Genomic DNA, 104,074 nt, shown 5'->3' with positions numbered 1-104,074 from the left:
GAGCAGAGCCTGCCCGGTTCGGACGGTCCGCCGTGAGCCGCTACACCGCGGGCGAGCTCCGGCGCCTCGACGAGCTCGGCAACTTCCTCATGACCCGCGAGGACGCCGAGACCACCGACTGCCCACGCTGCAACGCCCAGCCAGGCAAGACCTGCACGAACGTCATCACCGGCGAGCCGTTGCGCGGCCCAGCGCACCACCAGCGGATCGCGAAAGCCGAACGACAGGAAGGAAGGGACTCCGAACGATGGACCCCATGACCCCGCGGCCACCCGCGGCCGGCCAGGCCCGCGCCTGGCTCGACCGCGCGGCCCAGCAACTCGACGCCTACACCGACGAGGTGCAACACCTGCCGTTCGAGCACATCGACAGCGCGGCGACGCTCGGCGTCGGCTACGCGCTGCTCGCGCTTGTCGACCAGATCGAGCAGACCGGAGCCGAGCGGGCATGACCGACATCATCGAGCTGATCGACCAGGCGATCGGCTGCCACTGGTGCGGCGGCCCCCTCGGCGACTCACCGTCGCCGGACTTCTGCTGCGAGGTGCACCAGCGGCTCTGGGCGGCGAGCCGCGTGCAGGTCACCCCGGAGGCCGACGTCCTGCGCGCGGCGCTGGCCCGGGCGAGAGAGCAGGAAGCCGAGCGGCGGCTGGAGGCCGCAGCGGTCGTGCTGCGCGGAGCCGCTCCGGTCTGGCGACAGCTGGTCGAGGGCGTGGCGCAGGCCTTCGCGAGCCTTGTGCCGACCGTCAACGCGATGGCCGAGTGCCTGCAGCACGCCGGGCTGGCCCGGCCGGCACCGCCGACGGATCCGAAGATGCGCGCGCTGCACCTGCGCCGCCACCGCAACACCGGCCCGGACCACCGGCCGCGGCCACCACGCACAATCCACGCACGGGGGACCCGATGACCGATCAGCGCACTCTGCGCGCCTTGCAGGGCGAGCTGCGGCGAGCGCTCGCCGCGCTCGTCGACCCGATCGAACGCAAAATCGTCCGCGAGGACCTGACGACCACCACGCATCACGCGCCATCGTTGCTCGAGCAGCTGGACCAGGCGCTCGCGCACGGCGGCGAGACCGGCAAGGCCAGCGGCGCGCGCACGACCGAACCGCTCCGGCTCGCCGCCGCGGACCTGCGGCGCCAAGTCGAGCGCGCCGCGGCCGAGCTGCACTACAACGCGATGGTGGCCGACGCCGATCCGGTCTCCCGGTTCCGCGCGGCCGCGGCGATCGCAGGCCGATGGGCCGACGGTGACCGGGTCGCCTGGGTCGTGCATGAACTGCAGTACTGGGCGGCCCAGATCAACAACCTGCTGGACCCACCGCGCCAGCTGCACATGGCCGCGGCCTGCCCGGCGTGCGGCGCCGGAATGGTGTGGCGCGGGGACCAGGAGCACGGGCACGTGCAAGTGCCCGCGCTGCAGATCGATCCGGAGCGCGGGTGCGTGTGCCTGGCGTGCCAGCACTGCTGGCCGCCGGCGAACTTCGAACTGCTGCGTGAGGTGCTCGAGCAGCAGGACCAGGCGCAGCCGTCGCGTCCACGGCTGCGCTCCGGAGCGGAGGGCAACGGCGGGTGGACTGGCACCATCCGGCCGATCGAGGAGGATGACCAGCATGAGTGAGCAGACCTTGCACGCGATCCTGCGACTCGGCGAGTTCCCGGAGATCCTCGCCGCATGGCCAGACGCCGAGACCGCGGGCAAGCTCGCCGCCGAGCTCGGCGAGGGGCACATCGTCGCGCCCGTGCGCGTGGCCCAGGCCGGAGTCGGGTTCGTCGCGCATGTGTGGGCGTGCCGGGCGAGCGTGCAGGGCGGCAGCTGGCAGCTGTCCGCGCCGGCGAAGCTTCGCGGCGCATCCCGGGTCGTGTTCGACACCGCCGACATGCCCGGCGAGCGGGTGCACGTCGACACCGACGCCGGCGAGCTGGAGCGCGCGGTGAGCGGCACCGACGTTCACCACCTGACTGCCTACGCGTCCACTCCGGAGCGGGCGCACGAACTGGCTGAGGCCAAGGCCCGCGAGCTCGCCGCCCAGTAGTGTGCTCCGCACCACACACTATCCACTTGCGATAGTGAGTCCCGGGGGTACATAATTAAGAAGTCCCGAACGGGGCGGCCCCCGGGACCGGGTGCTTGCACCACCCGCCGGGGGATAACTACAGAGTGGAAGGAACTCCGGATGGACGACAAGTTCGCCGATGACCGGTTCTACGGGGTCCGCTATCACGAAAGTGCTGGCGAGGACCTCTACCGGGTGGCCGGTCGGATCTTGAGCGACCTCAAGGTCGACCAGCACGAGGGCCGGATGCCCTCGACCGTGATCCTCGTGGTCGCGGTGGCGGGCAACACCATCACCGTCCAGGCCCACGTCCAGGACAACGCCGAGTTCGAGCAGTGGACCGCCCAGACCATCAGGGCCCGGGCCACCACCGTCTCGGACCGGTACAACTGGCGGGGCGTGAACAACCGGGCTGATGTCCGGTTCAAGTTCGGCTGCACGGTGCGGGTGGTGCGCGGGCGTCTCGACGCCAAGCACCTCGGCTCCATCATCGGATGAACCAACCCGGGGCGGCGGCACCCAGCCGCCGCCCCGGCGCTCCACCCCGGACCCTTCCCTCTGTAGCGGGCCACGAAAATGCCCCGGCGGCTCTTGCACAGCACACCGGGGCCGAGTGGAAGAAACTCCGACGCCAGGATAACCGGGAGCACGTCATGCCGCGCAAGCCCACACCTCCACCGCCCGAGCTCGAGCAGGTCCGCAAGCGGGCCGCGCAGCTGGCCCGGATCGAGGCCTTGGCCGACCGGGTCCGCGCGAAGCGAAACGAGGAGCTCGTCACTGCCAAGCTGGCCGGGGCCACCGGCGCCCAGCTCGCCGAAGCGGCGGGACTGACCCGCCGCAACGTCTACGACGCCCTCGCCGCCGCCGGTCATGATGCTGGCGCATGGCGCGAGACCGACGGAACGACGTCGGCCGGCCGCTGAGCCCGAACGCCGCGACACGCGCGACGCGCCCCCTGTTGACGACCACCGGTGATCATCACGCATACTGACGTCACTTAGGCGCAGTGTGCCCAGAACGCGAAAGCCCCGATCGGACCCCCTGCCGATCGGGGCTTTCGCGTGCGTGGCGACGGGCAGCGGAGGAGGGTGCCCGGTGCCGAGTGTGTGGCGGCTGGTCTGCGCGCGGGTGCGGGACCTGTGCGTGCAGGCCGGCCGCTGCACCTGCGGAATCTGCGGTCACCCGATCAACCTGGCGCTGCACCACGAACACCCGATGTCGTTCACGGTCGACCACATCGTGCCGCGCTCGCTGGGCGGGCCGGACTCCCTGGACAACGCACGGCCCGCGCATCGCAGGTGCAACAGCCAACGGGGAGCGGACGTGACTTACCAGCCTGCGATCAAGACCTCCCGGAGCTGGTAGCTCATGCGCACGGTGGTGCTGATCGCCGGGCCACCATGTGCCGGCAAGTCCACCCTGGCGCAGGCCTTGGCCAACCCCGGCGACCTGGTGCTCGACCGGGACGCGATAGCGCAGCGGCTCGGGAGCCCGGTGCGCTGGGGCCACGACGAGGTCATCGCGCAGCGGGCCGAGCAGGTGATGCTCGACGAGATCGCGCGCATCGCGCGGGCCGAGGCGATCACCGCCTACGTCGTGCGCTCGGTGCCCGCTCCGGCGCAGCGCCTGGCGCTGGCTCACCAGCTGCGCGCGACGGCGGTGCACGTGCTCAACCCAGGTGCCGCCGAGTGCATGCGTCGTGCCCACGCCGACGCCCGTCCGGAGGGCACGGCGGCCGCCATTCGTAGCTGGTACGCGCGGTACCGGCCGTGCGCGGTTGACGCCGACCCCGGCCCCGCGGCCGCGACGACACCGGTCCGGACCTCCCGCACCTGGTGACCACCGTGGACGGACGATCGGCGGGGGAGGGGGCTCCCGATCTTGAGCGCGGGCGCGAGGGCAACTCCGCGCCCACCTGCCCTTCTCTCCCCCCGGAGGCCCGAATGTGGGCAGGAGTGAGCACGGAGGAGCGATGGCGGACTCGGGGGCGGAACGGCAGCGTCGTTACAGGGCTCACAAGCGCGGTGACCACGGCTTATGCGTTCCAGGGCGATGCAAAGCGGTGACGTCACAACCGGCCGGAGAGACGGTTTCGCCGCCTCCGGCCGCGGCTCCTCCGGAGCCGGGTAACACCGCCCCCGAGGTGCCTTCCGGGCTCGCTCCGCGCGGCCGGCAGCTGTGGGCCGCAGGGCTGCAGGACGGCAAGCTCGCGCCGCTGGAGCAGGCCGTGCTGCTGGAGGCCTGTCGCCTGGCGGACCGGCTCGACAAGCTCGACGCCCAGCTGCACGGCGACGGGCCGTGGTTGGAGCTCGACCCGCTGGAGGACGGGCGGACGTTCGTGGTCGTGGTGACCGGGGTGCTCAAGGAGGCCCGGCAGCAGGCGGTGGCGTTCAAACAGCTGGTGAGCGAACTGCGGCAGGGCGGCGCGTCCCGCGGCCGCGGGCGGCCGGGACGGACCGGCTCGGCGACGTCCGGTGCAACACCGGCGACAGGAGGGGTGAAGGGGGCGGGCATTGCCGACATCACCGCCCGAATCGCCGAAAGGCGCGCTGAGGCCACGCCTTGAGCTGATCCCGCCCTACGTCTACAGCATCGGCGCCGAGGCGATCGAGCTGTGTCGGCGGGCCGGGCAAGAACTGGACTTCTGGCAGCAGCAGGCCCTGACGCACATCCTCGGTGTGCGGCCGGATGGCAAGTGGGCGTGCTTCGAATACGCCGAGCTGGTCGGACGGCAGAACGGCAAAGGCGGCATCCTCGAGGGCCGCATCCTGGCCGGGTTCTTCCTGCTCGGGGAGGCGCTGATCATCTTCAGTGCGCACGAGTACAAGACCGCGCTGCGGGCGTTCCGGCGCCTGAAGCGGCTGATCAGGAACCTCGGCGAGCAGGTCGGCGACAACGAGAACCTGGTCGACGTCGACGGCATCCTGATCAAGATCTCCAACACCAACGGCGAGGAGGGTTTCGAGCGGCTCGACACCGGCCAGGAGATCAAGTTCATCGCCCGCAGCAAGGCCTCCGGCCGTGGCTTCACCGGCGACCTGAACATCATCGACGAGACGTTCGCCTACACCGACGAGCAGCACGAGGCGCTGCTGCCCACGATGTCGGCCCGCTCGATGGAGGTGCCGGGCCCGCAGATCATCTACACCTCCAGCCCGCCGCTGAGCTCCTACAGCGGAGAGATCCTCTTCCGGGTCCGCAAGCGGGCACTTGAGGGCCGCAGCGGCCGCCTGGGATACCGGGACTGGGGCGCCGAGGGCGACCTGGACAACCTCGAGGGCATCGACCTCTCCGACCGGGAGCTGTGGACGGCCACCAACCCGGCCTACGGCATCCGGATCTCCGAGGACTTCGTCGAGGACGAGCTGGAGTCGATGAGCCCGCGCGGGTTCGCGCGGGAGCGGCTGGGGATCTGGCCGGCACCGCCGGCCACCGAGGGCGGCCCGCTGGACTACCAGCGGTGGAGCACCCCGGCGCCGGCCGGGTGCGTAGACGTGACCTCGCAGGCCGGCGAGGACGTCGCCTTCGCGATCGACGTGACCCCCAAGCGGGACTGGGCATCGATCGGCCTCTACTCGCCGCGGGCGGACGGGCTGGGCCACGTCGAGCTCATTGACCGCCGGCCGGGCACCGACTGGGTTGTGCAGCGGCTGGTGGAGCTCGTCGCGCGGTGGAACCCGGTCGCGATCGCGCTGGATGTGAAGGGGCCGGCGGGGTCGCTGCTGCTGGACCTGAAGAAGGTCGGCATCACCGTGCCGGAGGACCCGTCGGAGCCCAAGCGCGGGCAGCTGGCGATCCCGACCTCCAGCGAGGTGGCGGCCGCGTGCGGGCACCTGGTCGACGCGGTGACGCAGGGGACGCTGCGGCACATCGACCAGTCGCAGCTCAACACGGCGGTCGCCGGCGCGAAGCCGCGGCCGTTGGGTGACGCCTACGCGTGGGCGCGCAAGACCGCCGACTCCGACATCAGCCCGCTGGTGACGGTGACGTTGGCGCGGTGGGCCTTCCTGGCCCGTATCGACGTGATCACGGCGGACGAGGGTCCGCCGAACATCTGGTGAGAAGGGGCGCGCAGTGCTGAGCAACCTGGTCGAGGCGGTCGGTTACGCGCTCGTCGTGGCGTTCCTGTACCTGCTGTGGCCGCCGTTGGCGCTGCTCGGCGCCGGGCTTCTGCTGGTGGTCTGGGCCAACCTGCGGCCGCAGCGCAAGGGCTCGCCGCTGGCGGGGGCGATCGGAGCCGCGCTCGGAGCGGCGCGCAGCGCGTGGCGGGCCGAGAAGGCACGGGGTGACGGATGACGCTCGGTCGCGCCGTCGCGCGGGCGATCACCCGCAGCGTCGAGAACCCGGCCGTTCCGCTGACGTCGACGTCGCTGCTGAACTGGATGACGGGCGCGAGCTCCGACGCTGGCGTGCCGGTGTCGGAGCTGACCGCGCTGCACATGCCGGCGGTGTGGCGGTCGGTGTCGCTGATCTCCTCGGTGTCGGCGGCGCTGCCGCTGCACAGCTACCGGGAGAGCACCCGCGCGCGCACCACCCCGCGGCTGCTCCGGGATCCCCACCCGGAGCTGACTGCGTACGAGCTGTGGCGGCTGTCCTATGTGCATCGCGTGCTGTGGGGCAACGCCTACCTGCAGAAGGTCCGCAACCGCGCTGGCGAGGTCGTCGAGCTGTGGCCGATCCGGCCTGACCGCGTGCAGGTCGACCGGGTCAGGCCCACCGACGCGCTGCCCGGCGGCAAGATCTTCCAGGTCACCGACGACCAGGGGCGGCAGCACCCGCTCACCTCGCGCGAGGTCCTGCACATTCCTGGGCTGGGTTACGACGGGGTGTGCGGGGTCTCCCCGATCCGGGCCGCGGCGCAGGGCGTGGGCCTGGCGCTCGCCGCGGAGAAGTCCGGGGCGAAGTTCTTCGGCCAGGGCGCCATGCTCTCCGGGGTGCTGCAGACCGAGCAGCGGCTCAACCCTGACCAGGCCGAGGTGCTGAAGCGGCAGTGGAAGGCCAAGCACTCCGGCGCTGAGGCCGCCTACGACATCGCGGTGCTGGACTCTGGGGCTTCGTTCCAGCCGATCACGATGCCGTTTCGCGACGCACAGTTTCTGGAGTCGCGCCGGTTCCAGGTGGTCGAGGTCGCGCGGATGTTCGGCGTGCCGCTGTTCCTGCTGATGGAGACCGAGAAGTCGACATCGTGGGGCACCGGGCTGGAGCAGCAGGCGCTGGGCTTCGTGCAGTTCGACCTGCACCCGGTGTGGCTGGTGCCGACCGAGCAGCGCATCACCAAGGAGCTGATCTGGCCGACCGCGCCGGAGGATTACGCCGAGTACAACGTCGAGGGCCTGTTGCGCGGCGACTCCAAGGCGCGGGCGGAGTTCTACCGCGTGATGCGCGAAGTGGGTGCGATGAGCGCGAACGACATACGCGGCAAGGAGAACATGCCGCCGATCGAGGGCGGCGACGTCTATTTGCAGCCGCTGAACATGGCGCCGCTGGGCAGCGATCCCAACGACCAATCCGAACCCGACTCGACCAGTAGCGAGGGTGTGGACGATGACGACGATCCTGACGCGGGCGACAGCTGAGGAACGGCGGCGGTTGCCGCTGGCCACCGCTGGTGTGTCGATCCGGGCTGACGCCGACGTCGAGGGCGGCGAGCGGTTCCGCGGCTACGCGGCGGTGTTCAACTCCCGCACGGCGATCGGCAACCCGCTGCGGTGGGGGTTCTACGAGGAGATCGCGCCGGGCGCGTTCACCAAGACGCTGGCCGAGGGCGACGCCCGGTTCCTCATCGACCACGACTCCTACTACGTGGTGTCTCGGGTGTCGGCAGGCACGCTGAACCTGTCCCAGGACGACAAGGGCTTGCCGGTGGACTCCGCCCTGGACACGGAACTGTCCTATGTGCGCGATCTGAAAGCCAACGTGCGCAACAAGAACATCACCGGCATGTCGTTCGGTTTCTACGTGGTCAAGGACGAGTGGGCCACCGAAGAGGTCGACGTCGACGGCTACGACGAGCCGTTCGAAGTGGACGTGCGCCGCATCCTGGAGGTGCGGCTGATCGAAGTGTCGGCGGTGACATTCCCCGCCTACGAAGAGACTCAGGCCGAGCTCAACTCGGTCGCGGCCGCCCTGGCGCACCGCGGCGACCCCGTGGCGATCGAACGTCGCGCGGCGTACAAACCCGAGCTGCTCGACCTGCTGAAGGTCGTCGAACGCGAGCCGGGCGAGACCACTCGCGCGGACGGCACCGAGCCGGGCGAGACCACTCGGTTGTCCCCCAGCGACCTGCTGACCGCCTACGCGGCCCGGTACGGGCTGCCCCTGAGGAAGGACAACTGATCGTGAGCGAACAGCTCAAGCGGCTCATCGAGGAGCAGAACACGGTGTGGAAGCGGATGTGCGACATCCGCGACGCTGCAGCGGCCGAGAACCGCGACCTCACCGCCGAGGAGCGGGCCAACTGGGACCAGGCCGAGACGCGCCTGACCGAGGTGTCCGGCGACATCGAGCGCCTGGAGCGCTTCGCGCAGCTGGAGACCGTCGACCGGTCCCAGGTCGTGACCAGCTCTGGCGCCCCGGTCGGCGGAGGGGACGAGGCCGCGCAGCGGTACAGCGAGGCGTTCGAGCGCTACATGCGCGGCGGCATGGACCGCCTGTCCGGCGAGCAGCGCCAGCTGCTGATGGAGAACTTCTCCGAGCTGCGGGCGCAGGGCGTGTCCACCGACACCGCCGGCGGCTACCTGGTGCCGGAAGGTTTCCGGGCCGTGATGAGCGAGACGATGAAGGCCTTCGGCGGCCTGCTCAACGTCGCGACCGTCATCACGACCTCGACGGGCAACGACCTGCCGTGGCCGACGAACGACGACACCGGCAACGAGGGCGCGATCCTCGGCGAGAACACCCAGGTCACCGAGCAGGATGTGGTGCTGGGGCAGCGGAAGCTGCTCGCGCACACCTACACGTCCAAGCTGGTGCGGGTGTCGCTGCAGCTGCTGCAGGATTCGGCGTTCGACATCAACGTCTGGCTGCCGCGGAAGCTGGGCGAGCGCATCGGCCGCGCCGTCGCTGGGCACCTGGCGACCGGTACCGGAACCAACCAGCCGGAGGGCATCACCACCAACATCACGGTGGGCAAGACCGGCGCTGCCGGCCAGGTCACCAGCATCATCTACGACGACCTGGTCGACCTCGAGCACTCCGTCGACCCGGCGTACCGCACGAACGCCCGCTACCTGCTCAGCGACTCGGCGCTGAAGATGATCCGCAAGCTCAAGGACGCCGACAACCGGCCGCTGTGGGTGCCGGTACCGGCGCCCGGGTTCCCGTCCACCATCAACGGGTTCCCCTACACGATCGACAACAAGATGCCCGTCCCCGCGGCGAGCGCCAAGTCGATCGTGTTCGGCGACATCGCGGCCGGCTACATCGTCCGCCAGGTGCTCGACGTGCAGACGCTGCGCCTGACCGAGCGCTACGCGGACTTCCTGCAGGTCGGCTTCCTCGGGTTCGCCCGGCTCGACGGCAAGCCCGACGACGCCGCGGCCATCCGCGCCTACGCGCACCCGGCTACCTGATTCCCCTTCCCCCGGTGGGGCCGGACACCGCTCCGGCCCCACCGGCCCCCACCACCGCACGGGAGGAAACCGTGGATCGAGTGCGCATTCGCGTGCTGCAGGGCGTGTCCGGCACCGAGTTCTCGTGGGCGCCTGGATCCGAGATCGAACTGCCGGAGGAGGAAGCCGTCAAGTGGGCCGACGGCGTGCGCGCCGAGCTCATCAAGGACGAGCGCACCCAGCTTCCGACCGAACCGGTCGATCAGGCCGAGCAGGCCGCCGACAAGGAGGACGACGTGCCACAGGACGACGAGGTCACGCGGGCAGCCGACGACGAGGCTTCCGCGGCTGCACAGCCGGCCGACGCCGACTCCAAGCCGGAGAAGGCCGCCCGGCGCTCCCGGGGTGGCGGTCGCGCGGCCAAGCCCGAGACCCGCGGCTGATCACCCGTGGCCAACGAGTACGGCACCCTGGCGCAGCTCAAGGCCTCGCTGAGCATCCCCGCCGATGACACGACCCAGGACAACCTGGTACAGCAGGCGCACACCGCCGCCTCGCGCGCGATCGACCGCACCACCGGGCGCCGGTTCTACCTCGACCCCGCCCCGGTGCGGCGCGAGTTCCGGACCCTCGGGCGGCTGGTGTGCGAGGACGACGGTGACACGCTGCTCCTGCCCGACATCGGCGACGCTGCCGGCCTCATCGTCGAGAGCGCCGACAGCAGGACCGGGCCGTGGACCGCGGTCGCCGACTACGCCGTGGTGCCGGAGAACGCGCTGCTGGACAACGAGCCGGTGACCGGGCTGCTGCGGGATTCCGGCGAGTGGGGCACGCGCTGGGTGCGGATCACCGCGCGGTGGGGCTGGCCCGCGGTGCCCGACGAGGTGGTCTCGGCGGCGCTGCTGCAGGCCGCTCGGCTGTTCCGGCGCAAGGACTCGCCCGAGGGCGTCATGGGCTCGGCCGAGTGGGGCCTGATCCGGCTGTCGCGGGTGGACCCCGACGTCCAGGCGCTGATCCAGCACCTGATCCTCATCGGCATCGCGTAGGGGGCACGGAGTGGATATCGAGGCCGTGCGGTCGGGGCTGGCCGCCAACGCGAAGGCGATCACCGGGCTGATCTGCCTGCCCTACACCCCGGACTCGGTCACCCCGCCCATGTTCTTCGTGGCCGAGTACGAGATCGATTTCGACCGGGCGTTCGGCCGCGGGCTGGACGAGCTGACCGCCACCTGCCGGGTGCTGGTCTCCCACGCCACCGACAAGCAGGCCCAGGCCAAGCTCGACCAATACCTCACCGGCGGTGGGCCCCGTTCGCTCAAGGCGGCGCTGCAATCCGACCGCACCCTCGGCGGCGCGTGCGATGACTCCCGCGTGACGCGGGTGTTCGGCTACGGGCTCTACGAGCACGGCACATCCCAGTTCTTCGGCGCACAGCTGTCCGTCCACGTCATCGGATCGGGGGCCTGATGGGCAAGTTCGTTCTGACCAACGTCCGCCTGTTCACCGGCGGCGCGGACCTCACCGGCGCCAGCAACAAGCTGGAGATCTCCGCCGAGGTCGCCGACGAGGACGCGACCACTTTCGGCAGCGGCGGCTGGAAGGAAGTCAAGGCCGGGCTGGCGGCGACCGAGATCACCGCGGAGGGATTCTGGGAAGCCGGTGACCTGTCGATGGTGGACGACGCTCAGTGGACCGCGCTCGGCGGTCTCGGGCCGTGGAGCGCGGGCCCGGCCGGCGCGAACGTCGGCGACCTGGCGTACTTCACCAACGCGCTAACCGGGTCCTACGCGCTCGGTGGCGAAGTCGGCAGCATGGCGCCCTGGAGCGGCAAAGCCAACTCGAGCTGGCCGCTCGTGCGCGGTCAGGTTGCGCACCCGCCCGGCACCGCACGCACTGCTTCCGGAACCGGAGTCGGCACGCAGCTCGGCGCGGTGCCCGCCGGCAAGCAGCTGTACGCCGCGCTGCACGTGCTGTCGGTCGCCGGGACCGCCACGCCGTCGCTGACCGTGGCGATCGAGTCCGACACCGCGTCGGGGTTCGCCGCCCCCACCGACCGGCTCACGTTCGCGGCCGCCACCGCCCGGGGCGGGCAGATCCTCCGCGTGCCCGGCCCGCTCACCGACACGTGGTTCCGTCCGAAGTGGACCGTTGCTGGAACCGCGCCGTCGTTCCTGTTCGTCGTCGCACTCGGTATCGCCTGAAAGGGGCACTCGCTCATGGCCAAGATGGTCCTGCTGGCGGCCTTCCTGTCGCTCAACGCCAACGACCTCTCGAACAACGCGTCCAAGATCGAGCTGACCGCGGAGGTCGCCGACGAGGACGTGACCACCTTCGGCAGCGGTGGCTGGAAAGAGGTCCTGGGCGGCCTCAAGGAAGGCAGCCTGTCGGTGACGCTCAAGCAGGACGTCGCCGCGGCCGGGCTCGACTCGATCATGTGGCCGCTGTTCGGCACGCTGGTGCCGTTCGAGGTGCGGCTGTCCAACGCCGCCCGCGGCGCCTCCAACCCCGGCTACACCGGCACCGTGCTGATCAAGTCCTGGAAGCCGATCGCCGGTGACGTCGGCAACGTGGCCGAGGTCGACGTCGAGTTCCCGACATCGGGCGCGGTCTCCCGCGTCGTGTCCTGATGCCAGCCGAGCTGGACCTGTCCGGCCCGGAAAGGCGGCTGAAGGAGCTGGCGCGGGCGCTGCGCACCGAGGAGAACGGCAAGGCGCTGCGCCGGGACCTGATGCGCGACATCCGCGCCGCCGCACAGCCAGCTCGGCAGGCCACGCGCCAGGCAATCCGCTCGGTCACCTCGCAGGGGCACGCGGGGCGGTCGATCCGGTCGGCGATCGGGCAGAAGATCCAGGTGGTCGCCAAGACCTCCGGACCCGCGGTCGGCGCGCGGGTGGTGGCGCGGGAAACCCCGAACGTGCGCGGTTTCCGGCACGCACCGCGCCGGTTCAACTCCGCCAAAGGGTGGAGGCACAAGGTGTTCAACACCGGGCAGGAAGTGCACCAGCGCGGCAAACCGGGCTGGTTCGACGAGACGTTGGCCGGCCGCCGCAACGACTTCCGACGCGCGGTCGTCGACGCGATGAAGAAGACGGCGGACCGACTCGCCGGGAAGGTGTGAACGTTGCTGGTCACCTACACCCCGCAGGGGCAGGAAACACAGAGCTGGACCTGGGATCCGGCCAAGGTCCGCGCCGCCGATGCCGAGGCGATCGAGGCCCGGATGCACCCGCTGACCTGGGACGAGTTCCAGGTGATGCTGCTCAAGGGCGGGGCGAAGGCACGGCGGGTGCTGCTGTGGCACCTGCAGAAGCTGACACACCCCACGCTCAAGCTCGAGGACGTCGACTTCACCGTCGGTGAGCTGACCGTGGAGTTCGAGGCGCCCGAGCTGGAGAAGATGCGCGAGGCGGCCGCGTCCGCGCCCGGTCTCGACGACAGCCAGCGCGCGTACATCCTCTCGGCGATCGACGCCCAGATCGCCAAGGCGCCGGAGAGCGCGGCGGGAAAAGCCCCCTCGAGCAGCGGCGCGAAAAGTACGCCCTAGCGATCTCGGCCGAGCTGAACATTCGGCCGTGGGAGCAACGCGAGCTGCTCACCGTCCAGGAGCTGACCAGCGCCTGTGACTACATCGAAGACCTGATTCGCAGTCGTGCCAAGCACAACACCTGAATAGCGGCCCGAGGGGGGTGTCATGGCGGACACCTCCCTGCTGTTCAACATCCTCGGCCGCGACGGTGTGTCGAAGGTGTTCGGCGAGATCCGGCGCGAGGCGCTGGCCACCGCGGCAGTGATGCGGGTGGCGGGCGAGAGCACCTCGAACATGGCCCGGGACAACATCTCCGGGGTCCTGGGACTGTCCAAGGCGTTCACCGTGTTCGGGGCCGCCTCGGCCGCCTCGGCGCTGGCCGCGAGTGCCGCGCTCGGTGGCGTGCCGTTGGCCTTCGCCGGGCTCGGCGCGATGGCGCTCAAGGAGAACACCCAGGTCGTCAGCGCGTTCTCGACGCTTGGCGACCAGGTGCAGTCCAGCCTGACCGACGCGGCGGCGCCGCTGGTGCCCACGTTCGTCGGCATCGCCGGGCAGCTAGGCCAGACCTTCCAGCAGCTGCTGCCCGCGATCCGGCAGGTCTTCGGCGCCATCGGCCCCTACCTGACCACCCTGACCGAGGGCGTGACCGGCTTCGCCGTGCAGGCCATGCCCGGGCTGCTCACCGCGGTTCAGTCGGCCGGACCGGTGTTCGACGGACTAGCCGACCTCCTGGCGGGCGCGGGCGCCGGCGTCGGCCAGCTGGTGGCCAACCTCGCCCCGGCGGCCGGCGCGGTGGGCCAGGCGCTGACCGCGGTCGGAACGGCGCTGCCGGACATCCTCTCGTTGCTCGGGTCGCTGCTCGGCGCGCTCGCGCAGGCTGGCGGCCCGATCCTCGAAGCGATCATGCCGGTGATCACGACGCTGCTCGATGGCCTCGTCGGCGCGCTGATCCCGGTGATTCAGTCCCTTGGCCCGGTGCTCGCGGGCGTGGCTACGGCTCTCGGTCCGCTCGCGGAGGCCTTCGGCCGGGTGCTGCAGGCTGCGGGCCCCGCGATCACCCAGATCTTCACCAGCCTCGGAGAGGTCCTGGTCAGCAGCGTGATCCCTGCGCTGACGCAGATCCTGGACGCGGTGACGCCGCTGGTGCCGGCGTTCGTGTCGCTGCTCAGCCCGATCATGCCGCTGGTGCCGGTGCTCGCCGACATCGCGGCGCAGCTGGCCGGGGCGCTCGCCCCGGCGATCGGTGACTTGCTGCCGATCGTGGGCGAGATCGCGATGCTGGTCTCCCAGTTCGCCGCGGACGCGTTGTCCGAGCTGGCTGGCGCGATCGTGCCGCTGATCCCGATGATCGGGCAGTTCGCCATGATCCTCGGCACCGCGGTGCTGACCGTGCTGCAAGCGCTGCAGCCGGTGCTCGGCGCGATCATTGCCGCGGCGGTGGCGCTGCTGCCCCCGCTGGTGCAGCTGCTCGTCCCGCTCGGCGAGCTCGTCGTCGCGCTCACGCCGCTGCTGTTGCTGGTAGCCCAGTTCGCCGAGTGGCTGATCAACCTGCTGGCCCCGGCGATCGGCGCCATTATCGGCTGGCTGGCCGGGTTCGCCGGCGCGATCCTCGGTGGCCTGGCCGGTGCGGTGTCCTGGTTGGTGTCCGCCGTGCCTGCGGCGTTCAGCTGGGTCCAGAACGCGATCGGCACCGCGGTCGGCGTGATCCGCGGGATACTCAGCTGGTTCGGCCAGCTGCCCGGATTGATCGGCGGGTGGATCGGGCAGGCCCGGGACTGGGCGATCCAGCGGTTCAACGACCTGGTGAACTGGGTCCGCGGCCTGCCCGGCATGATCCTCGGCGCCCTGGGCAGCCTCGGGAGCCTGCTGTGGAACGCGGGCGGCGACCTCGTGCGCGGCCTGATCAACGGCATCGGCAACTTCGCAGGCGCGATCAAGGACAAGCTGCTCGGCATCGTCAAGAACGCCTGGGACGCCGTGCTCGGCTTCCTCGGCATCGCCTCACCGTCCAAAGAGGCCGAATGGGCGATGGAAATGGTCGGGCTGGGCGCGATCAACGGCCTGTCCAGCATGGTCGACCGGGTCGCCGCCGCCTCCGAAGAGGTCGCCGCGGCCGCGCTCCCGCGGCCCGCCGCGGCCAGCGCGGCCACCACCGCGGCCGCCGCCGCGAGCAGCGCCGTCGGCGGGTTCGCCGCGGGCGGCGGCGGGGGCCAGGCCGTCGTCGTCATCGACTCGGCCGGCACCCGGCTCGACGAACTGCTGCTGGAAATCCTTCGCAACGCCATCCGGAAAGAGGGAGGCAACGTGCAGCTGGTCCTCGGAAACGGGGCGGCGTGATGGCCTTTCCCACCGACCCGCTCGACGTGCGCACCGAGCTGTTCCTGTCCGGCAACTGGATCGACGTCTCCGGCGACGTGATGGTCGCCCAGGGCGTGCAGATCAGCAAGCCCCGGGCCAACGAGTCCTCCAAGCTGGCCACCGCAGCGCAGTGCCGGTTCCGGCTGCGCAACGACAACCAGCAGTACGACCCGGACTACGCCGGCTCGCCCTACTACGGCGTGCTCGGGCGTAACACGCCGGTGCGTGTCGGCGTGCGCACCGCCCGCTCGACGTTCAGCCGGACCAATGCCAACGGGTGGGCCCAGACCGACACCGGGCAGACCTGGCTGCATGCCTGGAACGGCGGCAACGGGCTGCCCGACTTCCCCGAGAACGGCGGCAAGGGCCACCACATCCTGACTGGCGCGGGCCAGTACCGGATGTCGTGGCTGGCGGGGTTCCAGCAGCGCGACGTCGACATCGCCGCGACAGTGCACGTGCCGGTCACCACGGTGACCGGCGCCAACCTGGAGCCGCTGAATCTGCTGATGCGGTTCGCCGACCTGGGCAACTACATCATGCTGCGGGCCCTGGTGTCCCCGACCGGCGAATACCGGATCGGCGTCCGATACGTCAAAGCGGGCGCGGAGACCAACCTGCTCACCGACCTGGGCACCGGCATCACGCTCGCACCCACGACCCAGGACGTGCGGATGCGGGTGCTACTGGAGGGCCAGCAGGTCCGGTTCAAGGCCTGGGTGGCCGGCACGCCCGAGCCGTACGACTGGCTCGGCTACGTGCAGAGCGAGGCCATGCCGCAGGCCGCCGGATCGGTCGGCATCCGCTCGGGCGTGGCAGGCGGCAACACCAACGTTCCGGTCACCTTCGACTACGACGACCTGGACGTGCGTTCGCCGCGGTTCTTCGGCGAGATCGCCTCGATCACGCCACGCAACGACCGCTCCGACCACAACCGGTGGGCCGACGTCGAGGCCGCCGGGGTGTTCCGGCGGCTGCAGCAGGGCGCCACCCCGGTGCTGTCCACGCTCAAGCGCGCGTACCTGCAGGCCGAGACGAACGCGCCCGTGGCGTACTGGCCGTGCGAGGACGGCCGGGAAGCCACCTCGGCCGCTTCGGCGATCGACGGCGTCGACCCGATGCAGATCACCCAGGGCAAGATCAATTTCGCGTCGAACGGCGAGTTCGCCTGCTCGGCAGACATGCTGGCCCTGAACAACGGCACGCTGTGGGGCGTCGTGCCCTCGTACCCGTCCGGCGCAGGCATGGTCCGGTTCCTGGTCTCCTTCCCAGCCACCGGCCTGGCCGACGGCGAGGCGCTCGCCACGATCCACACCTCCGGCGACATCTCCCGGTGGCGGCTGACCTGGCACACCGGCGGCGCGCTCAAGCTGATGTGGTTCGACCGCGCCGTCGTCTACGTCGGCGACAGTGGCGCGATCGGCTTCAACATGGTCGACAAGAACGTGCTGCTGCAGATCGACCTGTCCCAGCAGGGCGGCAACATCCGCTGGCGGATCGCCACCCTTGAACCGGGCGCCGGGGTCGGGCTAACCGGCGGGCCGGGCACGGTCAACGGCCGCACCCTTGGCCGGGTCACCGACGTCTACATCGGACCGGACATGGACGTCGCCGGTGTCGGGATCGGGCACGTCGCGGTGCAGCCGGCGGTGACCGACCTGTTCGACTTCGCCCAGCAGCTGGCCGCCTACAACGGCGAGGAGGCCTACACCCGCGCGGGCCGCCTGTCGGTGGAGAACGGGTTCTATCTGGGCTCCTACCGTGGTGCGTTCGGACAGACCGAGGTGTGGACCAAGCTCGGGCCACAGCGGCCGAAGGTGTTCCTGGACCTGCTGGAGGATGTCGCCCGGGCGGACAACGGCGTGTTCTACGAGAACCGCGGCTCGATCGATGGCACCTACCGCACCTACCCGTCGTTGCTGCACCAGGACGTGCGGATCGCCTTCGACTACACCGCCGGGCAGCTGTCCGACGTGCCCGCCCCGGTCAACGACGACCAGGCGCTCGTCAACGACTTCACCGCCACCCGCACCAACGGCTCCTCCTACCGGTTGACCAAGACCACCGGGCGGCTGTCGACCAAGCCACCGCAGGAGGGCGGCGTCGGGACCTACGACGCGTCCGAGGAGTTCAACGTCTGGGTGGACTCGATCGCCAAGGACATCGCCGCCTGGCGGCTGCACCTGGGAACCGACGAGTCGCCCCGGTACCCCACCGTGTCGATCAACCTCGCCAACCCCCGCGTGGCGGCGAACACCACGCTGTGCGCCCAGGTGCGCGACGCCAACATCGCCGACCGGATCACCATCGCCAACTTCAAGCCGGACCTGATCGACCTGCTCATCCTCGGCTACACCGAGACCCTGAAGCCGTTCGAGCACTCGTTCACGTTCAACTGCCGACCGGGCGCGGCCTGGGACACCGCCACCGTGGGCGGGGTAGGCGTGAAGGCCGACGCCACCAACAGCACACTCGCGACCGCGATCACCGCGACGGCCACCACGTTCACGGTCGTGACCGCGGCCGGCAGTGCGCGGTGGATCGACTCGGCAACCTACGGCGCGGAGTTCCCGATCCGGATCAAGGTCGGCGGCGAAGAAATGCGGGTCACCGCGATCAGCGGCACCACGAACACCCAGACGTTCACCGTCATCCGCTCGGTCAACGGCATCACCAAGTCCCACGCGGCCGGCGCCGCCGTCCAGCTCGCGCGCCCCGCCATCGTTGCTGGAGGTGTCAAGGTATGAGCTGGCTCGCGGGCGAGGACGTCACCGCCGACAGGCTCAACGCCGACAGCGACAAGCCGGCGTGCACGCTCATCATGAACGCCACGCTGACGATCGCGGACAAGGCCGACACCGACGTCACGTGGACCACCTTCTCCGAGAACTGGACCAGCCCGCTTGGTCTGTCCATGTGGGACCCCGCCAACCCGACCCGGATCACCATCCGGAAAGACGGCTACTACACCGGCGGGTTCGAGATCCACTACTCGCAGAACGCCAATACCGGCGGGAAGCGGGTGGCCACGCTCACCCGGAACAACACTGGCGTGCCCACCAACCCCAACTCGCTGGCCTACGACAACCAGCCGTTCAACACCCAGGGCGACGTCACCTCGCTCAAGGGCTCGTTCGGTTGGCGCCTCAACAACGGCGACATCCTGCGCGTGAGCACGTGGCAGAACTCGCTGGTCGCCCAGAACTTGGTCGGCAACACCATCGAGGGTGTGTGCAAGTTCTGGGTGGCGTGGGAGAAACCGTAACCCCGAAAGGAGCGGCAGCACCATGCCGGTTCGCAACGTCACCAAGTCCCCCAAGGTCGGCAAGATCACGCAGTGGACGGGATCGAACTTCGCTGAGATCCAGGCCAACACCGACTTTCCCGTCGTGGACAACGGTGACGGCACCCTCACCATGTACCCGAACAGCAGCGGCGCCCGCAGCGTGCCCACCGGCGCTTGGATTCCGGTCGACATCAACGTCTTCAACCGCGAGTTCTTCTACGACGAGGAGATCCAGCGCGGCGACTTCCAGGACGTGCCCGAGGGCGACGCGCACGCCTACAACATCACCACCACCTGATCCCGCCCCGACGACGAGGAGGAGGGCAGGAGGAGTGACGCAGCCCGGCGAAGCCTGGGAGTACATCCGCGAGCGGCTCGGCGAGCTGCAGCGCTCGTTCGACAGTTTCGCCGCCCAGATCCGAGACACGGTCGGCGACCACGCCGTGAGGGTCGCCAAGCTCGAGATGCGCGCCGACCAGCAAGACCGCGCGATCCGGGAGGCCCGCGCCGAGGCCGAGCAGGCCGTCGCTGCGGCACGTGCGGAGGCCGCCAGCGCGATCGCCGCCGTCCGGGCCGACGCAGACCGCGCGATCGCCGGGCGCCGATGGAGCGTTGGCACTTGGATCGCCGCCGTCTCGGCGCTCATCGCCCTCGCCGGCGTCGTCATCGCGGTCATCGCGCTCGGCAAGTAGGCGCCCGGATCCACCGTGGATCCGGCTCAGGGAAGGAAACTGGTATGTCCACTCCGGACGATGAGCCCGCGGCCGTGACCGCGGGCGAGGAGACCCACGAGGACCCCTGGGCCTACGCCGGCGAGGACGCCGACGCGCCCGCCGACACCGGCCGTCCCGCGGACGAGCCCGAGGGGAGTGAGGCCTGATGGTGGCCTGGCGCCTGGCCTACGCCCTGGTGGACCTCCGCAACGAGGTCAACACCAGGTGGCCGAACCGCGACAAGACCAGCGACGGCACGATCGGCGATGCCGCGCACGCCTCCCGCTCCTCCGACCACAACCCGTGGGTCATCGACCGCGAGGACGGCCTGGGCGTGGTGCGCGCGGTGGACATCGACGTCGACGGCATCGACGCCGGGTGGCTCGCGGAGTACCTGCGGCAGCGCGGCCTCACGGGCCACGACGGCCGCACCGGCGACCACCGGCTCACCAACGGCGGGTACGTGATCTTCAACCGCAGGATCACGAAGCCCGACTTCTCGGGCTGGAAGGTCTACACCGGCTCGAACCCGCACACGAGCCACGTGCACGTGAGCCTGACCCAGAGCGGCGCCTACGACGACCGCGCCGGGTGGGGCATCGCGGGCGGCGGCCCGGCCGCCCCGGCGCCGCCGCCGTCGACGGGCGGGAGCTCGAGCAAGCCGACCATCCGGCGCGGCTCGACCGGGGCCGCGGTGACCCAGCTGCAGCAGACCCTCAACCGCGGCTACCCGGCCTACTCGAAGCTGACGGTCGACGGGGTGTTCGGCGCCAAGACCGAGGCGGTCGTCAAGGAGTTCCAGCGGCGGTCCGGGCTGGCCGTCGACGGGATCGTGGGCCCGCGCACGTGGGCCGCGCTCGGCTACTGAGAGGAATCCCCACCATGCACGCACTGAAGGCGATCGTCGCCGCCATCGGCGGCCTGTGCACAGCCGTCGGCCCGATCCTGGCGGACAACGTCCTGGACTGGAGCGAGTACGGCACCGTCGCGTCCGCGCTCGCGCTCGCCGCCGGCACGGTCTACGGCGTGTGGCGCGTACCGAACAAGCCGATCGGCTGAACAGCGCCCAACGGGTCCGGGGGCGTAGTGGCCGCCCGGACCCGTTGGGGTTGCTGTGTGTTGCGGCCTGTTGCTGTCCGTTGCTGCCGGTTGTTATCTGTTGCAGTTTATTCCTCTCTAAAACTCTCGGGAACTCTTCTAGTCTCTTGAGACTTATCGCGGCCCACCACGACTATCCGCGACTAATAGCGGCTAATCGCGACACTTCATCATCGTGACCAGCGCAGACACTCTTCGGACGCTCTCGCACGTGGACTTGTGTGGACTTCAGCAGACATTTGTGGGCACACACGAGCGAATGATGCGGGTAGGGCTCGACATGCCGGAGAAGCGGTGTAAGGTTCGGTACCAATGAGAAGGCCCGGGCTGCTTCCTACAGCCCGGGCCGACTCTCGGGGTTCCGCGCAGTGCCAGCTGCCGGAGCCGTGGCCGCCATCACAGAAAGGACCTTGGCGACCGATGGACCCTATCAACGCTGAAAACTCCCTGGAAGCCGCGTCACGCGATCGTGACCCCGGACACGACTCCACGTCGCCGTTCGACCGGATCAAGCAGACCCGGGCCGACGGCACCGAGTACTGGTCCGCGCGGCATCTCCAGGGCCTCATGGGTTACGCCCGTTGGCAGAACCTCCAGCCGGCTATCGCGCGAGCGATGCAGACGGCGAGCAACACGGGGATGGATGTTTCGCGCGAGTTCGCGCAGGTCACACCAATTATGGCATCGCAGCACCGGGCGGCCGGCGGGCGATTCGCGCCCAACGGCGGCGAGGATTACGAGCTGTCCCGGCAGGCCGCCTACCTCGTGGCGATGAACGGCGACCCGAACAAACCCGAGGTGGCCGACGCGCAGGCGTACTTCGCGGCGCGGACTGAGCAGGCCGAGGCGATCGAGTCCGATCTCGCCGAGCTGCCTGAGTGGGCGCGGCAGCAGATCGACACAATCCGCCGCGTCGGCAAGATCGAGGTCGAGCAGGTGCGACAGCGCGAGCGGCTGACCGCAGTGGAGAGCCGCCTCGACGGCATCGAGGGCAAGCACAACTGGTACTCCGCTCTCGGCTACTCCCGGAAGATGGGCCTGCCCACCTCGACCGGCGCCACCCGCGCGCTCGGGAAGAGGGCCAGCCAGATCTGCCGCAGCCGCGGTATTCGACCGCAGAAAACGCAGCACCAGCTCTACGGCGAAGTGAACCTGTACCCGGAGGAGGTGCTCACCGAGGCGTCGCGCCCCGTTCCGGCCCCCTAAGCCGGGACAGCAGCAACTCGAAGACCAACGGCCCCCGTGCTCGCCGACGAGGCGTCACGGGGGCCGTTTTCGCGCGTTGATCGCAGCTGCGCCATCAGACGGGGTGGGCGTCCGGGATGCCAGCGAGCTGGCGCACCTCGGTCTGCGCCCGTTGCAGGCCGGGCTTCTCGTCCGGGGCGCAGTCGAACTCGGCGAGGGCGAGCGCGAGCAGGACGCGGTTGACATCGAGCGAGCGGCCGACCGGCTCGGTCGGCGGCAGCGGGCGCAGCTGGGGCGTCTTGTCCATGTCCTCGACGCTGGCACACCACCGCGCGGTCCGACAGACCCGTTCGAGCGCCTGTGGACAACTTCCCCGCCAGCGCGGTGCGCCGCGCGGCGCGATCCTGGATGGATGGACGACGAGTTCCCGGCCGCCGAGGTGCGCTGTCCGGGCTGCCACCGCGGCGACTTCGCCGACTTCGATCACTACGTCGACGCGCACCAGATCCCGCCGGCCGACTACCCGGCCGCGTTCGCGGCGTGGCTGCACCTCGCCTCCGGCCGCGCCTGGGATGGCGAGGTGGAGCGGGTCGACGACGACCAGTAGTCGAACTTGCGTTCGACGAACACCTGTTCTAACGTCGGGCTCGCGCCGGTCCGGAGGGGGAAGCTCCGGACCGGCTTTCTCATCGAAGGAGCCCACCATGACGTACGAACGACCCAAGCCGCCCAGGAGCGTCCTGCAGTGGCTGGACGACGGCCAGAAGGCGCTGGCCCGGCTGCGCGAGGACGCCGCCCTGAAGGTCGGCGCCGGCGCCCCACTCGACTCGCCTGACGTCGCGGAGGGGGTGCGACTGTGCAAGCAGCTCGTCGCACTCGACGAGCAGCGCGGCGGCTGACCCTGCGAGCGACAGAGCCCCGGTCCGCCGCGAGGGGGCGATGGCAGACCGGGGCTCTGCTTCCGGCTGGCCCGCGGGAGGTGCGCAGGCCAGGACGGGCTTGGGGTGGAGCCCCGGCCGCGACGTGTTTGAGCGGCTGCAGATCCACGCGCGGTCGGGGCTCCCTGCCAGCCGCCGCAGCTGGCAGTTCTGGGGGCGAGCCCGCCCGGGACTGGGACATGGGGAGTCGTCGGGCGGGCTCGGCGCTCATGCTGCCATCCGAGACCGCCGTTTCACTCCGCCAAACGGGTCAAACGGTCTATTCGATCCATTCGGTTTGAACGGTCTACCGATCACCCAGCCGAACGATCCAAGCGGTTCAATCGGTTCATGATCAATCGGCGGCTCCTCACCACTGGCGAGCTCGCGGAGGTCCTCGGCATCAGCCGCGGCACGCTGAATCGCTACGTGCGGCAGGGGCTGCTTGTCCCGACGGAGACGACGCTACGTGGCCATCGGCGGTGGAACGTTGAGGACGTGCGTCGGCAGATCGCGGAGATCCGACAGCGCGAAAGCAGCGGGGAGTAGACGCGGCCCGACGTGTGGGAACCGGCCGGTGCGGGGGTCGGGGGACCTTCGGGAGAGGTAGCGCCCCGCACCGGCCGGCAGCTCAGGCCGTCACCGAATCGCCAGGCCTCGACCGCCAGGCGCCCTGGCGAGGCACCGCACGCACGGCATCCCGTGGAACCCGTCGAGGCGCTCAAGGTCGCTCGTCGGGAAGGTGGCGCCGCAGAGCGCGGTGCAGCTGTCTTGCGGGAACAGGTGGACCTCGCGGCGCGTCTCGCCGGCGACTCCTGGCCGTAGGCGGGCGAGGATCAGTGCGGCAGCTGTGGTCACGGTCGACACTGGCAGTACCACCCTTGGGTAACTGCGATCGCGTTCGCGATCGCGAGCACCAGGAAGATCGACAGGATCAGGATGACGCCCCGATTCCGGGCTGGCGGGCGGCGGCTCACCGGGTACCCCGATCGCCGCCGGGTGGCTCCGGCGGGAGCTCCGTGCCGTCGTGCAGCACGATGGTGCCGTCGTGGCGTTCGAAGTAGCTGTGCTCCCCGCGGTTGGCTGGCTTCCGCGCCCACAGCTCTGCTGGCTCGTCGTCTGCCGCGCTCATGACCTCTCCCGCTCCGCCCTGGAACCTTCCACGCTCCCCAGGCTGACGCATCGAATCGCATAGCTCAAGCAATAGATCGCATAGTTTGCGCAATCAAACACGATCGGAGTAACGGGCATGGCGTGATGTGCAGGGCGAGCGGGCTACGATCACTCGTGCGGACCCTGGCCACTGGTCGGAATTGCGAGAACCATGTGACGGGCACACCGACCTAAGGAGTAGCTATGCGCATGGGACTGATCGGCACCAGCTCGAACGACACCGGGTGCCCGAACCTGTGGGCCACCGAGCGCGGCACGCTCGTTGTGCAGGGCACGACCGTCACTGACCCGGAAGCGCTCGCCGCCCTGCGGGAGCGCGGCTTGCCGGCGCACGAGTCGGCCGTCGAGGTGCCGCGCGAGCTGCTGCCGTTCATCGCGCTGCAGGCGCTCGAGCAGCTGCCGTTCGCCGACGCCGACCGGCCTGGATTCACCATCGATCCCGACTCTGCAGCCAAGCTCGAGGAGGTCCTGCGCGAGCTGGCCGCGAAAGCGACGACCACGGCGACGCGATGACGTGGGTCAACCGCGGCGAGGAGTTCGCCGCCCTCTTCACCGGGTTCCGGCACAGCATGTGGCGGTGGGAGTGCCAGGGCACCTACCACGAGCCTGGCGAACGCGAGCCGTTCCGGCAGTGGCAGGAAGGCCGGCCGTACAACGGGTTCCTGGACCGTTGGCTCGCCCGGGTCCGGCAGTTTCGTAGCGAGGGCAAGACCCTTGAGCGCGTCCGCATGGTGACCGAGCCACCGACGGAGTACCTGCGGTGGATGTTCACCGTCACCCCGCTCAACGTCGCGGCTGGCGAGGACATCCGCTGGATCAGCGAGAGCGACGCGCGGGCGCTGGGCGAGATGCCCGAGCACGATTTCTACCTGTTCGACGACGCGCGGGTCGCGATCATGCGGTTCGACGAGAACGGGGTTCTCGGGGCCGAGGTGACCGAGGATCCGCGCGTGGTAGCTGATCATCGTCGGTGGCGGGACCGGGTATGGTCCGTGGCCACCGCGCACGCCGAGAGCCAGTACGCGACCGCGAGGAGCCCGTGACCATAGAAGATCGCCGGAAGGAGTTCGGCGGCCGCCTGCGCGAGTACCGGGTGGCCGCCGGCTACTCCGGTCAGGGATTCGCTGCCGCGCTCGGCTGGCAGCAGTCGAAGGTGTCGCGCATCGAGCTCGGCCAGCAGCGGATCACCGACAGCCCGAACGGCGGCGAACTGCAGAAGTGGGCCGATCAGTGCGGGCTGGAGGCCGCGGAACGCGACGAGCTGTTCGCCGAGCTACGTGCGCTGCGGCTCGACGAGGCGCGATGGAAGAACCGCACCCGCCAGGGACACGGCCAGCTGCAGGCCGACTTCGGCGCGATCGAGCGCGCGGCCCGGAGCATCCGCGTGTTCGAGACCGCGCTGGTGCCTGGGCCCGCGCAGACGTTCGCCTACGCCCTGAGCGTGTTCCGCGCGCTGGCAAAGCTGCGCAAAACCGACCGGGACCCGCAGGAGGCCGCGGCGGCGCGGATGCAGCGCCAGGCCATCATGTACGACCCCGCCAAGGATATTCAGCTCCTGATCAGCGAGGCCGGGCTGCGCTACCCGCCGCCGTGGGTCGGCGAGGACGACTACCCGGAGTGGGCCGAGGTGATGACCGGCCAGATCGACCGGCTACTCGCGCTGTTCGGGATGCGCTCCGTTCAGCTCCGCATCCTGCCGCTGGGGCAGCCCCTGCCGGTCGCACCGCTGCACGGCTTCTGGATCCTCGACGACCTCATCAACATCGAGCTGCTCCACACGGAGGTCACCACCCGGGACCGCGCCGACGTCGCGTTCTACTCAGGCCTCTTCGACGAGCTGTGGCACCGCGCCAAGCACGACGACGAGGCGCGGGCCATCTTGCTCACCGTGTCGGCCGACTACCGGCGGACGCTCGAGCGCGCCCCCTGATCCGGTCCGTTCTCCCGGTAGTCCCCCACGATCGGCACCGCAGCCACAACGGCCCGCATCGCCCCCGCTTCGCGGTGAGCGTGGCCGGCGTCGAGGTGCGCGCTGACGATGCCGCCGACCGGCTTGACGACGAGGTACACCTGCGGGGTGACCTCCAGCGGTGACACCGCGCGCGCGATGGCCTGCGCGGCCTGTTCCAGCACACTGCTCGTCGGTACGCCCCACATCCGGAGCTCGCGGCGTACCCGGGCGATCAGCTCATCGGTCATCGCGTCTCCATGCGGTTGTTGATCCGGGGGCACAGCGCCGGCACCAGCGTGACGGCGACCATCACGGCGAGGTCGAGCACGGCGCTCGCCGCGCGGCCCACTCGGCGCATCATGTGCGCCGAGCCGGCTTCGACAGAGCGCGGGTGTCGGGGTCCAGCTCCGCCTCGTACCAGCTCGCTCGAAGGACAACCTCGACCCTCGGGGCGTCCTTGGCGGCCCGGACGTCGAAGGCCGCGAGCAGCTCGGTTTCGCCGCTGGCCGTCGTCCTGTCGGACAGCGTGGCGCCGGTGCCGAGGAACCCGAGCGGCTTCGCCTTGGCGCGTGGGTGGCGCGAGAGCGCGTCCAGCCACGCCCCGAACACGTTCCGGGGGTGGTGCTCTGGGGCGACCGCGCCCACGATGCCCACCAGGGGACTGAACGAGTGCGGGACGTGCCAGTCCAGAGGCGGCAGCTTGCGCGTCATGCCGAGCTTGACCAGCTCGTTCAACGCCGCCAGGTGCCGGCGCTGCATGGCGCGGCGGTCCGCGTCGGTGACGGGGCCGTAGAGGCTGGTCATGGCTGCTCACATTCGACGACGCTGGTGCGCTGGTGACCGGGGATCTCGCACCGCGCGGGCCCGTCAGGTACGAGGCCGGCCAGGAGGGTCACGAGCACGATGCCGAACAGGACCGCGACCGCAACGACCGCGCGCCGGCCGGTCGCCCCGCTCATCGGCCGCACCGCGCCTGGTAGTCGACGCCGGCGCGGATCTGCTCGGCGAGCGCCTCGAGGTCCGGCGCCGGCTGCGGAGTCGAGAGCTGGTTGCACCAGCCCCGGTCCGGGTCACCGTTCTGGGTCTCGATCACGAGCGGGCGCCCCACGGGTTCCTGCACTGCAGTCGGCATCGCGACCTGCAGTGCTGCGGCGACGGCGATCGCTACGAGGGGAAGGGCCAGCAGGAGACCGAGGACTCTCCGGGGCGTGAATGTGGGCGGGATGGGAACGTCGTGGGCCACGACGGCGACCTCCGTAAGTAGGCTCTGACCAGGTCAGAAGGCACTGACGGAGGTGAGCACCATTAACAAGGTGCCTCGGTCGTCGTACCTTCTGCGTGGTGCTTTACCCTACTCACCATGTCTCCCCTCGTCGAGCCCGGGGCGGCCGGGTCGTTAGCGCGTCGGTACCTGCGGGTTTCCAAAAAGGCTGCGAACGGTCAGGAAGCGAGCCCCGCGCGGCAGGATAAGGCGCACTTGCGGCGGGCCAAGATCCGGCAGTGGCGAACCGATCACCGAGGGCCATACCGGGACGTCGGCGGTGCGTCACGGCACTCGCGCGGGTCGCGGGGCGACTTCGCGCGGCTGATGCAGGACCTCGAATCTGGCGACTTCGAACGCGGCGAGATCCTGCAGCTGTGGGAGGCGTCGCGGGGGAGCCGCCGCGAATCCGAATGGCTCCGGCTGATCGAGTTGTGCGAGGAACACCAGGTCTACATCTGGGTGGAGGTGATGGGGCGGCTGTTCAACTGCGCGGACTGGCGGGACCGCCGCGCTCTCCTGGACGAAGCGCTGGACGCGTCGGCCGAGGCCTCCAAGACGTCCGAGCGCACGCGCGACCAGCTCGCAGTCAACGCCGCCGAGGGGCTACCGCATGGCATCCCGGGGTTCGGCTTCATCCGGAAGTACGACCCGAAGACCGGCGAGCTTATCGGCCAGTTCCCCGACCCAGAGGCGGCGCCCTGGGTGGAGGAAGCGTTCCGGCGCGTCGCCGCAGGGCACTCGCAGCGTGCGATCGCCGAGGACTTCTACCAGCGCGGCTTGCGCACTCGAAAGGGGACGAAGGTCACCCAGCAGCACATGCGCTCCTGGCTGGTCAACCCGGCATACGCCGGCCTCCGGGTGCACTCGCCAGGCGTGCGAGGGAACCGGAGCCTGAAGAACGCCAAGGCCTTGGTCACCGCCCAGTGGGAAGCGATCGTCCAGCCAGACCTGTTCTACGCAGTGCAGGAACGCCTGCAGGCCAACGCGTGCACCAACACCCGGCCGGGCGCAGCGGTTCACCTGCTGAGCTTGATCGCGCGCTGCGGCGTCTGTGGCAGCCCGGTCGCGTACATCGGTGGCTCCCGTGACGCCTATCGCTGCAACGGGAACACTCACGTGTCGATCCGGAAGGGCCCGTTGGAGGAGCTGGCCACCGACATCGCGTTGCGATTCCTGGCTGACCCGCGCCAGTACGGCGCCCTTGACCAGGCCGACGACGAGCGGGACGCCGAGATTGAACGGATCCGCACCCAGCTCGCGGGCGTGCGGGCGGAACTGGCCGAACTCAAGGCGAAGGTGCGGGCTGGCACCCTGTCCGTCGGGTTCGCGAGCGATGTCGCACCGGGCCTGGAGCAGCGGATCGCCAAGCTCGAACGCGAGCGGGAGCAGCTGGCGAGACCCAGCGTCCTCCGCGGGCTGATCGAGCCGGGGCCGGACGTGGCGGAACGCTGGCAGCACACCCCGATCGCGGCTCGGCGCGCGATCATGCGACTGCTGTTCGCGAAGAACGTGCTAGGTGAGCTGCACGTCATGCCTGCCGGGCGGAGGCAACCGTTTGTGCCCGCGGAGGAACGCGTCGCGCTGGTGCGCGACGAACCGACCGAGCATGGAGGGCTCGCCGGCTAGGCAAGGACCGCGGCGAGCAGAGCGCCGAGGTTGAGCGCCACGCCGTGGGGGGTTCCTTGCGCGCGCTTCTGATCCGCGGGCTGGCCATCCGATGGTGCGGTGTCCCCGTCCTGATCAGTGTCGTCGTTGTTGCCAGGCGCTGGTCGGTCGGACGCGGCCGGCGGCGCTGGCTCGGTTGCGGACGTCGAGGGCGGGGGAGTTCGGGGCGTGCTGCTACGCGCGGTTGAACTGCTCGGTGGCGTCGCTACGCGGGTGCTGGGCGAGCCGTTCCATGCTGCTGGAGCGGTGACTGTGACGGTTGTCGTTGGCGTCGTCGAACTGACCGTCCCGTTTGCTCGTAGCCGCTCCACCTGGATTCTGACGTCGTTCTCGTCGGGCGCGCCGGTCGTCGGGGCGACGCTCAACTCCGGCGCGCGGTCGGGCACAGCCTCATCCGTCGGCGAGGCCGGTGCGCGCAGCGCCACGAGGGTTACCAGCATGACCGCCGCCGTCAGCCCAGACAGGAACCAGCCGCAGAACTCTGCCCGTGGCCGAAGTGCAAGCTTTCGGTGAGCAATTCGTTGCGCCCCGGGCTCCAGGGGCGGCACAACGGTCAGGTGAGCCTTACCTGACCGTTTCGAACTAGGAGACGATCCGCCGGCGACAGCCTCCGCGATCAGCGAAAGGCCCTGCTCATAGGCATCAGCCCTCCGCTTCGACCGCCTCCCCAGTAGGTCGATTCTTTTCACGATTGATGTATCTAAGGTCGCCAGATTGAGTTAGCAACCGTTTCCGGTTCGTGATCAACTACCGCGCGGTAACGACCCATTTGGCCTAGTTGGCGCGGTGGCTCTCACCCGGTGTTACGGAGCTTGGTCGCGCGCTGCGTGCGGTAGAAGATGATCAGGTTCCAGCGCTCCTCTTCGGACAGTTCGGGGAGGTCCCACAGCTTCCGCTCGGTGTCGTCCTCAAGTTGGGCTGGGTAGTTCCGCCGAGGCTCTGCGATTGTGGGCGCGGTCGATGGCAACGGCAGTGCATCAAGATCTTCGGGGCGACCAGTCTCGAGGTAGTGAACCGCTCCGTTGTCGGGCCAACCTAGAGCACCCTCGATCTTCCACAACGTCGACTTGCCCGGGCGCGTATCGCCGCGCTCCACGTCGGCGACACTCTTCTCGCTGAGGTCGGCGGCGTCGGCGAACGCCTTCTGGCTGGAATAGCCGGCGCGCTGACGGGCAAGGGCGACCCGTCTCCCGAGCTTCTTCCGGCGCTCGTCCATGCGTGCAGAGTAGCTCAGAAAAGTACAGGGAGCGAACCGGCGTCCGCTGCGTCGCGTCAACAATCTCTCCGCTTGCGCCATCGTATTTAGCCTCCTGAGCTGGCACTTTGGTGGCGTTAGGTTCAGAAGAGTACAGAAAAGTGCAGGGTAGTGCAACATTGGACCTTGCACGACCCTGAACCTCTCTGTACCTTTCTGCACATGATCGAACCTCCACTCACTCAACCGGCCTACGGCCAGCTCGTGCGGCGCCTCCGCGAGCAGGCCGACAAGTCAACGGTCGAGTTGGCGGCCGAGGTCGGCATGTCGGTCGGGTATCTCCGCAACATCGAGTTGGGCCACGACGGGAAGCCCTCCCGCCGTCGGCAGTTCGCGCTCGCCCGAGCGCTGCGCGACGACCGCCTCGCGCCGGAGGGTGGCGCGTCATTCCCGGACGAACCACCAAAGCAGCCCAAGCGCGAACCGAAAGCCCCACCCCGTCGGGACGACCGGGAGCCTTCGCGCGGCCCCAAACGGGTCGCTGGAGCGGCGGCGTGACGACCGCCCTTCACCGGTTGGCGATCGAACCTGGCGAGTCGCGCGCGCAGTTCATCGACCGCGTGATCGCGCGGGCACCTCGCCCAGACGGAGCGACCCTCGACCGCCTTCGCCTCCTGCTGCCGCCGATCCGCCGCGGCATGACCGAGCGCAAGAGCGCCGCCTAGCACAGCCCACCGACAGAAAAGCCCGCCTCGCGCGGACCAGGCGACGAGACGGGCGCACACCGGAACCCTCGGAAGGAGCAACACCCGGTGATGACGACAAAGGTACAGGCACCGCCCCCGCCCCAGCAGCGCGCGAAGCGCGCCGCGGCAGCCCTGCTCGCCCTCGGCGCGCTGTTCGCGATGACGACGTCATGCGTCCCGCCGAACGGCACAGCGCCGCACACAACTCCGGCCGTCGCACCGGCCACCCCGTCGGGGGTGGGCGCGTGATCGCCGTCTGGCCCGACGACCCCACCGACGTCTTCCCGGTCGCGCGGCGCGAGCCGACCGTGCCGTTCCTCACGATCTGGCAGCGCGAGTCCGGCGAGGTGCCCGTGCCGGACTCGGCCGGTGGCCAGCACCACGGCCGCGCCGACGACCACGTCTCGGTGAACAGCTTCTACGAGGAGCGCGGCGCCTGGCCGCCGCGGCCGCCGGCCGTGCGCGACACCCCAGAGCGGCGCGGGCTGTGGGCGCGACTGGTCGCCGCGCTCCGCCGCGGCCGCCCGGTGCCGCCCGCTCAGCCGGTCGTCTACCGCTGCACCAACAAGCCGCCGGGGTCGACGCACTACTACCGCGAGGCAGCGCCCGGGCGTTGGGAGCTGGCGCTGACCCCCACGTTCGACATTCCCGTCCCTATCGAGGAGCGGACCCGGGCCGAGATCGAGGCCCGGGGGCACATGCTCGTCCCGATCTCCGGAGGTCAGCCCCGTGGATGACACCCAGACCGCCCAAGCTCCTGCGGCTGCCCAGGAGCGGCGGCCACAGACGTTCGCCGACCTCGAGTACGGGCGGCACGCCCTGCGGCCAGTGCCGACGCTCGACCAGTTCGGCAACTGCACGCTGTGCGGCGAGCACCCGCTGATCCACATCCGTGGTGGCGTGGTGGTCGACCCGCGTGAGTTCCACCGCGAGGAGCAGCCCGAGCTGCCGCTGGCTGACGGTGGGGACGCGGCGTGAGCGCGATCCGCATCGAGACCAAGAACCTGCTGGAGCTGCTGGGCAGCCTCGTTTACACCGCTGCCCAGGATCCGGAGGACGGCGCGGTCGCCGGCGTGCTGCTGCACACCGACCGCGGTGAGCGCGGCCTGGAGCCGGGCCGCACGGACCTGCTGGTGGGCACGTCGTGCAACGGGTTCGCCGTGGGCCAGACCTACGTGCACGCGGACGGGCAGCTGCACGAGCCGATGCTGTGGCGGATCGACGACGTCCGCACGGTGATCGACGCGTTCAAGCGGAAAGCCAAGGAGCACAAGGAACACGCGGTCGAGATCCGCATCGACGAGGGCGTGTTCGTCGTGCGGGAGAGCGAGGACGCGCTGTTCGAGGCCGACGGGCTGCGGCTGGAGTTTTCGCCGGGCCGGATCGAGGAGTACCCGCGCACGGTGTGGTCGCTGCTGGTCCGGCGCCCGGACTTCCTCGAGCACCGGGACTCCTCCGGCCGGGTCGTGCCCGCGGTGCCGCGCACCGACTTCGGGTCCGCGGCGCTGGAGCCGTTCGTGCGGGTGGCCAAGGCGCGCAAGTCCGCGCTGGAGACCTACCGCTACCACCAGCGCTCGCCGCTGCTGGTGCAGATCGGCACCAGCTACATCGGCGCGGTCACCTCCTACCGGTGGGACGACGACATCGACGGCGCCGGCCAGGAGCCCGACGCTGCGGTGTACGTGCCAGACCTGCCGCCCCCGCCACGCAAGCCCGAGGCCGACGCGGACCTTCCGCCGGGCAGCAGCATCCTGCGCGACGGCGCCGGAGTCGTGCTGTCCACAGCCGACACCTCCGCTGTGGACGAACCGCTGTCCGAGTTCCCCGACCTCGAGCGAGACCCCGACCTGCTGTGCCAGGCCGCCGAGGTGCTGATCACCGGGCAGCTGGGCTCGGTGACGCTGCTGCAGCGCAAGCTGCGCATCGGCGCGACGAAGGCGAACCGGCTGATCGACCAGCTGGTACAGCGCGGCGTGCTCGGCCCGGCCCGCGGCAGCAAGGCCCGGGAGGTCCTGGTGCCCGTCGACGGGCTCGCCGAGGTCCTCGAGGAGATCCGGGGTGGTGCCCAGTGAGCGCCCACCTTGACCACCGCCGGCGGATGCACGCCTGCCCGTGCGGCTGCGGCGCCGAGATCCCGCACAGCAAGTTCTCCTGCCGCGCTTCCTGGCAGCGCCTGCCCAAGACGATGCGGCAGGCCATCACCGACAACCACGGTCGCGACGCGGCGGCGCACGGGGCCGCGGTCGGTGAGGCGCGGCGGTGGTTGCAGGCCAACCTGCCGGGCCGCTGCGAGTTCCGCGCTCCCCGCGCGGACGGCCGCGGCGAGTCCCGCTGCACGGCCGAGAAGGCGGATGGCACCGACCACTGCCGCGAGCACTGGTGGGCCGAGTCATGACCGCCACGGTCACCGGCCGCGCCGTTCCCGACCCGGAAGTCGTGTTGCGGCGGGAGGACGAGCGCCTGGCCCGCCGCGCCGGCGACGAACCGCTACCGCACCACACGATCACCGCGTTCGCCGCCGCGGTGCGCAAGCAGATCGTGGAGCCGCTGCTGGCCCGCGGCGGCGCTGCCGGTGCGGCGGCCGCCGACCGGGAAGCCACCCAGGCCGAGCTGACCCGGCTGCGGGCCGAGCTGGCCACGGTGCGCGGCAACCTCGACCGCATCACCGCAACCGCCGACCGCGAGCGCGCCGAGCACCAAGCCGCCCACGACCGGACGCGCCGTGAGCTGGTCGACGTCCAGCAGCAGCTCAGCACCGTCGTGCACGAGCGCGACGACCTGCAGGCCGCCGCAGCCCGGCTACAGGCCGAGGCGGTCGAGCTGGCCAACGAGCTCGAGCACGCACGCCGCGCCGGCGCGACCGTCCGGCCGCACCGGCACCTCTATCCGATGGGCGCCTCCGGCGAGGCCTTCGGGCCGTGTGAGGAGCCCGGCGGCGGCAAGCCGTACCCGGGCACATCCTCGGCGGTGGTGCGCCGATGATGCGATACCAGATCGAGCCGATGCCGACCTGGCCCTACCCGGCAACACCGCACCCGCGGGCCAGCCCGTTCCGCGTGAAGTGGGCCGACACCCTCGACCTGCTCAGCCGCGAGCTGGCCCACCTCGGTGTGCAGGGCGCGGTCGCGCTGCGCGTCGTGGCCACCGACGCGGACGTGCGGCGCGACGGGATGCTCCGCTCGAACGCGAAGGTGCGCTACCACGGCGTGGCGCTGGCCTTCCGGAGCAAGCACGGACCGCTGTCCTACCCGTGCGACACCTTCGCGAACTCCTGGCAGGACAACGTGCGGGCCATCGCGCTCGCGCTGCACGCGCTGCGCACCGTCGACCGCTATGGGGTGTCCAGCCGCGGCGAGCAGTACGCCGGGTGGCGCGCGATCGAAGGCGCTCGCCCGGCTGCGCCGTTCTCCACCAAGCGCGAGGCGCTGGACTGGCTCCGCGAGTTCACCGGCGCGGTGCACCCGCTGCAGCTCACCGACTCCGACATCCGCGGCCTGCTCCGGATCGCCGCCCGCAAGTCGCACCCGGACCTCGGCGGCGACCCGGCCGACTGGGCTCGCCTCGACACCGCCCGGCAACTCCTGCGCGGGGGTGACGCGACGTGATGACCAAGCAGTCCGACCAGCACTCGCTGCCGCTGTGGGGCGGCAGCTCGGGCCCTGCGGAGCACCGGCCGCTGTTCGCCGTCGGGGAGCGGGTCGGCTACCACCGGGACGCGTCCTGGCGCGGCCGCGTGGTCCAGGTCGCCGCCGACCCGGACAGCGGCCGGCACCACTTCTGGGTGGTGTGGACGGTCGGCCGCCCCGGCGGCCCGTTCGAGTACACCGCGGCCCCGCTCTACCGGCTCGGCGAGGCGTCCCCGGACGCCCGCCGGACCGAACGGCAGGGCCAGTACCTCGCCGCCGGTGCGCACCCGCTCACCGCCGCGCTGGGCTACCCCGTGAAGCTGCACCCCGGCGCCGCGCCTGCCGCCGACCGGGCCGCGCCCGGGCGCCGCTGCGGCAACTGCCGCTACCGCCGTCCCGGCCGCTACCCCAAGTGCCTCGTCCACGACGGCGACCGGATCACCCGCGGCGCCGGCACCGACGTGCGCGCCTGGTGGCCGGCCTGCACCGACCACGAACTGAGGTCCCGCCCGTGAACGCCGTCGTCGCCCTGGCCCTCGCCCACACCGCGCGCCTGGCCGTCTGGGCCGCCGGCGTGCTTCTCGACTCCGCCGCCGACTACCTGCACGCCCACCGGCGTGCCGAATCCACAAAGGACAACGATGACCGCCGCACTCGCTGACGACGACCGCAGCCGGTACACCGGGCTGCAGATCCACCCTGACGCCGTCCCGCTCGTCATGGGCGTGCTGTCGAGCTACGGCATCGACGTCAAGCGCATCCCCGACGGCCCCGCCCGGCAGCGTCGCTACGTCACCGGCGGCCCCGGCAAGGTCTCCGGGCGCCCGGTCCGCGCGCCCGAACGCCCGGCGCTGTCGGAGACCAACCCGCCCGCCGTGCTGGCCGGCCTCACCGAGCGCGAGGTCGAGGTCCTGCACGGCATGTCCCAGGGCCTCACGAACGCCGACATCGGCCGTGAGCTCCACATCTCCGAGGACACCGTCAAGACCCACGCTCGCCGCATGTTCCACAAGCTCGGCGCCCGCGACCGCGCGCACGCCGTGTTCCTCGCCTGCCAGCGCAACATCCTCGACACCACCGGAGGCCCTCAGTGACCGGCCCGACCGACATCACCGACGACATAGTGCAGCTCGTCCACGACGCCTTGTGCCTCTGCAACACCGGCACCGGGCCGGCCATCCGCGACACTGACCGTGAGAAGGTCCGCACCGCGCTGCGCGCCCGCTACCCGCGCGGCATCGCCTCCGCCCCAGTCCTCACTGGGCAGGTCCTGACGGCGCAGGACCTGTTCAAGCTCAGCGCCGATGCTGAGCAGCGGTTCGGCCGACCGGAGCCCCGGCCCGGCGACCGGGTCCGCGGCTACGGCGGACGGGACTTCCCCGTCGTAGAGGGCACGCTGGTCGACGACGAAGACATCAACCGGCGCGGCTGGCTGGCCGTGCTCAAGCCCGGCGAGCCGACGCCGTACGCCGTGCTGCCCACGACCGTCCGTGTGCTCGAGCGCGGCCCCGAGACCGCTCCGGCTCAGGCCCCTGAGGATGTCGTCATCGTGCTCGACATCCGGATTCCGGACGCCCTCCGCCAGCTGATTCGACGTCCGTGCGAGCCGTGCGACGCGGGTAGGGAGATCGCCGACGAGCTCGCCGCGCTGTGGGACCCCAACGACAACTGGTCGGAGACGCGCTCGCCGTTCAACCCGGGCGTGTCGCTGTGGGAGGACGTCGCCAACACCGCCGCAGCCGTGCTCCACCGACGCGAGGAGCGCAAGCGATGACCGAGAAGTCGAAAATGGCGGGCCCGCGTGCCTCGGCGATCGCCCTGCGCGCCTACGCCGAGAACTGGGCAGCCGGACGCGTGCCGGAGCCGAGCGCCGCGAAGGTCGCCGACCTCGCTGGCAAGATCCTCGCCGAGCTGGAGCGGCTGCACGCGAACTGCCTCCAGTACCGGCAGGAGGCGGTCGAGGACCGCGGCCGGCTCATGGCCACGCGCCGCGAGCGCGACGACCTCCAGGCCCGCATCGACGCTGCGCTCGCCCGGCTGGACCGTGACGAGGCCGAGTTCGAGGACGGCCGCGACCCGGACCCCGCCGACCTGATCCGGGACCTCCGCGCCGCTCTCACCCACCAGGAGACCCCCCGCTGATGCCTGAGCAGCCGCCGATCCCGCCCGCCGCATGGAGCCTCTGGGGCAAACACCCCGTGCCCGCCACCGACGACGCACGCGACGAGAGCGACGGGGCGCACCGCGAGCCGGCGCCGGACCAGCAGACCTGATTACCCGATCTCGGCGCTCGCCTTGAGCGCCGTCACAGCCGACCGGCCGCGCCCCTGCTTCCCCGGGGGCGCGGCCGGTCACCTATCCGAAGTGGACAAGCACGATGCTGGAGGAATCACCGTTGGAGGGCAGCGGCCAGTGCTGCGCGGTGTCCGTGCCGAGCGGCGGGCGGTGACCGATGCCGTGGCTGCGGACGGACGACGTCGAGTACGACGACGTTCTCGTGCGAGCGGTGGGAAACGCCGCCTACGGCGCCGTACAGCGCATGAAGCTGTACTGCTCGGCGCAACGGACGGACGGCTGGATTCCTGCCGACAAGGCCCGGGAGATCGCCTCCCGGGCCGAACTGCGTGCGCTGACCGAGATGCGCGTGGCCGACCGGGGCCCGTTCCTGCACCAACACGGCGACGAGTGCCGCTGCCTGGAGGGCCGCGACTGGCCCGCCGAGCTCGGCGGGTTCTACGTGCACGGGTTCCTCGACCGCAACCCGTCCCGGTCGGAGAACGACGTGCACAAGGCAAAGCGGCGCGAGCTGCGCGACCCGCAGCTCAAGGCCGCGGTGCGCGCCCGCGACGGCAGCCGCTGCCGCTACTGCGGCATCGAGGTCCGCTGGCAGGACCGCAAGACCCCGGCGGGCGGCGTGTTCGACCACGTCGACCCGAAGATCGCCGCCGGAGCGGACAACCTCGTCGTGGCCTGCCGCGGCTGCAATTCGCGCAAGCAGGACTGCACGCCCGAGGTCGCCGGCATGGACCTCCTGCCCCCGCCCGACCCGGACAAGATCAACGACGGACCAACGTCCGATCAGCGCAAGATCAACGCCACATCAGCACCCGGACCCAGATCCGCAGTTGGATCCGATCCAGATCCGGCCAGGACGCCGGATCCACCGGACGGCACGGACACTCCCGCCCCGACCTACACGAATGGGCAGGTCGCGCCCGGAAACGGGCAGATCCGCGACGGCATCAGCGGCGGCACCACGGTCGGGCTGGGTAGGGGCGGGGCCGGGATGGGTGCCGCACTGAAACCGTCCTGGAAAGACCGAGTGGGAGACGCCGGACCAACCGGGAAACGCCCCACCGTCGGACCACCCACCACCGCACGAGGGAACCTCGCCCCCAGCCCCTACGCCAAGGGCATCACCGGCTACACCCCGCCCGCCCCGGACGATGTCGACGAGGACCAGGCCGAGCTGTGCGTGCACGGCTACCCGGTCGACACCGGGTGCGTCGAGTGCGAGCAGAGCCTGCCCGGTTCGGACGGTCCGCCGTGAGCCGCTACACCGCGGGCGAGCTCCGGCGCCTCGACGAGCTCGGCAACTTCCTCATGACCCGCGAGGACGCCGAGACCACCGACTGCCCACGCTGCAACGCCCAGCCAGGCAAGACCTGCACGAACGTCATCACCGGCGAGCCGTTGCGCGGCCCAGCGCACCACCAGCGGATCGCGAAAGCCGAACGACAGGAAGGAAGGGACTCCGAACGATGGACCCCATGACCCCGCGGCCACCCGCGGCCGGCCAGGCCCGCGCCTGGCTCGACCGCGCGGCCCAGCAACTCGACGCCTACACCGACGAGGTGCAACACCTGCCGTTCGAGCACATCGACAGCGCGGCGACGCTCGGCGTCGGCTACGCGCTGCTCGCGCTTGTCGACCAGATCGAGCAGACCGGAGCCGAGCGGGCATGACCGACATCATCGAGCTGATCGACCAGGCGATCGGCTGCCACTGGTGCGGCGGCCCCCTCGGCGACTCACCGTCGCCGGACTTCTGCTGCGAGGTGCACCAGCGGCTCTGGGCGGCGAGCCGCGTGCAGGTCACCCCGGAGGCCGACGTCCTGCGCGCGGCGCTGGCCCGGGCGAGAGAGCAGGAAGCCGAGCGGCGGCTGGAGGCCGCAGCGGTCGTGCTGCGCGGAGCCGCTCCGGTCTGGCGACAGCTGGTCGAGGGCGTGGCGCAGGCCTTCGCGAGCCTTGTGCCGACCGTCAACGCGATGGCCGAGTGCCTGCAGCACGCCGGGCTGGCCCGGCCGGCACCGCCGACGGATCCGAAGATGCGCGCGCTGCACCTGCGCCGCCACCGCAACACCGGCCCGGACCACCGGCCGCGGCCACCACGCACAATCCACGCACGGGGGACCCGATGACCGATCAGCGCACTCTGCGCGCCTTGCAGGGCGAGCTGCGGCGAGCGCTCGCCGCGCTCGTCGACCCGATCGAACGCAAAATCGTCCGCGAGGACCTGACGACCACCACGCATCACGCGCCATCGTTGCTCGAGCAGCTGGACCAGGCGCTCGCGCACGGCGGCGAGACCGGCAAGGCCAGCGGCGCGCGCACGACCGAACCGCTCCGGCTCGCCGCCGCGGACCTGCGGCGCCAAGTCGAGCGCGCCGCGGCCGAGCTGCACTACAACGCGATGGTGGCCGACGCCGATCCGGTCTCCCGGTTCCGCGCGGCCGCGGCGATCGCAGGCCGATGGGCCGACGGTGACCGGGTCGCCTGGGTCGTGCATGAACTGCAGTACTGGGCGGCCCAGATCAACAACCTGCTGGACCCACCGCGCCAGCTGCACATGGCCGCGGCCTGCCCGGCGTGCGGCGCCGGAATGGTGTGGCGCGGGGACCAGGAGCACGGGCACGTGCAAGTGCCCGCGCTGCAGATCGATCCGGAGCGCGGGTGCGTGTGCCTGGCGTGCCAGCACTGCTGGCCGCCGGCGAACTTCGAACTGCTGCGTGAGGTGCTCGAGCAGCAGGACCAGGCGCAGCCGTCGCGTCCACGGCTGCGCTCCGGAGCGGAGGGCAACGGCGGGTGGACTGGCACCATCCGGCCGATCGAGGAGGATGACCAGCATGAGTGAGCAGACCTTGCACGCGATCCTGCGACTCGGCGAGTTCCCGGAGATCCTCGCCGCATGGCCAGACGCCGAGACCGCGGGCAAGCTCGCCGCCGAGCTCGGCGAGGGGCACATCGTCGCGCCCGTGCGCGTGGCCCAGGCCGGAGTCGGGTTCGTCGCGCATGTGTGGGCGTGCCGGGCGAGCGTGCAGGGCGGCAGCTGGCAGCTGTCCGCGCCGGCGAAGCTTCGCGGCGCATCCCGGGTCGTGTTCGACACCGCCGACATGCCCGGCGAGCGGGTGCACGTCGACACCGACGCCGGCGAGCTGGAGCGCGCGGTGAGCGGCACCGACGTTCACCACCTGACTGCCTACGCGTCCACTCCGGAGCGGGCGCACGAACTGGCTGAGGCCAAGGCCCGCGAGCTCGCCGCCCAGTAGTGTGCTCCGCACCACACACTATCCACTTGCGATAGTGAGTCCCGGGGGTACATAATTAAGAAGTCCCGAACGGGGCGGCCCCCGGGACCGGGTGCTTGCACCACCCGCCGGGGGATAACTACAGAGTGGAAGGAACTCCGGATGGACGACAAGTTCGCCGATGACCGGTTCTACGGGGTCCGCTATCACGAAAGTGCTGGCGAGGACCTCTACCGGGTGGCCGGTCGGATCTTGAGCGACCTCAAGGTCGACCAGCACGAGGGCCGGATGCCCTCGACCGTGATCCTCGTGGTCGCGGTGGCGGGCAACACCATCACCGTCCAGGCCCACGTCCAGGACAACGCCGAGTTCGAGCAGTGGACCGCCCAGACCATCAGGGCCCGGGCCACCACCGTCTCGGACCGGTACAACTGGCGGGGCGTGAACAACCGGGCTGATGTCCGGTTCAAGTTCGGCTGCACGGTGCGGGTGGTGCGCGGGCGTCTCGACGCCAAGCACCTCGGCTCCATCATCGGATGAACCAACCCGGGGCGGCGGCACCCAGCCGCCGCCCCGGCGCTCCACCCCGGACCCTTCCCTCTGTAGCGGGCCACGAAAATGCCCCGGCGGCTCTTGCACAGCACACCGGGGCCGAGTGGAAGAAACTCCGACGCCAGGATAACCGGGAGCACGTCATGCCGCGCAAGCCCACACCTCCACCGCCCGAGCTCGAGCAGGTCCGCAAGCGGGCCGCGCAGCTGGCCCGGATCGAGGCCTTGGCCGACCGGGTCCGCGCGAAGCGAAACGAGGAGCTCGTCACTGCCAAGCTGGCCGGGGCCACCGGCGCCCAGCTCGCCGAAGCGGCGGGACTGACCCGCCGCAACGTCTACGACGCCCTCGCCGCCGCCGGTCATGATGCTGGCGCATGGCGCGAGACCGACGGAACGACGTCGGCCGGCCGCTGAGCCCGAACGCCGCGACACGCGCGACGCGCCCCCTGTTGACGACCACCGGTGATCATCACGCATACTGACGTCACTTAGGCGCAGTGTGCCCAGAACGCGAAAGCCCCGATCGGACCCCCTGCCGATCGGGGCTTTCGCGTGCGTGGCGACGGGCAGCGGAGGAGGGTGCCCGGTGCCGAGTGTGTGGCGGCTGGTCTGCGCGCGGGTGCGGGACCTGTGCGTGCAGGCCGGCCGCTGCACCTGCGGAATCTGCGGTCACCCGATCAACCTGGCGCTGCACCACGAACACCCGATGTCGTTCACGGTCGACCACATCGTGCCGCGCTCGCTGGGCGGGCCGGACTCCCTGGACAACGCACGGCCCGCGCATCGCAGGTGCAACAGCCAACGGGGAGCGGACGTGACTTACCAGCCTGCGATCAAGACCTCCCGGAGCTGGTAGCTCATGCGCACGGTGGTGCTGATCGCCGGGCCACCATGTGCCGGCAAGTCCACCCTGGCGCAGGCCTTGGCCAACCCCGGCGACCTGGTGCTCGACCGGGACGCGATAGCGCAGCGGCTCGGGAGCCCGGTGCGCTGGGGCCACGACGAGGTCATCGCGCAGCGGGCCGAGCAGGTGATGCTCGACGAGATCGCGCGCATCGCGCGGGCCGAGGCGATCACCGCCTACGTCGTGCGCTCGGTGCCCGCTCCGGCGCAGCGCCTGGCGCTGGCTCACCAGCTGCGCGCGACGGCGGTGCACGTGCTCAACCCAGGTGCCGCCGAGTGCATGCGTCGTGCCCACGCCGACGCCCGTCCGGAGGGCACGGCGGCCGCCATTCGTAGCTGGTACGCGCGGTACCGGCCGTGCGCGGTTGACGCCGACCCCGGCCCCGCGGCCGCGACGACACCGGTCCGGACCTCCCGCACCTGGTGACCACCGTGGACGGACGATCGGCGGGGGAGGGGGCTCCCGATCTTGAGCGCGGGCGCGAGGGCAACTCCGCGCCCACCTGCCCTTCTCTCCCCCCGGAGGCCCGAATGTGGGCAGGAGTGAGCACGGAGGAGCGATGGCGGACTCGGGGGCGGAACGGCAGCGTCGTTACAGGGCTCACAAGCGCGGTGACCACGGCTTATGCGTTCCAGGGCGATGCAAAGCGGTGACGTCACAACCGGCCGGAGAGACGGTTTCGCCGCCTCCGGCCGCGGCTCCTCCGGAGCCGGGTAACACCGCCCCCGAGGTGCCTTCCGGGCTCGCTCCGCGCGGCCGGCAGCTGTGGGCCGCAGGGCTGCAGGACGGCAAGCTCGCGCCGCTGGAGCAGGCCGTGCTGCTGGAGGCCTGTCGCCTGGCGGACCGGCTCGACAAGCTCGACGCCCAGCTGCACGGCGACGGGCCGTGGTTGGAGCTCGACCCGCTGGAGGACGGGCGGACGTTCGTGGTCGTGGTGACCGGGGTGCTCAAGGAGGCCCGGCAGCAGGCGGTGGCGTTCAAACAGCTGGTGAGCGAACTGCGGCAGGGCGGCGCGTCCCGCGGCCGCGGGCGGCCGGGACGGACCGGCTCGGCGACGTCCGGTGCAACACCGGCGACAGGAGGGGTGAAGGGGGCGGGCATTGCCGACATCACCGCCCGAATCGCCGAAAGGCGCGCTGAGGCCACGCCTTGAGCTGATCCCGCCCTACGTCTACAGCATCGGCGCCGAGGCGATCGAGCTGTGTCGGCGGGCCGGGCAAGAACTGGACTTCTGGCAGCAGCAGGCCCTGACGCACATCCTCGGTGTGCGGCCGGATGGCAAGTGGGCGTGCTTCGAATACGCCGAGCTGGTCGGACGGCAGAACGGCAAAGGCGGCATCCTCGAGGGCCGCATCCTGGCCGGGTTCTTCCTGCTCGGGGAGGCGCTGATCATCTTCAGTGCGCACGAGTACAAGACCGCGCTGCGGGCGTTCCGGCGCCTGAAGCGGCTGATCAGGAACCTCGGCGAGCAGGTCGGCGACAACGAGAACCTGGTCGACGTCGACGGCATCCTGATCAAGATCTCCAACACCAACGGCGAGGAGGGTTTCGAGCGGCTCGACACCGGCCAGGAGATCAAGTTCATCGCCCGCAGCAAGGCCTCCGGCCGTGGCTTCACCGGCGACCTGAACATCATCGACGAGACGTTCGCCTACACCGACGAGCAGCACGAGGCGCTGCTGCCCACGATGTCGGCCCGCTCGATGGAGGTGCCGGGCCCGCAGATCATCTACACCTCCAGCCCGCCGCTGAGCTCCTACAGCGGAGAGATCCTCTTCCGGGTCCGCAAGCGGGCACTTGAGGGCCGCAGCGGCCGCCTGGGATACCGGGACTGGGGCGCCGAGGGCGACCTGGACAACCTCGAGGGCATCGACCTCTCCGACCGGGAGCTGTGGACGGCCACCAACCCGGCCTACGGCATCCGGATCTCCGAGGACTTCGTCGAGGACGAGCTGGAGTCGATGAGCCCGCGCGGGTTCGCGCGGGAGCGGCTGGGGATCTGGCCGGCACCGCCGGCCACCGAGGGCGGCCCGCTGGACTACCAGCGGTGGAGCACCCCGGCGCCGGCCGGGTGCGTAGACGTGACCTCGCAGGCCGGCGAGGACGTCGCCTTCGCGATCGACGTGACCCCCAAGCGGGACTGGGCATCGATCGGCCTCTACTCGCCGCGGGCGGACGGGCTGGGCCACGTCGAGCTCATTGACCGCCGGCCGGGCACCGACTGGGTTGTGCAGCGGCTGGTGGAGCTCGTCGCGCGGTGGAACCCGGTCGCGATCGCGCTGGATGTGAAGGGGCCGGCGGGGTCGCTGCTGCTGGACCTGAAGAAGGTCGGCATCACCGTGCCGGAGGACCCGTCGGAGCCCAAGCGCGGGCAGCTGGCGATCCCGACCTCCAGCGAGGTGGCGGCCGCGTGCGGGCACCTGGTCGACGCGGTGACGCAGGGGACGCTGCGGCACATCGACCAGTCGCAGCTCAACACGGCGGTCGCCGGCGCGAAGCCGCGGCCGTTGGGTGACGCCTACGCGTGGGCGCGCAAGACCGCCGACTCCGACATCAGCCCGCTGGTGACGGTGACGTTGGCGCGGTGGGCCTTCCTGGCCCGTATCGACGTGATCACGGCGGACGAGGGTCCGCCGAACATCTGGTGAGAAGGGGCGCGCAGTGCTGAGCAACCTGGTCGAGGCGGTCGGTTACGCGCTCGTCGTGGCGTTCCTGTACCTGCTGTGGCCGCCGTTGGCGCTGCTCGGCGCCGGGCTTCTGCTGGTGGTCTGGGCCAACCTGCGGCCGCAGCGCAAGGGCTCGCCGCTGGCGGGGGCGATCGGAGCCGCGCTCGGAGCGGCGCGCAGCGCGTGGCGGGCCGAGAAGGCACGGGGTGACGGATGACGCTCGGTCGCGCCGTCGCGCGGGCGATCACCCGCAGCGTCGAGAACCCGGCCGTTCCGCTGACGTCGACGTCGCTGCTGAACTGGATGACGGGCGCGAGCTCCGACGCTGGCGTGCCGGTGTCGGAGCTGACCGCGCTGCACATGCCGGCGGTGTGGCGGTCGGTGTCGCTGATCTCCTCGGTGTCGGCGGCGCTGCCGCTGCACAGCTACCGGGAGAGCACCCGCGCGCGCACCACCCCGCGGCTGCTCCGGGATCCCCACCCGGAGCTGACTGCGTACGAGCTGTGGCGGCTGTCCTATGTGCATCGCGTGCTGTGGGGCAACGCCTACCTGCAGAAGGTCCGCAACCGCGCTGGCGAGGTCGTCGAGCTGTGGCCGATCCGGCCTGACCGCGTGCAGGTCGACCGGGTCAGGCCCACCGACGCGCTGCCCGGCGGCAAGATCTTCCAGGTCACCGACGACCAGGGGCGGCAGCACCCGCTCACCTCGCGCGAGGTCCTGCACATTCCTGGGCTGGGTTACGACGGGGTGTGCGGGGTCTCCCCGATCCGGGCCGCGGCGCAGGGCGTGGGCCTGGCGCTCGCCGCGGAGAAGTCCGGGGCGAAGTTCTTCGGCCAGGGCGCCATGCTCTCCGGGGTGCTGCAGACCGAGCAGCGGCTCAACCCTGACCAGGCCGAGGTGCTGAAGCGGCAGTGGAAGGCCAAGCACTCCGGCGCTGAGGCCGCCTACGACATCGCGGTGCTGGACTCTGGGGCTTCGTTCCAGCCGATCACGATGCCGTTTCGCGACGCACAGTTTCTGGAGTCGCGCCGGTTCCAGGTGGTCGAGGTCGCGCGGATGTTCGGCGTGCCGCTGTTCCTGCTGATGGAGACCGAGAAGTCGACATCGTGGGGCACCGGGCTGGAGCAGCAGGCGCTGGGCTTCGTGCAGTTCGACCTGCACCCGGTGTGGCTGGTGCCGACCGAGCAGCGCATCACCAAGGAGCTGATCTGGCCGACCGCGCCGGAGGATTACGCCGAGTACAACGTCGAGGGCCTGTTGCGCGGCGACTCCAAGGCGCGGGCGGAGTTCTACCGCGTGATGCGCGAAGTGGGTGCGATGAGCGCGAACGACATACGCGGCAAGGAGAACATGCCGCCGATCGAGGGCGGCGACGTCTATTTGCAGCCGCTGAACATGGCGCCGCTGGGCAGCGATCCCAACGACCAATCCGAACCCGACTCGACCAGTAGCGAGGGTGTGGACGATGACGACGATCCTGACGCGGGCGACAGCTGAGGAACGGCGGCGGTTGCCGCTGGCCACCGCTGGTGTGTCGATCCGGGCTGACGCCGACGTCGAGGGCGGCGAGCGGTTCCGCGGCTACGCGGCGGTGTTCAACTCCCGCACGGCGATCGGCAACCCGCTGCGGTGGGGGTTCTACGAGGAGATCGCGCCGGGCGCGTTCACCAAGACGCTGGCCGAGGGCGACGCCCGGTTCCTCATCGACCACGACTCCTACTACGTGGTGTCTCGGGTGTCGGCAGGCACGCTGAACCTGTCCCAGGACGACAAGGGCTTGCCGGTGGACTCCGCCCTGGACACGGAACTGTCCTATGTGCGCGATCTGAAAGCCAACGTGCGCAACAAGAACATCACCGGCATGTCGTTCGGTTTCTACGTGGTCAAGGACGAGTGGGCCACCGAAGAGGTCGACGTCGACGGCTACGACGAGCCGTTCGAAGTGGACGTGCGCCGCATCCTGGAGGTGCGGCTGATCGAAGTGTCGGCGGTGACATTCCCCGCCTACGAAGAGACTCAGGCCGAGCTCAACTCGGTCGCGGCCGCCCTGGCGCACCGCGGCGACCCCGTGGCGATCGAACGTCGCGCGGCGTACAAACCCGAGCTGCTCGACCTGCTGAAGGTCGTCGAACGCGAGCCGGGCGAGACCACTCGCGCGGACGGCACCGAGCCGGGCGAGACCACTCGGTTGTCCCCCAGCGACCTGCTGACCGCCTACGCGGCCCGGTACGGGCTGCCCCTGAGGAAGGACAACTGATCGTGAGCGAACAGCTCAAGCGGCTCATCGAGGAGCAGAACACGGTGTGGAAGCGGATGTGCGACATCCGCGACGCTGCAGCGGCCGAGAACCGCGACCTCACCGCCGAGGAGCGGGCCAACTGGGACCAGGCCGAGACGCGCCTGACCGAGGTGTCCGGCGACATCGAGCGCCTGGAGCGCTTCGCGCAGCTGGAGACCGTCGACCGGTCCCAGGTCGTGACCAGCTCTGGCGCCCCGGTCGGCGGAGGGGACGAGGCCGCGCAGCGGTACAGCGAGGCGTTCGAGCGCTACATGCGCGGCGGCATGGACCGCCTGTCCGGCGAGCAGCGCCAGCTGCTGATGGAGAACTTCTCCGAGCTGCGGGCGCAGGGCGTGTCCACCGACACCGCCGGCGGCTACCTGGTGCCGGAAGGTTTCCGGGCCGTGATGAGCGAGACGATGAAGGCCTTCGGCGGCCTGCTCAACGTCGCGACCGTCATCACGACCTCGACGGGCAACGACCTGCCGTGGCCGACGAACGACGACACCGGCAACGAGGGCGCGATCCTCGGCGAGAACACCCAGGTCACCGAGCAGGATGTGGTGCTGGGGCAGCGGAAGCTGCTCGCGCACACCTACACGTCCAAGCTGGTGCGGGTGTCGCTGCAGCTGCTGCAGGATTCGGCGTTCGACATCAACGTCTGGCTGCCGCGGAAGCTGGGCGAGCGCATCGGCCGCGCCGTCGCTGGGCACCTGGCGACCGGTACCGGAACCAACCAGCCGGAGGGCATCACCACCAACATCACGGTGGGCAAGACCGGCGCTGCCGGCCAGGTCACCAGCATCATCTACGACGACCTGGTCGACCTCGAGCACTCCGTCGACCCGGCGTACCGCACGAACGCCCGCTACCTGCTCAGCGACTCGGCGCTGAAGATGATCCGCAAGCTCAAGGACGCCGACAACCGGCCGCTGTGGGTGCCGGTACCGGCGCCCGGGTTCCCGTCCACCATCAACGGGTTCCCCTACACGATCGACAACAAGATGCCCGTCCCCGCGGCGAGCGCCAAGTCGATCGTGTTCGGCGACATCGCGGCCGGCTACATCGTCCGCCAGGTGCTCGACGTGCAGACGCTGCGCCTGACCGAGCGCTACGCGGACTTCCTGCAGGTCGGCTTCCTCGGGTTCGCCCGGCTCGACGGCAAGCCCGACGACGCCGCGGCCATCCGCGCCTACGCGCACCCGGCTACCTGATTCCCCTTCCCCCGGTGGGGCCGGACACCGCTCCGGCCCCACCGGCCCCCACCACCGCACGGGAGGAAACCGTGGATCGAGTGCGCATTCGCGTGCTGCAGGGCGTGTCCGGCACCGAGTTCTCGTGGGCGCCTGGATCCGAGATCGAACTGCCGGAGGAGGAAGCCGTCAAGTGGGCCGACGGCGTGCGCGCCGAGCTCATCAAGGACGAGCGCACCCAGCTTCCGACCGAACCGGTCGATCAGGCCGAGCAGGCCGCCGACAAGGAGGACGACGTGCCACAGGACGACGAGGTCACGCGGGCAGCCGACGACGAGGCTTCCGCGGCTGCACAGCCGGCCGACGCCGACTCCAAGCCGGAGAAGGCCGCCCGGCGCTCCCGGGGTGGCGGTCGCGCGGCCAAGCCCGAGACCCGCGGCTGATCACCCGTGGCCAACGAGTACGGCACCCTGGCGCAGCTCAAGGCCTCGCTGAGCATCCCCGCCGATGACACGACCCAGGACAACCTGGTACAGCAGGCGCACACCGCCGCCTCGCGCGCGATCGACCGCACCACCGGGCGCCGGTTCTACCTCGACCCCGCCCCGGTGCGGCGCGAGTTCCGGACCCTCGGGCGGCTGGTGTGCGAGGACGACGGTGACACGCTGCTCCTGCCCGACATCGGCGACGCTGCCGGCCTCATCGTCGAGAGCGCCGACAGCAGGACCGGGCCGTGGACCGCGGTCGCCGACTACGCCGTGGTGCCGGAGAACGCGCTGCTGGACAACGAGCCGGTGACCGGGCTGCTGCGGGATTCCGGCGAGTGGGGCACGCGCTGGGTGCGGATCACCGCGCGGTGGGGCTGGCCCGCGGTGCCCGACGAGGTGGTCTCGGCGGCGCTGCTGCAGGCCGCTCGGCTGTTCCGGCGCAAGGACTCGCCCGAGGGCGTCATGGGCTCGGCCGAGTGGGGCCTGATCCGGCTGTCGCGGGTGGACCCCGACGTCCAGGCGCTGATCCAGCACCTGATCCTCATCGGCATCGCGTAGGGGGCACGGAGTGGATATCGAGGCCGTGCGGTCGGGGCTGGCCGCCAACGCGAAGGCGATCACCGGGCTGATCTGCCTGCCCTACACCCCGGACTCGGTCACCCCGCCCATGTTCTTCGTGGCCGAGTACGAGATCGATTTCGACCGGGCGTTCGGCCGCGGGCTGGACGAGCTGACCGCCACCTGCCGGGTGCTGGTCTCCCACGCCACCGACAAGCAGGCCCAGGCCAAGCTCGACCAATACCTCACCGGCGGTGGGCCCCGTTCGCTCAAGGCGGCGCTGCAATCCGACCGCACCCTCGGCGGCGCGTGCGATGACTCCCGCGTGACGCGGGTGTTCGGCTACGGGCTCTACGAGCACGGCACATCCCAGTTCTTCGGCGCACAGCTGTCCGTCCACGTCATCGGATCGGGGGCCTGATGGGCAAGTTCGTTCTGACCAACGTCCGCCTGTTCACCGGCGGCGCGGACCTCACCGGCGCCAGCAACAAGCTGGAGATCTCCGCCGAGGTCGCCGACGAGGACGCGACCACTTTCGGCAGCGGCGGCTGGAAGGAAGTCAAGGCCGGGCTGGCGGCGACCGAGATCACCGCGGAGGGATTCTGGGAAGCCGGTGACCTGTCGATGGTGGACGACGCTCAGTGGACCGCGCTCGGCGGTCTCGGGCCGTGGAGCGCGGGCCCGGCCGGCGCGAACGTCGGCGACCTGGCGTACTTCACCAACGCGCTAACCGGGTCCTACGCGCTCGGTGGCGAAGTCGGCAGCATGGCGCCCTGGAGCGGCAAAGCCAACTCGAGCTGGCCGCTCGTGCGCGGTCAGGTTGCGCACCCGCCCGGCACCGCACGCACTGCTTCCGGAACCGGAGTCGGCACGCAGCTCGGCGCGGTGCCCGCCGGCAAGCAGCTGTACGCCGCGCTGCACGTGCTGTCGGTCGCCGGGACCGCCACGCCGTCGCTGACCGTGGCGATCGAGTCCGACACCGCGTCGGGGTTCGCCGCCCCCACCGACCGGCTCACGTTCGCGGCCGCCACCGCCCGGGGCGGGCAGATCCTCCGCGTGCCCGGCCCGCTCACCGACACGTGGTTCCGTCCGAAGTGGACCGTTGCTGGAACCGCGCCGTCGTTCCTGTTCGTCGTCGCACTCGGTATCGCCTGAAAGGGGCACTCGCTCATGGCCAAGATGGTCCTGCTGGCGGCCTTCCTGTCGCTCAACGCCAACGACCTCTCGAACAACGCGTCCAAGATCGAGCTGACCGCGGAGGTCGCCGACGAGGACGTGACCACCTTCGGCAGCGGTGGCTGGAAAGAGGTCCTGGGCGGCCTCAAGGAAGGCAGCCTGTCGGTGACGCTCAAGCAGGACGTCGCCGCGGCCGGGCTCGACTCGATCATGTGGCCGCTGTTCGGCACGCTGGTGCCGTTCGAGGTGCGGCTGTCCAACGCCGCCCGCGGCGCCTCCAACCCCGGCTACACCGGCACCGTGCTGATCAAGTCCTGGAAGCCGATCGCCGGTGACGTCGGCAACGTGGCCGAGGTCGACGTCGAGTTCCCGACATCGGGCGCGGTCTCCCGCGTCGTGTCCTGATGCCAGCCGAGCTGGACCTGTCCGGCCCGGAAAGGCGGCTGAAGGAGCTGGCGCGGGCGCTGCGCACCGAGGAGAACGGCAAGGCGCTGCGCCGGGACCTGATGCGCGACATCCGCGCCGCCGCACAGCCAGCTCGGCAGGCCACGCGCCAGGCAATCCGCTCGGTCACCTCGCAGGGGCACGCGGGGCGGTCGATCCGGTCGGCGATCGGGCAGAAGATCCAGGTGGTCGCCAAGACCTCCGGACCCGCGGTCGGCGCGCGGGTGGTGGCGCGGGAAACCCCGAACGTGCGCGGTTTCCGGCACGCACCGCGCCGGTTCAACTCCGCCAAAGGGTGGAGGCACAAGGTGTTCAACACCGGGCAGGAAGTGCACCAGCGCGGCAAACCGGGCTGGTTCGACGAGACGTTGGCCGGCCGCCGCAACGACTTCCGACGCGCGGTCGTCGACGCGATGAAGAAGACGGCGGACCGACTCGCCGGGAAGGTGTGAACGTTGCTGGTCACCTACACCCCGCAGGGGCAGGAAACACAGAGCTGGACCTGGGATCCGGCCAAGGTCCGCGCCGCCGATGCCGAGGCGATCGAGGCCCGGATGCACCCGCTGACCTGGGACGAGTTCCAGGTGATGCTGCTCAAGGGCGGGGCGAAGGCACGGCGGGTGCTGCTGTGGCACCTGCAGAAGCTGACACACCCCACGCTCAAGCTCGAGGACGTCGACTTCACCGTCGGTGAGCTGACCGTGGAGTTCGAGGCGCCCGAGCTGGAGAAGATGCGCGAGGCGGCCGCGTCCGCGCCCGGTCTCGACGACAGCCAGCGCGCGTACATCCTCTCGGCGATCGACGCCCAGATCGCCAAGGCGCCGGAGAGCGCGGCGGGAAAAGCCCCCTCGAGCAGCGGCGCGAAAAGTACGCCCTAGCGATCTCGGCCGAGCTGAACATTCGGCCGTGGGAGCAACGCGAGCTGCTCACCGTCCAGGAGCTGACCAGCGCCTGTGACTACATCGAAGACCTGATTCGCAGTCGTGCCAAGCACAACACCTGAATAGCGGCCCGAGGGGGGTGTCATGGCGGACACCTCCCTGCTGTTCAACATCCTCGGCCGCGACGGTGTGTCGAAGGTGTTCGGCGAGATCCGGCGCGAGGCGCTGGCCACCGCGGCAGTGATGCGGGTGGCGGGCGAGAGCACCTCGAACATGGCCCGGGACAACATCTCCGGGGTCCTGGGACTGTCCAAGGCGTTCACCGTGTTCGGGGCCGCCTCGGCCGCCTCGGCGCTGGCCGCGAGTGCCGCGCTCGGTGGCGTGCCGTTGGCCTTCGCCGGGCTCGGCGCGATGGCGCTCAAGGAGAACACCCAGGTCGTCAGCGCGTTCTCGACGCTTGGCGACCAGGTGCAGTCCAGCCTGACCGACGCGGCGGCGCCGCTGGTGCCCACGTTCGTCGGCATCGCCGGGCAGCTAGGCCAGACCTTCCAGCAGCTGCTGCCCGCGATCCGGCAGGTCTTCGGCGCCATCGGCCCCTACCTGACCACCCTGACCGAGGGCGTGACCGGCTTCGCCGTGCAGGCCATGCCCGGGCTGCTCACCGCGGTTCAGTCGGCCGGACCGGTGTTCGACGGACTAGCCGACCTCCTGGCGGGCGCGGGCGCCGGCGTCGGCCAGCTGGTGGCCAACCTCGCCCCGGCGGCCGGCGCGGTGGGCCAGGCGCTGACCGCGGTCGGAACGGCGCTGCCGGACATCCTCTCGTTGCTCGGGTCGCTGCTCGGCGCGCTCGCGCAGGCTGGCGGCCCGATCCTCGAAGCGATCATGCCGGTGATCACGACGCTGCTCGATGGCCTCGTCGGCGCGCTGATCCCGGTGATTCAGTCCCTTGGCCCGGTGCTCGCGGGCGTGGCTACGGCTCTCGGTCCGCTCGCGGAGGCCTTCGGCCGGGTGCTGCAGGCTGCGGGCCCCGCGATCACCCAGATCTTCACCAGCCTCGGAGAGGTCCTGGTCAGCAGCGTGATCCCTGCGCTGACGCAGATCCTGGACGCGGTGACGCCGCTGGTGCCGGCGTTCGTGTCGCTGCTCAGCCCGATCATGCCGCTGGTGCCGGTGCTCGCCGACATCGCGGCGCAGCTGGCCGGGGCGCTCGCCCCGGCGATCGGTGACTTGCTGCCGATCGTGGGCGAGATCGCGATGCTGGTCTCCCAGTTCGCCGCGGACGCGTTGTCCGAGCTGGCTGGCGCGATCGTGCCGCTGATCCCGATGATCGGGCAGTTCGCCATGATCCTCGGCACCGCGGTGCTGACCGTGCTGCAAGCGCTGCAGCCGGTGCTCGGCGCGATCATTGCCGCGGCGGTGGCGCTGCTGCCCCCGCTGGTGCAGCTGCTCGTCCCGCTCGGCGAGCTCGTCGTCGCGCTCACGCCGCTGCTGTTGCTGGTAGCCCAGTTCGCCGAGTGGCTGATCAACCTGCTGGCCCCGGCGATCGGCGCCATTATCGGCTGGCTGGCCGGGTTCGCCGGCGCGATCCTCGGTGGCCTGGCCGGTGCGGTGTCCTGGTTGGTGTCCGCCGTGCCTGCGGCGTTCAGCTGGGTCCAGAACGCGATCGGCACCGCGGTCGGCGTGATCCGCGGGATACTCAGCTGGTTCGGCCAGCTGCCCGGATTGATCGGCGGGTGGATCGGGCAGGCCCGGGACTGGGCGATCCAGCGGTTCAACGACCTGGTGAACTGGGTCCGCGGCCTGCCCGGCATGATCCTCGGCGCCCTGGGCAGCCTCGGGAGCCTGCTGTGGAACGCGGGCGGCGACCTCGTGCGCGGCCTGATCAACGGCATCGGCAACTTCGCAGGCGCGATCAAGGACAAGCTGCTCGGCATCGTCAAGAACGCCTGGGACGCCGTGCTCGGCTTCCTCGGCATCGCCTCACCGTCCAAAGAGGCCGAATGGGCGATGGAAATGGTCGGGCTGGGCGCGATCAACGGCCTGTCCAGCATGGTCGACCGGGTCGCCGCCGCCTCCGAAGAGGTCGCCGCGGCCGCGCTCCCGCGGCCCGCCGCGGCCAGCGCGGCCACCACCGCGGCCGCCGCCGCGAGCAGCGCCGTCGGCGGGTTCGCCGCGGGCGGCGGCGGGGGCCAGGCCGTCGTCGTCATCGACTCGGCCGGCACCCGGCTCGACGAACTGCTGCTGGAAATCCTTCGCAACGCCATCCGGAAAGAGGGAGGCAACGTGCAGCTGGTCCTCGGAAACGGGGCGGCGTGATGGCCTTTCCCACCGACCCGCTCGACGTGCGCACCGAGCTGTTCCTGTCCGGCAACTGGATCGACGTCTCCGGCGACGTGATGGTCGCCCAGGGCGTGCAGATCAGCAAGCCCCGGGCCAACGAGTCCTCCAAGCTGGCCACCGCAGCGCAGTGCCGGTTCCGGCTGCGCAACGACAACCAGCAGTACGACCCGGACTACGCCGGCTCGCCCTACTACGGCGTGCTCGGGCGTAACACGCCGGTGCGTGTCGGCGTGCGCACCGCCCGCTCGACGTTCAGCCGGACCAATGCCAACGGGTGGGCCCAGACCGACACCGGGCAGACCTGGCTGCATGCCTGGAACGGCGGCAACGGGCTGCCCGACTTCCCCGAGAACGGCGGCAAGGGCCACCACATCCTGACTGGCGCGGGCCAGTACCGGATGTCGTGGCTGGCGGGGTTCCAGCAGCGCGACGTCGACATCGCCGCGACAGTGCACGTGCCGGTCACCACGGTGACCGGCGCCAACCTGGAGCCGCTGAATCTGCTGATGCGGTTCGCCGACCTGGGCAACTACATCATGCTGCGGGCCCTGGTGTCCCCGACCGGCGAATACCGGATCGGCGTCCGATACGTCAAAGCGGGCGCGGAGACCAACCTGCTCACCGACCTGGGCACCGGCATCACGCTCGCACCCACGACCCAGGACGTGCGGATGCGGGTGCTACTGGAGGGCCAGCAGGTCCGGTTCAAGGCCTGGGTGGCCGGCACGCCCGAGCCGTACGACTGGCTCGGCTACGTGCAGAGCGAGGCCATGCCGCAGGCCGCCGGATCGGTCGGCATCCGCTCGGGCGTGGCAGGCGGCAACACCAACGTTCCGGTCACCTTCGACTACGACGACCTGGACGTGCGTTCGCCGCGGTTCTTCGGCGAGATCGCCTCGATCACGCCACGCAACGACCGCTCCGACCACAACCGGTGGGCCGACGTCGAGGCCGCCGGGGTGTTCCGGCGGCTGCAGCAGGGCGCCACCCCGGTGCTGTCCACGCTCAAGCGCGCGTACCTGCAGGCCGAGACGAACGCGCCCGTGGCGTACTGGCCGTGCGAGGACGGCCGGGAAGCCACCTCGGCCGCTTCGGCGATCGACGGCGTCGACCCGATGCAGATCACCCAGGGCAAGATCAATTTCGCGTCGAACGGCGAGTTCGCCTGCTCGGCAGACATGCTGGCCCTGAACAACGGCACGCTGTGGGGCGTCGTGCCCTCGTACCCGTCCGGCGCAGGCATGGTCCGGTTCCTGGTCTCCTTCCCAGCCACCGGCCTGGCCGACGGCGAGGCGCTCGCCACGATCCACACCTCCGGCGACATCTCCCGGTGGCGGCTGACCTGGCACACCGGCGGCGCGCTCAAGCTGATGTGGTTCGACCGCGCCGTCGTCTACGTCGGCGACAGTGGCGCGATCGGCTTCAACATGGTCGACAAGAACGTGCTGCTGCAGATCGACCTGTCCCAGCAGGGCGGCAACATCCGCTGGCGGATCGCCACCCTTGAACCGGGCGCCGGGGTCGGGCTAACCGGCGGGCCGGGCACGGTCAACGGCCGCACCCTTGGCCGGGTCACCGACGTCTACATCGGACCGGACATGGACGTCGCCGGTGTCGGGATCGGGCACGTCGCGGTGCAGCCGGCGGTGACCGACCTGTTCGACTTCGCCCAGCAGCTGGCCGCCTACAACGGCGAGGAGGCCTACACCCGCGCGGGCCGCCTGTCGGTGGAGAACGGGTTCTATCTGGGCTCCTACCGTGGTGCGTTCGGACAGACCGAGGTGTGGACCAAGCTCGGGCCACAGCGGCCGAAGGTGTTCCTGGACCTGCTGGAGGATGTCGCCCGGGCGGACAACGGCGTGTTCTACGAGAACCGCGGCTCGATCGATGGCACCTACCGCACCTACCCGTCGTTGCTGCACCAGGACGTGCGGATCGCCTTCGACTACACCGCCGGGCAGCTGTCCGACGTGCCCGCCCCGGTCAACGACGACCAGGCGCTCGTCAACGACTTCACCGCCACCCGCACCAACGGCTCCTCCTACCGGTTGACCAAGACCACCGGGCGGCTGTCGACCAAGCCACCGCAGGAGGGCGGCGTCGGGACCTACGACGCGTCCGAGGAGTTCAACGTCTGGGTGGACTCGATCGCCAAGGACATCGCCGCCTGGCGGCTGCACCTGGGAACCGACGAGTCGCCCCGGTACCCCACCGTGTCGATCAACCTCGCCAACCCCCGCGTGGCGGCGAACACCACGCTGTGCGCCCAGGTGCGCGACGCCAACATCGCCGACCGGATCACCATCGCCAACTTCAAGCCGGACCTGATCGACCTGCTCATCCTCGGCTACACCGAGACCCTGAAGCCGTTCGAGCACTCGTTCACGTTCAACTGCCGACCGGGCGCGGCCTGGGACACCGCCACCGTGGGCGGGGTAGGCGTGAAGGCCGACGCCACCAACAGCACACTCGCGACCGCGATCACCGCGACGGCCACCACGTTCACGGTCGTGACCGCGGCCGGCAGTGCGCGGTGGATCGACTCGGCAACCTACGGCGCGGAGTTCCCGATCCGGATCAAGGTCGGCGGCGAAGAAATGCGGGTCACCGCGATCAGCGGCACCACGAACACCCAGACGTTCACCGTCATCCGCTCGGTCAACGGCATCACCAAGTCCCACGCGGCCGGCGCCGCCGTCCAGCTCGCGCGCCCCGCCATCGTTGCTGGAGGTGTCAAGGTATGAGCTGGCTCGCGGGCGAGGACGTCACCGCCGACAGGCTCAACGCCGACAGCGACAAGCCGGCGTGCACGCTCATCATGAACGCCACGCTGACGATCGCGGACAAGGCCGACACCGACGTCACGTGGACCACCTTCTCCGAGAACTGGACCAGCCCGCTTGGTCTGTCCATGTGGGACCCCGCCAACCCGACCCGGATCACCATCCGGAAAGACGGCTACTACACCGGCGGGTTCGAGATCCACTACTCGCAGAACGCCAATACCGGCGGGAAGCGGGTGGCCACGCTCACCCGGAACAACACTGGCGTGCCCACCAACCCCAACTCGCTGGCCTACGACAACCAGCCGTTCAACACCCAGGGCGACGTCACCTCGCTCAAGGGCTCGTTCGGTTGGCGCCTCAACAACGGCGACATCCTGCGCGTGAGCACGTGGCAGAACTCGCTGGTCGCCCAGAACTTGGTCGGCAACACCATCGAGGGTGTGTGCAAGTTCTGGGTGGCGTGGGAGAAACCGTAACCCCGAAAGGAGCGGCAGCACCATGCCGGTTCGCAACGTCACCAAGTCCCCCAAGGTCGGCAAGATCACGCAGTGGACGGGATCGAACTTCGCTGAGATCCAGGCCAACACCGACTTTCCCGTCGTGGACAACGGTGACGGCACCCTCACCATGTACCCGAACAGCAGCGGCGCCCGCAGCGTGCCCACCGGCGCTTGGATTCCGGTCGACATCAACGTCTTCAACCGCGAGTTCTTCTACGACGAGGAGATCCAGCGCGGCGACTTCCAGGACGTGCCCGAGGGCGACGCGCACGCCTACAACATCACCACCACCTGATCCCGCCCCGACGACGAGGAGGAGGGCAGGAGGAGTGACGCAGCCCGGCGAAGCCTGGGAGTACATCCGCGAGCGGCTCGGCGAGCTGCAGCGCTCGTTCGACAGTTTCGCCGCCCAGATCCGAGACACGGTCGGCGACCACGCCGTGAGGGTCGCCAAGCTCGAGATGCGCGCCGACCAGCAAGACCGCGCGATCCGGGAGGCCCGCGCCGAGGCCGAGCAGGCCGTCGCTGCGGCACGTGCGGAGGCCGCCAGCGCGATCGCCGCCGTCCGGGCCGACGCAGACCGCGCGATCGCCGGGCGCCGATGGAGCGTTGGCACTTGGATCGCCGCCGTCTCGGCGCTCATCGCCCTCGCCGGCGTCGTCATCGCGGTCATCGCGCTCGGCAAGTAGGCGCCCGGATCCACCGTGGATCCGGCTCAGGGAAGGAAACTGGTATGTCCACTCCGGACGATGAGCCCGCGGCCGTGACCGCGGGCGAGGAGACCCACGAGGACCCCTGGGCCTACGCCGGCGAGGACGCCGACGCGCCCGCCGACACCGGCCGTCCCGCGGACGAGCCCGAGGGGAGTGAGGCCTGATGGTGGCCTGGCGCCTGGCCTACGCCCTGGTGGACCTCCGCAACGAGGTCAACACCAGGTGGCCGAACCGCGACAAGACCAGCGACGGCACGATCGGCGATGCCGCGCACGCCTCCCGCTCCTCCGACCACAACCCGTGGGTCATCGACCGCGAGGACGGCCTGGGCGTGGTGCGCGCGGTGGACATCGACGTCGACGGCATCGACGCCGGGTGGCTCGCGGAGTACCTGCGGCAGCGCGGCCTCACGGGCCACGACGGCCGCACCGGCGACCACCGGCTCACCAACGGCGGGTACGTGATCTTCAACCGCAGGATCACGAAGCCCGACTTCTCGGGCTGGAAGGTCTACACCGGCTCGAACCCGCACACGAGCCACGTGCACGTGAGCCTGACCCAGAGCGGCGCCTACGACGACCGCGCCGGGTGGGGCATCGCGGGCGGCGGCCCGGCCGCCCCGGCGCCGCCGCCGTCGACGGGCGGGAGCTCGAGCAAGCCGACCATCCGGCGCGGCTCGACCGGGGCCGCGGTGACCCAGCTGCAGCAGACCCTCAACCGCGGCTACCCGGCCTACTCGAAGCTGACGGTCGACGGGGTGTTCGGCGCCAAGACCGAGGCGGTCGTCAAGGAGTTCCAGCGGCGGTCCGGGCTGGCCGTCGACGGGATCGTGGGCCCGCGCACGTGGGCCGCGCTCGGCTACTGAGAGGAATCCCCACCATGCACGCACTGAAGGCGATCGTCGCCGCCATCGGCGGCCTGTGCACAGCCGTCGGCCCGATCCTGGCGGACAACGTCCTGGACTGGAGCGAGTACGGCACCGTCGCGTCCGCGCTCGCGCTCGCCGCCGGCACGGTCTACGGCGTGTGGCGCGTACCGAACAAGCCGATCGGCTGAACAGCGCCCAACGGGTCCGGGGGCGTAGTGGCCGCCCGGACCCGTTGGGGTTGCTGTGTGTTGCGGCCTGTTGCTGTCCGTTGCTGCCGGTTGTTATCTGTTGCAGTTTATTCCTCTCTAAAACTCTCGGGAACTCTTCTAGTCTCTTGAGACTTATCGCGGCCCACCACGACTATCCGCGACTAATAGCGGCTAATCGCGACACTTCATCATCGTGACCAGCGCAGACACTCTTCGGACGCTCTCGCACGTGGACTTGTGTGGACTTCAGCAGACATTTGTGGGCACACACGAGCGAATGATGCGGGTAGGGCTCGACATGCCGGAGAAGCGGTGTAAGGTTCGGTACCAATGAGAAGGCCCGGGCTGCTTCCTACAGCCCGGGCCGACTCTCGGGGTTCCGCGCAGTGCCAGCTGCCGGAGCCGTGGCCGCCATCACAGAAAGGACCTTGGCGACCGATGGACCCTATCAACGCTGAAAACTCCCTGGAAGCCGCGTCACGCGATCGTGACCCCGGACACGACTCCACGTCGCCGTTCGACCGGATCAAGCAGACCCGGGCCGACGGCACCGAGTACTGGTCCGCGCGGCATCTCCAGGGCCTCATGGGTTACGCCCGTTGGCAGAACCTCCAGCCGGCTATCGCGCGAGCGATGCAGACGGCGAGCAACACGGGGATGGATGTTTCGCGCGAGTTCGCGCAGGTCACACCAATTATGGCATCGCAGCACCGGGCGGCCGGCGGGCGATTCGCGCCCAACGGCGGCGAGGATTACGAGCTGTCCCGGCAGGCCGCCTACCTCGTGGCGATGAACGGCGACCCGAACAAACCCGAGGTGGCCGACGCGCAGGCGTACTTCGCGGCGCGGACTGAGCAGGCCGAGGCGATCGAGTCCGATCTCGCCGAGCTGCCTGAGTGGGCGCGGCAGCAGATCGACACAATCCGCCGCGTCGGCAAGATCGAGGTCGAGCAGGTGCGACAGCGCGAGCGGCTGACCGCAGTGGAGAGCCGCCTCGACGGCATCGAGGGCAAGCACAACTGGTACTCCGCTCTCGGCTACTCCCGGAAGATGGGCCTGCCCACCTCGACCGGCGCCACCCGCGCGCTCGGGAAGAGGGCCAGCCAGATCTGCCGCAGCCGCGGTATTCGACCGCAGAAAACGCAGCACCAGCTCTACGGCGAAGTGAACCTGTACCCGGAGGAGGTGCTCACCGAGGCGTCGCGCCCCGTTCCGGCCCCCTAAGCCGGGACAGCAGCAACTCGAAGACCAACGGCCCCCGTGCTCGCCGACGAGGCGTCACGGGGGCCGTTTTCGCGCGTTGATCGCAGCTGCGCCATCAGACGGGGTGGGCGTCCGGGATGCCAGCGAGCTGGCGCACCTCGGTCTGCGCCCGTTGCAGGCCGGGCTTCTCGTCCGGGGCGCAGTCGAACTCGGCGAGGGCGAGCGCGAGCAGGACGCGGTTGACATCGAGCGAGCGGCCGACCGGCTCGGTCGGCGGCAGCGGGCGCAGCTGGGGCGTCTTGTCCATGTCCTCGACGCTGGCACACCACCGCGCGGTCCGACAGACCCGTTCGAGCGCCTGTGGACAACTTCCCCGCCAGCGCGGTGCGCCGCGCGGCGCGATCCTGGATGGATGGACGACGAGTTCCCGGCCGCCGAGGTGCGCTGTCCGGGCTGCCACCGCGGCGACTTCGCCGACTTCGATCACTACGTCGACGCGCACCAGATCCCGCCGGCCGACTACCCGGCCGCGTTCGCGGCGTGGCTGCACCTCGCCTCCGGCCGCGCCTGGGATGGCGAGGTGGAGCGGGTCGACGACGACCAGTAGTCGAACTTGCGTTCGACGAACACCTGTTCTAACGTCGGGCTCGCGCCGGTCCGGAGGGGGAAGCTCCGGACCGGCTTTCTCATCGAAGGAGCCCACCATGACGTACGAACGACCCAAGCCGCCCAGGAGCGTCCTGCAGTGGCTGGACGACGGCCAGAAGGCGCTGGCCCGGCTGCGCGAGGACGCCGCCCTGAAGGTCGGCGCCGGCGCCCCACTCGACTCGCCTGACGTCGCGGAGGGGGTGCGACTGTGCAAGCAGCTCGTCGCACTCGACGAGCAGCGCGGCGGCTGACCCTGCGAGCGACAGAGCCCCGGTCCGCCGCGAGGGGGCGATGGCAGACCGGGGCTCTGCTTCCGGCTGGCCCGCGGGAGGTGCGCAGGCCAGGACGGGCTTGGGGTGGAGCCCCGGCCGCGACGTGTTTGAGCGGCTGCAGATCCACGCGCGGTCGGGGCTCCCTGCCAGCCGCCGCAGCTGGCAGTTCTGGGGGCGAGCCCGCCCGGGACTGGGACATGGGGAGTCGTCGGGCGGGCTCGGCGCTCATGCTGCCATCCGAGACCGCCGTTTCACTCCGCCAAACGGGTCAAACGGTCTATTCGATCCATTCGGTTTGAACGGTCTACCGATCACCCAGCCGAACGATCCAAGCGGTTCAATCGGTTCATGATCAATCGGCGGCTCCTCACCACTGGCGAGCTCGCGGAGGTCCTCGGCATCAGCCGCGGCACGCTGAATCGCTACGTGCGGCAGGGGCTGCTTGTCCCGACGGAGACGACGCTACGTGGCCATCGGCGGTGGAACGTTGAGGACGTGCGTCGGCAGATCGCGGAGATCCGACAGCGCGAAAGCAGCGGGGAGTAGACGCGGCCCGACGTGTGGGAACCGGCCGGTGCGGGGGTCGGGGGACCTTCGGGAGAGGTAGCGCCCCGCACCGGCCGGCAGCTCAGGCCGTCACCGAATCGCCAGGCCTCGACCGCCAGGCGCCCTGGCGAGGCACCGCACGCACGGCATCCCGTGGAACCCGTCGAGGCGCTCAAGGTCGCTCGTCGGGAAGGTGGCGCCGCAGAGCGCGGTGCAGCTGTCTTGCGGGAACAGGTGGACCTCGCGGCGCGTCTCGCCGGCGACTCCTGGCCGTAGGCGGGCGAGGATCAGTGCGGCAGCTGTGGTCACGGTCGACACTGGCAGTACCACCCTTGGGTAACTGCGATCGCGTTCGCGATCGCGAGCACCAGGAAGATCGACAGGATCAGGATGACGCCCCGATTCCGGGCTGGCGGGCGGCGGCTCACCGGGTACCCCGATCGCCGCCGGGTGGCTCCGGCGGGAGCTCCGTGCCGTCGTGCAGCACGATGGTGCCGTCGTGGCGTTCGAAGTAGCTGTGCTCCCCGCGGTTGGCTGGCTTCCGCGCCCACAGCTCTGCTGGCTCGTCGTCTGCCGCGCTCATGACCTCTCCCGCTCCGCCCTGGAACCTTCCACGCTCCCCAGGCTGACGCATCGAATCGCATAGCTCAAGCAATAGATCGCATAGTTTGCGCAATCAAACACGATCGGAGTAACGGGCATGGCGTGATGTGCAGGGCGAGCGGGCTACGATCACTCGTGCGGACCCTGGCCACTGGTCGGAATTGCGAGAACCATGTGACGGGCACACCGACCTAAGGAGTAGCTATGCGCATGGGACTGATCGGCACCAGCTCGAACGACACCGGGTGCCCGAACCTGTGGGCCACCGAGCGCGGCACGCTCGTTGTGCAGGGCACGACCGTCACTGACCCGGAAGCGCTCGCCGCCCTGCGGGAGCGCGGCTTGCCGGCGCACGAGTCGGCCGTCGAGGTGCCGCGCGAGCTGCTGCCGTTCATCGCGCTGCAGGCGCTCGAGCAGCTGCCGTTCGCCGACGCCGACCGGCCTGGATTCACCATCGATCCCGACTCTGCAGCCAAGCTCGAGGAGGTCCTGCGCGAGCTGGCCGCGAAAGCGACGACCACGGCGACGCGATGACGTGGGTCAACCGCGGCGAGGAGTTCGCCGCCCTCTTCACCGGGTTCCGGCACAGCATGTGGCGGTGGGAGTGCCAGGGCACCTACCACGAGCCTGGCGAACGCGAGCCGTTCCGGCAGTGGCAGGAAGGCCGGCCGTACAACGGGTTCCTGGACCGTTGGCTCGCCCGGGTCCGGCAGTTTCGTAGCGAGGGCAAGACCCTTGAGCGCGTCCGCATGGTGACCGAGCCACCGACGGAGTACCTGCGGTGGATGTTCACCGTCACCCCGCTCAACGTCGCGGCTGGCGAGGACATCCGCTGGATCAGCGAGAGCGACGCGCGGGCGCTGGGCGAGATGCCCGAGCACGATTTCTACCTGTTCGACGACGCGCGGGTCGCGATCATGCGGTTCGACGAGAACGGGGTTCTCGGGGCCGAGGTGACCGAGGATCCGCGCGTGGTAGCTGATCATCGTCGGTGGCGGGACCGGGTATGGTCCGTGGCCACCGCGCACGCCGAGAGCCAGTACGCGACCGCGAGGAGCCCGTGACCATAGAAGATCGCCGGAAGGAGTTCGGCGGCCGCCTGCGCGAGTACCGGGTGGCCGCCGGCTACTCCGGTCAGGGATTCGCTGCCGCGCTCGGCTGGCAGCAGTCGAAGGTGTCGCGCATCGAGCTCGGCCAGCAGCGGATCACCGACAGCCCGAACGGCGGCGAACTGCAGAAGTGGGCCGATCAGTGCGGGCTGGAGGCCGCGGAACGCGACGAGCTGTTCGCCGAGCTACGTGCGCTGCGGCTCGACGAGGCGCGATGGAAGAACCGCACCCGCCAGGGACACGGCCAGCTGCAGGCCGACTTCGGCGCGATCGAGCGCGCGGCCCGGAGCATCCGCGTGTTCGAGACCGCGCTGGTGCCTGGGCCCGCGCAGACGTTCGCCTACGCCCTGAGCGTGTTCCGCGCGCTGGCAAAGCTGCGCAAAACCGACCGGGACCCGCAGGAGGCCGCGGCGGCGCGGATGCAGCGCCAGGCCATCATGTACGACCCCGCCAAGGATATTCAGCTCCTGATCAGCGAGGCCGGGCTGCGCTACCCGCCGCCGTGGGTCGGCGAGGACGACTACCCGGAGTGGGCCGAGGTGATGACCGGCCAGATCGACCGGCTACTCGCGCTGTTCGGGATGCGCTCCGTTCAGCTCCGCATCCTGCCGCTGGGGCAGCCCCTGCCGGTCGCACCGCTGCACGGCTTCTGGATCCTCGACGACCTCATCAACATCGAGCTGCTCCACACGGAGGTCACCACCCGGGACCGCGCCGACGTCGCGTTCTACTCAGGCCTCTTCGACGAGCTGTGGCACCGCGCCAAGCACGACGACGAGGCGCGGGCCATCTTGCTCACCGTGTCGGCCGACTACCGGCGGACGCTCGAGCGCGCCCCCTGATCCGGTCCGTTCTCCCGGTAGTCCCCCACGATCGGCACCGCAGCCACAACGGCCCGCATCGCCCCCGCTTCGCGGTGAGCGTGGCCGGCGTCGAGGTGCGCGCTGACGATGCCGCCGACCGGCTTGACGACGAGGTACACCTGCGGGGTGACCTCCAGCGGTGACACCGCGCGCGCGATGGCCTGCGCGGCCTGTTCCAGCACACTGCTCGTCGGTACGCCCCACATCCGGAGCTCGCGGCGTACCCGGGCGATCAGCTCATCGGTCATCGCGTCTCCATGCGGTTGTTGATCCGGGGGCACAGCGCCGGCACCAGCGTGACGGCGACCATCACGGCGAGGTCGAGCACGGCGCTCGCCGCGCGGCCCACTCGGCGCATCATGTGCGCCGAGCCGGCTTCGACAGAGCGCGGGTGTCGGGGTCCAGCTCCGCCTCGTACCAGCTCGCTCGAAGGACAACCTCGACCCTCGGGGCGTCCTTGGCGGCCCGGACGTCGAAGGCCGCGAGCAGCTCGGTTTCGCCGCTGGCCGTCGTCCTGTCGGACAGCGTGGCGCCGGTGCCGAGGAACCCGAGCGGCTTCGCCTTGGCGCGTGGGTGGCGCGAGAGCGCGTCCAGCCACGCCCCGAACACGTTCCGGGGGTGGTGCTCTGGGGCGACCGCGCCCACGATGCCCACCAGGGGACTGAACGAGTGCGGGACGTGCCAGTCCAGAGGCGGCAGCTTGCGCGTCATGCCGAGCTTGACCAGCTCGTTCAACGCCGCCAGGTGCCGGCGCTGCATGGCGCGGCGGTCCGCGTCGGTGACGGGGCCGTAGAGGCTGGTCATGGCTGCTCACATTCGACGACGCTGGTGCGCTGGTGACCGGGGATCTCGCACCGCGCGGGCCCGTCAGGTACGAGGCCGGCCAGGAGGGTCACGAGCACGATGCCGAACAGGACCGCGACCGCAACGACCGCGCGCCGGCCGGTCGCCCCGCTCATCGGCCGCACCGCGCCTGGTAGTCGACGCCGGCGCGGATCTGCTCGGCGAGCGCCTCGAGGTCCGGCGCCGGCTGCGGAGTCGAGAGCTGGTTGCACCAGCCCCGGTCCGGGTCACCGTTCTGGGTCTCGATCACGAGCGGGCGCCCCACGGGTTCCTGCACTGCAGTCGGCATCGCGACCTGCAGTGCTGCGGCGACGGCGATCGCTACGAGGGGAAGGGCCAGCAGGAGACCGAGGACTCTCCGGGGCGTGAATGTGGGCGGGATGGGAACGTCGTGGGCCACGACGGCGACCTCCGTAAGTAGGCTCTGACCAGGTCAGAAGGCACTGACGGAGGTGAGCACCATTAACAAGGTGCCTCGGTCGACGTCTTCACACGGCAAACGCTATCCGGTGACCGAGCGAGTTCGATCAGTGATCCCCGGTTGGGGAAAGGGGCTGCCACGCCGGTGCGCCACCGTCCCGCCGGACCCGCCCGAACACCACGTCGGCGAAGTGGATGCCGAACCCGATCGTGTCCGGTTCGGACAGTTCGGCGACGAGGCGGGCGCGGTGCGCGGCCGCGCGGGCCGGATCGTGGTCGACCGCCGCCGAGAGCTCGGGGTGGTCCACCTGGACCGGTGAGTGCAGCGCGTCGCCGAACGCGATCAGCCGCTGCCCACCGCCGGTGATCACGTACTCGGCGTGCCCCGCGGTGTGGCCCGCGCTGATCCGGATCCGCACGGTGCGCGACGCCCATTCCGGTCCGGCGACCAGGTAGTCCGCGTGGGCGAAGAGAGGCCGGTCGGGAGCGGGGTGCCAGGCCCAGCCGGTGTGGTCGGGGGCAGGTGCGTGAACGCCACCGCCTCGATGCCGGCGGGAGACCGGCCGAGCGCGGCCAGGTTCCCCGGCAGCGCGCCGCCGCGGATCGCACCGCGCGGCGTGCCCGGATCGGGTGGCAGGGACTCCGGCCCGAAGCCCGCGTCGATGAGCAGCGCGCGGTCGCCGTGCTCGACGAGCAGCCCGCCGAGGCTCGCCACCAGGTGTCCTCAGTCGTCCAGGTACTCCGGGTGGGCGTGCCAGAACTCGTCGGTGGTGTGCGGCAGCCAGCCGCGCGGCGGCAGGTGCACCACGCCGTCCGGCTCGAACGTCACCCTCGTGTCGCTCAGCCGCAGTGAGTGGATGCCGGCCTGCCGTCGCAGGCGCTCGTCGGAAGAGGTGATCATGCATCCGACCGTAAAGCATCAAGCTTGAAACATTCAAGCTGAAAATGTACTGACTTGACGTATCGCTAGGATGGCAGCATGGAACCGCAGGTCATCGCCGAACGGGAGCTGTGCGGGCTGGTGAACGGGCTGGCCCAGCAGATCGCCGACCACGTCCGCGAGCGCGCCGCCGCTCTCGGGCTCACCGCGCCGCAGGCGACCGCGCTGCGCGAGATGACCGGGCCGATGACCATGCGCGAACTGGCCGAGCGGATGAGCTGCGAGCCGTCCAACGCCACCTTCGTCGTGGACAAGCTCGAAAAGCTGGAGCTGGTCGAACGCCGGCCGCACCCCACCGACCGCCGCGCCCGTCAGCTCGTCCTCACCGCGAAGGGCGAGGAGCTGCGCGGCAAGCTCCTCGACCTCCTCGTGCGCCGCTCGCCGCTCGCCGCTCTCGACGCCGGCGAACAGCGCGCGCTCCACGGCCTGCTGGAGCGGGCGATCGTCCGCCGAGGCCACACCGACGAGTGAACGGATGGTCTCCCGGAAGCGCCCCCTTGCGGGGGTTGGTGAAGTTAGGCTAACCTAATGCTTGTCCGCTTCGTGGTGGGAGCGGCAGTCAGTTCGGGAACGGGCGGAGCCCCGGTGCCGGGAAGGATCCCAGCACCGGGGCTTCGTTCATGTCGATCCCGAAGTGCACGCGGTAGGCCTCGACCTTCTCCGCGTCGCTCAGCTCGCGCTCGGCCCGCTTGCCGTCGACCGTCTCGATCAGCTTGTCGCCCGCCAGGGTGACCCGCCCGGACGGCGTCGAGATCGTGCTCAGCACGTTCTGCGTGAAGTGCGACTCCGGCGAAGTGGCCTGCCACCAGCAGGTCGGCCCGAAGTCGGACAGCTGCCGCGGGCGCTTTTCCAGCCGGTAGGCCGGCTCGCCGTTCAGCCGCACCTCGATGTCCCCGTCCGGCGCGTCCACCACCAGGAACTCGCCCTCGGGGTCGGTCTGCGGCTCGCACGCCGTCAGCCGCAGCGGGTCGCGGGCGAAGCGGCCGAAGCCGACGTCGGCCAGCCACGGCTCGTCCAGGTCGACCCGCAGCGCCAGGTGGTCGAACGGCGGGCCCCACCGGCCGCCGCCGTACACGCGGGCGCCCAGCAGGGTCACGCTGAAGCCCAGTTCGCGCAGGAGGGCCCCGAACAGGCCGTTGAGCTCGTAGCAGAACCCGCCGCGGCGGCGCCGGACGACCTTGTCGAACAACGCGTCCTCGTCCAGCACGATCCGCTCGGGCAGGTGCACGCTGAGGTTCTCGAACGGCACCGTGAGCAGGTGGGCTTCGTGCAGCTCCCGCAGCGCCGCTGCGGTGGGGGCGGCGGGGCGGGCGGCTCCGATGCGGGCCAGGTACGCGTCGACATCCATGCCGGTCAGCCTGCACCCTCCACTCTGGTCGAGGTCAAGCAAAAAAGAAGGGCCCTGTCCGCGCGGGTGCGCGGAAGGACCCCTCGATCAGGCTTGCTCAGAGGAGCAGGCCGTTGCCGCCGGAAACGGCGTTGTCGAAGCGTTTGCTGATCTCGCCCCAGTTGTAGACGTTCCACAGCGCCTTGACGTAGTCCGCCTTGACGTTCTTGTAGTCGAGGTAGAAGGCATGCTCCCACACGTCGACCAGCAGGATCGGCACGGTCGGCAGGATCAGGTTGTTGTGGTGGTCGCGCAGCTGCTGCGTGATCAGCGTCTTGCCGATCGGGTCCCACGACAGGGCGGCCCAGCCGTTGCCCTGGATCGTCGTGGCGACCGCGTTGAACTGCGCCTGGAACTTGTCGAACGAGCCGAACGCCTCGTCGATCGCCGAGGCCAGCTCACCGGTCGGCTTGTCGCCGCCTTCGGGGGACAGGATCTTCCACCACACCACGTGGTTGGCGTGTCCGGCCAGGTTGAACGCCAGCGTGGTCTCCAGGCCGACGATCGAGCCGAAGTCGCCCTTGTCCCGAGCCTCCGCGAGCTTGTCCAGGGTGTCGTTGGCGCCCTTGACGTAGGTCGCGTGGTGCTTGCTGTGGTGCAGCTCGTTGATCTGACCCGAGATGTGCGGGGCGAGCGCGCCGTAGTCGTAGTCGAGGTCAGGAAGCTCGTAGCGGGCCATCAGCCCTCCTTCTTGTCTGACGCAGAGTCCCTTGCGGTATCAAAACCTAGTCCTCGCGCGCGCAGGAAGCTAACTGGGGAGCCGCTGTCCGCACTGCGGGAACCGGTCATGCGGCAAGCCTGCAATCTCCAGCTAGATGGAGGTCAACGGGGTGTGCGGATGATCACGGCACCAGGTCGTCGAGCACCGCGATGTTGAACTCGAAGGCCACCAGCGTCTCGGTGACGATCCGGTCGCGCTCGGCGCCCGTCCACGGGGTGTCGTCGAGCAGCGCCTTGTACCGCTTTCGGAACGCGGGGACGTTGTCGATGTCGTCGAAGTGGTAGAACAGCGCGCCCGGCCCCTCGACGCCGTGGGCCTTGGCCAGCAGCTTGCGCACCGCCTGGCCGCCGGCGAGGTCGCCGAGGTAGCGCGTGTAGTGGTGGGCCACGTAGCCGCCGGCCCAGTCGAAGGCGACCGCGCGGATGCGGTGCACGTAGTCCTCGGTCGCCGGGACCGGCGTGACGCGGTCCCGCCACTGCTCGCCGTAGAGGAACTTCAGGTCGGCCGCCAGTGCGGGCACCCGGCGCAGCTCGTCGAACACGAACCGGCCGCCGACCGGGTCGCGGCGCATCGCGTCCGCGGCCTCCTCGATGGCCTGGTAGATGAACCAGTACTGGGCCGCCAGCCGGGCGTACTCTGTCAGGTCCAGGTCGCCGTTGAACAGGTCCCGCATGTACCGGGAGTGGTGCGCCCGGTCGTGCGCCCGCCGTGTCGACTCCCTCAGGGTGGTCGAGAACGGGGTCTGGGTCAGGTCCGAGTCAACCGCGAGGGGAGCCGCCATGAGTGGCACTGTAAGCGACATCGGTCACTTAGGCTACCCTAACAATGCCGGATTGACCCGAACAGAGCCCGGTTGATCACGGAGTGTCCACGGGCCAGGTGTGCACGGCCTCCCCGCTCCGGCTCAGTTCCAGGTAGCGGCCGAGCATCGTGCTCAGCGCGGTGTCGCGGTCGGCGCCGCGGTCCTCCGCCCCGGTGACCACCGTGCGCTGCCACCACGCACCGTTGCGGCGGGTCAGGCAGCGCTGCTCGATGACGCCGAGGTAGCGGTCGATGGCCGCTTCGGACACGTCCGCGCTGCGCAGCCCCTCGATCGCGAGCGGCAGCAGCACGCGCAGCACCAGCTCGTCCGGCGGCACCCAGCCCTGGCCGGGCCAGTAGAGCTGCGCGTCGAACCCGTTGCGCGCCCCGGCATACAGGTTCTCCTCCGCCGCCTGGAACGACATCTGTGTCCACACCGGACGCTCCGCCTCGGCGAGCGCCCGCTGCGTGCCGTAGAAGAACGCCGCGTTGGCCATCATGTCGAGCACGGTCGGGCCGGCGGGCAGCACGCGGTTCTCCACGCGCAGGTGCGGTTTGCCGTCCACCACGTCGTAGACCGGGCGGTTCCAGCGCCACACGGTTCCGTTGTGCAGCATCAGTTCCGTGAGCTTCGGCGCCTGCCCCGACTCCAGGGTCTCCAGCGGGTCCTCGCGGTCGGTCTCCGGCAACAGACCAGGGAAGTAACGGACGTTCTCCTCGAACAGGTCGAAGATCGAGGTGATCCACCGCTCGCCGAACCACACCCGCGGCCGCACGCCCTGGTTGCGCAGCTCCTCCGGACGCGTGTCGGTGGCCTGCAGGAACAGCGGGATGCGGGTCTCGTGCCACAGCGCCTTGCCGAGCAGGAATGGCGAGTTCGCGCCGACGGCCACCTGCACGCCGGCCAGGCACTGCGCGGCGTTCCAGTGGGTGGCGAACTCCTCCGGCGCCACCTGCACGTGCAACTGCACCGACGTGCACGCGGCCTCGGGCAGGATGGACTCCGAGTAGGCGCGCAACCGCTCCGGGTTGTGCCCGCCGAGCGGGGCGCCGTCCATCGACAGCGTCATGTTCTCCCCGCGGGCGGCGAAGATCTGGTCGTTGAGCAGCGTGTAGCGGGTGTTGTTGGTGATCCACTTCTGGTCGAAGTGGTCCTCCGCCAGCGTCGGCAGGATGCCGATCACGGCCAGCCGAGCGCCCGCGGCCGTCGCGTTCCGGTCGGCCTCGCCCAGGTAGCCGACCAGGTCGTGCTCCAGCGCGATCGCGGACTTCCCGGCGAGCGGGCGCGGCGGCACGTTCAGCTCGATGTTGTGCTGGGAGAGTTCCGTGGTGAAGGATTCGTCGTCCAGCGCCTCCAGCACGGCGCTGTTCGACATCGACGGCCGCAGCCGGTCGTCCACCAGGTTCAGTTCGACCTCGAGCCCGATGTGTCTTCGCGGGAACGAGAAGCTGTCGTCGGCGAGCATCCTGGCCAGGGTGTCCAGGCACCGCTGGAGCTTGTGCCGGTACCGCGCCCGGTCCCGGGGGCTGAAGGCTTCCGCCGACACGTCCTTGCCCATGCCATCCCTGCTCTTGTCCTCGGCCGCTGCTGTGGTGATCGCCGCGGCACCCCGGCCGACTACGGTCGCACAGCGATCGTCACGAGGTCATCGGCCAAAACGGTGGCTCCGCCATGACGTGCCCCACCGCGGCCCCCGCTGCTCCGTTCGGCCCAGTGATACGCATGACGTTCGGAGCACCCACCCCGACGACGGAGGATCTACCCCGAAGCCGCAGACTTCATGCCGTGGCGCAGATCGTGCGAACCGAAGACGAGGGTGATCCCAGGCTCGACGACTTCCGGGACCTCTCCACGGCCGACCGGCGACCGGACCGGCCGGGCGGGCGCGGCCTGGTGATCGCCGAGGGCACCGTGGTGGTCCGGCGCCTGCTCGCGTCAGCGTACCCGCCGCGGGCCCTGCTGGGCGTCGAGCGGCGGATCGACGAACTCGCGCCCGATCTTGCGGACGTGCCGGTGCCGGCGTACGTCACGTCGGCCGAGGTGATGGCGGAGGTCGTCGGGTTCCACCTCAACCGCGGCGTGCTCGCGGTGGCCGACCGCGCGCCCCAGCCGGACGCGGACGAGATCCTCGCGCGCTCGCGGGTGGTCGCCGTGCTGGAGGGCGTCGGCGACCACGAGAACATCGGCGCCCTGTTCCGCAACGCGGCCGCGCTCGGGGTCGACGGCGTGCTGCTCGGCGCCGGCTGCGCGGACCCGCTGTACCGGCGGAGCGTGCGGGTGTCGATGGGCAACGTGCTGCGGGTGCCGTTCGCCGCACTGACACCGTGGCCGTCCGGGCTGGAGCGGGTCCGGGCGGCGGGGTTCCGGGTGGCGGCGCTGACGCCGCGCGCGGACGCGCGGACTCTCCGCGAGGTCGCCGCCGACGGCGGCCGGACGGCCCTGCTGCTCGGTTCGGAGGGGCCGGGCCTGACCGCGGAAGCGCTGGACAGCGCCGACGTCGCGGTGCGGATCCCGATGAGCGAAGGCGTCGACTCGCTCAACGTGGCCACTGCCGCGGCGGTGGCCTTCTACGAGCTCGCCGCAGCGGTAAATTGACGACGTCCTGGCGTGACGGCCGGAAAGGTGCATGCGTGGAATTGCGGGTCCGCGGCGACCGCGCCGTGCTCAAGGGGCACGGTGACGTGTACACGCGCGAGATCAACCCCCACAGCCTGGCGCTGGGTGTCGAACTGGCCGACGCGCTGCACGAGTGGGCACAGGTCGCCGCGGCGCTGCGGCGGTCGGCGAACGACCCGAGCGAGGCCGCGACCGTGGTGTCCCGGCGCGGGCAGCAGCTGGCTTCGCGCGTCGCCGGGGTGATGGGCACGCCCGTGCACTACGTGGACCCGGTGACCGGTGAGCAGGTGGTCGTGCCGCCGCCACCGCGCGCCGATGAGTCGCCGCGGCTGTTCGCCGGTGTCGGGGACGAGCCGACGCCGTGGGTGACAGGGCTGGTGGTGGCCGGGTTCGTGGCGGCGGTGGTGATCGTCGCGATGATGGCGCTCGCGACAGCGCTGGCCGCGGAGACCGCGGGCTGGCTGGTGCTGTTGGCGGCGGTCGTGGTCACCGCCGGGATCGCGCCGTCGCTGTGGCTGGCGCGGAAGCTGCCGATCATCCGGTGGGTCGCGCTGGGCGCGGCGGCCGGGGTCGTGCTGTCCTGGTTCGGCGTGCTGGCCGTCGTGTTCTGATGGACCCGCTCGAGCCGCTGCGCGCGATCTGCCTGGCCCTGCCGGAGGTGGAGGAGCGGCTCAGCCACGGCGAGCCGGCGTGGTTCGTCCGCGGCCGCAGGACGTTCGTGATGTACGCCGACCACCACCACGACGACCGGGTGGCGTGCTGGTGCGCCGCGCCGCCCGGAGCGCAGGGGGAGATGGTCGCGGCCGAGCCGGACCGGTTCTTCCGGCCGCCCTACGTCGGGCACCGCGGGTGGCTCGGGGTATACCTCGACGTGCCCGTGGACTGGGCCGAGGTGCGGGCCGTCGTGCGCGAGGCCTATCGCACGGTGGCGCCGAAGTCACTGGTCGCGCGGCTGGAGGGCTGACGGAAGCGGGCGTTCGCGCGGCCGGAGCGGTTCGCGCCGCGCCGCGTCGGGGCGGTCCACGCGGTCGCCAACACCGCCACCGGGGGGCGTGTGGCGGGTCTAAAGATCAAGGGATGACCACCCAGCTACCTTGGGGTGCAGAGATCAAGGGCGTGGCTCAGCCGCGTTGGCTGCGGACTCCCAGTAGGACGTCTTCCCAGGCCGGGACCGCTGGGTGGGCCTTCTTCTTCGGCTTCGGCTTGGCGGCCGACGGGTCGGGCTGCGCGTCGATGTCGAGCGTGGGCTGCTCGTCCACCGGCTCGGGCTCCGGCAGGGGCTCGGCCTCCGCGCCCACCGCCCGAAGCGTCCGCGGCGTGCGGTGTGGGTCCAGCAGGTCCTCGGCGTGCTCGTCCAGCGCGGTGACCGTGCCGCCGTGCGCGCCGGCCGAGAACTGCCAGTGCGCGGCGTTGTCGGAGCGTCCCGCGGTCCACCGGAGCGCCACGATCCATCGGCCGTCGTCGCCGCGCCAGGCGTCCCACGACGCCTGCGAGTAGTCCTGGCCCCGCACACCGAACGCGTAGGCCACGATCTCGCCGAGCGTCCGCAGGTCCGGGCCGTCCTCGCGGACCGGGTGCGCCGACTGCGCCAGCTCGGCGGTGCGGGACCGCTCCAGCAGCACCGGGTACGCGAACCGCTCCACCCGTTCCACCGAAACCCCGGCGGCGTCCGCGACCTGCTGCACCGACTCGCCGGCCCGGATCCGGGCCTGGATCTCGCGTGGTCGCATCTGGCTCTCCGTCTCGATTTCGATCTGCCCGAGCCTCGGCACGTCGCCCCGGACGGCCGCGCGCAGCTTCTCATCGGCGGGCAGGAGGAAACGCTCGCGCCGCGCCGGGTCTTCGCACACGATGGACTTACCGTCCTCGTGCAGCCCGACCACTCTCAGCGTCCGCATCCGCTTCCTCCTGACTTCACCTTCGGATGTTCACGGTAGGTCGGCGCGTCCGCTTGTCGGGGCAGGCGCGCCGACACTTTTTGGTTGATCTTGCAGCAATTCCACCCGTTCGGCCACCCGGACGGGACCCCGGTGATCAGGATCCGCGAGTATTGCGCGGTGGGGCGGAGGCTGCTGGCCACGGGAGTGGCGATCGAAGTCGTGCTGGTCGGGATCCTGCTGGCGTGGAAACGGTTGGACGGCCTGGATCTGGACGTCTACCGGCTCGGCGCGCAGGCGTTCTTCGACCGCGGTGACCCGTACGGCCCATTGCCGCCCACGCGGAACGGAACACTCCTGCCGTTCACCTATCCGCCGTTCGCCGCGTTCGCTTTCGCGCCGTTGCTGGTGATTCCGCGCGATGTCGCGCTCGTCGGGATCACCGTCGTGTCCGTCGTCGCGCTCGGTGCGGTGCTCGCGTTGTGCTTTTCGCGGTACGACCGGCGGCTGCACGTGTTCGGCGGCGCCGCGCTGATCGTCCAGGCGGTGGCGTTGTTCAGCGAGCCGGTGCGCGCCACGCTCGGGTTCGGGCAGATCAACCTGCTGCTCGTGCTGCTCGTCGCGGTCGACGCGCTCGCCCCGGTCCGCCGCCGCGGATTCCTGGTCGGGCTCGCCGCCGCGGTCAAGCTGACCCCGGCCGCGTTTGTGCTGTTCTTCTTGCTGCGCAAGGACTTCCGCGCCGCCGGACGAGCGGTCGCGACGTTCGCCGGCTGCGCGGCCCTGGCGTGGGCGATCGCGCCGCAGGCGTCGGTCACCTACTGGACGAAACTGGTCTTCCAGAGGGAGCGGGTCGGCGACCCCGGCTACATCGGCAACCAGTCCCTGCACGGCCTGCTCGCCCGGCTCGGCGCGCCGACCTGGCCCTGGCTGGTCGCGGTGGCCGTCATCCTCGTCGTCACCGTGCTGGTGATGCGGCGCGCCGACGCCGTGGTCGCGCTGCTGGCGTGCGCGGTCGGTGCGCTGCTGGTCTCACCGGTGTCCTGGACCCACCACTGGGTGTGGGCGGCGCCGGTGATCGGGGTCCTGACGTGGCGAGGGCGGCGGTTCCGGCCGCTCGTGCTCGGAACCGCCGCCCTCGCGACAGTGGTGTTCGTGGTCAGCCCGCTGTGGGACCACCAGAGCGCCTGGCCGCTCGCCGAGAGCTACGTGCTCACCGGCGTGCTGCTGCTCCTCGTGCTGGGACTAGTCCCCAAGCCGCTCGACGACCCACTCGATGCAGCTGGTCAGGGCCGTGACGTCGCCCGGCTCGATCGCGGGGAACATGCCGACGCGTAGCTGGTTGCGGCCCAGCTTGCGGTACGGCTCGACGTCGACGATGCCGTTGGCGCGCAGCACCTTCGCGACCTGCGCCGCGTCGACCTCGTCCACGAAGTCGATGGTGCCCACGACCTGCGAGCGCAGCGACGGGTCCTTCACGAACGGCACGGTGTAGCTGGTCTCCTCGGCCCACTCGTACAGCCGTGTCGAGGAGTCCTGCGTGCGCGAGACCGCCCAGTCGAGACCGCCGTTGGACAGCATCCACTCGATCTGGTCGGCCAGCAGGAACAGCGTCGCCACCGCCGGGGTGTTGTACGTCTGGTCCTTGCGCGAGTTGTCCAGCGCCGTGGGCAGCGACAGGAACTCGGGGATCCACCGGCCGCTGGAACCGATCTTCTCCACCCGCTCGATCGCCGCGGGCGACATCAGCGCCAGCCACAGACCGCCGTCGGAGGCGAAGCACTTCTGCGGCGCGAAGTAGTAGACGTCGAAGTCCTCGGCCTTGACCGGCAGGCCGCCGGCGCCCGAGGTGGCGTCGATCGCGACGAGCGCGCCCTCGCTGCCCGCGGGGCGGCGCACCGGCACCGCGACACCGGTCGACGTCTCGTTGTGCGCCCAGCCGACCAGGTCCGCGCCCTGCTCGTAGGCGATCTCCGGGGCGCTGCCAGGCTCGGCCTTGACGACGATCGAGTCGCCCAGGAACGGCGCGTCCGAGGTCACCTTGGCGAACTTCGACGAGAACTCGCCGTAGGTGAAGTGCTGCGCCCGCTCGTTCACCAGCCCGAACGCGGCGGCGTCCCAGAACGCCGTGGTGCCGCCGTTGCCGAGCACCACCTCGTAGCCGTCGGGCAGGGAGAAGAGCTGGGACAGACCGGAGCGCACCCGTCCGACGAGGGACTTCACCGGCTTCTGCCGGTGGGAGGTGCCCATGTAGGCGGCGCCCTCGGAAGCGAGGTTCGCCAGCTGCTCCGCCCGGACCTTGGACGGTCCGCAGCCGAAGCGCCCGTCGGAGGGCTTCAGTTCAGCCGGAATGGTCAGCTCATCGGTCATGGACCCAGTCTCGCAGGTCGTGTTTCCGCCGCGTGACGGCGGTGGCGGGTCCCACTATGCGGTACGCCAGCCCTCCGGGTCGACGCCGCCGGGGACGGGCGCCGCCGGGTCGTACGGGGTGCGCGTGAAGACGAACGTCGCCAGGTCCAGGTGCCGCGGCGTGCCGTCGGTGTCGCGGCCGACGCGCAGCGTCTCGCCGGCGTAGTAGCCGTCCAGCCCGAGCCACTTGTCCTGCGCGACCGGGCGGAACCGGGACGCCCGGCCCATGCCGTTGACCGGGGCGAGGCTCAGCATGCCGCCCGGGATCAGCCGCAGGTGGTACGGCGTCGGGCCCCAGTGCCACAGGCCGGTGAGGGTGAGCAGCGACCGGTCCACCTCGGAGGGGCGCCACTCCTCGGGCAGGTTCGGCTCCTGCTCGTCTGCGATCGAGATGAGGTCGACCACCAGGCCGAGGATCGCCGGGCCGGAGGTGGTGTTGGCGAAGGTCAGCGCGCCCGTGCCGGTGACCTCGTCGACCAGCGTGCAGGCGAGGAAGCCGGGCATCGAGCCGGTGTGCCCGGCCAGCCGCCTGCCCTGGTGGCGCAGGACCTGCAGGCCGAGGCCGTAGCCGGAGGTCCAGGCGTCGGCGTCGTCGACCGTGGCGACCGCGCGCATCTCGGCCACGGTGTCCGGGCTGAGCACGTCCGCGCTGTCACCGCCGACGAACGCGGTCCAGCGGGCCAGGTCGCGGACCGTGGACCACAGCTGCCCGGCCGGGGCCATCGCGCCGGCGTCCGGGCTGGGCTCGGGCAGCAGCAGGTCGGCGAACGGGTGCACCGCCCAGCCGTGCGCGTGCTTGCCGGTGGGGTGCGGCGTCGTGCGCGACATGCCCAGCGGTTCGAGGACCTCGCGGTTGAGCGCGGTCAGCCAGTCGGTGCCGCGGTGGCGGGCGACCAGTTCGCCGAGCACGCCGTAGCCGACGTTGGAGTAGTGGAACCGGCTGCCCGGGCGGTTCTTCAGCGCGTCCTGGGCGAGGCTCGCTTCGAGGGTGGCCCAGTCGCCGCCTTCACTGCGCTCCCACCACGAGCCGGGGGACTCCGACGTCAGCCCGCCGGTGTGCGAGAGCAGCTGCCCGACGGTGGAGGCGCCGAAGCTCGTGCCGGGGACGTGCTTGTCCAACGGGTCGTTGAGGTCGAGGCGGCCCTCGTCGCGCAGGCGCATCACGAGCGCGGCCACGATCGACTTGGTGATCGAGCCGAGGCGGTACTGGGTGTCGTCGTCGGGCGCGGCGCCCTCGACGGTGCCCCGCGCGCCCCACCAGGCGACCTCGCCGTCGCGGACGACCGCGGCGACCATCGACGGCGCGCGGCCGTTCACCTGTTCCAGGGAGAGGCGGCGGAGCAGGGCGAACTCGGTGCTGGGCAGCATGCCGTCATTCTGCCGCGCGGGGCGCGAGGAGCTCCGTGAGGGCGAACTCGAGCGAGCCGAGCAGTCGGCGGTGCAGCTCCGAGCCGGGCGGGGCCTGCAGCAGGTGCTGGGCGAAGCCGTCGGTGAGGGCGACGACGACATCGGCGAGCTTGCCAGTGTCCAGGTCGTCGCGGACGTGTCCGTGGAGCTGGGCCTGGCCGAGGAAGTCGGCGGTCTGCGCGCGCATGAACTCGTAGCCCTCGCGCAGGTGGTCGGCCCACTCCGGGAGGACGGCGGCGCGCGCGGCGAACGCGAGGACGACGATGACCTCGGCGCGGCGCTGGTCGTCCAGCGGCAGGGCCTCGGCGACCAGCGCGCGCAGCATGGTGAGCAAATGGCCCTGCGGGACCCGCATCCAGCGCTGCTCGATGTACTCGCCGGTGAGGTCGAACGCGAAGCGGAACAGCTCGTCGCGGGTGGCGAAGTACTTCTGCACGGCGCCCGCGGAGAGCCCGGCCTCGGTGGCGACGGTCCGGACGCTGACCGCTTCGATGCCCTCCCTGGCGATCAGCCGGAGCACGGCTTCCGCGATCTCCCGGCGGCGCTGCTCGCGGTCCACGATCTTGGGCACGGTTTTCACCCTAGTGCGCCAGGATGGCGCGCATGATCGAGAGAATCCACACCGACACGGCTCCGTTCGTCCGTTTCCCTGACGGCACCGAGCCGCCGCTGTCCCAGGCCATCCGCACCGGTGACCTGGTCTTCACCTCCGGGCAGGGGCCGCTCGACCCGGCCACGCACGAAATCCCGGCCGACCTCGACGCCCAGGTGCGCCAGGTGCTGACGAACCTCGTGGCGGTCTTCGTCACGGCGGGCAGCCGCAAGGACCTGATCGTCAAATGCACCTGCTACCTGGGCGACCGTGCGAACTTCGCCGCCTTCAACCGGGTCTACCAGGAGTTCTTCGCCGACTGCCCGGTACTGCCCGCGCGCACGACGGTGGTGGCGGAGCTCGTCCGTGAGGGCGTTCTCGTCGAGATCGACGGAGTTGCCGAAATCGCTTGACCCTCGCTTTAAGATACGATCGTATCTCGAAACCTGGGGGTTGCGATGGCGCAGGGGAAACGCCGCGCGAGTCAGAACGAGCTGGCCGCGGCACTGATGCGCGGGCCGGTCGAGGTCCTGGATTTCTTCCTGCCGCTGTGGGCGGGCAGCGCGCTGGGCGCGAGCGCGGCCGGGGTGGGGGCGTTGACGGCGCTGGAGACTCTGGTGTCGTTCGTGGTGCGGCCGCTCGCGGGGGCGCTCGCCGACCGGTTCGACCGCGGACGGCTGGCCGCCATCGGCGCTGTCCTCTATGGACTGTCGTTCGCCGGGTACGCGCTCACCCCGGGGCTGGGGCCGGCTTTCGCGGCCGCGGTGCTCGGCGGGGCGGGCGGGGCGATCTTCTGGGTGGCTCTGCGTGCCCGTGTCGGCGAAGAGCTCGACAACGACAAAGCCGCGTTCAGCAAACTGTTCTCGTCCGAGGGTGGCGGCACGTGGATCGCCTTCGTGGCCGCCATGACCCTGGTGCCCCGCATCGAATACCGCGGCGTGTTCTGGTTCGGCGCGGCCGCCTGCGCCGTGACGGCGGCGGTGATGCTCGCGCCGACCGGGGCGGCCGCACCGCGGACGACCGGGCAGGGGTTCAGGCAGCTGGGCCGGTGGTTGCGGCCGATGCTGTTGCTCGTGGTGATCACCGCGCTCGCCGAGGCGGGCGTGGCGCTGTTGCTGCTCATGCACCTGCAGCGCGGGCACCACCTGCAGCTGAACGAAATCGCCGGGGTGTTCCTGCCCGGGTTCATCGTCTACACGACGCTCCCGGAGTACCTGCATAAGGTGACCGGGCGGCTGGGCCGCACGACGGTGCTGTCGCTGGCGATGGGGTGCAGCGCGGTCTTCGCGGTGGGGCTGTCGTTCGCGCCGAATCCACTCGTGCTGGCCGGGATGTGGGTGCTGTCGGCGGCGGCGTTCGCCGCGGCGATCCCAGTCGAGCAGGAGATCGTGGCCGAGGCCGCGGGGGTGAGCCTCGGCCGGGCGATGGGTATCTACGAGAGCGCGACGCTGCTCGGCGCCACCATCGGCGCCTTCACCGCCGGCCTGCTCTACGGCACCGGTTCCGGCTGGCGGGTGGCCTGCCTCGGCGCGGCGGTGATCCTCCTGGCCGGCGCGGTCCTGGTGCGCCCGGTGCTGCGCGCGGTGACAGTACGCGAGAAGGCCCCGGAACCGCGGTGATGCCGGGGCCTTCCGCGACGGACTACAGCGGCTTGACCGCCGACCAGCCCTCGACCTCCTCCGGGGAGCGCGGGCCGGGGCCGACGTAGCTCGCCGAGGGGCGGACGAGACGGCCGGTCTGCTTCTGCTCCAGGATGTGCGCCGCCCAGCCGGCGGTGCGCGCCGAGGTGAACATGGCCGGCATCATGTGCGTCGGGACCTGCGCGAAGTCCAGGATCACCGCCGCCCAGAACTCCACGTTCGTCTCGATCGCGCGGTCCGGGCGCCGCTCGCGCAGTTCGGCCAGCGCGGCCTGCTCCAGTGCCTCGGCCACTTCGTACCGCGCGGCGCCGAGCTCGCGGCACGTCCGCCGCAGCACGCGGGCCCGCGGGTCCTCGGCCCGGTACACCCGGTGCCCGAAGCCCATCAGGCGCTCCTTGCGGTCGAGGATCCCCTTGACCACCTTGCGCGCGTCGCCTTCCTTCTCGACCGCTTCGATCATCGGCAGCACCCGCGCGGGCGCGCCGCCGTGCAGCGGCCCGGACATCGCGCCGATCGCGCCGGACAACGCAGCCGCGACGTCGGCGCCCGTCGACGCGATCACGCGCGCGGTGAACGTCGAGGCGTTCAGGCCGTGCTCCGCCGCCGACACCCAGTACGCGTCCACGGCCTTGACGTGCGCCGGGTCCGGCTCGCCGCGCCAGCGGATCATGAACCGCTCGGTGATCGTCTGCCCGGCGTCGACCGCGGACTGCGGCACGGCAGGCACCCCGACCCCGCGCGCGGACTGCGCCACGTACGACAACGCCATCACCGAGGCGCGCGCGAGGTTTTCCCGCGCCTCCTCGTCGCTGATGTCCAGCAGCGGCCGGAAACCCCAGATCGGCGCGACCATCGCGAGCGCGGCCTGCGCGTCGACCCGGACGTCGCCGGTGTGCACGGGGATCGGGAACGGCTCGGCGGGCGCGAGGCCGTTGCCGAAGTGGCCGTCGACCAGCAGGCCCCAGACGTCGCCGAAGCTGACCTTGCCTGCCAGGTCTTCGATGTCCACGCCCCGGTAGCGCAGCGCGCCGCCGTTGCGGTCCGGCTCGGCGATCTGGGTGCGGAAGGCGACCACGCCTTCCAGACCGGGCTTGAACCCGTCGTCCGGTTCAGTGTTGTTCGCAACGGGCGCTGAGGTAGTCACTGGTGAAACCTTTCGCTGCGCATTTTTCCCCGACATGGAGTTGTTACGCGCGCGTGACGCGCTCGGGGGCGCCTCGTCGCACGGTGACCACACCATGCCCCTCGAACGGCCTAGGGGCAATCGAAGAAAGCGGTGGTTTCGGTCACGATTACGAGAACGATTCAGCTGGATGAGCCGTTCGCGCGTAAATCCTGTGTTTCGCGCCTGCGTGTCGCCGTCTGCGCGGTGATAGACCTGAGCGCATGCCCTTGAGCCCCCAGGAGCGCGACAAGTTGCTGGTCCACGTCGCCGCCGACGTGGCACGGCGGCGGCTGGAGCGCGGCGTCCGGCTGAACTACCCGGAGGCCGTCGCGCTCATCACCGACCACGTCCTGGAGGGCGCCCGCGACGGCCGCACCGTCGCCGAGCTGATGTCCAGCGGCCGGTCCGTGCTGTCCAGGGAGCAGGTGCTCGACGGCGTGCCCGAGATGGTCGACTCGGTCCAGGTCGAAGCCACCTTTCCGGACGGCGCGAAGCTCGTCACCGTGCACGACCCGATCGTCTGAGGAGCACCGCGTGCGTCCCGGAGAGATCATCCCGGCGGAATCACCCGTGCAGTTGAACCCGGGTCGTCCACGCGTGCGGGTGCGGGTGACCAACACCGGTGACCGTCCGGTGCAGGTCGGCTCCCACTACCACTTCGCGGTGACGAACCCGGCGCTCGAATTCGACCGGGCGGCCGCGCGCGGTCACCGCCTGGACATCCCCGCCGCACCTCCGTCCGCTTCGAGCCGGGCGTCGAGCGCGAGGTCGACCTGGTGCCGCTGGCCGGCCGCGGCGTGGTGCCGGGACTGCGGAAGGAAGCCGAGTGACCAGCATCGACCGTGAGCGCTACGCCGAGCTGTTCGGGCCGACGACCGGCGACCGGATCCGGCTTGCCGACACCGACCTGCTCATCGAGGTCACCGAGGACCGCAGCATGGGCGCGGGCTCCGGCGACGAGGTGCTCTTTCGGCGGCGGCAAGGTGATCCGCGAGTCGATGGGCCAGGGCATGGCGACGCGCGCCGAGGGCGCGCCTGACCTGGTCATCACCGGCACCGTCGTGCTCGACCACTGGGGCGTGGTCAAGGCCGACATCGGCGTGCGCGACGGCCGGATCGTCGGCATCGGCAAGGCGGGCAACCCGGACACCATGGACGGCGTCGATCCGGCCCTGGTGATCGGGCCGGCCACGGAGGTCCTGTCCGGCAACGGGAAGATCCTCACGGCGGGCGGCGTCGACTGCCACGTCCACTTCATCTGCCCGCAGCTCGTCGACACCGCGCTGGCCTCCGGCCTGACCACGCTCGTCGGCGGCGGCACGGGCCCATCGGAGGGCACGAAGGCCACCACGGTCACGCCGGGGCCGTGGAACCTGGCCCGGATGCTGCAGGCGATGGACGGCCAGCCGGTCAACGTCCTGTTGCTGGGCAAGGGGAACACGGTCCGGCCGGAAGCGCTGCGCGAGCAGCTCGTGGCCGGCGCCGGCGGGTTCAAGCTGCACGAGGACTGGGGCACCACGCCCGCCGCGATCGACGCGTGCCTGTCGGTTGCCGACGAATCCGGCGTGCAGGTGGCGATCCACACCGACACCCTCAACGAGGCCGGGTTCCTGGAGTCCACTATGGACGCAGTGGCCGGCCGGTCGATCAACGCCTACCACACCGAGGGCGCCGGCGGCGGGCACGCGCCGGACATCATCAAGGTCGCCGGGCTGCCGAACTTCCTGCCCTCGTCGACCAACCCGACCCGCCCGCACACGGTCAACACCCTCGACGAGCACCTCGACATGCTCATGGTGTGCCACCACCTCAACCCGTCGGTGCCGGAGGACCTGGCCTTCGCCGAGAGCCGGATCACGCCCGAGCACCATCGCGGCCGAGGACGTGCTGCACGACCTCGGCGCCATCTCGATGATGAGCTCGGACTCGCAGGCGATGGGCCGGATCGGCGAGGTGATCATCCGCACCTGGCAGACCGCGCACGTGATGAAACGCCGCCGTGGAGCACTGCCCGGCGACGGCGCCGCGGACAACCTGCGGGCCCGTCGCTATGTCGCCAAGTACACGATCAACCCGGCCATCGCGCACGGGATGGACGGCGAGATCGGCTCGGTCGAGGTCGGCAAGCTCGCCGACCTGGTGTTGTGGGAGCCCAAGTTCTTCGGCGTGAAGCCGCACGTGGTGCTGAAGGGCGGGTTCGTCGCGTGGGCCGCGATGGGCGACGCGAACGCGTCCATCCCGACCCCGCAGCCGGTGCTCGCGCGGCCCATGTTCGGCGCCGCGCCGTCCGTGGCCGCGGCGAGCAGCCTGTTCGTCGCGCCGCAAGCGCTCGGCACCGAACTTCCGGTGACCCGGCCGCTGGTGCCGGTGCGCAACGTGCGCCGCGTGACGAAGGCCGACATGGTGCTCAACGACGCGCTGCCGGACATCCAGGTCGATGCGGACAGCTTCGCGGTGCACGTGGACGGCGAGCTGATCGAGCCGCAGCCGGTGCCCATGGCCCAGCGGTACTTCCTGTTCTGATGGGCATCTCCGCGATCCTGCTGGCCGATTCCCGGTTCCCGGGCGGCGGCCACGTGCACTCCGGTGGCCTGGAGGAAGCCGTGGCCCGCGGGCTGATCCGCGAGGTGCGCGACCTGCCGGGGTTCCTGCACGGTCGCGTGTGGACGGCCGGATACCTGGCCGCCGCCTTCGCCGCCGCGTCCGTCGTGTGCAGGCAGTGGACGCGGCTGGACGAGGAACTCGACGCCCGCACGCCGTCACCGGCTCAGCGCGCGGCCTCGCGCGCCCAGGGGCGGGGCACCGCGCGCGCCGGCCGGATCGCCTGGCCGTCACCGGTGATCGACGAGCTGCTGACGGCCACCCCGCGGCCGCACCACCCGATCATCACCGGCGCGCTCACCGCTGTTTCCGGCGGCACACCGCGGGACGCGGCCCTGGCCGTCGCCTACCTCGCGGTCAGCGGGCCGGCGAGCGCGGCGGTGCGGCTGCCGTCCCCCGGGATCACCGGCGCTCGACCTGCTCGCCGAAGCACACCTGCGCCACCAGCAGGAAGAGGTGCGTCTCTTTGCCAGCTGAACACGGACACGGGCACGGCCACGTGCACCCGGTCAACTTCGACCCGACGGCCACCGAACCCGACCGCTACGAGGCGCCGCCGTCCCGCGGCCGGGCCTTCCGCATCGGCATCGGCGGGCCGGTCGGCAGCGGCAAGATCGCGCTGACCGCCGCGCTGTGCCGCGCGCTCGGGAACGAGATCGACCTCGCCGTCGTGACCGACGACATCTACACCACCGAGGACGCCGACTTCCTGCGCAAGGCCGGGGTGCTCGACCCCGCGCGCATCGAGGCCGTGCAGACCGGCGCCTGCCCGCACACCGCGATCCGCGACGACATCACCGCCAACCTGGATGCGGTGGAACGGCTGGAGGAGCGGTTCCCCGGCCTGGAGCTGGTGATCATCGAAAGCGGTGGGGACAACCTGACCGCGGTGTTCAGCCGCGGGCTGGCGGACAGCCAGATCTTCGTGGTCGACGTCGCGGGCGGGGACAAGGTGCCGCGCAAGGGCGGGCCGGGTGTCACGACGGCGGACCTGCTGGTGATCAACAAGATCGACATCGCCCACCTGGTGAACGCCGACATGGACGTGATGACCTCCGACGCCCGCCGCATGCGCGGGGAGCTGCCGGTGATCACCCAGTCGCTGGTGCGCACACCGGACGCGCCCGACGTGGCGGCCTGGGTGCGCAAGCAGCTGGCCGGGTGAAGGCGCACGCCCGGCTCGTCGCCGAGGTCGCCGGCGGGCGGACGGTGCTGCGGGAGCTGAAGTCGATGCCGCCGCTGACGCTGGTGCCGCGGCGGACGTCCGGTGCGGCGGCCCAGGTCCACCTGGTCAACTCGGCCACCTCCCCGCTCGGCGGGGACGAGCTGGTGCTGGAGGTCGTGGTCGGGCCGGGGGCGGACCTGCGCCTGTCCGGCGTCGCCGCGACGCTCGCGCTGCCCGGGCCTGCCGCGGCGGCCAGCCGGTCGTCCGTGCGCGTCGAGGTCGGCGCCGGTGGGTCGCTCGCGTACCTGCCAGAGCCGACCGTGGTCACCGCGCGGGCGCGGCACACCGCGGACCTGGTCGCGACGCTCGACGAGACCGCACGTTTCCGCACGCGCGAGGTGCTGGTTCTCGGCCGCGCGGGTGAAGCACCCGGACGGCTCACCACGTCGCAGCGCGTCACCTCCGGCGGCAGGCCGGTGCTGGACCAGACCCTCACCGTCGGCGACCCGGCGCTCGACGCGAGCGCCGCCGTCCTCGCCGGGCACCGCGTGCTGGCGGCCGAACTGCTGGTCGGCGACGAAGTGGTGGAGCCGTCGAGCGGCGACTGGTGGGCGGTGACGCCGCTGCCGGTCGCGGGCTACCTGATCACCGCGCTCGCCCCCGATGCGGTCACCGCGGAGGAGCTGCTGGGCCGTGGCAGGTGTCACCGTTCGCTGGCTTTCGGAGTGGCTCCCCAGGCCCTAACGTGAGCTGTTACGGGTGAGTAAGCGGGTCGGAGGTTGGCACATGCCAGAGGTCGAGAACATCGACGACGTTGCGGTACGCCTTCCCGGCATGCGGGTGGCCTACGACGGCGAGGCGCTGGACGAGGCCGATCTGGCCGGCAGCTGGACCGAGCAGCTGCAGGACTGGCTGAACGAGGCCATCGCCGCCGGGGTCGCCGAAGCCAACGCCATGGTGCTGGCGACCGCCGACGCCGAAGGGCGACCTTCCTCCCGCACCGTGCTCTGCAAGGGCCTCGACGAGCGCGGTGTCGTGTTCTACACGAACTACACCTCGAAGAAGAGCCACGACCTGACCGTGACCCGGTACGCGTCGGCGACCTTCCCCTGGTACGCGCTGCAGCGGCAGGTGACCGTGCGCGGCGAGGTGGAGAAGGTCAACGTCAAGGAGACCGCCGAGTACTGGAAGCAGCGTCCGCGCGGCTCGCAGCTCGGGGCGTGGGCGTCGCCGCAGTCGAAGGTCGTCACCAGCCGCCGGGACCTGGACGTCGCGCTGTCCTCGATCGAGCGCCGCTTCGGCGACGTCGACGAGGTGCCGCTGCCGCCGCACTGGGGTGGCTGGCGCATCCGGCCCGAGATCGTCGAGTTCTGGCAGGGACAGCAGAACCGGCTGCACGACCGGCTCCGCTACGTGCGAACTCCGGACGGCTGGCACATCGAGCGCGTCGCCCCCTGACCCGACGAAGGGCCAACACCCCGCCCGCAGCGGCAAACACGCCACCCGGAGCGGCAAACTCGCCACCCGCAGCGGCAAACACGCCGGGCGTCGGCGTGTTTGCCGCTCGTGGCGCCGTGTTTGCTGTTCGTGGCGGCGAGTTGGCCCTTCGTGGCGGCGAGTTGGCCGTTCACGCCCTGCGGCCGGCGAGCTAAATCACCGGCGGCAGTTAGTTAGCGCGGCTAAACTGGTCGGTTGTGAGTGTCGAGGCGGGGTCGCAACGGGGTAAGAAGCGCAAACTGCTGAAATCGGTCGTCGTCGACGTGCGGCCGCTGCGCACGCCCGCCTTCCGGCGCCTGTTCACCGGCACCGCGATCACCGCGATCGGCAGTCAGCTCACCACCGTCGCCGTGCCGAAGCAGGTCTTCGACCTCACCGGCTCGTCCGGGTACGTCGGCCTGACCGGCATCGTCGCGCTGGTGCCGCTGCTCGTCTTCGGGCTGTGGGGCGGCGCCATCGCCGACACCGTCGATCGCCGGAAGCTGCTCATCTTCGGCAACGCGGGCATCGCCGTCGTGTCCGCCCTGCTCTGGGCGCAGGCGTTCTTCGACGTCGGCTCGGTGTGGCTTGTCTTCGTGCTCCTGGCGTTCAACCAGGCGTTCTTCGCGATCAACATGCCGACCCGCAGCGCGATCGTGGCCCGGCTGATCGAACCGGAACTGCTGCCCGCGGCGGCCGCGCTGTCGGGCACCGTCAACACGTTCGGCATGGTGTTCGGGCCGATGGCCGCCGGCGCCCTGATGCCGGTGATCGGCCTGCCCACGCTCTACCTCATCGACACGATCGCCCTGGTCATCGCGCTGTACGCGGTCTGGCGGCTGCCCCCGCTGCCGCCGCTGTCCGGCACCGTCCGGGCCGCCGGCCTGAAGGACGTCCTCGACGGCTTCCGCTACATGGGCACCCAGAAGGTCCTGCTCGCGTCGTTCGTCGTGGACATCATCGCCATGGTCGCCGGCATGCCGCGCGCGTTGTTCCCGGAGATGGCCGAGCGGACGTTCGGCGACCCGCCCGGCGGTGGCCTCGCCCTGGGCTGGCTGTACGCGGCGATCCCGATCGGCTCCGTGGTCATCGGGTTGTTCTCCGGATGGCTCGGCCGCGTCCGTCGGCAGGGCGTCGCCGTCACGATCGCGATCTGCGCGTGGGGCCTGGCCGTGGTCGGCTTCGGGTTGTCGAACTCGCTGTGGCTCGCCGTGGTGTTCCTGTGCCTGGCCGGCGCCGCGGACATGGTCAGCGCGATCTACCGGCAGGCGATCCTGGTGATGGCCGCGACCGACGAGATGCGCGGCCGCATGCAGGGCGCGTTCACGGTCGTCGTCGCCGGCGGGCCCCGGATCGCCGACCTCACGCACGGCTGGGCCGCGGCCGCGGTCGGCACGGCCGCCGCCGCGACCGGTGGCGGCGTGCTGGTCATCGTGTTCATCGCGATCGCCGTCGCGCTGCTGCCGGCGTTCTGGCGCTACCGGGCCGCGGCGGTCACGAAGTAGGACGGGAACTGACCTGCTCGGCTCCTACCGTTCGCGGTATGAGCTACGTCGACACCAACCAGCCCGAGGGCACCCCGACCTGGATGACCCTCACCGCTCCCGACCTCCCGCGCGCCACCGCGTTCTACGGCGCCCTGTTCGGGTGGACCACGCGCGACGACCTGTTCCTGCTGGGCGACCGCGTGGCCGCCGGGTTCGCCGAAGGCGCCCCGGCCTGGACGACGTACCTCGCGACCGCCGACTGCGACGCCACCGCCAAGCGGGTGCGCGCGGCGGGCGGGCAGGTCGTCGAGGGGCCCGCCGAGTTCGGCGGCCGCGCCCGGGTCGCGCTGGCGGTGGACCCGGTCGGCGCGCGGTTCGGGTTGTGGCAGGGGCGTGAGCTGCCCGGCTGCCAGGTGGTCAACGAGCCCGGCTCGCTCGTCCGCAACGACCTGACCACGGCCCGGCCTGAGCACGCCCGCGCCTTCTACCCGCGGGTGTTCGGCTTCACGCTGGACCGCAACGCCGACCTGCCCGAGCTGGATTTCACGTTCCTCCGCCGCCCCGACGGGCACGAAGTCGGCGGGATCATGGGCGCCCCTGGGCTCGCGGACTCCAGGTGGGCTACGACGTTCGAGGTGGCCGACACCGACGAAACGGTCGCGCGGGCGCTCGCGGCGGGCGGGAAGTCCACCGAACCGGAGGACTTCGTGTACGGCCGCATCGCGACGATCACCGATCCGTCCGGAGTGGAGTTCGGCATCATCGCACGGGCCTGACCGTCCGGGGTGGTCACCCCCGGGGCCGGCGGATCTCGGGACACCGCCGGCGCCGCGGCAGGCGCGGCGCGGACGCGCTCGGCCATTCGGCAGGGGCTGCTCTTCGTCGGGCAGCCGGCGCGGGGCCGGAGGCGTTCGGGGTGCCACCGTCCGGCCCGTGGTTCAACAGATCTCCGACAGGCATGTCATCTCGGTCTCCTTGGAAAAGCAGTCGACTCACGGGTGTTACCCCCAGCGTTGATCCAAACGGCGGGCATTGCCCCGAAAGCGTGGCCCGGCAAAACGGATTGCGGCACACTTCTCGGGCATGGCTGAGGTGAGCGCTACCCAGGAACCGGCCCTCAAACGGGTCATCGGTCCGAAGCTCCTGCTGTTCTTCGTGGTCGGGGACATCATCGGCACCGGCGTCTACGCACTGACCGGGCAGGTGGCCGGCCGCGTCGGCGGCGCGCTGTGGCTGCCCTTCCTCCTGGCGTTCGTGGTCGCGTTCATGACCGCGTTCAGCTACCTGGAACTCGTCGGGAAGTACCCGAAAGCGGCAGGCGCCGCGCTCTACACCAACCGCGCCTTCCGCATCCCGTTCCTGACGTTCATGGTCGCGTTCGCGGTGATGTGCTCGGGCATCACGTCCGCGTCCTCGGCCGCGATCGCGTTCGCCGATACCTACCTGAAGGAGTTCGTCGACCTCCCGGGCTGGCTGATCGCGCCGCTGTTCATCGTCGGCCTTGCCGCCATCAACTTCCGCGGCGTGAGCGAGTCGGTGAAGACCAACGTGGTGCTCACCTGCATCGAGATGTCCGGCCTGCTGATCATCATCGGTGCCGGGGTGTGGGCGGTGCTCAACGGCTCCGGTGACGCCGGCCGCCTGGTCGAGATCGACACCGCCGACCAGACCGCGCTCGTCGCCATCACCTCGGCGACCTCGCTGGCGTTCTTCGCGATGGTCGGGTTCGAGGACTCGGTCAACATGGCCGAGGAGTGCCGCGACCCGGTGCGCATCTTCCCGAAGGCGATGCTGTGGGGAATGGTCGTCGCAGCCACCATCTACGTGCTCGTGTCGCTGACCTCGTCCCTGCTGGTGCCGGCCGACGAGCTGGCCGCCGCGAAGAGCGACGCCCTGCTGAAGGTGCTCGACGTCGGCGCGCCCGGCTTCCCGCGCGAGGTGTTCTCCGCCATCGGCCTGTTCGCGGTCATCAACTCCGCCCTGATCAACATGCTGATGGCCAGCCGCCTGCTCTACGGCATGTCGAACGAGCGGATCATCCCGAAGGTGCTCGGCACGGTGCACCCGCTGCGCCGCACGCCGTGGGTGTCGATCGTGTTCACCAGTCTCATCGCGATCGTGCTGGTGTCCACGGTGGACATCAGCGTGCTCGGCGGGACGACGGCGCTGTTGCTGCTGGTGGTGTTCGCCATCGTCAACGTCGCGGTGCTGGTGCTGCGCCGGGAGAGGGTGGATCACCCGCACTTCCGCGCGCCCACGATCATCCCGGCGCTGGCCGCGGTGTTCTGCCTGTACCTGGTGAGCCCGCTGTCCGGCCGTCCGGCGCGGGACTACGCGATCGCGGCGATCCTGCTCAGTGTCGGCATCCTGTTGTGGTTGGTCAACTGGTTCCTGATGCGGTCCTCGGAGACCGGGGACCGCACCCCGGCGCCACGATGACCGCGTCACCGCTCCGTGCGCGCCCGCCGGATCTCCTCGGACGCCGCGCGGTAGGCCGGCGCGGCGCGGGCGAAGTAGTCGAAGAGGACCTCCTGTTGCTCGGGGGTGTACTGCGCGATCACCTCGGCGATGTGGCGCCGGGCCGGGCCGACGATCGCGTCGACGCCGGCCAGCGCGTCCGGCACGGGTTCGACGACCACCTTGCGGCGGTCGGCCGGGTCCGCGGTGCGGCGCACGTAACCGGCGCGTTCCAGGCGGTCGATCAGCCGGGTCGTGGCGCCGGTCGTCAGGCCCGTGCGCGTGGACAACTTGCCGGAGGTCAGTGACCCCTCGAGGTCGAGCAGGCTGAGCGCGTACCACTCGGTCGCGTGCAGGCCGGCCGCCTCCGCGCCGGCCAGGCCGTGCAGTCCGACGGCGTCCATGCCTAGTATCTGCACGCGTGCAGATACTGCATTGACGAAGACAAGTGTAGCGAACGGGAGGATTGATCGACACCGATCGGACGGCAGCCGTCGCCGCGGTTCTGGACTCGCTGGCCGAGGCGTGGGCTCGAGGTGACGCCGACGCCTACGCCGCGCACTTCACCGAGGACGCCACCTACATCACCTTCGTCGGCACCCGCCACCAGGGGCGGCAGGACATCGCCGACAGTCATCGCGCCTTGTTCGCCAAGTTCCTCAAGGGCACCCGGCTCGCGCACGAGATGGTCGACGTGCGGTTCCTCGGTGCGGAGGCGGCGGTCCTGACCAGCCGCGGCGACACGGTGAAGGGCAAGCGGCCTGTGAAGCTGACGAAGGTCCAGACCTACACGCTCGTGTGCGAGGAGGGGCGCTGGCTCGTCGCCGCGTTCCACAACACCCAGCGCAAGGCGCTGATGGAAGGCATCTCGTTCGCCTTCGCCCCGCAGACCCGCCCGAAGGCCCGGCAGTGAGGGCGCTGGTCACCGGAGCCAGCGCCGGCATCGGCCGGACGTTCGCGACGGCACTGGCCTGGGCGGGGTACACCGTGACCGCGGTGGACCGCCGCGAAGACCGGCTCACCGAACCGTGCCCCAGCGTCGAGGAGACGTTCACCAGCGCCGCACCTGGCTCCGCGACGCCGAGGAACGCGTGCGCCAGAGCCACCACCGCCCGGCAGTTGAGGTCCAGCTGGGCGAGGCAGCCCGCCAGCAGAAGGCGCGCGGGATCCATGTGATGGCGCTGTGTCCCGGGGTGACGGCGCCCGGCGCCCAGCAGGCGGGTGACGTTCCGGCCTGGCTGGTGCAGACGCCGGAGGAGGTCGCCCGGGAGGCGCTGACCGCGCTGGCGGCCCGCAAAGGCCCCGTTGTGGTGTCCGGCCGCGGCAACTCCGTGCTGACGAGTGTGGCGCGGCTGCTGCCCCGGAGCGCAGTGCTGTCCGTGCTCGCTCGCTGAACCGTCAGCCGACGTGCTTCAGGAACCAGGGATCGTGCGCCGACAGCACCGTGACCTCGTCGCCGTGGTCGCGCACCAGTTCCCGCAACCGCCGGTGGTTCTCCCGTCGCGCGCCGGACACGGTCTCCACCCTGGCCTCGAACCAGGCCAGACCCGGTGTGGCGTGCGGGCGGACCGGATCGATCTGGCCGTGGTGGAAGAACGCGTCACCGGCGTGCAGCAGCCAGCCGTCACCGGTGTCCACCGCCACCCCGGCGTGCCCGCGTGTGTGCCCGCCGAGCGGGACCAGCAGGATCTCCGGTGGCAGCCCCTTCAGCTCGCGCACCGCGCCGAAGCCGAACCACTCCTCGCCGGTGTCCGGGTAGCTGCTCCACTGTGGACCGTGCGCGAAGTGGACCTGCTTGTACCGCCAGCGTTCCTTCGCGTCTCGCGGTGATTGCAGCGTCCGCAGTTCCTCCGCGTAGACGTGCACGGTGGCGTGCGGGAAGTCGACCAGCCCGCCGGCGTGGTCGAGGTCGAGGTGCGTCAGGACGACGTGCCGGACGTCCTCGACGTCGTAGCCGAGCCGCCGGACCTGCTCGGCGGCGGTCTCCGCCACCGACGTCCGCACGCCGACCATGCGCACGAACTTCGCGCCCAGCCACTCGTCGGCGCGGTCGACGGCCGGTGACCCCATGCCGGTCTCGATCAGGACCAGTTCGGCGCCGGTGTCGACGAGCAGGCAGTGGCAGACCAGCTCGGCGCGGTGCAGGAACCCGCCGCGGCCGTCGACCAGACGCCCGCCGAGCGGGCGCATGGTGCCGCAGTTGAGGTGGTGGACCTTCATGACAGCTCCCGTTCGAAGGTGGCTCGCAGGTGCTCGCCGACGGCGTGCAGCGGCGCGAGGTCGTGCTGGGTCTTGGCCAGGAGCAGGGCGCCCTCGATGGCGCTGAGTGCGATGGTCGCCAGCGTCGCCGCCTTCCCGGCTGCGATGCCCTGTCCGGTGAGGTACTCGGTGATGACGGCGTGCCAGGACGCGTACCCGTCGGTGCACGCCTGCCGGATCGGTTCGCTGTCGCCTGCGTCGAGCGCGACCGTCGCGATCGGACAGCCGGACCGGTAACCGGAGTCGGCGAGGTTGCGGCCCAGCGCGTCGATCACCCGTCCGATGGCGGTGGGGCCGTCGGACGCCGCGTCGAGCGTCGAGCGCAGCAGGGCCGCCATGTTCCCGCTGGAGAACGCCACCGCCTCGGCGGCCAACTGCTCCTTGCCGCCGGGGAAGTGGAAGTACAGTGACCCCTTCGGCGCTCCACCGGCGCTGACCAGCTGGTTCAGCCCGGTGGCGTGGTAGCCCTGCGTGTGGAACAGCTCCGCGGCCGAGGCGACCATGCGGTTGCGGGTGTCGGTTCTCCGGGTCATGACGATCACCCTAGCGCAAACTATGACGACCGGTCTAGTTAGTTCTCCGGGCGCTATGTTCGTCGGCATGGCCAACCCCACGGGACAGCAGTTCGAGATCACCCGCGGCAACGCGCGCGCCGTCGTCACCGAGATCGGTGCGGGCCTGCGGGCGTTCGAGATCAGCGGCGTGCCCTACCTGGAGACCTTCGCCGAGGACGAGCACCCGCCGAAGGGCGCCGGGCAGATCCTGCTGCCGTGGCCCAACCGGACCAAGGCCGCGCGGTGGACCTACCAGGGCGAGGAGCAGCAGCTGGAGGTCACCGAGGAGGCCCGCGGCAACGCCATCCACGGCCTGACCCGGCACCGCGAGTGGACGCTCGTCGAGCACGCCGAATCGTCGATCACGTTCGAGATCGAGGTCGGGAAGCAGCCGGGCTGGCCGGTGCCGCTGCAGGCGCGGATCACCTACGACCTGGCGCCGCGCGAGCTGACCGTCACCCACGAGATCCGCAACGAGGGCGAGTCCGCCATTGGGGTCGGTGTGGGCGCGCACCCGTACTTCCGCATCGGCGACGTGCCGACCGACGAGCTGACGCTGACCCTGCCGGCCACCCGGGTGCGCCCCTACGTGGGTGACCAGCAGCTGCCCTACGGCGACGAGCAGGACACCGCGGGCACCGAGTACGACTTCCGCGAGGGCCGCGTTCTCGCCGAGGTCGACCTGGACACGGCGTTCGGCGGTCTAGTCGCGGCCGAGGACGGCCGGTTCCACCACGTCCTGTCCCACAGCGAACGCAGCGTCGACGTGTGGGCCGGGCCGGACTTCGGCTGGGTGCAGGTGTTCACGCCCACCGACCTGGTCGGCCGTGGCCGCGCCGTCGCGATCGAGCCGATGACGTGCCCGGCCGACGCGCTGAACTCGGGCACCGACCTGATCGAGCTGGAGCCGGGCGGCTCGTGGACCGGCAGCTGGGGAATCCGCGTCCACGGCTGACCCGGTCCGGCTCGGCGGACGCGGGCGTGCTGCTGACCCTGCGGCGCGCCGCGTTCCTCACCGGGGCGCGCTACCACCTCGTGCAGCTGGTGAAGCGGTTCCGTTAGCGTGGCTCACCATGGTGAAGGCGATTGTTGGCGGATACGTGGTGCCGGTCGAGGGTGACCCGATCGACGGCGGCACGGTTCTGGTCGAAAACGGCAGGATCACCGCGGTCGGCACGGCCGCGGAGGTCGACGTCCCGGAGGACGCGGAGCTGGTGGACGCCTCGGGCACCTGGGTGCTGCCCGGGTTCGTCGACGCCCACACCCACCTCGGCGTGCACGAGGAGGGCGAGGGCTGGGCCGGCAACGACACGAACGAGATGACCGACCCGAACGGCGCCCGCTTCCGCGCGATCGACGGCATCGACCCGTTCGAGATCGGCTTCGACGACGCCCTCTCCGGCGGGGTCACCAGCGTGGTGATCAAGCCCGGTTCCGGCAACCCGATCGGCGGGCGGACCGTCGCGGTGAAGACGTGGGGCCGCACCGCACTCGACATGGTCTTCGACGAGGCGGTCAGCGTGAAGAGCGCGCTGGGCGAGAACCCGAAGCGCGTGTACGGCGACAAGAAGCAGACGCCGTCGACCAGGCTCGGTGTCGCGGCGATCATCCGTGAGGCGTTCACGAAGGCCCGCAACTACGCCGCCCAGCGCGACCACGCGCGGGCCGAGGGCAAGCCGTTCGACGTGGACCTGACGCTGGAAACGCTGGCGAAGGTCCTCGACGGCGAACTGTACTGGGACCAGCACACGCACCGCGCCGACGACATCGTGACCGCGATCCGGCTCGCCGAGGAGTTCGGCTACAAGCTGGTGGTCAACCACGGCACCGAGGGGCACCTGATCGCCGACGTGCTGGCGGAGAAGGACGTCCCGGTGATCCTCGGGCCGCTGTTCACCACGCGGTCGAAGGTCGAGCTGCGGAACCGGACGCTGCGGTCGGCCGGCATCCTGGCGCGGGCCGGGGTGAAGATCGCGATCACCACGGACCACCCGGTGGTGCCGATCAACTTCCTCGTCTACCAGGCCGCGCTCGCCGTGAAGGACGGGCTGGACCCGGAGACCGCGCTGCGGGCGCTGACGGTCAACCCGGCCGCGATGCTGTCGCTGGACGACCGGATCGGCTCGCTGAAGCCGGGCCTGGACGCCGACATCGTGCTGTGGTCGGGCGACCCGCTGGACGTGATGAACCGGGCCATGCGGGTCTTCGTGCGCGGCCAGGAGGTCTACCGCTTCGACGACACCAGCGGCGAGGGCGTGGTGACGCCGCGCCGCTACGCCGAGTAGCCCGCCCTCCGGCCCGCCCCGGCAAACTCGCCGCCCGGGCCGGCAAACACGCTGGCTGCGGCGTGTTTGCTCCTCCGGGCGGTGAGTTGGCTGTTCGGGGCGGTGAATTGGCTGTTGCGGGACGCCAGCCCGCACCTACCGCGAGTCGGTCACGTGCGCTTCAGGTGGCGCGCGATCACCATGCGCTGGATCTGGTTGGTGCCCTCGAAGATCTGCGGCACCTTCGCCTCGCGCATGTAGCGCTCCACCGGGAAGTCGCGCGTGTACCCGGCGCCGCCGAGGACCTGGACGGCGTCGGTGGTCACCTTCATCGCCGCGTCGGTCGCGATCAGCTTCGCGACCGACGCCTGGCGGCCGAACGGCATCCCGCGGTCGCGCCGCCGCGCGGCGTCCAGGTACGTCGCGCGGGCCGAGTCGACCGCGGCGGCCATGTCGGCGAGTAGGAACTCCAGGCCCTGGAAGTCGATGATCGGCTTGCCGAACTGCGTGCGCCCCTTCGCGTACGCGACGGCCTCGTCGAGCGCCGCCTGCGCCAAACCCACCGCGCAGGCGGCGATCCCGAGCCGCCCGGAGTCCAATGAGGACAGCGCGATCCGCATCCCGGCGCCTGCCGGGCCGATCAACCGGTCGGCGTCCACCCGCGCGTCGGCGAAGATCATCTGCGCCGTGGTCGATCCGGTGAGCCCCATCTTCCGCTCCGGCGGCGCCGCGGACAGGCCCGGCGTGTGGCCGTCCACCAGCAGGCACGAGATCTCGGACTCGCCGGTGCGCACCATCGTCGTGTAGAAGTCGGCCTCGCCGCCGTGCGTGATCCACGCCTTCGTGCCGTTGACGACGTACTGGTCACCGTCCAGCCGTGCCCGCGTCGACAGCGCCGCCGCGTCGGACCCGGCGTGCGACTCCGACAGCGCGTACGCGCCCAGCAGCTGCCCCTCGAGCATGTCCGGCAGCCACCGGTCGCGCTGCTCGTCGGTGCCGTGGTGGGCCAGCGCGTAACAGGACATGGTGTGCACCGAGAGCCCGACGCCGACCGACATCCACGCGGCCGCGATCTCCTCCAGCACCTGCAGGTACACCTCGTACGGCACCTCGCCGCCGCCCCAGCGCTCGGAGTACGGCAACCCGAGCAGACCCGACTTGCCGAGCAGCCGGAACTGCTCGCGCGGGAAGCGCTCGGCCTCCTCGTACTCGGCGGCGAGCGGCTTGAGTTCGTCGCGGGCCAGTTCCGTCGCCAGCGCGAGCAGGTCCTCGTACTCGCGGCCGGGGAGCAGGCGGTCGACCGGCATGGCAGCCTCCGAAGGGGTGTACTCAAGACAGTACTCTGTAATCGTCTCCAGTACAGCACATACGGTGGTCCGATGACCAGTCGCGAGGCGCTACGACCCCCGGGTGGCAAGGCGCTGACCGCCCGGCAGCGGGCGCTGCTCGCCGAGCTGGAGGAGTTGTTCCTGGTCGAGGGCTTCGTCCACTTCACGCTCGACGACCTGGCCGCGAAGACGCACTGCTCGAAGTCGACGCTGTACGCGCTGGCGCCCAGCAAGGAGCAGCTCGCCGTCCGCGTGGTGGCGCACTACTTCAAGGGCGCCGCCGACCTGCTCGACGAGCGGATCGCCGGCATCGAGGACGCGCGCGAGATCATCGGCGTCTACCTGAGCGGCATCGCCGAGTACCTGAACCGGGCGTCTCCGGCGTTCATGCGGGACATCAACGACTTCGCCCCGGCCCGCGCGGCCTACGAGCTGAACAGCAGGGCCGCGGCGGCGAAGATCCGGTCGTTCATCGCCAAGGGCGTGGCGGACGGGGTGTTCCGCGACGTGCACGCGACGCTCATCGCGGAGATGGCCGCGGTGCTCGTCGAGGCCATCCAGACCGGCGTGGTCGGCTCGCGGACCGGGGTGTCGGACGCGGAGGCCTTCACGGCGCTGTCTGAGTTGTTGCTGGGCGGGCTAGCATCTCGCCCGTGATCGTGGTGGGTGGCGAGGCGCTGGTCGACCTGGTGCCGGGTGCCGAGAAGACGAACGACGGCCTGACGTCCCTGGTGCCGCGCCTCGGCGGCGGCCCGTACAACGTGGCCCTCGCGGCCGGGCGGCTCGGCACGCCGACCGCGTTCCTGTCCCGGATCTCGACCGACCGCTTCGGGCAGGCCCTGCGGGACCGTCTGACGGCCTCGAACGTCGACATATCGATGGTGCAGGAGGGTCCGGAGAACACGACCCTCGCCGTCGTGGCGCTCGCGCCGAACGGGTCGGCGAGCTACACCTTCTACACCGAGGGCACGGCCGACCGGCTCGTCGCCGACCCCGGCCCGTTGCCTGAGGACGTCACCGTGCTGTGCCTGGGCACGCTCGGCATGGTCCTGGAGCCCGGCGCCACCAGCTACGAGACGGTGCTGCGCCGTGAAGCCGCCCGCGGCGTGCTGACCGCGCTGGACCCGAACATCCGGGCCGACCTCATCGCCGACGCCGACGCCTACCGCCGCCGGTTCACCTCGTGGCTGCCGGACGTGCGCCTGCTGAAGCTGTCCGACGACGACGGCGAGTGGCTCGCCGGCGCCGCCGGGCTGGACGCGGCGATCAAGTCGTGGCTGGACGCCGGGGTCGACGCCGTCGTCCTGACCCGCGGCGGCGACGGTCTGGCCGTCCACACCGGATCCGTGACCGTTTCGGTACCGTCCGCGCCCGCGCAGCTGGTGGACACGATCGGCGCCGGCGACACGGTGCAGGGCGCACTGCTGTCGTGGCTGCACGATCGGAATGTGGGCACGCTCACGGATCTGGGCGAGTCCGGCTGGCGCGAGGCCTTGACTTTCGCGGCCAAGGCTGCGTCCATCACTGTCTCCCGAAGTGGCGCCGAGCCGCCCACCGCGGCCGAGATGGTGTGAACCTGATCCCAACGGTTTGCTCTAGGTAACACAATGGCTGCGCGAAGGCCCGTTGTTCGACTAGCGTAATGGGGGAATTAATACCCCAGCGGGGCGGTGTGCGCGGACGATTTCCGGTCACGCGCGTTCACGAAGCTGCCTGTGTGACCTGCAGGAGCTGCCGGCCCGTGTGACCGTGAGAGGGACGACCTGCATGTCCGACGCGACTGCGGCGACCGGTGGCGGCACCGTATCGCTGCGCCTACCGACTGGCGAGCACGAGCTGAAGGTTGTCAATGCCGTCGAGGGTGCTCCCGGCGTCGAGCTGGGGAAGCTGCTGGCGTCGACCGGGTACATCACGTACGACCCGGGGTTCGTCAACACCGGGTCGTGTTCCTCGGCCATCACCTACATCGACGGTGACGCCGGGATCCTCCGCTATCGCGGCTACCCCATCGAGCAGCTGGCCGAGCGCTCCAGCTTCCTCGAGGTCTCCTACCTGCTGATCTACGGCAACCTGCCGACTCAGGCGCAGCTGGACGACTTCACCCAGAAGATCAACCGGCACACCCTGCTGCACGAGGACCTCAAGCGCTTCTTCGACGGCTTCCCGCGTGACGCGCACCCGATGCCGGTGCTGTCCTCCGCGGTGTCCGCGCTGTCCACCTTCTACCAGGACTCGCTCAACCCGTTCGACGAACCGAACGTGGAGCTGTCCACCGTCCGGCTGCTGGCCAAGGTGCCGACGCTGGCGGCGTACGCCTACAAGAAGTCCATCGGCCAGCCGTTCCTGTACCCGGACAACTCGCTGGGCCTGGTGGAGAACTTCCTGCGGATGACGTTCGGCCTGCCCGCCGAGCCGTACGAGGTCGACCCCGAGGTCGCCAAGGCTCTGGACCTGCTGTTCATCCTGCACGCCGACCACGAGCAGAACTGCTCCACGTCGACGGTGCGGCTGGTCGGCTCGTCCGAGGCCAACCTGTTCGCGAGCATTTCGGCCGGGATCATGGCGCTGTTCGGGCCGCTGCACGGTGGCGCCAACAGCGCTGTGCTGGAGATGCTGAACGGCATCAAGGCTGAGGGCGGTGACGTGGCGAACTTCGTCAACCGCGTGAAGAACAAGGAAAAGGGTGTGCGCCTGATGGGCTTCGGCCACCGGGTGTACAAGAACTACGACCCGCGCGCCAAGATCATCAAGCGCACCGCGGACCAGATCCTGGGCAAGCTCGCGCCGAACGACGAGCTCCTGGACATCGCGAAGCGCCTCGAGGAGACCGCGCTCTCGGACGACTACTTCATCGAGCGCAAGCTCTACCCGAACGTCGACTTCTACACCGGGTTGATCTACCGCGCGCTCGGGTTCCCGACGCAGTTCTTCACGGTGCTGTTCGCGCTCGGCCGGCTGCCCGGCTGGATCGCGCACTGGCGCGAGATGATCAACGACCCGCAGACGAAGATCGGCCGCCCGCGGCAGATCTACATCGGCGAGAAGGAGCGCGAGTACACCGCGATCTCCGAGCGCTGAGTCCGCTTGCGGTTCGGCGTTGCTGACGGCGCGTCCCCTTGGCGGGGCGCGCCGTTCTGTTTTGGTCGGTGGGGCGTTTGCGCGGTTGGTCCGTTGATGCGGGCACCGTTGGCCACCTCGGGGGCATGTCACCCGAGCAACCCCGTCCGGGCCCCACCTGCGCGTACCTGGTGGGCAAGCTGTCCAGCGAAAGCGAGCCATCGAGCCGGGAGATGTTCGCGATCGTCAGGATCGCCAGGCTCCGGTCGTTCGCGATCCGTGACCTCTCGAAGCTGATCTCGCCCGTCGCGCCCTGGAAGGTCATCTCGCGGAACTGCTGCGCCACCGCCGCCCGGTTCGGGGCCACCGCACCGGAAGCACCCCGAGGACCGGCAACCGCCGGGCCGCGTCCAGGAAGAAAGCAGCCGCGTCGTAGAGGCCGCCCACCCGCTCCCCAGCCCACGGCGTCGTCGGCGCCTCCTCCGGGGGCAGCCTCCGCAAGTCCCGCAACAGATCGGCGTAGCCGGCGCAGAACGCGTCCAGCGCGGGCCCGCCCCCGGGCAGCGCCCCGGGCCGTCCGTCCACGCACGCCTGCCCGCCGAGCACCACCGGGCTGCCCATCCCGACGTAGGAGACGGGAATCCCGTTCAGCTCGCTGCGATTCCGGTCCGGCGCGTGCGCCACGAACCGCGACACCGCGTCGTCCGCGACGATTCGCGGCAGTTTCCGCGGCTCGGCGCAATTGCTCCGCACCGTGCGCAGGAAATCACCGAACTCGGTCTCCCGCCCCGCATAGAACACGATTTCGCGGCTCCGGCGGGCCGGATCCCGGCACGGCGACGGCAACGATCCGACACTCGTGGTCCAGCCCTGGCTCGCCACCTCGATCCCGGCCAGCCGCTGCCGCACCACCTCGACCAGCGTGCTCACATAACTGTTCCCCGGATCCAGCGGCGGGTGGTAGATCGTCACCTTCGGCGCCCCCACGTACCGCGTGTACCCGGCGAGCAACTCGGCCTGCTGGGTGTTGTCCGGCACCAGCTGGAAGTACAGCGGCGACCGATCCGCCAGTCCCACCGCCGTCAACGTCGTGCCCAGCGCGGGAATCCCGTGCGCACCCAGCTCCGCGATCGCCTGCTCGGTCTGCGCGACGCTCCGGTCGAACCCGAGCACCCCGAGGATCCCCGGATCGCCCTCGATCAAGGGCACCAGCATGTCCCGGGTCACCACGTCCGCGGCCGACATCCCGGTCCCGCAATTGGCCACGACCACCCGCAGCAGCGGCTTCACGCTCGCCGACGGGTCGTTCTGCTCGCGCTGCCGGATCACCACGCCTTCCAGCTCCTCGGCGACGGCGTGCGCGGTCGCGGGCGAGTGCTCGTTGTTCGTCAGCCCCGCCCGGTACACCACGCTCACGTACGCGCGTCCCGGGTTGGCGCGGTGCAGCTCCTCGGCCTTCGCGTTCTCCGCGAACACCAGCAACTGCGCCTGCCGCAGGCGTTCGTTCTCCCCGAAGATCTGGCGCGCGTTGTCGCTGTAGCCGACGCACTGTCCGTCCACGACCTTCGTGGCCACGCCCGAGGACAACCCGGCCCGGAAGAACGAGCAGTGCGCGCCCCGGTACTCGTCCACCTTCACCGCGGTCGGCGCGAGGCTCACCACCAACAACGCGGCCACAGCGAGTTCGAGCACTCCGCGGCGCGCGATCCACGGCGGCGCGACCGGCCCGGCCTGTCGGTCCTCCCACACGCCGGCGTCCTCCGGCGTGATCGCCGCCGACGGCTTGGGCAGGTCGATGAACAGGTACCGCGCGTCGCCGGCCAGCATCTGCCACCGTCCCGGCAACCGGTGCTTCCAGCTCGACCAGGCCCGGGTGGCGCGGGCGGCCGGCTCGGCCCCGGCGGCCGGCTCCGCGACCGGCGGCGGGCGCTCGTCGCTCGCGGTGATGATCAGCAGCGGGTCCAGGGCACCCGTTTCGTTGCGCACCTCGTTGATCAGCCGGAGCAGTTCCCAGCCGCCGTTGGCCTCGGTGACGTTGTCGAGCAGCACGGTCACGTACGCCGTGCGCCGCCGTCCCCGCCGCCGCGGCAGGCCCCGCAGCTTCCGGCGGCGGTACGCCTCGCGAAGGTCCTGCAGGAACGCGTGCACGAGCAGTTTCTTGAGCTGCTCCGGGTTCTCCGATCCGAGCCGGTCCCGGGTCAGGCGCTCGGCGAACCCGAGGAAGTCCGCCGAGTGACGCGGGACCATGAACGGCTGGCGCATGAACCAGCGGCTCTCCCGGCCCAGCCCGGGCACGCGGTGACGGCTCCACCGGAACCCGAAGTACCGCAGGAGCCACCACAGCACGCTCAGCGCGGCCTTGCTTCACCCGCCGACCGGCACGTGCTCGACCGTCGCGTCCGCGCCACCGGGCCCGCGCTGGCCGGTCCAGTCGCGCAGCGAACGCGTCCGCGCCGAGGCGGTCGTGCAGCTCCTCCAGCAGCGGCATGACCGCGGCGTTGCGCACCGCGTTCGCGTCGAGGTAGGCGTGCGGGACCTGCCGGAGTTCGATGTCCAGCTGGGCGCCCAGCCGCGGCAGGAACTTCGCCGAGCCCGGCTTGCGCAGCAGGCAGACCAAGGGGAGCGGCACGTCGCCGCGGACGCGCAGCTCGGGATCCCGCCTGCTCAGGCCGGGGTGCCGGTACAGCGTCCGGACGAGGTCGACCAGGGCATGGGCGCCCTCGAACACGGGGTCCTCCGGTGTCTGCCGCACATGATCTAGCCGTACCCAGGGTCACCGGCGTTCCCGATCGAGTAGTCACCGAGCCGGATTACCCCCGATCGCCTAGAGTCGGCGACCGTGAGTACCGCCTTGTTGTGGTTTCGGCGCGATTTGCGGCTCGCCGATCTGCCCGCACTGGTGAGTGCGGCCGAGCGCGCCTCCCGGGTTCTCGCGCTGTACGTGCTCGACGATGCGTTGTTGACGCCGGCGGGCAAGCCACGGCAGGCGTTCCTGTACGGCTGCCTGGAGGCGCTGGCGGAGAGCCTGGACGGGCGGTTGATGGTGGTGCGCGGCGATCCGGTGCGCGAGGTGTCGCGGGTGGCGCGGTCGATCGGTGCGGAAAGCGTGCACGTCAGCACCGACACGGCGCCGTACGGGAGCCGCCGGGACCGGGCGGTGGCCGACGCGCTGGGCGAGATCGAGTGGGTGGAGTGCGGTTCGCCCTACGCCGTGACGCCGGGGCGCATCACCAAACCCGACGGTGAGCCCTACCGGGTCTTCAGCGCCTTCTACCGCGCCTGGTGCCGGCACGGCTGGCGCGGTCCGGCTGAAGACTCCACAGTGGACTGGCTCGAACCGGAGAAGCCCTTCCGTCTCCCCGAAAAACCCGGCCTCGGCTCGATGATTCTGCCGCATCCGGGCGAAGCCGCCGCGCACGAGGTGTGGGAGAAGTTCCTCGACGGCGGCCTGGACGGCTACGCGGTGAACCGCGACCGCCCCGACCGGCCGGCCACCACGCGCCTCTCGCCGTACCTGCGCTGGGGCTGCATCCACCCGCGCACCCTGCTGGCCGACCTCGGTACCCGGCACGGCGAGGACGCCGAATCCCTGCGCAGCGAACTGGCCTGGCGCGAGTTCTACGCCGACGTTCTCCACCACCGCCCGGAGACCGCGCGCAAGAACTACGACGAGCGCTTCGACAAACTGGAGTACGACACCGGCCGGGAGTGCTTCGAGCGCTGGCGCGCCGGCCGCACCGGGTACCCGATCGTCGACGCCGGGATGCGGCAGCTGCTCGCCGAGGGCTGGATGCACAACCGCGTCCGGATGATCGTCGCGAGCTTCCTGGTCAAGGATCTGCACCTGCCGTGGTGGCTCGGCGCCCGGCACTTCATGAACCACCTCGTGGACGGCGACCTGGCGTCCAACCAGCTGAACTGGCAGTGGGTGGCGGGCACCGGCACCGACCCGGCGCCCTTTTTCCGCATCTTCAACCCCACCACGCAGGGCGAGAAGTTCGACCCGGACGGCGCCTACGTGCGGAAGTACGTCCCGGAGCTGCGCGAGATCCCCGGCAAGGCCGTGCACCAGCCGTGGAAGCTACCGCGCCCACCGAAGAACTACCCGGCCCCGATGGTCGACCACGCTCAGGAACGCAAGGTCGCGCTGGAGCGCTTCAACGCCATCACCTAACTGTTCCCGCAGCGGAGGTTTTGAGCTTCGAGGACTGCCTGCGCGACCTCGCTGGCCTCCTCGACCTCGAGCCTGGCGCCTAGGGACGCAGCGCCGTGCGTAACCGCATGCGGCTGCCGGTGTGCAGTACCGCGTTGCGGTACACCCGGCCGCTCACCCAGGTCAGCACGGCACCGAACACGACAGTCAAGACAAGCGCCACGGACACCTCCCACGACGCGGCCACCCCGGCGGCGATCCGGCCCGGCATCAGGATCGGCGAGAACACCGGGATCAGCGACAGCACCTGGGCCCCGGCCGAATCGGGGTCCTGGATCAGGATGTTGAACCCGGCCACGAACCCGACCATCAGCGTCAGGCTCACCGGCGTCACCACGGACGCGGTGTCCTCCTGCCGCGACACCAGCGACCCGGCCGCGGCGTAGACCGTCGCGTACAGGAAGAACCCCAGCAGGTACCACAGCAGCCCCCAGGCGACCGTGCCGATCGCGACCCCGCCCAATGTCACGGCGCCGCTGCCGACCGCCATCGCGAGCCCGGCCACCGCCAGGATCAGCAGCTGCACCAGGCCGACCAGCCCGAGTCCGATCACCTTGCCCAGCATCAGCTGCCACGGCCGCAACGTCGACAGCAGGATCTCCACGACCCGGCTGGCCTTCTCCTCGACCACGCCCTGCGCCACCATGCCGCCGTAGGCCTGGATGCCGAAGAACATGAGGAACACGATCACCAGCCCGATCGCCAGCCGCTGGCCGCTGTCGGCGTCGCGGGGCTCCAGCTCGGTCAGCCGGACCTGCGCCTG

General features: G+C 70.6%; 148 protein-coding genes and 3 pseudogenes (2 of these 151 cut by a window edge). 121 read left to right on the top strand and 30 right to left on the bottom strand.

What is annotated here, in order from left to right; genetic code table 11:
* From AMETH_RS31765 to AMETH_RS36200, 32 genes are all read left to right on the top strand, one after another.
* On the top strand, window positions 1-36 hold the end of the coding sequence (locus AMETH_RS31765; RefSeq protein WP_026153552.1) for an HNH endonuclease. It extends 1,062 nt beyond the left edge of the window; the window shows 36 of its 1,098 coding nt (coding positions 1,063-1,098); the start codon falls outside the window, past its left edge; its stop codon occupies window positions 34-36.
* Window positions 33-260, top strand: coding sequence for a zinc finger domain-containing protein (locus AMETH_RS31760; protein ID WP_017985215.1), 228 nt, complete (start codon window positions 33-35; stop codon window positions 258-260). The genes AMETH_RS31765 and AMETH_RS31760 overlap by 4 nt, the downstream gene beginning before the upstream one ends.
* Window positions 257-451 (top strand): hypothetical protein, encoded by a 195-nt coding sequence (locus AMETH_RS31755; RefSeq protein WP_017985214.1) that lies wholly within the window; start codon window positions 257-259, stop codon window positions 449-451. Before AMETH_RS31760 ends, AMETH_RS31755 begins: the two co-directional genes overlap by 4 nt.
* Window positions 448-906, top strand: a complete 459-nt coding sequence (locus AMETH_RS31750; RefSeq protein ID WP_017985213.1) for a hypothetical protein — start codon at window positions 448-450, stop codon at window positions 904-906. Before AMETH_RS31755 ends, AMETH_RS31750 begins: the two co-directional genes overlap by 4 nt.
* Complete coding sequence (locus tag AMETH_RS31745) at window positions 903-1,619, top strand: DUF7341 domain-containing protein (RefSeq protein ID WP_017985212.1); 717 nt, start codon at window positions 903-905, stop codon at window positions 1,617-1,619. The genes AMETH_RS31750 and AMETH_RS31745 overlap by 4 nt, the downstream gene beginning before the upstream one ends.
* On the top strand, window positions 1,612-2,034 hold the full coding sequence (locus tag AMETH_RS31740) for a hypothetical protein (protein ID WP_017985211.1): 423 nt from the start codon (window positions 1,612-1,614) through the stop codon (window positions 2,032-2,034). Before AMETH_RS31745 ends, AMETH_RS31740 begins: the two co-directional genes overlap by 8 nt.
* A 141-nt stretch (window positions 2,035-2,175) precedes the next feature.
* Window positions 2,176-2,553, top strand: coding sequence for a hypothetical protein (locus AMETH_RS31735; RefSeq protein ID WP_017985210.1), 378 nt, complete (start codon window positions 2,176-2,178; stop codon window positions 2,551-2,553).
* 155 nt (window positions 2,554-2,708) lie between these two features.
* The gene (locus AMETH_RS31730) at window positions 2,709-2,978 is read left to right on the top strand and encodes a hypothetical protein (protein ID WP_017985209.1); all 270 of its coding nucleotides are present in this window, start codon (window positions 2,709-2,711) and stop codon (window positions 2,976-2,978) included.
* A gap of 172 nt (window positions 2,979-3,150) precedes the next feature.
* Entirely contained in the window at window positions 3,151-3,420 is a 270-nt protein-coding gene (locus AMETH_RS31725; protein ID WP_223842985.1) for an HNH endonuclease, read from the top strand.
* A gap of 3 nt (window positions 3,421-3,423) precedes the next feature.
* Window positions 3,424-3,894, top strand: a complete 471-nt coding sequence (locus AMETH_RS31720; protein ID WP_017985207.1) for an AAA family ATPase — start codon at window positions 3,424-3,426, stop codon at window positions 3,892-3,894.
* A gap of 304 nt (window positions 3,895-4,198) precedes the next feature.
* The gene (locus AMETH_RS31715; RefSeq protein WP_017985206.1) at window positions 4,199-4,621 is read left to right on the top strand and encodes a hypothetical protein; all 423 of its coding nucleotides are present in this window, start codon (window positions 4,199-4,201) and stop codon (window positions 4,619-4,621) included.
* Window positions 4,569-6,116: a hypothetical protein gene (locus AMETH_RS31710; protein ID WP_017985205.1), complete on the top strand. Its 1,548-nt coding sequence runs from the start codon at window positions 4,569-4,571 to the stop codon at window positions 6,114-6,116. The genes AMETH_RS31715 and AMETH_RS31710 overlap by 53 nt, the downstream gene beginning before the upstream one ends.
* 13 nt (window positions 6,117-6,129) lie before the next feature.
* Window positions 6,130-6,351, top strand: coding sequence for a hypothetical protein (locus AMETH_RS31705; RefSeq protein ID WP_017985204.1), 222 nt, complete (start codon window positions 6,130-6,132; stop codon window positions 6,349-6,351).
* Window positions 6,348-7,631, top strand: coding sequence for a phage portal protein (locus AMETH_RS31700; protein WP_017985203.1), 1,284 nt, complete (start codon window positions 6,348-6,350; stop codon window positions 7,629-7,631). Before AMETH_RS31705 ends, AMETH_RS31700 begins: the two co-directional genes overlap by 4 nt.
* Window positions 7,600-8,391, top strand: coding sequence for an HK97 family phage prohead protease (locus tag AMETH_RS36210; protein ID WP_017985202.1), 792 nt, complete (start codon window positions 7,600-7,602; stop codon window positions 8,389-8,391). Before AMETH_RS31700 ends, AMETH_RS36210 begins: the two co-directional genes overlap by 32 nt.
* Before the next feature lie 2 nt (window positions 8,392-8,393).
* Window positions 8,394-9,626: a phage major capsid protein gene (locus tag AMETH_RS31690; RefSeq protein WP_017985201.1), complete on the top strand. Its 1,233-nt coding sequence runs from the start codon at window positions 8,394-8,396 to the stop codon at window positions 9,624-9,626.
* Window positions 9,627-9,706: 80 nt separating this feature from the next.
* Window positions 9,707-10,048, top strand: coding sequence for a hypothetical protein (locus AMETH_RS31685; RefSeq protein WP_156131755.1), 342 nt, complete (start codon window positions 9,707-9,709; stop codon window positions 10,046-10,048).
* 6 nt (window positions 10,049-10,054) lie between these two features.
* Window positions 10,055-10,651 carry a head-tail connector protein gene (locus AMETH_RS31680; RefSeq protein WP_017985199.1) on the top strand — a complete coding sequence of 199 codons (597 nt, stop codon included), beginning with the start codon at window positions 10,055-10,057 and terminating at the stop codon, window positions 10,649-10,651.
* A 10-nt stretch (window positions 10,652-10,661) separates the two neighbouring features.
* Window positions 10,662-11,072, top strand: a complete 411-nt coding sequence (locus tag AMETH_RS31675) for a hypothetical protein (protein WP_223842984.1) — start codon at window positions 10,662-10,664, stop codon at window positions 11,070-11,072.
* Window positions 11,072-11,806 (top strand): hypothetical protein, encoded by a 735-nt coding sequence (locus AMETH_RS31670; protein ID WP_017985197.1) that lies wholly within the window; start codon window positions 11,072-11,074, stop codon window positions 11,804-11,806. Before AMETH_RS31675 ends, AMETH_RS31670 begins: the two co-directional genes overlap by 1 nt.
* A gap of 15 nt (window positions 11,807-11,821) precedes the next feature.
* Window positions 11,822-12,232, top strand: a complete 411-nt coding sequence (locus AMETH_RS31665; protein ID WP_017985196.1) for a phage tail tube protein — start codon at window positions 11,822-11,824, stop codon at window positions 12,230-12,232.
* Entirely contained in the window at window positions 12,232-12,723 is a 492-nt protein-coding gene (locus AMETH_RS31660; RefSeq protein ID WP_017985195.1) for a hypothetical protein, read from the top strand. Before AMETH_RS31665 ends, AMETH_RS31660 begins: the two co-directional genes overlap by 1 nt.
* Window positions 12,724-12,726: 3 nt before the next feature.
* Window positions 12,727-13,149: a hypothetical protein gene (locus tag AMETH_RS31655; RefSeq protein ID WP_017985194.1), complete on the top strand. Its 423-nt coding sequence runs from the start codon at window positions 12,727-12,729 to the stop codon at window positions 13,147-13,149.
* 147 nt (window positions 13,150-13,296) lie between these two features.
* Window positions 13,297-15,468, top strand: coding sequence for a phage tail protein (locus tag AMETH_RS31650; protein ID WP_017985193.1), 2,172 nt, complete (start codon window positions 13,297-13,299; stop codon window positions 15,466-15,468).
* Window positions 15,468-18,236 carry a hypothetical protein gene (locus AMETH_RS31645; protein ID WP_017985192.1) on the top strand — a complete coding sequence of 923 codons (2,769 nt, stop codon included), beginning with the start codon at window positions 15,468-15,470 and terminating at the stop codon, window positions 18,234-18,236. Before AMETH_RS31650 ends, AMETH_RS31645 begins: the two co-directional genes overlap by 1 nt.
* Window positions 18,233-18,754: a hypothetical protein gene (locus AMETH_RS31640; RefSeq protein WP_017985191.1), complete on the top strand. Its 522-nt coding sequence runs from the start codon at window positions 18,233-18,235 to the stop codon at window positions 18,752-18,754. Before AMETH_RS31645 ends, AMETH_RS31640 begins: the two co-directional genes overlap by 4 nt.
* Before the next feature lie 22 nt (window positions 18,755-18,776).
* On the top strand, window positions 18,777-19,073 hold the full coding sequence (locus tag AMETH_RS31635) for a hypothetical protein (RefSeq protein ID WP_017985190.1): 297 nt from the start codon (window positions 18,777-18,779) through the stop codon (window positions 19,071-19,073).
* Between the two features lie 34 nt (window positions 19,074-19,107).
* Window positions 19,108-19,467, top strand: coding sequence for a hypothetical protein (locus AMETH_RS31630; RefSeq protein WP_017985189.1), 360 nt, complete (start codon window positions 19,108-19,110; stop codon window positions 19,465-19,467).
* 44 nt (window positions 19,468-19,511) lie between these two features.
* Window positions 19,512-19,655 carry a hypothetical protein gene (locus AMETH_RS38400; protein WP_017985188.1) on the top strand — a complete coding sequence of 48 codons (144 nt, stop codon included), beginning with the start codon at window positions 19,512-19,514 and terminating at the stop codon, window positions 19,653-19,655.
* Window positions 19,655-20,356, top strand: coding sequence for a peptidoglycan-binding domain-containing protein (locus AMETH_RS36205; RefSeq protein WP_017985187.1), 702 nt, complete (start codon window positions 19,655-19,657; stop codon window positions 20,354-20,356). The genes AMETH_RS38400 and AMETH_RS36205 overlap by 1 nt, the downstream gene beginning before the upstream one ends.
* A gap of 14 nt (window positions 20,357-20,370) precedes the next feature.
* Window positions 20,371-20,547: a hypothetical protein gene (locus AMETH_RS38395; RefSeq protein ID WP_017985186.1), complete on the top strand. Its 177-nt coding sequence runs from the start codon at window positions 20,371-20,373 to the stop codon at window positions 20,545-20,547.
* Between the two features lie 459 nt (window positions 20,548-21,006).
* Window positions 21,007-21,792 (top strand): hypothetical protein, encoded by a 786-nt coding sequence (locus AMETH_RS36200; RefSeq protein ID WP_017985185.1) that lies wholly within the window; start codon window positions 21,007-21,009, stop codon window positions 21,790-21,792.
* Window positions 21,793-21,886: 94 nt separating this feature from the next.
* Here the strand turns inward: AMETH_RS36200 and AMETH_RS31615 are convergent, their stop codons facing one another.
* Window positions 21,887-22,078, bottom strand: coding sequence for a hypothetical protein (locus tag AMETH_RS31615; RefSeq protein WP_017985184.1), 192 nt, complete (start codon window positions 22,076-22,078; stop codon window positions 21,887-21,889).
* 105 nt (window positions 22,079-22,183) lie between these two features.
* On the opposite strand from AMETH_RS31615, the gene AMETH_RS31610 reads away from it, so the two are divergent.
* The 3 genes from AMETH_RS31610 to AMETH_RS31600 all read left to right on the top strand — a co-directional run bounded on the left by AMETH_RS31610 (window position 22,184) and on the right by AMETH_RS31600 (window position 23,237).
* A complete protein-coding gene (locus tag AMETH_RS31610; RefSeq protein WP_017985183.1) occupies window positions 22,184-22,378 on the top strand; it encodes a hypothetical protein in 195 nt (64 codons plus the stop codon).
* 97 nt (window positions 22,379-22,475) lie between these two features.
* Window positions 22,476-22,670 carry a hypothetical protein gene (locus AMETH_RS31605; RefSeq protein WP_017985182.1) on the top strand — a complete coding sequence of 65 codons (195 nt, stop codon included), beginning with the start codon at window positions 22,476-22,478 and terminating at the stop codon, window positions 22,668-22,670.
* A 369-nt stretch (window positions 22,671-23,039) separates the two neighbouring features.
* Window positions 23,040-23,237, top strand: coding sequence for a helix-turn-helix domain-containing protein (locus AMETH_RS31600; protein WP_017985181.1), 198 nt, complete (start codon window positions 23,040-23,042; stop codon window positions 23,235-23,237).
* 424 nt (window positions 23,238-23,661) lie between these two features.
* On the opposite strand, the gene AMETH_RS38390 is transcribed toward AMETH_RS31600, so the two are convergent.
* Window positions 23,662-23,820: a hypothetical protein gene (locus AMETH_RS38390; protein ID WP_017985179.1), complete on the bottom strand. Its 159-nt coding sequence runs from the start codon at window positions 23,818-23,820 to the stop codon at window positions 23,662-23,664.
* A gap of 224 nt (window positions 23,821-24,044) precedes the next feature.
* Here AMETH_RS38390 and AMETH_RS31590 point away from each other — a divergent pair, with 224 nt between their 5' ends.
* Genes AMETH_RS31590 through AMETH_RS31580 form a run of 3 tightly spaced genes read left to right on the top strand, consistent with a single transcriptional unit; the run spans window position 24,045 to window position 25,791 of the window.
* Window positions 24,045-24,374 (top strand): hypothetical protein, encoded by a 330-nt coding sequence (locus AMETH_RS31590; protein WP_038532549.1) that lies wholly within the window; start codon window positions 24,045-24,047, stop codon window positions 24,372-24,374.
* Complete coding sequence (locus AMETH_RS31585; RefSeq protein WP_017985177.1) at window positions 24,371-24,904, top strand: DUF6879 family protein; 534 nt, start codon at window positions 24,371-24,373, stop codon at window positions 24,902-24,904. The genes AMETH_RS31590 and AMETH_RS31585 overlap by 4 nt, the downstream gene beginning before the upstream one ends.
* Window positions 24,901-25,791, top strand: a complete 891-nt coding sequence (locus AMETH_RS31580) for a helix-turn-helix domain-containing protein (protein ID WP_017985176.1) — start codon at window positions 24,901-24,903, stop codon at window positions 25,789-25,791. Before AMETH_RS31585 ends, AMETH_RS31580 begins: the two co-directional genes overlap by 4 nt.
* On the opposite strand, the gene AMETH_RS31575 is transcribed toward AMETH_RS31580, so the two are convergent.
* The 4 genes from AMETH_RS31575 to AMETH_RS38380 all read right to left on the bottom strand — a co-directional run bounded on the left by AMETH_RS31575 (window position 25,761) and on the right by AMETH_RS38380 (window position 26,944).
* Window positions 25,761-26,060, bottom strand: a complete 300-nt coding sequence (locus AMETH_RS31575; protein WP_017985175.1) for a hypothetical protein — start codon at window positions 26,058-26,060, stop codon at window positions 25,761-25,763. The genes AMETH_RS31580 and AMETH_RS31575 overlap by 31 nt on opposite strands.
* A gap of 109 nt (window positions 26,061-26,169) precedes the next feature.
* Complete coding sequence (locus tag AMETH_RS31570; RefSeq protein WP_017985173.1) at window positions 26,170-26,616, bottom strand: hypothetical protein; 447 nt, start codon at window positions 26,614-26,616, stop codon at window positions 26,170-26,172.
* Window positions 26,613-26,771, bottom strand: coding sequence for a hypothetical protein (locus tag AMETH_RS38385; protein WP_020486747.1), 159 nt, complete (start codon window positions 26,769-26,771; stop codon window positions 26,613-26,615). Before AMETH_RS38385 ends, AMETH_RS31570 begins: the two co-directional genes overlap by 4 nt.
* Complete coding sequence (locus tag AMETH_RS38380) at window positions 26,768-26,944, bottom strand: hypothetical protein (protein ID WP_156131754.1); 177 nt, start codon at window positions 26,942-26,944, stop codon at window positions 26,768-26,770. The genes AMETH_RS38385 and AMETH_RS38380 overlap by 4 nt, the downstream gene beginning before the upstream one ends.
* Before the next feature lie 228 nt (window positions 26,945-27,172).
* On the opposite strand from AMETH_RS38380, the gene AMETH_RS31565 reads away from it, so the two are divergent.
* A complete protein-coding gene (locus AMETH_RS31565) occupies window positions 27,173-28,702 on the top strand; it encodes a recombinase family protein (protein WP_081617623.1) in 1,530 nt (509 codons plus the stop codon).
* A 207-nt stretch (window positions 28,703-28,909) separates the two neighbouring features.
* Entirely contained in the window at window positions 28,910-29,254 is a 345-nt protein-coding gene (locus tag AMETH_RS38375; protein ID WP_156131758.1) for a hypothetical protein, read from the top strand.
* A gap of 280 nt (window positions 29,255-29,534) precedes the next feature.
* On the opposite strand, the gene AMETH_RS31560 is transcribed toward AMETH_RS38375, so the two are convergent.
* Window positions 29,535-29,957: a helix-turn-helix domain-containing protein gene (locus tag AMETH_RS31560; RefSeq protein ID WP_017985229.1), complete on the bottom strand. Its 423-nt coding sequence runs from the start codon at window positions 29,955-29,957 to the stop codon at window positions 29,535-29,537.
* A gap of 201 nt (window positions 29,958-30,158) precedes the next feature.
* On the opposite strand from AMETH_RS31560, the gene AMETH_RS31555 reads away from it, so the two are divergent.
* From AMETH_RS31555 to AMETH_RS36180, 47 genes are all read left to right on the top strand, one after another.
* Entirely contained in the window at window positions 30,159-30,494 is a 336-nt protein-coding gene (locus tag AMETH_RS31555; protein WP_017985228.1) for a helix-turn-helix domain-containing protein, read from the top strand.
* Window positions 30,491-30,661 (top strand): hypothetical protein, encoded by a 171-nt coding sequence (locus tag AMETH_RS38370; protein WP_017985227.1) that lies wholly within the window; start codon window positions 30,491-30,493, stop codon window positions 30,659-30,661. The genes AMETH_RS31555 and AMETH_RS38370 overlap by 4 nt, the downstream gene beginning before the upstream one ends.
* A gap of 90 nt (window positions 30,662-30,751) precedes the next feature.
* Entirely contained in the window at window positions 30,752-30,931 is a 180-nt protein-coding gene (locus tag AMETH_RS38365) for a hypothetical protein (protein ID WP_156131757.1), read from the top strand.
* Window positions 30,928-31,419, top strand: coding sequence for a hypothetical protein (locus AMETH_RS31550; protein ID WP_156131756.1), 492 nt, complete (start codon window positions 30,928-30,930; stop codon window positions 31,417-31,419). The genes AMETH_RS38365 and AMETH_RS31550 overlap by 4 nt, the downstream gene beginning before the upstream one ends.
* Complete coding sequence (locus AMETH_RS31545; RefSeq protein ID WP_017985225.1) at window positions 31,412-31,660, top strand: hypothetical protein; 249 nt, start codon at window positions 31,412-31,414, stop codon at window positions 31,658-31,660. The genes AMETH_RS31550 and AMETH_RS31545 overlap by 8 nt, the downstream gene beginning before the upstream one ends.
* The gene (locus AMETH_RS39470) at window positions 31,657-32,754 is read left to right on the top strand and encodes a DNA translocase FtsK (RefSeq protein WP_017985224.1); all 1,098 of its coding nucleotides are present in this window, start codon (window positions 31,657-31,659) and stop codon (window positions 32,752-32,754) included. The genes AMETH_RS31545 and AMETH_RS39470 overlap by 4 nt, the downstream gene beginning before the upstream one ends.
* Window positions 32,751-33,077 carry a hypothetical protein gene (locus AMETH_RS31535; RefSeq protein ID WP_017985223.1) on the top strand — a complete coding sequence of 109 codons (327 nt, stop codon included), beginning with the start codon at window positions 32,751-32,753 and terminating at the stop codon, window positions 33,075-33,077. The genes AMETH_RS39470 and AMETH_RS31535 overlap by 4 nt, the downstream gene beginning before the upstream one ends.
* The gene (locus tag AMETH_RS31530; protein ID WP_017985222.1) at window positions 33,074-33,664 is read left to right on the top strand and encodes a hypothetical protein; all 591 of its coding nucleotides are present in this window, start codon (window positions 33,074-33,076) and stop codon (window positions 33,662-33,664) included. The genes AMETH_RS31535 and AMETH_RS31530 overlap by 4 nt, the downstream gene beginning before the upstream one ends.
* Window positions 33,661-34,287 carry a hypothetical protein gene (locus AMETH_RS31525; RefSeq protein WP_017985221.1) on the top strand — a complete coding sequence of 209 codons (627 nt, stop codon included), beginning with the start codon at window positions 33,661-33,663 and terminating at the stop codon, window positions 34,285-34,287. The genes AMETH_RS31530 and AMETH_RS31525 overlap by 4 nt, the downstream gene beginning before the upstream one ends.
* The gene (locus tag AMETH_RS31520; RefSeq protein ID WP_017985220.1) at window positions 34,287-34,823 is read left to right on the top strand and encodes a hypothetical protein; all 537 of its coding nucleotides are present in this window, start codon (window positions 34,287-34,289) and stop codon (window positions 34,821-34,823) included. The genes AMETH_RS31525 and AMETH_RS31520 overlap by 1 nt, the downstream gene beginning before the upstream one ends.
* Window positions 34,820-34,969: a hypothetical protein gene (locus AMETH_RS38355; RefSeq protein WP_017985219.1), complete on the top strand. Its 150-nt coding sequence runs from the start codon at window positions 34,820-34,822 to the stop codon at window positions 34,967-34,969. Before AMETH_RS31520 ends, AMETH_RS38355 begins: the two co-directional genes overlap by 4 nt.
* Window positions 34,950-35,402 (top strand): helix-turn-helix domain-containing protein, encoded by a 453-nt coding sequence (locus tag AMETH_RS42970; RefSeq protein WP_051079467.1) that lies wholly within the window; start codon window positions 34,950-34,952, stop codon window positions 35,400-35,402. Before AMETH_RS38355 ends, AMETH_RS42970 begins: the two co-directional genes overlap by 20 nt.
* Entirely contained in the window at window positions 35,399-36,082 is a 684-nt protein-coding gene (locus tag AMETH_RS31510; RefSeq protein WP_017985218.1) for a hypothetical protein, read from the top strand. The genes AMETH_RS42970 and AMETH_RS31510 overlap by 4 nt, the downstream gene beginning before the upstream one ends.
* A complete protein-coding gene (locus AMETH_RS31505; RefSeq protein ID WP_017985217.1) occupies window positions 36,079-36,450 on the top strand; it encodes a hypothetical protein in 372 nt (123 codons plus the stop codon). Before AMETH_RS31510 ends, AMETH_RS31505 begins: the two co-directional genes overlap by 4 nt.
* Window positions 36,450-36,581 (top strand): hypothetical protein, encoded by a 132-nt coding sequence (locus AMETH_RS41810; protein ID WP_017985216.1) that lies wholly within the window; start codon window positions 36,450-36,452, stop codon window positions 36,579-36,581. The genes AMETH_RS31505 and AMETH_RS41810 overlap by 1 nt, the downstream gene beginning before the upstream one ends.
* A gap of 179 nt (window positions 36,582-36,760) precedes the next feature.
* Window positions 36,761-37,858: an HNH endonuclease gene (locus AMETH_RS31500; RefSeq protein WP_026153552.1), complete on the top strand. Its 1,098-nt coding sequence runs from the start codon at window positions 36,761-36,763 to the stop codon at window positions 37,856-37,858.
* A complete protein-coding gene (locus AMETH_RS31495) occupies window positions 37,855-38,082 on the top strand; it encodes a zinc finger domain-containing protein (protein ID WP_017985215.1) in 228 nt (75 codons plus the stop codon). Before AMETH_RS31500 ends, AMETH_RS31495 begins: the two co-directional genes overlap by 4 nt.
* The gene (locus AMETH_RS31490; protein WP_017985214.1) at window positions 38,079-38,273 is read left to right on the top strand and encodes a hypothetical protein; all 195 of its coding nucleotides are present in this window, start codon (window positions 38,079-38,081) and stop codon (window positions 38,271-38,273) included. The genes AMETH_RS31495 and AMETH_RS31490 overlap by 4 nt, the downstream gene beginning before the upstream one ends.
* The gene (locus AMETH_RS31485) at window positions 38,270-38,728 is read left to right on the top strand and encodes a hypothetical protein (RefSeq protein ID WP_017985213.1); all 459 of its coding nucleotides are present in this window, start codon (window positions 38,270-38,272) and stop codon (window positions 38,726-38,728) included. The genes AMETH_RS31490 and AMETH_RS31485 overlap by 4 nt, the downstream gene beginning before the upstream one ends.
* Window positions 38,725-39,441 carry a DUF7341 domain-containing protein gene (locus AMETH_RS31480; RefSeq protein WP_017985212.1) on the top strand — a complete coding sequence of 239 codons (717 nt, stop codon included), beginning with the start codon at window positions 38,725-38,727 and terminating at the stop codon, window positions 39,439-39,441. Before AMETH_RS31485 ends, AMETH_RS31480 begins: the two co-directional genes overlap by 4 nt.
* Window positions 39,434-39,856 carry a hypothetical protein gene (locus tag AMETH_RS31475; RefSeq protein WP_017985211.1) on the top strand — a complete coding sequence of 141 codons (423 nt, stop codon included), beginning with the start codon at window positions 39,434-39,436 and terminating at the stop codon, window positions 39,854-39,856. Before AMETH_RS31480 ends, AMETH_RS31475 begins: the two co-directional genes overlap by 8 nt.
* A 141-nt stretch (window positions 39,857-39,997) precedes the next feature.
* Window positions 39,998-40,375, top strand: coding sequence for a hypothetical protein (locus tag AMETH_RS31470; protein WP_017985210.1), 378 nt, complete (start codon window positions 39,998-40,000; stop codon window positions 40,373-40,375).
* Between the two features lie 155 nt (window positions 40,376-40,530).
* On the top strand, window positions 40,531-40,800 hold the full coding sequence (locus tag AMETH_RS31465) for a hypothetical protein (protein WP_017985209.1): 270 nt from the start codon (window positions 40,531-40,533) through the stop codon (window positions 40,798-40,800).
* A gap of 172 nt (window positions 40,801-40,972) precedes the next feature.
* Window positions 40,973-41,242 (top strand): HNH endonuclease, encoded by a 270-nt coding sequence (locus AMETH_RS31460; RefSeq protein WP_223842985.1) that lies wholly within the window; start codon window positions 40,973-40,975, stop codon window positions 41,240-41,242.
* A 3-nt stretch (window positions 41,243-41,245) separates the two neighbouring features.
* Window positions 41,246-41,716, top strand: a complete 471-nt coding sequence (locus AMETH_RS31455) for an AAA family ATPase (RefSeq protein WP_017985207.1) — start codon at window positions 41,246-41,248, stop codon at window positions 41,714-41,716.
* Window positions 41,717-42,020: 304 nt separating this feature from the next.
* Window positions 42,021-42,443 (top strand): hypothetical protein, encoded by a 423-nt coding sequence (locus tag AMETH_RS31450; RefSeq protein ID WP_017985206.1) that lies wholly within the window; start codon window positions 42,021-42,023, stop codon window positions 42,441-42,443.
* Window positions 42,391-43,938, top strand: coding sequence for a hypothetical protein (locus AMETH_RS31445; RefSeq protein ID WP_017985205.1), 1,548 nt, complete (start codon window positions 42,391-42,393; stop codon window positions 43,936-43,938). The genes AMETH_RS31450 and AMETH_RS31445 overlap by 53 nt, the downstream gene beginning before the upstream one ends.
* Before the next feature lie 13 nt (window positions 43,939-43,951).
* The gene (locus tag AMETH_RS31440; RefSeq protein WP_017985204.1) at window positions 43,952-44,173 is read left to right on the top strand and encodes a hypothetical protein; all 222 of its coding nucleotides are present in this window, start codon (window positions 43,952-43,954) and stop codon (window positions 44,171-44,173) included.
* Window positions 44,170-45,453 (top strand): phage portal protein, encoded by a 1,284-nt coding sequence (locus tag AMETH_RS31435; protein WP_017985203.1) that lies wholly within the window; start codon window positions 44,170-44,172, stop codon window positions 45,451-45,453. The genes AMETH_RS31440 and AMETH_RS31435 overlap by 4 nt, the downstream gene beginning before the upstream one ends.
* Window positions 45,422-46,213: an HK97 family phage prohead protease gene (locus tag AMETH_RS36190; RefSeq protein ID WP_017985202.1), complete on the top strand. Its 792-nt coding sequence runs from the start codon at window positions 45,422-45,424 to the stop codon at window positions 46,211-46,213. Before AMETH_RS31435 ends, AMETH_RS36190 begins: the two co-directional genes overlap by 32 nt.
* A gap of 2 nt (window positions 46,214-46,215) precedes the next feature.
* On the top strand, window positions 46,216-47,448 hold the full coding sequence (locus AMETH_RS31425; protein WP_017985201.1) for a phage major capsid protein: 1,233 nt from the start codon (window positions 46,216-46,218) through the stop codon (window positions 47,446-47,448).
* Window positions 47,449-47,528: 80 nt separating this feature from the next.
* A complete protein-coding gene (locus AMETH_RS31420; RefSeq protein ID WP_156131755.1) occupies window positions 47,529-47,870 on the top strand; it encodes a hypothetical protein in 342 nt (113 codons plus the stop codon).
* A 6-nt stretch (window positions 47,871-47,876) separates the two neighbouring features.
* Entirely contained in the window at window positions 47,877-48,473 is a 597-nt protein-coding gene (locus tag AMETH_RS31415; protein WP_017985199.1) for a head-tail connector protein, read from the top strand.
* Between the two features lie 10 nt (window positions 48,474-48,483).
* Window positions 48,484-48,894, top strand: a complete 411-nt coding sequence (locus tag AMETH_RS31410) for a hypothetical protein (protein WP_223842984.1) — start codon at window positions 48,484-48,486, stop codon at window positions 48,892-48,894.
* The gene (locus AMETH_RS31405; protein ID WP_017985197.1) at window positions 48,894-49,628 is read left to right on the top strand and encodes a hypothetical protein; all 735 of its coding nucleotides are present in this window, start codon (window positions 48,894-48,896) and stop codon (window positions 49,626-49,628) included. Before AMETH_RS31410 ends, AMETH_RS31405 begins: the two co-directional genes overlap by 1 nt.
* Before the next feature lie 15 nt (window positions 49,629-49,643).
* A complete protein-coding gene (locus AMETH_RS31400) occupies window positions 49,644-50,054 on the top strand; it encodes a phage tail tube protein (protein ID WP_017985196.1) in 411 nt (136 codons plus the stop codon).
* On the top strand, window positions 50,054-50,545 hold the full coding sequence (locus AMETH_RS31395) for a hypothetical protein (RefSeq protein WP_017985195.1): 492 nt from the start codon (window positions 50,054-50,056) through the stop codon (window positions 50,543-50,545). The genes AMETH_RS31400 and AMETH_RS31395 overlap by 1 nt, the downstream gene beginning before the upstream one ends.
* 3 nt (window positions 50,546-50,548) lie before the next feature.
* Window positions 50,549-50,971, top strand: a complete 423-nt coding sequence (locus AMETH_RS31390) for a hypothetical protein (protein WP_017985194.1) — start codon at window positions 50,549-50,551, stop codon at window positions 50,969-50,971.
* Between the two features lie 147 nt (window positions 50,972-51,118).
* Entirely contained in the window at window positions 51,119-53,290 is a 2,172-nt protein-coding gene (locus AMETH_RS31385) for a phage tail protein (RefSeq protein ID WP_017985193.1), read from the top strand.
* Window positions 53,290-56,058, top strand: coding sequence for a hypothetical protein (locus tag AMETH_RS31380; protein WP_017985192.1), 2,769 nt, complete (start codon window positions 53,290-53,292; stop codon window positions 56,056-56,058). Before AMETH_RS31385 ends, AMETH_RS31380 begins: the two co-directional genes overlap by 1 nt.
* Complete coding sequence (locus tag AMETH_RS31375) at window positions 56,055-56,576, top strand: hypothetical protein (protein ID WP_017985191.1); 522 nt, start codon at window positions 56,055-56,057, stop codon at window positions 56,574-56,576. The genes AMETH_RS31380 and AMETH_RS31375 overlap by 4 nt, the downstream gene beginning before the upstream one ends.
* Before the next feature lie 22 nt (window positions 56,577-56,598).
* Window positions 56,599-56,895, top strand: coding sequence for a hypothetical protein (locus AMETH_RS31370; RefSeq protein WP_017985190.1), 297 nt, complete (start codon window positions 56,599-56,601; stop codon window positions 56,893-56,895).
* A 34-nt stretch (window positions 56,896-56,929) separates the two neighbouring features.
* Window positions 56,930-57,289: a hypothetical protein gene (locus AMETH_RS31365; protein ID WP_017985189.1), complete on the top strand. Its 360-nt coding sequence runs from the start codon at window positions 56,930-56,932 to the stop codon at window positions 57,287-57,289.
* A 44-nt stretch (window positions 57,290-57,333) separates the two neighbouring features.
* Window positions 57,334-57,477, top strand: coding sequence for a hypothetical protein (locus AMETH_RS38350; protein WP_017985188.1), 144 nt, complete (start codon window positions 57,334-57,336; stop codon window positions 57,475-57,477).
* A complete protein-coding gene (locus AMETH_RS36185) occupies window positions 57,477-58,178 on the top strand; it encodes a peptidoglycan-binding domain-containing protein (RefSeq protein ID WP_017985187.1) in 702 nt (233 codons plus the stop codon). Before AMETH_RS38350 ends, AMETH_RS36185 begins: the two co-directional genes overlap by 1 nt.
* A 14-nt stretch (window positions 58,179-58,192) precedes the next feature.
* Entirely contained in the window at window positions 58,193-58,369 is a 177-nt protein-coding gene (locus tag AMETH_RS38345; RefSeq protein ID WP_017985186.1) for a hypothetical protein, read from the top strand.
* Between the two features lie 459 nt (window positions 58,370-58,828).
* Window positions 58,829-59,614 carry a hypothetical protein gene (locus AMETH_RS36180; RefSeq protein WP_017985185.1) on the top strand — a complete coding sequence of 262 codons (786 nt, stop codon included), beginning with the start codon at window positions 58,829-58,831 and terminating at the stop codon, window positions 59,612-59,614.
* Window positions 59,615-59,708: 94 nt separating this feature from the next.
* On the opposite strand, the gene AMETH_RS31340 is transcribed toward AMETH_RS36180, so the two are convergent.
* Entirely contained in the window at window positions 59,709-59,900 is a 192-nt protein-coding gene (locus tag AMETH_RS31340) for a hypothetical protein (protein WP_017985184.1), read from the bottom strand.
* A 105-nt stretch (window positions 59,901-60,005) separates the two neighbouring features.
* Between AMETH_RS31340 and AMETH_RS31335 the strand changes: the two genes are divergently transcribed.
* The 3 genes from AMETH_RS31335 (at window position 60,006) to AMETH_RS31325 (ending at window position 61,059) form a co-directional block, all read left to right on the top strand.
* Window positions 60,006-60,200: a hypothetical protein gene (locus AMETH_RS31335; protein WP_017985183.1), complete on the top strand. Its 195-nt coding sequence runs from the start codon at window positions 60,006-60,008 to the stop codon at window positions 60,198-60,200.
* 97 nt (window positions 60,201-60,297) lie between these two features.
* Window positions 60,298-60,492: a hypothetical protein gene (locus AMETH_RS31330; protein WP_017985182.1), complete on the top strand. Its 195-nt coding sequence runs from the start codon at window positions 60,298-60,300 to the stop codon at window positions 60,490-60,492.
* A gap of 369 nt (window positions 60,493-60,861) precedes the next feature.
* The gene (locus AMETH_RS31325) at window positions 60,862-61,059 is read left to right on the top strand and encodes a helix-turn-helix domain-containing protein (protein ID WP_017985181.1); all 198 of its coding nucleotides are present in this window, start codon (window positions 60,862-60,864) and stop codon (window positions 61,057-61,059) included.
* A 424-nt stretch (window positions 61,060-61,483) separates the two neighbouring features.
* Here the strand turns inward: AMETH_RS31325 and AMETH_RS38340 are convergent, their stop codons facing one another.
* The gene (locus AMETH_RS38340) at window positions 61,484-61,642 is read right to left on the bottom strand and encodes a hypothetical protein (protein ID WP_017985179.1); all 159 of its coding nucleotides are present in this window, start codon (window positions 61,640-61,642) and stop codon (window positions 61,484-61,486) included.
* Window positions 61,643-61,866: 224 nt separating this feature from the next.
* Between AMETH_RS38340 and AMETH_RS31315 the strand changes: the two genes are divergently transcribed.
* From AMETH_RS31315 to AMETH_RS31305, 3 genes are read left to right on the top strand one after another with little or no spacing between them, the layout of a single operon-like run.
* Complete coding sequence (locus AMETH_RS31315) at window positions 61,867-62,196, top strand: hypothetical protein (protein WP_038532549.1); 330 nt, start codon at window positions 61,867-61,869, stop codon at window positions 62,194-62,196.
* Window positions 62,193-62,726, top strand: coding sequence for a DUF6879 family protein (locus AMETH_RS31310; protein WP_017985177.1), 534 nt, complete (start codon window positions 62,193-62,195; stop codon window positions 62,724-62,726). Before AMETH_RS31315 ends, AMETH_RS31310 begins: the two co-directional genes overlap by 4 nt.
* The gene (locus AMETH_RS31305; RefSeq protein ID WP_017985176.1) at window positions 62,723-63,613 is read left to right on the top strand and encodes a helix-turn-helix domain-containing protein; all 891 of its coding nucleotides are present in this window, start codon (window positions 62,723-62,725) and stop codon (window positions 63,611-63,613) included. Before AMETH_RS31310 ends, AMETH_RS31305 begins: the two co-directional genes overlap by 4 nt.
* On the opposite strand, the gene AMETH_RS31300 is transcribed toward AMETH_RS31305, so the two are convergent.
* The 6 genes from AMETH_RS31300 to AMETH_RS41050 all read right to left on the bottom strand — a co-directional run bounded on the left by AMETH_RS31300 (window position 63,583) and on the right by AMETH_RS41050 (window position 65,798).
* Window positions 63,583-63,882: a hypothetical protein gene (locus AMETH_RS31300; protein WP_017985175.1), complete on the bottom strand. Its 300-nt coding sequence runs from the start codon at window positions 63,880-63,882 to the stop codon at window positions 63,583-63,585. The genes AMETH_RS31305 and AMETH_RS31300 overlap by 31 nt on opposite strands.
* Before the next feature lie 109 nt (window positions 63,883-63,991).
* Window positions 63,992-64,438, bottom strand: a complete 447-nt coding sequence (locus AMETH_RS31295) for a hypothetical protein (protein ID WP_017985173.1) — start codon at window positions 64,436-64,438, stop codon at window positions 63,992-63,994.
* Window positions 64,435-64,593 (bottom strand): hypothetical protein, encoded by a 159-nt coding sequence (locus tag AMETH_RS38335; protein WP_020486747.1) that lies wholly within the window; start codon window positions 64,591-64,593, stop codon window positions 64,435-64,437. Before AMETH_RS38335 ends, AMETH_RS31295 begins: the two co-directional genes overlap by 4 nt.
* Window positions 64,590-64,766 (bottom strand): hypothetical protein, encoded by a 177-nt coding sequence (locus tag AMETH_RS38330; RefSeq protein ID WP_156131754.1) that lies wholly within the window; start codon window positions 64,764-64,766, stop codon window positions 64,590-64,592. The genes AMETH_RS38335 and AMETH_RS38330 overlap by 4 nt, the downstream gene beginning before the upstream one ends.
* Before the next feature lie 238 nt (window positions 64,767-65,004).
* Window positions 65,005-65,316, bottom strand: a complete 312-nt coding sequence (locus tag AMETH_RS41055) for an MBL fold metallo-hydrolase (RefSeq protein ID WP_223842983.1) — start codon at window positions 65,314-65,316, stop codon at window positions 65,005-65,007.
* A 305-nt stretch (window positions 65,317-65,621) separates the two neighbouring features.
* Complete coding sequence (locus AMETH_RS41050; RefSeq protein WP_223842982.1) at window positions 65,622-65,798, bottom strand: hypothetical protein; 177 nt, start codon at window positions 65,796-65,798, stop codon at window positions 65,622-65,624.
* 78 nt (window positions 65,799-65,876) lie between these two features.
* On the opposite strand from AMETH_RS41050, the gene AMETH_RS31285 reads away from it, so the two are divergent.
* Entirely contained in the window at window positions 65,877-66,308 is a 432-nt protein-coding gene (locus AMETH_RS31285) for a MarR family winged helix-turn-helix transcriptional regulator (protein WP_017985170.1), read from the top strand.
* An 88-nt stretch (window positions 66,309-66,396) separates the two neighbouring features.
* On the opposite strand, the gene AMETH_RS31280 is transcribed toward AMETH_RS31285, so the two are convergent.
* The 4 genes from AMETH_RS31280 to AMETH_RS31265 form a co-directional block, all read right to left on the bottom strand.
* A complete protein-coding gene (locus AMETH_RS31280) occupies window positions 66,397-67,185 on the bottom strand; it encodes an arylamine N-acetyltransferase family protein (RefSeq protein WP_017985169.1) in 789 nt (262 codons plus the stop codon).
* Between the two features lie 97 nt (window positions 67,186-67,282).
* Entirely contained in the window at window positions 67,283-67,903 is a 621-nt protein-coding gene (locus AMETH_RS31275) for a superoxide dismutase (RefSeq protein WP_017985168.1), read from the bottom strand.
* A 163-nt stretch (window positions 67,904-68,066) separates the two neighbouring features.
* Complete coding sequence (locus AMETH_RS31270) at window positions 68,067-68,726, bottom strand: biliverdin-producing heme oxygenase (RefSeq protein WP_017985167.1); 660 nt, start codon at window positions 68,724-68,726, stop codon at window positions 68,067-68,069.
* Window positions 68,727-68,802: 76 nt separating this feature from the next.
* Window positions 68,803-70,305: a glutamate-cysteine ligase family protein gene (locus AMETH_RS31265; RefSeq protein WP_017985166.1), complete on the bottom strand. Its 1,503-nt coding sequence runs from the start codon at window positions 70,303-70,305 to the stop codon at window positions 68,803-68,805.
* Between the two features lie 227 nt (window positions 70,306-70,532).
* Here AMETH_RS31265 and AMETH_RS31260 point away from each other — a divergent pair, with 227 nt between their 5' ends.
* Genes AMETH_RS31260 through AMETH_RS31250 form a run of 3 tightly spaced genes read left to right on the top strand, consistent with a single transcriptional unit; the run spans window position 70,533 to window position 72,327 of the window.
* Window positions 70,533-71,342 carry a TrmH family RNA methyltransferase gene (locus AMETH_RS31260; protein WP_017985165.1) on the top strand — a complete coding sequence of 270 codons (810 nt, stop codon included), beginning with the start codon at window positions 70,533-70,535 and terminating at the stop codon, window positions 71,340-71,342.
* Between the two features lie 35 nt (window positions 71,343-71,377).
* Window positions 71,378-71,974 (top strand): DUF2537 domain-containing protein, encoded by a 597-nt coding sequence (locus AMETH_RS31255; RefSeq protein WP_017985164.1) that lies wholly within the window; start codon window positions 71,378-71,380, stop codon window positions 71,972-71,974.
* The gene (locus tag AMETH_RS31250; protein WP_017985163.1) at window positions 71,974-72,327 is read left to right on the top strand and encodes an MmcQ/YjbR family DNA-binding protein; all 354 of its coding nucleotides are present in this window, start codon (window positions 71,974-71,976) and stop codon (window positions 72,325-72,327) included. The genes AMETH_RS31255 and AMETH_RS31250 overlap by 1 nt, the downstream gene beginning before the upstream one ends.
* A 157-nt stretch (window positions 72,328-72,484) precedes the next feature.
* On the opposite strand, the gene sepH is transcribed toward AMETH_RS31250, so the two are convergent.
* Window positions 72,485-73,261, bottom strand: coding sequence for a septation protein SepH (gene sepH, locus AMETH_RS31245; RefSeq protein ID WP_017985162.1), 777 nt, complete (start codon window positions 73,259-73,261; stop codon window positions 72,485-72,487).
* 84 nt (window positions 73,262-73,345) lie between these two features.
* Between sepH and AMETH_RS31240 the strand changes: the two genes are divergently transcribed.
* Window positions 73,346-74,575 carry a glycosyltransferase 87 family protein gene (locus AMETH_RS31240; RefSeq protein WP_223842981.1) on the top strand — a complete coding sequence of 410 codons (1,230 nt, stop codon included), beginning with the start codon at window positions 73,346-73,348 and terminating at the stop codon, window positions 74,573-74,575.
* Here AMETH_RS31240 and serC read toward each other — a convergent pair.
* Genes serC through AMETH_RS31225 form a run of 3 tightly spaced genes read right to left on the bottom strand, consistent with a single transcriptional unit; the run spans window position 74,483 to window position 77,624 of the window.
* Entirely contained in the window at window positions 74,483-75,607 is a 1,125-nt protein-coding gene (gene serC, locus AMETH_RS31235; protein WP_017985160.1) for a phosphoserine transaminase, read from the bottom strand. The two genes, AMETH_RS31240 and serC, sit on opposite strands and share 93 nt — an antisense overlap.
* A gap of 54 nt (window positions 75,608-75,661) precedes the next feature.
* Window positions 75,662-77,014: a serine hydrolase domain-containing protein gene (locus AMETH_RS31230; protein WP_017985159.1), complete on the bottom strand. Its 1,353-nt coding sequence runs from the start codon at window positions 77,012-77,014 to the stop codon at window positions 75,662-75,664.
* 4 nt (window positions 77,015-77,018) lie between these two features.
* Window positions 77,019-77,624 carry a TetR/AcrR family transcriptional regulator gene (locus AMETH_RS31225; protein WP_038533614.1) on the bottom strand — a complete coding sequence of 202 codons (606 nt, stop codon included), beginning with the start codon at window positions 77,622-77,624 and terminating at the stop codon, window positions 77,019-77,021.
* Between the two features lie 32 nt (window positions 77,625-77,656).
* Here AMETH_RS31225 and AMETH_RS31220 point away from each other — a divergent pair, with 32 nt between their 5' ends.
* Both AMETH_RS31220 and AMETH_RS31215 read left to right on the top strand, forming a co-directional pair.
* Window positions 77,657-78,058, top strand: a complete 402-nt coding sequence (locus tag AMETH_RS31220; RefSeq protein ID WP_017985157.1) for a RidA family protein — start codon at window positions 77,657-77,659, stop codon at window positions 78,056-78,058.
* A gap of 45 nt (window positions 78,059-78,103) precedes the next feature.
* Window positions 78,104-79,264 carry an MFS transporter gene (locus AMETH_RS31215; protein WP_017985156.1) on the top strand — a complete coding sequence of 387 codons (1,161 nt, stop codon included), beginning with the start codon at window positions 78,104-78,106 and terminating at the stop codon, window positions 79,262-79,264.
* 22 nt (window positions 79,265-79,286) lie between these two features.
* Here the strand turns inward: AMETH_RS31215 and AMETH_RS31210 are convergent, their stop codons facing one another.
* Window positions 79,287-80,429, bottom strand: a complete 1,143-nt coding sequence (locus tag AMETH_RS31210; RefSeq protein ID WP_026153546.1) for a citrate synthase 2 — start codon at window positions 80,427-80,429, stop codon at window positions 79,287-79,289.
* A gap of 242 nt (window positions 80,430-80,671) precedes the next feature.
* On the opposite strand from AMETH_RS31210, the gene AMETH_RS31205 reads away from it, so the two are divergent.
* The 10 genes and pseudogenes from AMETH_RS31205 to AMETH_RS31165 all read left to right on the top strand — a co-directional run bounded on the left by AMETH_RS31205 (window position 80,672) and on the right by AMETH_RS31165 (window position 89,618).
* The gene (locus AMETH_RS31205; RefSeq protein ID WP_020486746.1) at window positions 80,672-80,974 is read left to right on the top strand and encodes an urease subunit gamma; all 303 of its coding nucleotides are present in this window, start codon (window positions 80,672-80,674) and stop codon (window positions 80,972-80,974) included.
* Window positions 80,975-80,984: 10 nt separating this feature from the next.
* Window positions 80,985-81,271 (top strand): annotated as a pseudogene (locus AMETH_RS31200) (urease subunit beta); the annotation flags it as partial.
* A 5-nt stretch (window positions 81,272-81,276) separates the two neighbouring features.
* Window positions 81,277-82,973, top strand: a pseudogene (locus tag AMETH_RS31195) (urease subunit alpha).
* Window positions 82,973-83,528, top strand: a pseudogene (locus AMETH_RS37535) (urease accessory protein UreF). Before AMETH_RS31195 ends, AMETH_RS37535 begins: the two co-directional pseudogenes overlap by 1 nt.
* Window positions 83,518-84,216, top strand: a complete 699-nt coding sequence (gene ureG, locus AMETH_RS31190) for an urease accessory protein UreG (protein ID WP_026153545.1) — start codon at window positions 83,518-83,520, stop codon at window positions 84,214-84,216. The pseudogene AMETH_RS37535 and the gene ureG overlap by 11 nt, the downstream one beginning before the upstream one ends.
* A complete protein-coding gene (locus tag AMETH_RS31185) occupies window positions 84,213-84,965 on the top strand; it encodes an urease accessory protein UreD (RefSeq protein WP_017985150.1) in 753 nt (250 codons plus the stop codon). The genes ureG and AMETH_RS31185 overlap by 4 nt, the downstream gene beginning before the upstream one ends.
* A 37-nt stretch (window positions 84,966-85,002) precedes the next feature.
* Entirely contained in the window at window positions 85,003-85,674 is a 672-nt protein-coding gene (pdxH, locus tag AMETH_RS31180; protein ID WP_017985149.1) for a pyridoxamine 5'-phosphate oxidase, read from the top strand.
* A gap of 236 nt (window positions 85,675-85,910) precedes the next feature.
* A complete protein-coding gene (locus AMETH_RS31175; RefSeq protein WP_017985148.1) occupies window positions 85,911-87,197 on the top strand; it encodes an MFS transporter in 1,287 nt (428 codons plus the stop codon).
* 38 nt (window positions 87,198-87,235) lie between these two features.
* Entirely contained in the window at window positions 87,236-87,955 is a 720-nt protein-coding gene (locus AMETH_RS31170) for a VOC family protein (protein ID WP_017985147.1), read from the top strand.
* 307 nt (window positions 87,956-88,262) lie between these two features.
* Entirely contained in the window at window positions 88,263-89,618 is a 1,356-nt protein-coding gene (locus tag AMETH_RS31165; RefSeq protein ID WP_017985146.1) for an APC family permease, read from the top strand.
* 5 nt (window positions 89,619-89,623) lie between these two features.
* Here AMETH_RS31165 and AMETH_RS31160 read toward each other — a convergent pair whose 3' ends face one another.
* Complete coding sequence (locus AMETH_RS31160; RefSeq protein ID WP_017985145.1) at window positions 89,624-90,040, bottom strand: MarR family winged helix-turn-helix transcriptional regulator; 417 nt, start codon at window positions 90,038-90,040, stop codon at window positions 89,624-89,626.
* Window positions 90,041-90,102: 62 nt separating this feature from the next.
* Between AMETH_RS31160 and AMETH_RS31155 the strand changes: the two genes are divergently transcribed.
* The 3 genes from AMETH_RS31155 to AMETH_RS31145 are packed head-to-tail and all read left to right on the top strand — an operon-like array spanning window position 90,103 to window position 91,030.
* The gene (locus AMETH_RS31155) at window positions 90,103-90,549 is read left to right on the top strand and encodes an SgcJ/EcaC family oxidoreductase (protein WP_017985144.1); all 447 of its coding nucleotides are present in this window, start codon (window positions 90,103-90,105) and stop codon (window positions 90,547-90,549) included.
* Window positions 90,435-90,812, top strand: a complete 378-nt coding sequence (locus AMETH_RS31150) for an SDR family NAD(P)-dependent oxidoreductase (protein ID WP_323806969.1) — start codon at window positions 90,435-90,437, stop codon at window positions 90,810-90,812. Before AMETH_RS31155 ends, AMETH_RS31150 begins: the two co-directional genes overlap by 115 nt.
* Window positions 90,728-91,030, top strand: coding sequence for an SDR family oxidoreductase (locus AMETH_RS31145; RefSeq protein ID WP_223843302.1), 303 nt, complete (start codon window positions 90,728-90,730; stop codon window positions 91,028-91,030). Before AMETH_RS31150 ends, AMETH_RS31145 begins: the two co-directional genes overlap by 85 nt.
* Before the next feature lie 4 nt (window positions 91,031-91,034).
* On the opposite strand, the gene AMETH_RS31140 is transcribed toward AMETH_RS31145, so the two are convergent.
* Entirely contained in the window at window positions 91,035-91,856 is an 822-nt protein-coding gene (locus AMETH_RS31140) for an MBL fold metallo-hydrolase (RefSeq protein WP_017985141.1), read from the bottom strand.
* Window positions 91,853-92,428 carry a TetR/AcrR family transcriptional regulator gene (locus AMETH_RS31135; RefSeq protein ID WP_026153543.1) on the bottom strand — a complete coding sequence of 192 codons (576 nt, stop codon included), beginning with the start codon at window positions 92,426-92,428 and terminating at the stop codon, window positions 91,853-91,855. The genes AMETH_RS31140 and AMETH_RS31135 overlap by 4 nt, the downstream gene beginning before the upstream one ends.
* Window positions 92,429-92,495: 67 nt before the next feature.
* On the opposite strand from AMETH_RS31135, the gene AMETH_RS31130 reads away from it, so the two are divergent.
* From AMETH_RS31130 to AMETH_RS31125, 3 genes are read left to right on the top strand one after another with little or no spacing between them, the layout of a single operon-like run.
* Entirely contained in the window at window positions 92,496-93,404 is a 909-nt protein-coding gene (locus tag AMETH_RS31130) for an aldose 1-epimerase family protein (protein ID WP_026153542.1), read from the top strand.
* A complete protein-coding gene (locus AMETH_RS38325) occupies window positions 93,368-93,511 on the top strand; it encodes a hypothetical protein (RefSeq protein WP_017985138.1) in 144 nt (47 codons plus the stop codon). The genes AMETH_RS31130 and AMETH_RS38325 overlap by 37 nt, the downstream gene beginning before the upstream one ends.
* 11 nt (window positions 93,512-93,522) lie before the next feature.
* The gene (locus tag AMETH_RS31125; RefSeq protein ID WP_026153541.1) at window positions 93,523-94,734 is read left to right on the top strand and encodes an amidohydrolase; all 1,212 of its coding nucleotides are present in this window, start codon (window positions 93,523-93,525) and stop codon (window positions 94,732-94,734) included.
* A gap of 149 nt (window positions 94,735-94,883) precedes the next feature.
* Here the strand turns inward: AMETH_RS31125 and AMETH_RS31120 are convergent, their stop codons facing one another.
* Entirely contained in the window at window positions 94,884-96,020 is a 1,137-nt protein-coding gene (locus tag AMETH_RS31120; RefSeq protein ID WP_017985136.1) for an acyl-CoA dehydrogenase family protein, read from the bottom strand.
* Between the two features lie 72 nt (window positions 96,021-96,092).
* Here AMETH_RS31120 and AMETH_RS31115 point away from each other — a divergent pair, with 72 nt between their 5' ends.
* The 3 genes from AMETH_RS31115 to AMETH_RS31105 all read left to right on the top strand — a co-directional run bounded on the left by AMETH_RS31115 (window position 96,093) and on the right by AMETH_RS31105 (window position 99,119).
* Complete coding sequence (locus tag AMETH_RS31115; protein WP_017985135.1) at window positions 96,093-96,698, top strand: TetR/AcrR family transcriptional regulator; 606 nt, start codon at window positions 96,093-96,095, stop codon at window positions 96,696-96,698.
* On the top strand, window positions 96,695-97,615 hold the full coding sequence (locus tag AMETH_RS31110) for a carbohydrate kinase family protein (protein ID WP_017985134.1): 921 nt from the start codon (window positions 96,695-96,697) through the stop codon (window positions 97,613-97,615). The genes AMETH_RS31115 and AMETH_RS31110 overlap by 4 nt, the downstream gene beginning before the upstream one ends.
* A 193-nt stretch (window positions 97,616-97,808) precedes the next feature.
* Complete coding sequence (locus AMETH_RS31105; RefSeq protein WP_017985133.1) at window positions 97,809-99,119, top strand: citrate synthase; 1,311 nt, start codon at window positions 97,809-97,811, stop codon at window positions 99,117-99,119.
* Window positions 99,120-99,419: 300 nt separating this feature from the next.
* Here the strand turns inward: AMETH_RS31105 and AMETH_RS31100 are convergent, their stop codons facing one another.
* Complete coding sequence (locus tag AMETH_RS31100; RefSeq protein WP_026153539.1) at window positions 99,420-101,444, bottom strand: ABC transporter substrate-binding protein; 2,025 nt, start codon at window positions 101,442-101,444, stop codon at window positions 99,420-99,422.
* Window positions 101,445-101,457: 13 nt separating this feature from the next.
* Between AMETH_RS31100 and AMETH_RS31095 the strand changes: the two genes are divergently transcribed.
* Both AMETH_RS31095 and AMETH_RS31090 read left to right on the top strand, forming a co-directional pair.
* Window positions 101,458-101,859 carry a hypothetical protein gene (locus AMETH_RS31095; RefSeq protein ID WP_156131752.1) on the top strand — a complete coding sequence of 134 codons (402 nt, stop codon included), beginning with the start codon at window positions 101,458-101,460 and terminating at the stop codon, window positions 101,857-101,859.
* Between the two features lie 78 nt (window positions 101,860-101,937).
* Window positions 101,938-103,272, top strand: a complete 1,335-nt coding sequence (locus AMETH_RS31090) for a cryptochrome/photolyase family protein (RefSeq protein WP_223842980.1) — start codon at window positions 101,938-101,940, stop codon at window positions 103,270-103,272.
* A 79-nt stretch (window positions 103,273-103,351) separates the two neighbouring features.
* On the opposite strand, the gene AMETH_RS31085 is transcribed toward AMETH_RS31090, so the two are convergent.
* On the bottom strand, window positions 103,352-104,074 hold the 3' portion of the coding sequence (locus tag AMETH_RS31085) for an ABC transporter permease (RefSeq protein ID WP_017985130.1). It continues 465 nt past the right edge of the window; the window shows 723 of its 1,188 coding nt (coding positions 466-1,188); the start codon falls outside the window, past its right edge — the gene reads right to left on this strand; it ends in the stop codon at window positions 103,352-103,354.

Source organism: Amycolatopsis methanolica 239 (assembly GCF_000739085.1).
GTDB lineage: Bacteria > Actinomycetota > Actinomycetes > Mycobacteriales > Pseudonocardiaceae > Amycolatopsis_E > Amycolatopsis_E methanolica.
Note: the sequence above shows the minus strand (reverse complement) of the source record. Positions and strands in the feature narration are given on the sequence as shown.

What these genes read in the sequence shown, in the direction of transcription:
- AMETH_RS31755 (WP_017985214.1), top strand. Translation starts at nt 257, where the DNA reads ATGACCCCGCGGCCACCCGCGGCCGGCCAGGCCCGCGCCTGGCTCGAC.
- AMETH_RS31750 (WP_017985213.1), top strand. Translation starts at nt 448, where the DNA reads ATGACCGACATCATCGAGCTGATCGACCAGGCGATCGGCTGCCACTGG.
- AMETH_RS31745 (WP_017985212.1), top strand. Translation starts at nt 903, where the DNA reads ATGACCGATCAGCGCACTCTGCGCGCCTTGCAGGGCGAGCTGCGGCGA.
- AMETH_RS31740 (WP_017985211.1), top strand. Translation starts at nt 1,612, where the DNA reads ATGAGTGAGCAGACCTTGCACGCGATCCTGCGACTCGGCGAGTTCCCG.
- AMETH_RS31735 (WP_017985210.1), top strand. Translation starts at nt 2,176, where the DNA reads ATGGACGACAAGTTCGCCGATGACCGGTTCTACGGGGTCCGCTATCAC.
- AMETH_RS31730 (WP_017985209.1), top strand. Translation starts at nt 2,709, where the DNA reads ATGCCGCGCAAGCCCACACCTCCACCGCCCGAGCTCGAGCAGGTCCGC.
- AMETH_RS31720 (WP_017985207.1), top strand. Translation starts at nt 3,424, where the DNA reads ATGCGCACGGTGGTGCTGATCGCCGGGCCACCATGTGCCGGCAAGTCC.
- AMETH_RS31700 (WP_017985203.1), top strand. Translation starts at nt 6,348, where the DNA reads ATGACGCTCGGTCGCGCCGTCGCGCGGGCGATCACCCGCAGCGTCGAG.
- AMETH_RS36210 (WP_017985202.1), top strand. Translation starts at nt 7,600, where the DNA reads ATGACGACGATCCTGACGCGGGCGACAGCTGAGGAACGGCGGCGGTTG.
- AMETH_RS31670 (WP_017985197.1), top strand. Translation starts at nt 11,072, where the DNA reads ATGGGCAAGTTCGTTCTGACCAACGTCCGCCTGTTCACCGGCGGCGCG.
- AMETH_RS31665 (WP_017985196.1), top strand. Translation starts at nt 11,822, where the DNA reads ATGGCCAAGATGGTCCTGCTGGCGGCCTTCCTGTCGCTCAACGCCAAC.
- AMETH_RS31660 (WP_017985195.1), top strand. Translation starts at nt 12,232, where the DNA reads ATGCCAGCCGAGCTGGACCTGTCCGGCCCGGAAAGGCGGCTGAAGGAG.
- AMETH_RS31650 (WP_017985193.1), top strand. Translation starts at nt 13,297, where the DNA reads ATGGCGGACACCTCCCTGCTGTTCAACATCCTCGGCCGCGACGGTGTG.
- AMETH_RS31645 (WP_017985192.1), top strand. Translation starts at nt 15,468, where the DNA reads ATGGCCTTTCCCACCGACCCGCTCGACGTGCGCACCGAGCTGTTCCTG.
- AMETH_RS31640 (WP_017985191.1), top strand. Translation starts at nt 18,233, where the DNA reads ATGAGCTGGCTCGCGGGCGAGGACGTCACCGCCGACAGGCTCAACGCC.
- AMETH_RS31635 (WP_017985190.1), top strand. Translation starts at nt 18,777, where the DNA reads ATGCCGGTTCGCAACGTCACCAAGTCCCCCAAGGTCGGCAAGATCACG.
- AMETH_RS38400 (WP_017985188.1), top strand. Translation starts at nt 19,512, where the DNA reads ATGTCCACTCCGGACGATGAGCCCGCGGCCGTGACCGCGGGCGAGGAG.
- AMETH_RS36205 (WP_017985187.1), top strand. Translation starts at nt 19,655, where the DNA reads ATGGTGGCCTGGCGCCTGGCCTACGCCCTGGTGGACCTCCGCAACGAG.
- AMETH_RS38395 (WP_017985186.1), top strand. Translation starts at nt 20,371, where the DNA reads ATGCACGCACTGAAGGCGATCGTCGCCGCCATCGGCGGCCTGTGCACA.
- AMETH_RS36200 (WP_017985185.1), top strand. Translation starts at nt 21,007, where the DNA reads ATGGACCCTATCAACGCTGAAAACTCCCTGGAAGCCGCGTCACGCGAT.
- AMETH_RS31615 (WP_017985184.1), bottom strand. Translation starts at nt 22,078, where the DNA reads ATGGACAAGACGCCCCAGCTGCGCCCGCTGCCGCCGACCGAGCCGGTC.
- AMETH_RS31610 (WP_017985183.1), top strand. Translation starts at nt 22,184, where the DNA reads ATGGACGACGAGTTCCCGGCCGCCGAGGTGCGCTGTCCGGGCTGCCAC.
- AMETH_RS31605 (WP_017985182.1), top strand. Translation starts at nt 22,476, where the DNA reads ATGACGTACGAACGACCCAAGCCGCCCAGGAGCGTCCTGCAGTGGCTG.
- AMETH_RS31600 (WP_017985181.1), top strand. Translation starts at nt 23,040, where the DNA reads ATGATCAATCGGCGGCTCCTCACCACTGGCGAGCTCGCGGAGGTCCTC.
- AMETH_RS38390 (WP_017985179.1), bottom strand. Translation starts at nt 23,820, where the DNA reads ATGAGCGCGGCAGACGACGAGCCAGCAGAGCTGTGGGCGCGGAAGCCA.
- AMETH_RS31590 (WP_038532549.1), top strand. Translation starts at nt 24,045, where the DNA reads ATGCGCATGGGACTGATCGGCACCAGCTCGAACGACACCGGGTGCCCG.
- AMETH_RS31585 (WP_017985177.1), top strand. Translation starts at nt 24,371, where the DNA reads ATGACGTGGGTCAACCGCGGCGAGGAGTTCGCCGCCCTCTTCACCGGG.
- AMETH_RS31575 (WP_017985175.1), bottom strand. Translation starts at nt 26,060, where the DNA reads ATGACCGATGAGCTGATCGCCCGGGTACGCCGCGAGCTCCGGATGTGG.
- AMETH_RS31570 (WP_017985173.1), bottom strand. Translation starts at nt 26,616, where the DNA reads ATGACCAGCCTCTACGGCCCCGTCACCGACGCGGACCGCCGCGCCATG.
- AMETH_RS38385 (WP_020486747.1), bottom strand. Translation starts at nt 26,771, where the DNA reads ATGAGCGGGGCGACCGGCCGGCGCGCGGTCGTTGCGGTCGCGGTCCTG.
- AMETH_RS38380 (WP_156131754.1), bottom strand. Translation starts at nt 26,944, where the DNA reads ATGCCGACTGCAGTGCAGGAACCCGTGGGGCGCCCGCTCGTGATCGAG.
- AMETH_RS31565 (WP_081617623.1), top strand. Translation starts at nt 27,173, where the DNA reads ATGTCTCCCCTCGTCGAGCCCGGGGCGGCCGGGTCGTTAGCGCGTCGG.
- AMETH_RS31560 (WP_017985229.1), bottom strand. Translation starts at nt 29,957, where the DNA reads ATGGACGAGCGCCGGAAGAAGCTCGGGAGACGGGTCGCCCTTGCCCGT.
- AMETH_RS31555 (WP_017985228.1), top strand. Translation starts at nt 30,159, where the DNA reads ATGATCGAACCTCCACTCACTCAACCGGCCTACGGCCAGCTCGTGCGG.
- AMETH_RS38365 (WP_156131757.1), top strand. Translation starts at nt 30,752, where the DNA reads ATGACGACAAAGGTACAGGCACCGCCCCCGCCCCAGCAGCGCGCGAAG.
- AMETH_RS31530 (WP_017985222.1), top strand. Translation starts at nt 33,074, where the DNA reads ATGACCGCCACGGTCACCGGCCGCGCCGTTCCCGACCCGGAAGTCGTG.
- AMETH_RS31525 (WP_017985221.1), top strand. Translation starts at nt 33,661, where the DNA reads ATGATGCGATACCAGATCGAGCCGATGCCGACCTGGCCCTACCCGGCA.
- AMETH_RS31520 (WP_017985220.1), top strand. Translation starts at nt 34,287, where the DNA reads ATGACCAAGCAGTCCGACCAGCACTCGCTGCCGCTGTGGGGCGGCAGC.
- AMETH_RS42970 (WP_051079467.1), top strand. Translation starts at nt 34,950, where the DNA reads ATGACCGCCGCACTCGCTGACGACGACCGCAGCCGGTACACCGGGCTG.
- AMETH_RS31505 (WP_017985217.1), top strand. Translation starts at nt 36,079, where the DNA reads ATGACCGAGAAGTCGAAAATGGCGGGCCCGCGTGCCTCGGCGATCGCC.
- AMETH_RS41810 (WP_017985216.1), top strand. Translation starts at nt 36,450, where the DNA reads ATGCCTGAGCAGCCGCCGATCCCGCCCGCCGCATGGAGCCTCTGGGGC.
- AMETH_RS31500 (WP_026153552.1), top strand. Translation starts at nt 36,761, where the DNA reads ATGCCGTGGCTGCGGACGGACGACGTCGAGTACGACGACGTTCTCGTG.
- AMETH_RS31490 (WP_017985214.1), top strand. Translation starts at nt 38,079, where the DNA reads ATGACCCCGCGGCCACCCGCGGCCGGCCAGGCCCGCGCCTGGCTCGAC.
- AMETH_RS31485 (WP_017985213.1), top strand. Translation starts at nt 38,270, where the DNA reads ATGACCGACATCATCGAGCTGATCGACCAGGCGATCGGCTGCCACTGG.
- AMETH_RS31480 (WP_017985212.1), top strand. Translation starts at nt 38,725, where the DNA reads ATGACCGATCAGCGCACTCTGCGCGCCTTGCAGGGCGAGCTGCGGCGA.
- AMETH_RS31475 (WP_017985211.1), top strand. Translation starts at nt 39,434, where the DNA reads ATGAGTGAGCAGACCTTGCACGCGATCCTGCGACTCGGCGAGTTCCCG.
- AMETH_RS31470 (WP_017985210.1), top strand. Translation starts at nt 39,998, where the DNA reads ATGGACGACAAGTTCGCCGATGACCGGTTCTACGGGGTCCGCTATCAC.
- AMETH_RS31465 (WP_017985209.1), top strand. Translation starts at nt 40,531, where the DNA reads ATGCCGCGCAAGCCCACACCTCCACCGCCCGAGCTCGAGCAGGTCCGC.
- AMETH_RS31455 (WP_017985207.1), top strand. Translation starts at nt 41,246, where the DNA reads ATGCGCACGGTGGTGCTGATCGCCGGGCCACCATGTGCCGGCAAGTCC.
- AMETH_RS31435 (WP_017985203.1), top strand. Translation starts at nt 44,170, where the DNA reads ATGACGCTCGGTCGCGCCGTCGCGCGGGCGATCACCCGCAGCGTCGAG.
- AMETH_RS36190 (WP_017985202.1), top strand. Translation starts at nt 45,422, where the DNA reads ATGACGACGATCCTGACGCGGGCGACAGCTGAGGAACGGCGGCGGTTG.
- AMETH_RS31405 (WP_017985197.1), top strand. Translation starts at nt 48,894, where the DNA reads ATGGGCAAGTTCGTTCTGACCAACGTCCGCCTGTTCACCGGCGGCGCG.
- AMETH_RS31400 (WP_017985196.1), top strand. Translation starts at nt 49,644, where the DNA reads ATGGCCAAGATGGTCCTGCTGGCGGCCTTCCTGTCGCTCAACGCCAAC.
- AMETH_RS31395 (WP_017985195.1), top strand. Translation starts at nt 50,054, where the DNA reads ATGCCAGCCGAGCTGGACCTGTCCGGCCCGGAAAGGCGGCTGAAGGAG.
- AMETH_RS31385 (WP_017985193.1), top strand. Translation starts at nt 51,119, where the DNA reads ATGGCGGACACCTCCCTGCTGTTCAACATCCTCGGCCGCGACGGTGTG.
- AMETH_RS31380 (WP_017985192.1), top strand. Translation starts at nt 53,290, where the DNA reads ATGGCCTTTCCCACCGACCCGCTCGACGTGCGCACCGAGCTGTTCCTG.
- AMETH_RS31375 (WP_017985191.1), top strand. Translation starts at nt 56,055, where the DNA reads ATGAGCTGGCTCGCGGGCGAGGACGTCACCGCCGACAGGCTCAACGCC.
- AMETH_RS31370 (WP_017985190.1), top strand. Translation starts at nt 56,599, where the DNA reads ATGCCGGTTCGCAACGTCACCAAGTCCCCCAAGGTCGGCAAGATCACG.
- AMETH_RS38350 (WP_017985188.1), top strand. Translation starts at nt 57,334, where the DNA reads ATGTCCACTCCGGACGATGAGCCCGCGGCCGTGACCGCGGGCGAGGAG.
- AMETH_RS36185 (WP_017985187.1), top strand. Translation starts at nt 57,477, where the DNA reads ATGGTGGCCTGGCGCCTGGCCTACGCCCTGGTGGACCTCCGCAACGAG.
- AMETH_RS38345 (WP_017985186.1), top strand. Translation starts at nt 58,193, where the DNA reads ATGCACGCACTGAAGGCGATCGTCGCCGCCATCGGCGGCCTGTGCACA.
- AMETH_RS36180 (WP_017985185.1), top strand. Translation starts at nt 58,829, where the DNA reads ATGGACCCTATCAACGCTGAAAACTCCCTGGAAGCCGCGTCACGCGAT.
- AMETH_RS31340 (WP_017985184.1), bottom strand. Translation starts at nt 59,900, where the DNA reads ATGGACAAGACGCCCCAGCTGCGCCCGCTGCCGCCGACCGAGCCGGTC.
- AMETH_RS31335 (WP_017985183.1), top strand. Translation starts at nt 60,006, where the DNA reads ATGGACGACGAGTTCCCGGCCGCCGAGGTGCGCTGTCCGGGCTGCCAC.
- AMETH_RS31330 (WP_017985182.1), top strand. Translation starts at nt 60,298, where the DNA reads ATGACGTACGAACGACCCAAGCCGCCCAGGAGCGTCCTGCAGTGGCTG.
- AMETH_RS31325 (WP_017985181.1), top strand. Translation starts at nt 60,862, where the DNA reads ATGATCAATCGGCGGCTCCTCACCACTGGCGAGCTCGCGGAGGTCCTC.
- AMETH_RS38340 (WP_017985179.1), bottom strand. Translation starts at nt 61,642, where the DNA reads ATGAGCGCGGCAGACGACGAGCCAGCAGAGCTGTGGGCGCGGAAGCCA.
- AMETH_RS31315 (WP_038532549.1), top strand. Translation starts at nt 61,867, where the DNA reads ATGCGCATGGGACTGATCGGCACCAGCTCGAACGACACCGGGTGCCCG.
- AMETH_RS31310 (WP_017985177.1), top strand. Translation starts at nt 62,193, where the DNA reads ATGACGTGGGTCAACCGCGGCGAGGAGTTCGCCGCCCTCTTCACCGGG.
- AMETH_RS31300 (WP_017985175.1), bottom strand. Translation starts at nt 63,882, where the DNA reads ATGACCGATGAGCTGATCGCCCGGGTACGCCGCGAGCTCCGGATGTGG.
- AMETH_RS31295 (WP_017985173.1), bottom strand. Translation starts at nt 64,438, where the DNA reads ATGACCAGCCTCTACGGCCCCGTCACCGACGCGGACCGCCGCGCCATG.
- AMETH_RS38335 (WP_020486747.1), bottom strand. Translation starts at nt 64,593, where the DNA reads ATGAGCGGGGCGACCGGCCGGCGCGCGGTCGTTGCGGTCGCGGTCCTG.
- AMETH_RS38330 (WP_156131754.1), bottom strand. Translation starts at nt 64,766, where the DNA reads ATGCCGACTGCAGTGCAGGAACCCGTGGGGCGCCCGCTCGTGATCGAG.
- AMETH_RS41050 (WP_223842982.1), bottom strand. Translation starts at nt 65,798, where the DNA reads ATGATCACCTCTTCCGACGAGCGCCTGCGACGGCAGGCCGGCATCCAC.
- AMETH_RS31285 (WP_017985170.1), top strand. Translation starts at nt 65,877, where the DNA reads ATGGAACCGCAGGTCATCGCCGAACGGGAGCTGTGCGGGCTGGTGAAC.
- AMETH_RS31280 (WP_017985169.1), bottom strand. Translation starts at nt 67,185, where the DNA reads ATGGATGTCGACGCGTACCTGGCCCGCATCGGAGCCGCCCGCCCCGCC.
- AMETH_RS31275 (WP_017985168.1), bottom strand. Translation starts at nt 67,903, where the DNA reads ATGGCCCGCTACGAGCTTCCTGACCTCGACTACGACTACGGCGCGCTC.
- AMETH_RS31270 (WP_017985167.1), bottom strand. Translation starts at nt 68,726, where the DNA reads ATGGCGGCTCCCCTCGCGGTTGACTCGGACCTGACCCAGACCCCGTTC.
- AMETH_RS31265 (WP_017985166.1), bottom strand. Translation starts at nt 70,305, where the DNA reads ATGGGCAAGGACGTGTCGGCGGAAGCCTTCAGCCCCCGGGACCGGGCG.
- AMETH_RS31250 (WP_017985163.1), top strand. Translation starts at nt 71,974, where the DNA reads ATGGACCCGCTCGAGCCGCTGCGCGCGATCTGCCTGGCCCTGCCGGAG.
- sepH (WP_017985162.1), bottom strand. Translation starts at nt 73,261, where the DNA reads ATGCGGACGCTGAGAGTGGTCGGGCTGCACGAGGACGGTAAGTCCATC.
- serC (WP_017985160.1), bottom strand. Translation starts at nt 75,607, where the DNA reads ATGACCGATGAGCTGACCATTCCGGCTGAACTGAAGCCCTCCGACGGG.
- AMETH_RS31230 (WP_017985159.1), bottom strand. Translation starts at nt 77,014, where the DNA reads ATGCTGCCCAGCACCGAGTTCGCCCTGCTCCGCCGCCTCTCCCTGGAA.
- AMETH_RS31220 (WP_017985157.1), top strand. Translation starts at nt 77,657, where the DNA reads ATGATCGAGAGAATCCACACCGACACGGCTCCGTTCGTCCGTTTCCCT.
- AMETH_RS31215 (WP_017985156.1), top strand. Translation starts at nt 78,104, where the DNA reads ATGGCGCAGGGGAAACGCCGCGCGAGTCAGAACGAGCTGGCCGCGGCA.
- AMETH_RS31205 (WP_020486746.1), top strand. Translation starts at nt 80,672, where the DNA reads ATGCCCTTGAGCCCCCAGGAGCGCGACAAGTTGCTGGTCCACGTCGCC.
- pdxH (WP_017985149.1), top strand. Translation starts at nt 85,003, where the DNA reads ATGCCAGAGGTCGAGAACATCGACGACGTTGCGGTACGCCTTCCCGGC.
- AMETH_RS31170 (WP_017985147.1), top strand. Translation starts at nt 87,236, where the DNA reads ATGAGCTACGTCGACACCAACCAGCCCGAGGGCACCCCGACCTGGATG.
- AMETH_RS31165 (WP_017985146.1), top strand. Translation starts at nt 88,263, where the DNA reads ATGGCTGAGGTGAGCGCTACCCAGGAACCGGCCCTCAAACGGGTCATC.
- AMETH_RS31160 (WP_017985145.1), bottom strand. Translation starts at nt 90,040, where the DNA reads ATGGACGCCGTCGGACTGCACGGCCTGGCCGGCGCGGAGGCGGCCGGC.
- AMETH_RS31140 (WP_017985141.1), bottom strand. Translation starts at nt 91,856, where the DNA reads ATGAAGGTCCACCACCTCAACTGCGGCACCATGCGCCCGCTCGGCGGG.
- AMETH_RS31135 (WP_026153543.1), bottom strand. Translation starts at nt 92,428, where the DNA reads ATGACCCGGAGAACCGACACCCGCAACCGCATGGTCGCCTCGGCCGCG.
- AMETH_RS31130 (WP_026153542.1), top strand. Translation starts at nt 92,496, where the DNA reads ATGGCCAACCCCACGGGACAGCAGTTCGAGATCACCCGCGGCAACGCG.
- AMETH_RS31125 (WP_026153541.1), top strand. Translation starts at nt 93,523, where the DNA reads ATGGTGAAGGCGATTGTTGGCGGATACGTGGTGCCGGTCGAGGGTGAC.
- AMETH_RS31120 (WP_017985136.1), bottom strand. Translation starts at nt 96,020, where the DNA reads ATGCCGGTCGACCGCCTGCTCCCCGGCCGCGAGTACGAGGACCTGCTC.
- AMETH_RS31115 (WP_017985135.1), top strand. Translation starts at nt 96,093, where the DNA reads ATGACCAGTCGCGAGGCGCTACGACCCCCGGGTGGCAAGGCGCTGACC.
- AMETH_RS31105 (WP_017985133.1), top strand. Translation starts at nt 97,809, where the DNA reads ATGTCCGACGCGACTGCGGCGACCGGTGGCGGCACCGTATCGCTGCGC.